We start from the raw sequence: 115343 nt of genomic DNA, 5'->3' as shown, positions 1-115343 counted from the left end.
CTGCCGGTCCAGTAGCGCAGTCCCGCGAAGCCGCGCGTGAGGCTGATCGCATGACGCAGCTTCGCGGGCTCGCGCAGCAGCGACACGCCGAAACGCGCGACCTCGGCCGCCGATGCCTGCTCGACCACCGCGATCACGCGCGCGCCGGCCTCTCGCGCGGTGGCGAGCGCGGCCAGCAGCAGCGGGCCGCTGCCGGCGATCACGATCCGTTCGTCGCGCACCGGCATGCCGCCTTTGATCAGCGCCTGCAATGCGCCCGCGCCGGTCACACCGGGCAAGGTCCAGCCGGGAAACGGCAGAAGACGCTCGCGCGCGCCGGTCGCAAGAATCAGTCTGTCATAGGTGATCGACACGCCGCCGTGTTCGGCGGATTCGAGCAGCAAGCCTTGCGCGCCGAGCGGCGCGATCACGCGCGTCGATGGCCAGTAAGTGAAGTTTTGCTGCGATTGCAACGCCGCGAGCAACGCGTGCAACGCTGCTTGCGGCGGATAGGCGGGCCCCTGGCGCCAGATCTGTCCGCCGGCGCGCGGATTGTCGTCGATCTGCGCGACCGTCGCGCCCGCCTGCGCCGCCGCTCGCGCAGCATTGAGCCCGGCCGGACCACCGCCGATCACCACGATGTCGAAGTGCTGCGTCATGCGTGTACTGTCCCGTTTCGTGTCTGCACGCGCTGGCCGTCGCGGCATCGCGTCTGGCACGCGAGCGCGTGCGCGTGACCGTCGATCGTCACGCGGCACTCCTGGCACACGCCCATCCCGCACAAGGCTTCGCGCGGCTCGCCCTTGACCGACAGCCGCGAGCCGCGCACACCCGCGATCGCGAGCGCCGCGGCTATGGTCGTGCCGGGTTTCACTTCGATGCTGCGGCCGTCGACGGTCAAACGGATGCGGGCCGCGTCAGTGTCGGTCATGGGCCACCTGTTCTGCAAAACGCACCGGTAGATAAGGTTCGCACGGAATCGCCGCGGTATGACCCGCGATCTGCGCCGCGAGTAGTTTCGCGGTCGCGAGCGAGGTCGTCACGCCAAGCCCTTCGTGGCCGACCGCGAGCCATAGGCGGGATGCGGAGCCAGAGCCGACGTCGGGCGCGAACTCGCCGGCCGGTCCGATCAGCGGCAGGCCGTCCGGCGACGCCGCGCGAAACCCCGTCCACGCGCGGATGCCGCTGAGCGCCGGCAACTGCGGCAGATACTGCGCGGCGCGTTGCAGCATCTGGGCGAGCACCGGCATTTCGACGGCGGGATCGGTTGTTTCGAACTGGCGCGACGAGCCGATCAGCAGTTGCCCGGTCGGACGGGGCTGTACGTTGAACGCGACCGACGTGCCGGTCGCGTGATGCGCGCTCTTGATATAGCCAAGTTCGAGCAGTTGATGACGGATCAGCCCCGGGTAGCGGTCGGTGATCAGCAGATGGCCTTTCTTCGGCCGCAACGGCAGCCACGGCAACAATTGCGCCGCCCCGAGGCCGTTCGCGACGACCACGTGCGCCGCGCTGGCGCGCTCGCCGCACGCCAGGGTCACGCCACCCGCACCGACCGACGCGACCGGCGCTCCAGGTCGCACGCTGACATTCGCCGCATGCGGCGACTGCGTGAGCAGCCATTCGGCGGCGGTCGGCGCATACACGATGCTGTCGTGCTCGATGCGCAAACCGCCCGCCATCGAGGGTGCGAGCGCCGGTTCGCAGGCGCGCAGTTCGGCCGAGTCCAGCAATTGCGCGGCGACGCCTTGCGCAGCAAACGCCGCCTGCATTGCGCGCGCGGCTCGCCGTTCTTCGTCGTCGGCTGCGACCCACAGCGTGCCGCAGCGCGCGAACGCGTCGCGCGCACGCAGCTGCGGCGCGAGTTCGAGCCATAGCTCGCGCGAATAGCGGCTCAGCGCGAATTCGGCCGGCGAGTCGTTCATCACGACGATATGGCCCATCCCGGCCGCCGTCGCGCCGCCGCCGATGCGCTGCGCGTCGAGCACGTCGACGCGCATGCCGAGCGCGGCCAGTTCCGCCGCGCACGCGGCACCGACGATACCCGCTCCGATGATCAGCACGTCCGGGCTCATGCGGTCGGGATACCCCACGCGAACGGATCGCGCTCGTCGAAACACAGACGCCCTTCGGCCATGATGTGCGCGTGACCGGTGATGGTCGGAATCACGTGGACACCGTCGCCCGCCGCGCGATAGCTCGCCTCGAACACGCTGCCGATGATGCTCTCCTGGCGCCACACCGCCCCTTCGGCGAGCTTGCCGTCGGCCGCGAGACACGCGAGCTTCGCGCTCGTGCCGGTGCCACACGGCGAGCGGTCGTACGCATTGCCGGGACACAGCACGAAGCTGCGGCTGTCGAGGCCCTCGCGCGAGCCCGGTCCGAACAGCTCGATATGGTCGATCAGCGCGCCGTTCGCGCCAGTGATGTTCTGTGCGATCAGCGCGTCGCGAATCGCCGAGCTGAAAGCCGTCAGGCTCGCGATGTTCGCGGCTTCGAGCTCGTGCCCATGCTCGGCGACGAGGAAAAACCAGTTGCCGCCCCAGCCGATGTCGCCGGTCAGTGCGCCATAGCCTGGCACCTCGACCTGCGCCGCCTTGCGGTGGCGATACGCGGGCACGTTGTGCACCGCGACGCCGCCGTCTTCGTTCAGCGTCACCTCGACCACGCCGACCGGCGTTTCGATGCGGTGTCGTCCCGGCCCGATCCGCCCCATGTGCGCGAGCGACACGACGAGCCCGATGGTGCCGTGCCCGCACATGCCGAGATAGCCGACGTTGTTGAAGAAGATCACGCCGGCCGCGCAAGTCGGATCGTCGGGCTCGCAGAGCAACGCGCCGACCACCACGTCCGAGCCCCGCGGTTCGGTGACGATGCCGGCACGCCAGTCGTCGAAGCGGGTGCGGAACACGTCGAGCCGTTGCGCGAGCGTGCCGCCGCCCAGATCCGGGCCACCCGACACCACGAGGCGGGTGGGCTCACCGCCGGTGTGCGAGTCGATGATATTGAGGGTTTTCATGTCGCCCATGGTAGGAATCGCGGGCCGGTGGGTCTTGGTGCGCGTGCGCGCGGATTGAGACGATTTCGGCATAGCGGCGCGATGCGTGAGACGCCGCGCGCGCGGGGCGCGAAACGACCCACTATTCGGTATCGACGTCGACGACCATCAGTGCAAACACGGTAACCCGGCTTACCGATACGGACACGTAAGGAGAATGAGCACCGCTGGCGAGCGCGACGAGCTGCAACGCGGATTTCAGCATATAACTGGCCACGGCGACCTCATGCCGTGCGCGCCGACTGCCAATCTTCACTCCCTGAGCACATGGTCGTGAAGCCGCAGCAGCCGGTAGCCGCTTCTGTATACCGGCTGCAGCCGGAAACCATTGTGCGGCTCGATCGCGAGCAGCAGACGCAGCCGTGACACGTGACTGTCGATGGTCCGCGTGAACTCGCGCAGTTCGCGGCCCCACACCGTCGCGAAGATATGGTCGCGCGACATCACGCGATCGACGTTGGAAAAGAACAGCGCCGCGATCCGGTACTGGGTGGGCGACAGCGACACCGGCTCGCCGCGCAGCGTGACCGCCCGGCGGATCGTGTCGAAGCAATAGGGGCCGATCTCGAAACAGGTCGCGGTGCTGAGACGCTCCGGATACGCGCGCCGCAGAAGCGCCGCGACTCGCGCGCGAAACTCGGCGTCCCGCAGCGGCAACGCGAGGTAATCGTCGGCACCGCCTGCGAGCGCGCGCACCATGCTTTCCTCCGAGCCGTCGTTCGACACGAACATGATCGGCACGTGCTCGCCTGCCACGCGGCGCACCGAGCGCAACAGGTCCGCGCCGGCGGGCCGCATATCCTGCCAGTCGAGCACCAGCAGATCCATCGTGGAGCGCACGAGCGACCTCGACAACGCAAAGCCGTCGTCATAGGCCGCGCAGAAATGGCCGGCTCTCACCAGACTTGATTCAATGGACCGACGCATGACCGGGTCACGCTGAAGAACTGCAACGCGCATGGGATGGACTCTCGACAAGGACATGCAGGCCATTCTCCGAGCCGCACCCCGGTCCCTCCCTTCGGAGCATTCCTATTTTCCGCCGGCTTTCTTCGCCCAACTGGGCGCTCCCGCAGGACTTCCGCTTTCATCCTGTAAAATCCGCGCCGGCCTCCGTCGTCAGCGCGCCCGCCCTATCCGGACGGCGCGCCCGTGTCCCGTGCTCTACCCAGCGCCTGTCGCACTTCTCGCCCGACGACCGCCGCATGTCCACGCGTCACCGCCGCGTGGCTCACAATTCATTAAAAGACATGGCAATGCAAGCGACAAATCTGGGTGGAGCGCAGGCTGTCACCCCCCGCCCGCTTGGGCACAGCGATTACAAGACACTCGGTCTCGCCGCGCTCGGCGGAGCGCTCGAGTTCTACGACTTCATCATCTTCGTTTTCTTCGCGCCGGCGATCGGCCAGCTGTTTTTCCCGGCGGCGATGCCGGACTGGCTGCGTCAGTTGCAGACCTTCGGCATTTTCGCGGCCGGTTATCTGGCGCGGCCGCTCGGCGGCATCATCATGGCGCACTTCGGCGACCTGTTCGGCCGCAAGCGCATGTTCACGCTGAGCGTGCTGCTGATGTCGGTGCCGACTCTGCTGATGGGCCTGATGCCCACCTACGCGAGCATCGGCGTGCTCGCGCCGGTGCTGCTGTTGCTGTTCCGCGTGATGCAGGGCGCGGCGGTCGGCGGCGAAGTCCCGGGCGCATGGGTGTTCGTCTCAGAGCATGTGCCCGGGCGGCACGTCGGCTATGCGTGCGGCACGCTGACGGCCGGCCTCACGGCGGGCATTCTGCTCGGCTCGCTGATTGCGTCGGCGGTCAATCGCCATTTCACGCCGGCCGACATTTCCGAATATGCGTGGCGTGTTCCGTTCCTCATCGGCGGCGTGTTCGGTATGTTCTCGGTCTATCTGCGCCGCTGGCTGCACGAGACACCGGTGTTCGCCGAACTGAAGCAACGCAAGGCGATCGCCGCGGAAGTGCCGCTGAAGGCCGTGCTGCGCGATCACGGCCGCGCGGTGATCGTGTCGATGCTGCTCACCTGGATGCTGTCGGCGGCGATCGTCGTCGTGATCCTGATGACGCCGACGCTGCTGCAAAAGCAATTCCACATCGAGCCGGCCACCGCGCTGCTCGCGAACTGTGTCGCGACGCTGTGCCTGACGATCGGCTGCGTGGTGGCCGGTTCGATCGCCGGACGCATTGGCGCGGGTCGCACGATTTTCGTCGGCGGCGTTGCGCTTGCGATCACGTATTACGTGATGTTTCGCCAGTTGGCCGTCGATACGTCCCTGCTCGTGCCGCTGTATGCACTGGCCGGACTTTTCGTCGGCGTGATCGGCGCGATTCCGCTCGTGATGGTCCGCGGATTCCCGCCGGTGGTGCGCTTCTCGGGCATCTCGTTCTCGTACAACGTCGCGTATGCGGTGTTCGGCGGTCTGACGCCGATCGCCGTATCGCTGATGATGAAGTCGAACCCGCTGGCCGCGCCGCTGTACGTCGCGGCGGTCTGCGTGCTGGGCGCGCTGACCACGCTGTTCATCAAGGATGCGCCGCGGGGGCGTTGATCCGGCGGATCTCGCTTCGTCGACCCATAAGTAGCGCGTCGACGGAGCGCTCCGCGATGGCGCGGTTTTCGACGCGCCGTCGCTCGTTCAGGTGACATCCATACTTCACGCCACGCCGAAACGTGGCGAGCTGCATCGGGCTTACGATGCAGTCATGAACTCATCCACACCCTCCTTTTCGCCCGCCCTCGGTCGCGTTCTCGCGACCGTCAGCGTCGGCTTCGTGGTCACGCAACTGGACGTGACCATCGTCAACATCGCGTTGCCACGAATCGGCGCGGACCTGCACGCGAACGTCGCGGGCCTGCAATGGGTCGTCGATGCATACACGCTCGCGTTTGCGGTGCTGATGCTGTCGGCCGGCGCGCTCGGCGACCGCTTCGGCGCGCGGCGCATGTATGCGAGCGGAATCGTGCTGTTCGCGCTCGCGTCGCTGGCCTGCGGGCTCGCGCTCGACGCCCCGATGCTGATCGCCGCGCGCGCGGTGCAAGGCATCGGCGCGGCCGCGATGCTGCCGAATTCGCTCGCGCTGCTCAACCAGTCGTTCGGCCACGAACCGAAGCTGCGGGCACGCGCGGTCGGCCTGTGGACCGCCTCCGGCGCGATTTCGATCGCGGCCGGGCCGGTGGCCGGCGGTCTGCTGATCGCCGCGTTCGGCTGGCGCAGCATCTTTCTCGTCAATCTACCGATCTGCGCGGCCGGCCTGCTCGCGACACTGCTGTGGATTCCGCGTCCGCAAACCTCGCAACGCGGCGTGCCGGCCGCCGCTCGCGGCAACACCGGCGCGACGCCACGCGGCATCGATCTCGGCGGCCAGTGTCTCGCGATCGTCGCGCTAACCGCGTTCGTCGCCGCGGTGATCGAATGGCGGCCGCTCGGGCTCGCGCATCCGCTGGTCGCCGGCGGCTTCGTGCTGGCGCTGCTGGCGGCGGGTGCGTTCGTGTTCGTCGAAGCGCGCGTCGCGCGCCCGATGCTGCCGCTCTCGCTGTTCGGCACGCGCACGTTCAGCGCGGCGGTGCTGTTCGGCATCTGCGTGAATCTGACGTATTACGGCATGGTGTTCGTGCTGAGCCTTTATCTTCAGCGCGTGCGGGGCTACACGCCGTTGCAGGCGGGCCTCGCGTTCCTGCCGCTGACGGGCGGCTTCCTGATCTCGAACGTCGCGAGCGGCTGGGTGATCGGCCGCCTGGGAGTGCGCGTGCCGATGATCCTCGGCGCGATCACGGCTGGTCTCGGCTATGGCCTGCTGCATCTCGTCGACGCGGAGACGCCGCTGATTGGCCTGCTGCTGCCGTTTTTGCTGATTCCGTCAGGCATGGGACTCGCGGTGCCGGCGATGACCACGGCGGTGCTCGCATCGACCGAAGCGCGGCGCGCGGGCACGGCGTCGGCGGTATTGAACACGGCGCGCCAGGCCGGCGGCGCGGTGGGCGTGGCGGCCTTCGGCGCGCTCGCGGGCGGTGCGGCCGCGACGCAGATCGTGCCAGGGATGCAAGCGGCGACGGCTATTTCGGTGGGACTGCTGGTGCTGGCTCTCGTGCTCGCGTGTTTCGTGCATCCGGAGCCGCACGCGGCGGCGTCGTCTGCGCGCGGGGCGAGCGCCGCGAGTAAGTAAGCGGTGTGTAATGCAGCCGCCTACAGCGACGCCTCCTGAATCGTGCCGGTATCGATTGCGCGCTCGATCAGGCCTTCGTTGCGCGCCTTGGCGATCGCATCCGCGACCAGCTTTTCGGGGTCCTCGATATCCGCCTTCAGCGTGCCGATGAATCCGGACGCATCCAGAACCACCAGCGTCTTCGCCGACTCGGCGAGGCTGATGATCACACGATGCGGCGTCGGCCCTTCGCCGAGACTCGCGCACAGTTGCGTGAGTTTGCCGCCGATCATTTGCTCGAAGTTCTGAATCATCATCTGCTCCCTTGCTTGGCGCGGATTGGACATCCGGCTGTGTAGCAGGATGCGGGCCGAGCGGACTGCATGCGCTCACGCTTCACAGCCCGCTTCACAGGCCGCTTCACAGCCCGCCGAGTCCGCCGCGCGGCGCGCGCGCGTTGTCGATGCTCAGACGCCCCGCCCCGGTGACGAACAGCAGCAGGAAACCGCCCGCGATTCCTATGTTCTTCCAGAAATGAATCACCATGTCGTGCTGCAAGGCCGGGTCGGTGATATTCCAGAAGTCGTGGCCGAGCACCGCCGTCGCGACCGTATACACCGCCATGACCAGCGCGAGCGGCCGTACCTTGAAGCCAACCACGAGCAGCAGGCCACCGAGCACCTCGACTGCGGTTGCGATCGGCGCGGCGATCTGCACGAACGGCACGCCTTTCGAATGCAGGTAGCCGACGAAGCCCGCATAGCCCAGCAGTTTCATCACCCCGCTCCACAGGAACAGCACGGAAAGCGCAAGACGGGCGATGAAAATGATGCCGAAATCGACGGGACGCGACATGGGGGGACTCCTGTAATGAATAAGCAGCAGACCCGAATGCAGGGGCTCAGTTCCCCGCCTCGCCCCTGAGCATATGAGCAATGGCCGCGATTTCCAAGCCCGTTCAGGCTGACGGATACGTGGCGACCTCGATCAGGTTGCCGTCCGGGTCGCGGCAATACACCGAGGTCATCTTGCCGCGCGCGCCGTCGCGCTCCACCGGCCCCGCCTCGATAGCGACGCCTTGCGCGAGCCAGTGCGCCTTGACGTCGTCCGGGCTTGCGGTGGTCACGAAGCACAGGTCCGCCGTGCCCGGCACCACCTCGCGCGACGTGAACCAGGCGACGGTATCGGCCGAAGCGGGACGCAGATTGATCTTCTGATTGCCGTAGTTCATCGCCACGCGCGTGCCGGTGCGCGACGCGAACTCGGTGCGTCGCATGCCGAGCATCCGCGCGTACCACGCCGCGCTCACTTCGACGTCGGCGACGTTCAGAACGAGATGATCGAGACTGGCTAGCTGGAAGCTCATGGGTTTGTCGTGATGAATCGAGAAAGGTGGTAGCGACTATGCGCGTGGCGCGTCCGGCGCGAGCAACACGCCCTTCGTGAATACGAAGCAGCCGTAGCCGCGCTCCTCGCCCGTCGCGATCACACAGTATGCCTGGCGCGCACGCTCGTAAAACGCGAATCGCTCGATCGACACGAAGCGCACCTCGCGCCCCTCGCCCGCGTTGACCTCGGCTTGCGCTTCGCGCTGCACCGCGGGAATCGTGTGGGGCTCGCCAACCACTTCCATGCGCGACGCGGGATGCTCGATGAAGGTGTCGAGCGGCAGCACCGACAACACCGCGCGGATCGCTCGCGGCGAACTGACGCCGTCGAGACGCAGCGGCTTGCCGAGCACGGTATCGCGCGCGACGGTGTCGGCCGGGAAGTTGGCGTCGCAGATCACGAGCTCGTCGCCGTGGCCCATCGAGCGCAGCGCGTGCAGGATATCGGCGTTCAGTAGCGGGTCCAGATTTTTCAGCACGGGGTCTCCAGGTCGTTCGTTGGGAACATGCTGCGGGGGTGAGGTCGTGAGCTTTGCGCTAGATGATGCATGTCACGCTTCATCCGCACGACGATCGATTGTAGCAAGCGCGCCGGATGTCTTGCGGCGCTGCGCTCGCACCGCATTGCCAGCGCAGCCATCCGACCAAAGCGAGCAGCACGAGCCCCGCGCCGCCGAGCACCGGCTCGCGCCAACCGAGCAGTGCGATGAACATGAACGCCCGCGCGCCGCCGAGCAGCGCGAAACCGGCGATCGCGCTCGATAACGCATCGAGCGCGGCCGCGACGCGCAGCAACGCGAGATGGACTTGCGCGGGCTTGGCAGCGGCGGGCTCGTGCATGATCGTCTCCGTGAAAAACGCCTCAGGCGGCGCCGGGGGTTTCGTCGAGAAAACCGGTGACCGCTTGCAGACGCCCATGCGCGTCCACCACGCCGAAGTCCGAGCCCTTCACGATCGCCTCGCCCGTGGGGGTCGTCAGTGCCCACGAGAAGCGCAGGCGATTCGCGAAGCCGTCGACGTCGGTCGTACGGCGAAACGTGTGATCCGGAAAACGCTCATGCACCGCGCGGATCATGGCGTCGATGCCATCGTGGCCCGCGCCCGCCAGCAGCGGGTCGCGATAGTCGGCATCGGCGCTCCATGTTGCCGCGATCAACTCGCGACGACGCGCGCCATCGGTCTCGTTCCAGGTATCGAAATAACGGTCGATCAAATCGGTATGCGCATTCATCTCAAACTCCTCGATTGACAGGACTGAGCACTTCGCGCGGCATGCGCATCGCATGCGGCGGGCTCGGAATGAAGATTGACGGCTCGCGTGCATTGCGTCGATTACGTGAGAGGTAATCAAGCGGATGCAGCCTTCGCCAAATAGGTCATTCGGCCGAGTCGTCAAAAGACCTTCGCACCGCTAACCTCAAGTGACTCATCGAAGCCCGCCGACGACATCGCGAGGCGGGCAATGCAATGAACAGGAGGACCACTTGGACCGCTTTGTCGAGACGCTTTTCTCGCTTGCACGACCGTATCCCAGGAGATACAATCATCCGCAGATCGAAACACCGCGCGTGTACACGATCAACTGCACCGAAGAGTTCGACCGTTGGCTTCACGGCCTCACCGACCTCAAGGCGAAGGCGCAAATTCTCGTGCGGATCCGCCGCGCGGAACGCGGGCTTTTCGGCGACGCGAAGTTGCTGGAAAGCGGCGTGTTCGAGATGCGCATCGATTGCGGGCCGGGTTACCGGGTCTACTACGCGCGCGAGGAACGCATGATGTATCTGCTGCTCTGCGGGGGTAACAAGTCCACGCAGCAGGCGGATATCAGGCATGCCGGAGCAATGTGGACAACCATCAGAAAGGAACGGTCATGAGCAAGATCAAAACGGCACGCTTCGATGCATCGAAGTACCTCGACAACGACGAAATGGTCGCGGCTTATCTGAACGCCGCCCTCGACGAAGGCGACTCCGATCTGCTGCTCGCCGCCATCGCGGATATCGCCAAGGCGCGCGGCATCACGAAGATCGCCGCGGCAGCGGGCCTGGGCCGCGAAAGCCTCTACAAGACACTCGCGCCCGGCTCCAAGCCACGCATGGACACGGTCCTCAAACTGGCCAGTGCGATCGGCGTCAAATTCACCGCCGTGCCGTTGCGCCTGGCTGCCGCCTGAGCCGGGCACGCGTCTCGTTGACTGAAATTGGCGGGGCATTACCTCTCAGGTAATCGATTGCTTGCACGCTTTGACTATGATCGGTGGCATGAACACACTCTCTATTGCACAAGCGGCTCCATCATCCGCGCCGATCGGCACTCGGGCGGTCGGCGAACTTCTCCGCGAATGGCGGCAGCGGCGGCGCATGAGTCAGTTGCTGCTCGCCACGGAGGCTGACATTTCGACCCGCCATCTGAGCTTTGTCGAATCGGGGCGCGCGCTACCGAGCCGGGAAATGGTCATGCATCTCGCCGAGCGCCTCGACGTGCCGTTGCGCGCGCGCAATGCTCTGCTCGTCGCGGCCGGTTACGCGCCGCTGTTTCGCGAACGTCCCCTCTCCGACCCGCAGCTCGCCGCCGCGCGCGAAGCCGTCGAACTGGTGCTCAAAGGACATGAGCCCTACCCGGCCCTCGCGATCGACCGGCACTGGACCATCGTCGCGACCAACAATGCGATTGCGCCGTTGTTGAGCGGCGCGAGTCCCGAACTGTTGAAGCCACCGGTCAACGCATTGCGCCTGAGTCTGCATCCACAAGGCATTGCGGCGTCGATCCTCAACTGGCATGCGTGGCGCGAGCATGTACTGGCCCGCCTGCAACGGCAGATCGACGTCAGCGGCGACGACACGCTGAGCGCACTGCGCGACGAACTGGCCGGCTACCCCGCGCCGCCGGATGCAGACGCCTCGACGCTGGACGATGCAGTCCTCAACCAGATCGCCGTGCCATTGCGGCTGCGTACGCCGCTTGGCGTGCTGTCGTTTTTCAGCACCACCACGGTGTTCGGCACACCCGTGGACGTTACGCTGTCGGAACTCGCCATCGAGGCGTTCTTTCCAGCGGATCGGCAAACCGCGTCGGCGCTGCGCGAATTTGCCGAACACCAGCGCGGCTAGCCGCTCGCGTACCTCCACGCTACTCACCACGAATAAGTGAGATGTCCGTCAACGCCGACACCCTGCTGATCCGCCAACTCGGACCCGCCGACCGGGACGCCTATTTCCAGCTTCGTCTGCGCGGGCTGAAGGCGCACCCCGCTTCGTTCGGACACAGCCACGACGAAGCGCTGGCGAAAGGCGCCGGGGCAGCATGACGCGACACTGCAGGGCTCGGAGACGGAAGGCACGTTTCTGCTTGGCGCGTATGCGTCGGCCGACGCTCCGCTGATCGGCGTCGTCGGTCTGCTGCGCAATAAAGCCCACAAAGAGCGGCACAAGGCGAACGTGGTCGGCATGTATGTCGCACAGGAAGCGGCTGGTCGTGGGGTCGGGCGCGCGCTGCTCGGCGAGTTGCTGACGCGCGCGGCGCGCGTCGACGGTTTGCGACAGGTGCTGCTAACCGTGGGTAGCCGCAACTACGCGGCGCGCAGGCTGTATGAATCGCTCGGCTTTCGCAAATATGGGTGCGAAGTCGGCGCCTTGAACGTCGACGGGGTGTTCCATGACGAGGATCTGATGGCGCGATTCCTCGCGTAGCCCCCGGGAATTATTGACAACGCCTCCTTGCGGCCATTTCCTGCGCCTCCTCAATGTTGTAATGTCGTCGCCTATCGCACCGACATCGTGTCAGACAGCCTGCACGGCACTGGCTTCTCGCAGCCTCCGTCCGCAATCTGATCGGTAGGCGTCTGCGACCGCTGTTAGGTCTCGGGGTCGAACGCGTGCGCCAGACCGGCTGCCCGGTCCTCAGCGAGCCGTTCCAAATCCGGCCCTGTTTGCGAAGTTTGTAACGGGGGACGCTTCATACCGTTACAGGATCCATCCGTCCCTCATGCGCCGCCGAACATGAGTATTTATTACCGTCCATTCCATCGCTTTCTGTTTCCTTCCTAATCCAAAACAAATTTACCGAGCGCCGCGCGGTGCGGACGCGCGCCTCTGACAATTGCGCAGGATGCCCAACCAGTAATGGTTTTCATGGAACAGAGGCCAGTGTCGAAAGGCTATAAATTCACTTGGCATCATTCATTACAATGGCGTGAAAAACTTACCGAAAAACGATGTAGTTTTTTGAGATATTTTTTTGAGAAAGGATTGATTTCTGGTTTTAGCCTTCATACAATTCGTCCCGAGCTGTTACGAAATGTAACGTCATGTATCAAATGTTCGCTGTCTGTAGCAAGTAGCAACATGTAGCCGGAGGCCACGTTGCCGGCGAGGCAGAAAAGACATAACGGCGCAAAGCCGACATAGTAATTCGGGGCTTCGGAAACAGACAAAATGGACCGTAGCAGCGAGACGCTGGATTCAATCCGCGAGATCAACTTGTCTTACATCATGCTCGCGCAACGCATGTTGCGCGAGGACAAACCGGTCGGAATGTTCCGGCTGGGACTGTCGTCGGAACTGGCTGACTTGCTTGCCGGGCTGTCGCTCGCGCAAATCGTCAAGCTGGCCGCTTCCGACCAGCTTTTGTGCTTCTTCCGCTTCAACGACCACGTGATGCTGTCGGCGTTGACGCAAACGACGAAGCACACCGCAGTTGCACCGACTCACACGGCGATCCTGCTTGCAGGCCAGCCCGCCGAGCAATTTGCCTGAACGAGGTGACTGCAATGCTCAAGCGAAGCCTGACCGAAGATGCACAGGAAGTATTTCGCGCGATCGCACTGATCGAACTCGGCGCCCGCATGCAGGTGCTCGAGAGCGAGCTGACCCTGTCGCGCGACCGTATGATCCGCCTGTATCGCGAGGTCAAGGGCGTATCGCCGCCCAAGGGCATGCTGCCATTCTCGGCGGACTGGTACATGACGTGGCTCGCGAACATTCACGCGTCGCTGTTCTACAACACGTACCTGTTCCTCAAGAACGAAGCGCGCTGCTCGCATCTGGATGCGCTGACCAAGGGCTATCGGCTGTATCTCGAACACTGTCAGCACAGCGAAACCGAGCCGGTGCTCGATCTGACGCGCGCGTGGACGCTCGTGCGTTTCTTCGACGCCGACATCCTGCAGTTGACCAGATGCTGCCGCTGTACCGGCAAGTTCGTCGCGCACAAGCACGACCTGCAGCACAACGTCGTGTGCGGCGCCTGCCAGCCGCCGTCGCGTGCCGGCAAGACGAAGAAGGCAGCAGCCGCGCGCCGGGAAGCGCTCGATGCGGCGCAGGTTGCGCAGGCCGCTTGACCGATCGATTCGCCGTCGCGAGACGCGGTCGACCCGATTCAAACCGAAGCTCACATGATTCCGCGCAGTGATTGAACCGCGCGGATTTTTTTTCGCCTTCGCGCCGGGCAAACCGGCGTGCCGAATACCCAACCGCGCCATTGCCGAGCATCCGCACACCGATCAGCGCCGGGATTAGCGCGAGCGCTCGCGTGATGAAGCGCCGCCTGCCAGCACGGAATCTTCATTTTCAGGAAGCCTTCCATGATGACCTGCCCCGCCACCGTGCCGGTGAACGTCGAGCTTTGTCCCGACGCGAGCAGCGTGATCGCGAACAGGAAGGCGGCGAAGCCGGTGCCGACGATCGGCGCTAGTGGCAGGAACGCGAGCGCGCCGCCGAGCACTTCGGCGAGATGGTAGGCAATGATCGACAGCTCCGCGAGCAGCCACTGCGCACGCGCGACGCCCGGCGAATAGCGAGCGCTCGACAGTTGCGCGAGCGCGCCCGGTCGCGATACCGAGGCGCATGCTCAGACATTGCAGCGCCATCGCCGCGAGGCTCGACAGCAGCACGACGAACAGCAGACTGTAGCCGAACCGCGAACCTGCTTCGATCGGGGTGGCCCAGTTGCCCGGGTCCATATAGCCGATCGATACGAGCAGGCCGGGCCCCGCGAATTGCAGAATCTTCTTGCAGAACGGTGCGCCTGCGGAGACGGCGACCGAGCCCTGTACCTCGGACGGACAGAACGGCGCTGTGGCGCGACAAACGATTTGCATGAAAAACGCCGGGAGGCGCTTGCGCGCGACCCGGCGTCGTTGATGAGGTTGATGAAGCGCTTGCCAACAGGGCCAGGAATTCAGCGCTTCGCCACCTGCTGCTGCGCTGAAACCGATGCGGCGCCGGCCGCGGAGCCGGAAGCCGCAGCCAGCGAAGCCGCCGCGCCGCCGGAAGCACCAACCGGCACCGGCGCCGCCCCGACCGCCGTATCTCCCGCCGTCACATCGCCCCAACCGCCACCGAGCGCGCGAATCAGATTCACGGTCGCGACCGCCTGCGTGCCCGCCAGATGGCTCGCCTGCAATTGCGACTGCAGCACTTGCCGCTCGCCATCGATCACGTCGAGATAGCTGACCGCGCCCTCCGTGTACTGCGTGCGCGACAGATGCGCGGCGCGCTGCGACGCATCTACCGCGTCGTTCTGCTCGCGCATCTGATCGTCGAGCAAGCGCAGATCGGCAAGATTGTCCTCGACTTCACGGAACGCCACGAGCACCTGCTGGCGATATTGCGCGACGTCCTCGTCGTACTTCGAACGGGCCTGCGCGAGATTCGCCTTGCGGCGGCCGCCGTCGAAGATCGGCACCGTCAGCGCGGTACCCGCGAGCGGACCGAGGATGAACGCGCGGCTCGACCACATGAACAGATCGCCGAGCGTCGCCGATTCAAAGCCGAACGCGCCCGTGATGTCGAGCTTCGGGAAAAACGCCGACTTCGCGAGCCCGACGCGCGCATTCGCTGCCTGCATCGCGCGTTCGGCTGCCGCGATGTCCGGCCTGCGTTCGAGCAGCGCCGACGGCAAACCCGGTGGCACGCGCACCGCCACCGGCGCCAGCGGTTGTTCCGCGAACGAGAAATCCGCGGGCGGCTTGCCGAGCAGAATCGCGAGGCTATGCTCCGAGGCCGCCCGTTGCCGCGCGACGCCGACCGCATCGGCACGCGCGCTCGCGAGCTCGTTACGCGATCGCGACAGATCCAGCTCGCTGATATCGCCTTCCTTGAAGCGCCGCTCGACGAGCTTCAGCGTGTCCTCGCGCAACGCGACGGTGCGGCGATACAGATCCTGGTCGGTGTCGAGCTCGCGCAACTGGAAGTAGTTCTGCGCGACATCGGCCTGCAACGACAGCTGCACCGAGCGAAACAGCGCTTCGCTCTGCTGCTCGTCCGAGCGCGACGCGTTCACGTTCGAGCTGACCCGCCCGAACAGATCCGCCTCATACGACGCGCCGACCTGCGCACGCCAGATCGTGCCGGTCGTGCCGCCCGCGCTGTCCGGCAGGAACTGCGACGCCGCCGACGCACGCTCCCGGGTCGGGCCGAAGCCCGCGTCGAGCTTCGGGAACCAGTCGGACTTCGCCGCCTGCGTGACCGCGCGCGCCTGCTGCACGCGCGCGGCTGCGGCCTTCAGGTCCTGGTTCGCGGCGGCGGCCTGCTCTTCGAGCGCGTTGAGCTGCGGGTCGCCGAACACCTTCCACCATTCGCCACGCAGGGCGTCGTCGGCGGGCTGGGCCGGCTTCCACGTGCCGGTGTTTTGCGCCGACGCGGCCGAACCAGCCGCCACGCCCGACGCCGCCGCAGCTGACGTCGCCATCGCGGGCGCTTCCTTGAACGCCGCCGGCGTATCGACGTCGGGACGCTTGTACGTGGGCTCGACCGAACAAGCGGCCAGCAGCGCGATCAGCAAACCGCTCGCGGCCGCGCGGCCCCATCCGCGCAAAGAGTCAAAGCGAGATTCAAAGCGTTTCATTGTTGTTTTCTCCTCAGGCGTCCGTAACGGGCGCGCCGTAGCGCGGCGCATCCTTCTGCGCCACGTGAATCGTCCCGCCCGCGAGCGAACGCAGCACCACATAGAACACCGGCGTCAGCATCAGGCCGAACAGCGTGACGCCGAGCATGCCGAAGAACACCGCGACGCCCATCGCGTGACGCATCTCCGAGCCCGCGCCGCTCGACAACACCAGCGGCACCACGCCCATGATGAAGGCGATCGACGTCATCAGAATCGGCCGCAGACGCAGACGGCTCGCTTCGATCGCGGCCTGCAGCGGACTGCGTCCGTCGTGTTCGAGCTCACGCGCAAACTCGACGATCAGGATCGCGTTCTTCGCGGACAAGCCCACCAGTACCATCAAACCGATCTGCGTGAAGATGTTGTTGTCGCCACCGGTGAGCCACACGCCGGTCAGCGCGGACAGCACGCTCATCGGCACGATCAGGATCACGGCGAGCGGCAGCGTCAGGCTTTCGTACAGCGCGGCGAGCACGAGGAACACGAGCAGCACGCTGATCGGGAACACCCACATGCCCGCATTGCCGGCGAGGATCTGCTGATACGTGAGGTCGGTCCACTCGAGCTTCACGCCGCGCGGCAGCACCTCGGCGGCCACGCGTTCGGCCGCGGCCTGCGCCTGTCCCGACGAAAAGCCGGGCGCTGGGCCGCCGTTGATGTCGGCCGCCGTGTAGCCGTTGTAGCGCACCACCATCTCCGGTCCGTAGGTCGGCGTCACCGTGACGAGCGACGACAACGGCACCATCTCGCCCGCCGCGTTGCGCGTCTTCAGTTGCAGGATGTCGTCGGCGCGTTGACGGAACGGCGCATCCGCCTGCACGCGCACCTGATACACACGGCCGAAGCGGTTGAAGTCGTTCACGTACAGCGAGCCCAGATAGATCTGCATCGTGTCGAACACGTCCGTGACCGGCACGCCGAGCTGCTTCGCCTTCACGCGATCGAGATCGACGTTCAGCTGCGGCACGTTGATCTGATAGCTGGAGAAGGTCGGCCCAAGTTCGGGCGTTTGCGCCGCGCGCTTCACGAATGCTTCGGCAGCCTTGTTGAGTTCCGCGTAACCGACCGCGCCGTGATCCTCGAGTTGCATCTTGAAGCCGCCGAGTGTGCCGAGCCCGAGCACCGGCGGCGGCGGGAACACCGCGACGAACGAGTCCTTGATCGCACCGTACTGCTGGTTCAGCGCACCGGCGATGGCGCCCGCCGACAGCTTCTTGTTGCCGCGCTCCTTGAACGGCTTCAGCGTGACGAACACGATGCCCGCGCTCGAACTATTCGTGAAGCCATTCACCGACAAACCAGGGAAGGCCACCGCGCTTTCGACGCCCGGCTGCTTCAGCGCGATCGCGCTCATATCGCGGATCACCTTCTCCGTGCGATCGAGCGACGCACCGTTCGGCAACTGCGCGAACGCGATCAGATACTCCTTGTCCTGCGCGGGCACGAAGCCGCCCGGCACGATCCGCGCCACCAGCACGGTCGCACCGATGAGGATCGCGTACACCGCGAGCATCGCGCCCTTGCGACGCAGCACGCCGGTCACCCCGCGGCCGTAGGCTTCCGAACCACGATGAAAGACCTTGTTGAAACGCTTGAAGAAGCCGCCGAGCACACGGTTCATCACACGCGTCAGCCAGTCTTCCTTCTCGCCGTGGCTGCGCAGCAGTAGCGCGGACAACGCCGGCGACAGCGTCAGCGAATTGAACGCCGAGATCACCGTCGAGATCGCGATGGTCATCGCAAACTGCTTGTAGAACTGGCCCGTGAGACCCGTCATGAACGCGAGCGGCACGAACACGGCGACGAGCGTCAGCGCAATCGCGATGATCGGCCCGCTCACTTCGCGCATCGCCTTGTAGGTCGCCTCGCGCGCACTGAGCCCGCTTTCGATGTTGCGCTCGACGTTCTCCACCACGACGATCGCATCGTCGACCACGATACCGATCGCGAGCACCATGCCGAACAGCGACAACGCGTTGATCGAGAAGCCGAACGCAAGCAGCAGCGAGAACGTACCGACGATCGACACCGGCACCGCGATCAACGGAATGATCGACGCGCGCCACGTCTGCAGGAACACGATCACGACGATCACGACCAGCGCGATCGCTTCGAGCAGCGTATGGATCACCGCCTCGATACTCGAACGCACGAACTGCGTCGGGTCGTAGACGATCCGGTATTCGACGCCGGCCGGCATGTCTTCGGCGAGTTCCTTCATCGCCGCGCGCACCTGCTCTGAAATCGCGAGCGAGTTCGCACCCGGCGCCTGATTGATCGCAAGCGCAACCGCGGGCTTATTGTCGAGCAGCGAACGCAGACCATATTCCGACGCCGCGAGCTCGATGCGAGCGATATCGCGTAGATAGGTCACGCCGCCGTCGGGCGCGGTCTTCACGATGATGTCGCCGAATTCGCCCTCGGTCTTCAAACGGCCGCGCGCATTCACCGACAACTGCAATTGCGTGCCCGGCACCGACGGCGACGCACCGATCACACCGGCCGCGACCTGGATGTTCTGCTCGCGGATCGCGTTGACGACTTCGGTCGCCGTGAGACCGCGTTGCGCGACTTTCTGCGGATCGAGCCAGATACGCATTGCGTAATCGCCCGAACCCCACAGTTGCACTTCGCCGACGCCCTGAATCCGCGCGAGCCGATCCTTCACGTTGAGCAGCGCGTAATTGCGCAGATACGTCATGTCGTAGCGATCGTTCGGCGAGATCAGGTGCACGACCATCGTCAGCGTCGGCGAACTCTTGATCGTCGTCACGCCGAGCCGCTGCACGTCATCCGGCAGACGCGGCAGCGCCTGATTGACGCGGTTCTGCACGAGCTGCGTCGCGAGGTCGGGATTGGTGCCGAGCTTGAACGTGACCGTCAGCGTCAGATTGCCGTCGCTATTGGCCTGCGACTGCATGTACAACATGTTCTCGACACCATTGATCTGCTCTTCGAGCGGCGCGGCGACCGCTTCGGCGATCACTTTCGGATTCGCGCCCGGATACTGCGCGTGCACCACCACCGAAGGCGGCACCACTTCCGGATACTCGGAAATGGGCAGCTTGAACAGCGAGATGATGCCCCCGAGCAGGATCAATACCGATAGCACGCCTGCGAAGATCGGGCGATCGATGAAGAATTTGGATATGTTCATTGGAAGCTCTTAACGTTGGAGCATGCGCGTTGGAGCATGCGGCTCACGAATTGCCTTTCGCGCCGGCCTCGGCCTTGGCACGCGACTGCGCGAGCGCTGCGCTGTTCGGGTCGTCGTCGGTCGTCATCGGCACCATGTGCGCGCGGACCGTATCGCCGGGACGCACACGCTGAACGCCGTTGACGACGATGCGATCGCCCGGCTTCAAGCCGTCCTTGACGACGCGCAGATTGCCTTGCATCGAACCCGTCGTGATCCCGCGATAAACGACGTGGTTGCCCTGATCGACGACCAGCACGAACTTCTTGTCCTGGTCGGTGCCGACCGCGGCATCGTCGATCAACAGCGCCGGATGCGGTGCGCTGCCCCCCACCTTGACGCGCGCGTAGAGGCCCGGAATCAGCGCGCCGTCCGCGTTGTCGAACTTCGCGCGCACGCGGATCGTGCCCGACGACGTGTCGAGCCGGTTGTCGACCGACTCGATCGTGCCGCTGCGCGAGTAGCCGGATTCATCGGCGAGACCTAGTTCGACCGGCACCTTGCTGCCGTCCTTCGCGCGGCTCAGGTATTGCAGGTAGGTCTGCTCGTCCGCGTCGAACGACGCGTAGATCGGCGACACCGAGACGAGCGTCGTCAGCGGCACCGAACTGGCGCCCGCCGACACCACGTTGCCGACCGTGATTTCCGCGCGCGACACGCGGCCCGACACAGGCGCCACGATCTTCGTGTAGCCAAGATTGATGCGCGCGGTTTCCAGCGCGGCTTGCGCGGCCTTCAGGTTCGCGCTCGCCTCGCGCGCGGCGTTCTGCTTCTCGTCGTAGTCGCGTTTTGCGATCGCGTTGTCGACAATCAGCCGTTGCGCGCGTTCCCAGTCGCTTTGGGTGTAGCCGGTGCGTGCCTGCGCGGCCGCGAGCTGCGCTTGCGCGCGATCGACTTCGGCCGCGTACGGACGCGGATCGATCACGAACAGCGTGTCGCCCTGCTTCACGAGCGCGCCGTCCTTGAAGTTGACTGACACGATCGTGCCCGGCACCTGCGAACGCACGTCCACTTTCTGCACGGCTTCGAGACGGCCCGAATAGGACTGCCAGTCGGTGATCGTCTTCTGCACGACGGTCGCCACGTCCACTTCCGGCACGATGGTGGGTGCGGCCGGCGAGCTCGCATCGACACGAATCGCGCCGAAGGTGCCAAGCCCGGCAAGGACGACGACGACCACGGCGGCTAACGCCACGCGGCGGCGGGAAAGAGGAAGGATAGTCATGTGTAGCTCCCGGTATCGTTGATTGAATTTCTGTTTATCGATGAGCGCGCGCGTCGAAGCGCCACTGGAAAAAGCGCACCGCTTCCTGCAAAGCGGGCGGATGATCGGCGAGCGCCGCGTGCGACACGCTCGGAAAGCGCACCACCTGGGTCTGCACGCCCGCGTCGATCAGATTGCTTGCATACTTCTCGGCCTCGACGTGCAGCACGTCGTTCTGCGCGGTCGCGATCAGCGTGGCCGGCAAGCCGGCGAGCCGCGACGATTCGAGCGGCGCCGCATACGGATGCATGCGCTGAGACGCTTGCGGCAGATACGCGCGATAACACGCGGCGCACTCGCGCGCGGTGATGTCCGAACCGAGCCGCTGCTCGTCGCCCAGCCGCGTCAGGCTCGGATCCAGCATCGGGCCGAACAGCGCCTGCGCGCTGATCGGCACGTCGTTACGATCGCGCGCGATGAACGCGAGACAATTGGCGAGTTGGCCGCCCGCGTCGTGGCCCGCCACGCCGATCTTTCTGCTATTGCCACCAAATGCCCGTGCCCGCGTCTGCACCCACAGCGCGGCGCGATGCGCGTCTTCCGGCGCGGCCGGAAACGGAAACCGCGGCGCGAGCGAATAGCCGACCGACACCACGAGCGCCGGTAAATGTTCTGCGAAATACCGCGCGGCGAAGTCCGCGCATTCGATCGAACCCTTCGTAAAACCACCACCGTGAAAATAAAGCAGCACCGGCAATGCGGTTTTTTTCGTCAGCCGGTACAGGCGCAACGTAATGGGTTGAGCGTACCCATCGATACCCACGTCGGTGACTTCAAGCGTTGCGTCATTGGCCTCAGCGCCAGTGTCTTCGGCGGAAACGCCGGTGGAAAAAGGCGGGTACGGCGATTTGAATGCATCCATGTCGAGCCGCGCAAATGCGCATAGAACTTCAATGGTCCGAATTGTGGGTTCGGCAGACTCGCAAATAAATGCCTATAATCCGGCAACACAATTCGGTGCCTTTGAACAATCCCGTTGTGATTGTTTTCGCGGACTCCATTCCCGCCTGTGCACCAGCCCCTTCTGGAGGTTTGCAATGGACCGGCTTCAGGCCATGCAAGTGTTCACGCGCGTCGTCGACACCAACAGCTTTACCCGCGCAGCGGAAACGCTCGACCTGCCGCGCGCATCGGTTACTACGATTATTCAGAACCTCGAAGCGTTTCTCGGCACGCGGCTGATGCACCGGACCACCCGCCGTCTGTCGCTGACGCCCGATGGCGCCGCGTACTACGAGCGCTGCGTGCGCATCCTCGCGGACGTCGAAGAGACCGAGGCGAGTTTCCAGAGCGGCAACAAGAAGCCGCACGGCAAGCTACGCATCGACATGCCAGGCTCGATTGGCCGTCTGCTCGTCATTCCGTCGCTGTGCGAATTCCACACGCGCTATCCGGACATCGATCTGCAACTGGGCCTGACCGACCGGCCCGTCGATCTGCTGCAAGAAGGTGTCGATTGCGTGGTGCGTGTCGGCGCGTTGCAGGATTCGTCGCTGGTCGCGCGCCGCATCGGTCTGTTCGAGGGCGTGACCTGCGCGTCGCCCGACTACATCAAGCGCGCGGGCGTGCCCGCTTCGCTAGAAGATCTCGACAATCACAAAGCCGTCAACTACTTCTCGAGCCGCACGGGACGCACGCTCGACTGGGCGTTCCTGGTGAACGGCAACGAAGTGGAAGTGAAGATGAAAAGCATCGTGTCGGTCAACGACGCGGATGCCTACGTGACCTGCGGACTCGAAGGCTTCGGCCTGATTCAGCCGGCGCGCTTCATGGTGCTGCCGCATCTGGGCTCGGGTCAGCTCGTCGAAGTACTGCCGGACTTGAAACCCTTGCCGATGCCGATTTCAGCAGTCTATCCGCACAGTCGTCATCTGTCGCCGAAAGTCCGCGTTTTCGTAGACTGGATCGCGGAGCTGTTCGATCGTTGCCCATTGCTGAGCGGACGCGGCACTCTCGACGCCACCTGCACGAAGCGCACCTTCGAGCAGCGCGAGTCCGCGCCGGCACTCGACACGCCGGTGATGACCGAATGGGTCGCATGAAGTACGGGAAGTGAAACAGTGAATTCCAGCCGCGGCGCCAATGCCGCGGCAACTGTGCAATCGCACGGCCCCGGTGAAGCCTCGCTCGCGATTGTTCCTGAATCGCGACAATTCATTTCGCAAAACCGCGATTTATCCGCGCCGCGTCGACGTCTACATTTCACCCTGTCGCAGCGCCATCGCGCTGCCAATGAATGGACAGGAGTGAATCATGAAGCGCAATCTGTTGGCAGGCCTCGCTCTCTCACTGCTCGTCAGCGTTCCGGCATTTGCGCAAGGCGGCGGCGGTATCGGCCGCGCGGGAACGTATGACACGCAACCGGCGCCGACCGCGAGCACGAAGACACGCGCCGAGGTCAAGGCCGAACTGCTCGCCGCGTATCGCGACGGCTCGCTGCCCTCACTGAATCGCACCTCGTATCCGGACAAAGGCCTGATCGGCCAGACGCAAGCCGCGCGCATCGCGTTGCAGGAAGGAACGAACGGCGAAGTGACGCGAGTTGCGAAGGGCCAGTAACGAGTCAGAAGAAGTTGATTCAGAACCCGGCGCGCTTGCGGCGCAAAACTGCGCGCCTCTTCATCGAGGAGCACATCATGACACCATCGGAACTCGACAACTGGAATACCGACACGCCCGTGTGGACGCCGTATCGCCCGGTACAACATTGAGCGTTGGCTGACGTTCACGGCACTCGTCGTCATGCGCCCGCGAAGTGGCTTCGCGGGCGCATTTGCATTGAAGCGATCGAAAGCGGGTGCGGCCCGTGACGACGCGCTTGCCGTCGTTTCCCTATAATCGAACGTCCTTCCCTCGCAGCGGATTTGTGCGCTTCACTTCACTATAGGAGCAACATGATGGATTATGTGAAACTCGGCCGCACCGGCCTCGATGTATCGCGTCTCTGTCTCGGCTGTATGAGTTATGGCGTACCCTCGCGCGGCACGCACCCCTGGTCGCTCGACGACGAAGCCGCGCGGCCTTTCATCAAGCAGGCGCTCGATCACGGCATCAACTTCTTCGACACGGCCAACGTCTATTCGGACGGCACCAGCGAGGAAATCGTCGGCCGTGCGCTGAAGGACTTTGCGAAGCGCGATGAGATCGTGCTCGCCACCAAGGTCAATAGCCGCATGCATCCGGGCCCGAACGGCGCGGGGCTGTCGCGCAAGGCGATCATGGCGGAGATCGATAACAGCCTGCGGCGGCTCGGTACCGACTATGTCGACCTGTATCAGATCCATCGCTGGGACTACGGCACGCCGATCGAAGAAACGATGGAAGCGCTGCACGATGTCGTGAAAGCCGGCAAGGCGCGCTATCTCGGCGCGTCGTCGATGTACGCATGGCAGTTTGCCAAGGCGCTGCAGGTGGCCGAGCGCAATGGCTGGACGCGCTTCGTGACGATGCAGAACTACGTGAATCTGCTGTACCGCGAGGAAGAGCGCGAAATGCTGCCGCTGTGCGAAAGCGAAGGCATCGGCGTGATTCCGTGGAGTCCGCTTGCCCGCGGACGCTTGACGCGTGACTGGGACACCGAAAGCGCGCGCTCGGAAACCGATGAATTCGGCCGCACGCTGTACGCGCACACGCAGGAAGCGGATCGGCGTATCGTCGAGCGGGTCAGCGAGATCGCGAAAGAGCGCGGCGTGCCGCGCGCGCAGGTTGCGCTAGCGTGGGTGCTGCAGAAGAAGCCGATTACCGCGCCGATTGTCGGTGCTACCAAACTGCATCATCTCGACGACGCGGTCGCGGCGCTCTCGTTGAAGCTCAGTGACGACGAAGTTCGCCGGCTCGAAGAACTGTATGTGCCGCATGCGGTGGCGGGGTTCAAATAAACGCTGTGAAGCGTACTGGCATCCAGTCGGGACGGGCGGAATGACCCGCGATTGCAGCGCACGTCGCTTCGCCTCCGCTCGCCTCATCTCGCCTCCTCTCGTCCGCGGGGTTCATGGACCCCGATTCATGCCCGAGTGGAGAAGTCTTCTTTAATTGCGCGGCACATCCGGTTCGAAGAACACCCAGCGCACCTGAGGAAACGTGGCCTGCAGATCGGCCTCGATGACGTTGATCGCATCGACCATCGCGCGGCCGCTCGCATAGTCGATCATTTCCGCCTGCACCGCCACCACCACGTGACGCCCCCACTGCAGCGTGATCAAGTTGATGATGCCGCGAATCTCGGGACGCGCGCGCAGATGCGCGTCGATGGCGCTGCGCACTTCCGGGCTCGCCGATTCGCCGACGAGCATCGACTTCACTTCACGCGCGACGAGCCACGCGATCGTCATCAGCAGAAGACCGACCCCCACCGAGCCGAGCGCGTCATACACGGGGCTGCCGGTCACCATCGTCGATAGCACCGCGACGAAGGCGATCGCGAGACCGAATAGCGCGGCGATATCTTCGCCGGCCACGACCAGCAGATCTGATTCGCGCGTCTCGCGAAACCAGTGCCACAGATTTTTATCGGGATGCGTCTTGCGAATCTCCTTGACCGCGCCCCACAACGATAGCGATTCGAGCACCACCGACACACCGAGCACCGCCAACGCGACGAACGCATATTGCAACGGCTCGCGCGCAATCAGTCGATGCACGCCCTCATACACCGAAAACGCACCGCCGACAAAAAACAGCAGCAACGCAACCAGCAGCGAATAGAAGTTGATTTCGCGGCCGCTACCCATCGGATGCAAAGGGCTCACCGGCTTGCGCGCTTCGCGCAGTCCGAATAGCAGCAGCAGTTGATTGCCGCAGTCGGCGGTGGAGTGAATCGCTTCGGCGAACATCGATCCGGAGCCGGTGAACGCCGCCGCGGCGAACTTGCAGACGGCGATGCCGAAGTTGGCCGCGAGTGCGTAGAAAATGGCTTTCGGCGATTCTTCTTTCATCTGCTGGCGGGGGTCGGTGAGTGGGCTGGGTATTTTTGGGTATTGCACGAGCGAAGTGATCGGCAAGTACTCGATATTATGGATGACAACGACACACCCGCTCGCAGGAATCGGACCTGATGTGCCGTCGTGCCGCCAATTCCCCGGGCGTCCCTTGCGCCATTCGCGCGGCTCACGCCCTCTCTAGCGCCGCCATCTCCCGTACGACAACCAGTAACACCGAAAGACTCGCGCCGCCCGTCGCGCGCAGATCGGTCAGCAGACGCGTATAACGCTCGAGCTGTGCCGCGCGTTTGTCGCGCCACGCTTGCACCAGCGAATCGGGCGTCGACGCATCGGTCGCGCCAGCCAATGCGCTCGTGGTCAGCGCGCGCTTGAGCCGTGCGAGTTCGGCGAGCGCCGATGCGCGCGCGAGCATGTCCCAATGCGTCGGCGCCGGCAATGAGGCGGCGCGCTCGCTAATCCAGCTGTAGTTCAGCAGCGTGCCGAGCGCGAAGTAGACGCCCGCGACCTGTTCGAGATTACGCCCGCACGTCGACGCGACTTCGGCGATATCGAGCAGCGCAGCGGACACCTCGCCGCTCGCGATCCGCACCGCGAGATCGCTATCGACACCCGCATCGACGAATACCCGTTGCCGCTCCGACAACGCTTCGAGGTCCGCGCCAGGCAACAGCGCCGGCCATTGTGGCGCGAGACGCTGCGCGGCGTCGCGACAGCGCGCGAGCAGGCCGGTCACGTCGTCGCCGGCCGCGCCCGTTTGCAGATGCCGCAGGAACCACAGCGCCGAACGTTCGACGAGCCGCGCGACCTCCGCGAACATGCGTGCCTGCACGTCGTCGGGAACGCGGTTGTCGAGCGCGTCGATGCTGCGCCAGATCTGATCGAGATCGAACACGTCGCGCGCCATGATGCACGCGCGCACGATGTCGCCGGGCTGTGCATCGGTCTCCTCCATCAGCCGATGCACGAACTCGCAGCCGACGCGATTCACGAGCGCATTGGTCAGATACGTCGCGAGGATTTCACGGCGCAGCGGATGGCGTTGCATCGGTTCGCGGAAACGCTGCCGAAGAGGTTTCGGAAAGTACTCGATCAACATATCGCTGACGAGCGGGTCTTCCGGCATCGACGATTCGAGCAGCGCGTCATAGAGCCACATCTTGCTATAAGCGAGCAGCACCGCGCGCTCGGGTGTCGTCAGTCCCTGCTTCGCGGCCGCGCGCTCGGCGATATCCTCGTCGGTGGGCAGAAACTCGATCACGCGATTGAGCCGCCCCGCCTTCTCCAGATAGCGCATCAGGCGCGCTTCGGCATCGAGCAGCTCCACGCCAAAACGGCCCGCGATCGACAAGGCCTGGGTCTGATAGTAGTTGTCCGTCAGCACGAGCAGACCGACTTCATCGGTCATTTCGGCAAGCAACGCATTGCGCTGCTTCTCCGTCATCTCGCCGTCGGCGACGACGAGGCCCAGCAGAATCTTGATGTTGACCTCGTGATCCGAGCAATCGACACCGGCCGAATTGTCGATCGCATCGGTATTGATGCGGCCACCGCACTGCGCGAACTCGATGCGCCCGAGTTGCGTCAAGCCGAGATTGCCGCCCTCGGCCACGACCTTGCAGCGCAGATCCGCGCCGTTCACGCGGATCGCGTCGTTCGCGCGATCGCCCGCCTGCTGATTGGTCTCGCGGCTCGCCTTCGCATAGGTGCCGATGCCGCCGTTGTAAAGCAGATCGACCGGCGCCTGCAGAATCACGCGCATCAACTCGGCCGGCGAGAGCGCCGCCGCGCTGATCCCGAGCGCCGCCTGCACCGCCGTCGACAGCGGAATCGTCTTCGCGCTGCGCGGGAACACGCCGCCGCCGGCCGAGATCAGCGACGGATCGTAATCGGCCCAGCTCGAACGGTCGAGCATGAAGAGCCGCGCGCGCTCCGCCATGCTCGCCGCGGGATCGGGATTCGGATCGAGAAAGATATGGCGGTGATCGAACGCGGCGAGCAGCTTGATATGCGGCGACAGCAGCATGCCGTTGCCGAACACGTCGCCCGACATGTCGCCGACACCGACCACCGTGAAGTCCTCGCTCTGCGTGTCGACGCCCATTTCGCGGAAGTGCCGCTTGACCGACTCCCACGCGCCGCGCGCGGTGATGCCCATCTTCTTGTGGTCATAGCCGACCGAGCCGCCCGACGCGAACGCGTCGTCGAGCCAGAAACCGTATTCCTGCGAGATCGCATTCGCGTAGTCGGAAAACGTGGCCGTGCCCTTGTCGGCGGCGACGACCAGATACGGGTCGTCGGGATCGTGGCGCACCACGTCAGGCGGTGGCACGACCTCGGTGCTCGCCAGATTGTCGGTCACGTCGAGCAAGCCGCGCAGGAAGGTCTGATAGCAAGCGACGCCTTCGCGCATCCACGCATCGCGCTCGCTCTGCGGCGGCGGATTCTTGACGACGAAGCCGCCCTTCGAGCCGACCGGCACGATCACCACGTTCTTCACCATCTGCGCCTTCATCAGGCCGAGCACTTCCGTGCGGAAATCCTCGCGCCGATCAGACCAGCGCAGGCCGCCGCGCGCGACGCGCCCGCCTCGCAGATGGACGCCCTCGACGCGCGGCGAATAGACCCAGATCTCGAACATCGGTTTCGGCTCGGGCAAACCGGGCACCTGGGCGGGATCGAACTTGAACGACAGATACGGCTTCGGTTGGCCCAGAGCGTCATGGCGGTAGTAGTTGGTGCGCTTGGTGGCCTTGATCACGCCGAGGAACTGCCGCAGGATGCGGTCTTCGTCGAGATTAGGCACCTGGTCGAGCGCGCTGTCGATCGTCTCCAGACAAGCGTTGACGCGGGCCTCGCGTACCGCGCCGAGCGCCGGATCGAAGCGCGCGATGAACAGGTCGACCAGCATGCGCGCAATCGCCGGATTGCCGGTCACCGCGCGTTCGATATACGCGTCGCTGAACGTCGAACCGACTTGCCGCAAATACTTCGCGTACGCGCGCAGAATCGTCACCTCGCGTGCATTGAGCTGCGCGCGCAGCACGAGGCGGTTGAAGTCGTCGCTTTCGATCGTACCGGTCCACACCTGCTCGAACGCCTGTTCGAACAGATCCTTGACCCGCTCGATGTCGAACTCGGTATCGTCAGCGAGTTCGAGGCCGAAGTCATGGATCCACGCGGGCATCGCACCGGGCGCCTCGATCAGATAAGGCCGCTCTTCGTCGACGCGCACGCCCAGATGTTCGAGCATCGGCAAGCTGCGCGACAGTGCGATCGGCAGGCCCGCGCGATACACCTTGAAACGGAACGCGCGCGGTCCGGATTCGATCGGCCTGTATAGGTTCATCGCGAGCCGCTCGCTGCCCTGCACGCGCTCGATCAGTTCGATATCGCGCACGGCCGTGCGCGCCGGATAGTCGTCGCGATAGCCGGCCGGGAACGAATCGGCGTAGTGCTGCAGCAAACGGTTGCCCTGCTCTTCTCCGTACGCGTCGAGCAATGCGTCGGCCAGATCGTCCTGCCAGCGTCGCGCGACCTGCACGAGGCGCGCTTCGAGCTCGCGCGTGTCGACGCTTGGCATGCCGCCCGCTTTGGCATGGACGACGAAATGAATTCGCGCGAGCGTCGACTCCGACAGCAGCGGCGTGAATTCGACGTTCTCACCATTGAATGCGTCGGCGAGCAGGTTCGCGATGCGCTGCCGCAGATCGGTGTTGTACTTGTCGCGCGACACGAACACGAGGCACGATACGAAGCGATCGAAGCGATCGCGCCGCACGAACAACCGCGTGCGCTGATGCTCCTGCAAACGCAGCACGCCGAGGGCGGTGTCGTACAACTGGTCCTCGTCGGCCTGGAACAATTCGTCGCGCGGATAGGTCTCGAGCACCGTCACCAGCGATTTCGCCAGATGACCTTTCGGCAGGAATGCGGCGCGTCTGACGATATTTGCGCATTTGCGCCTCACGATCGGAATCTCCGCGGACGACACGAAATAAGCGGTGGACGTATACAGGCCGATGAAGCGCCGCTCGCCCGTCACCTTGCCATCGGCGCCGCTCAGCTTGATGCCGACATAGTCGAGATAGCCGGGCCGGTGCACCGTGGCGCGCGAATTGGCCTTAGTCAGAAAGATCGGCGACGACCCGGAGATGATCTCGGCGGCCGCCGGCGGCAACGGCGTGACTTCCGCCGCGCCGCCCGGCTGCTGCGCATCGCGCAGAATGCCGAGACCGGAGCCCGCGACCGCCCGCAAACCGTAGCCGCCGTCGTGCTGCACCAGTTCGTAATCACGGTGGCCGAGGAACGTGAAATGATCGGCGACCATCCATTCGACGAACGCGCGCGCTTCGACGCCCTCGGGACCGCTTTCGCGCGCCTTCATATCTTGAATGGTCTGCTTCGCGCGTTCGATGATCTTCGGCCAATCCTCGACCGCCGCGCGCACGTCGCCGAGCACGCGCGCGATGTCGTCGCGCAACGCGTCGAGTTTTGCGGCATCGCCACAACGATCGACCTCGAAATGGATGCACGAGGTCAGATGCGAGCGCGTATCGCCGGCTTCTTCGGCACCTTGGCTCACGCGCGCGATGCTGCCGTCCGGCGCGCGCCAGATCCGAAATACCGGATGGACGACCGAATGCAGCGCGAGCCGATGCCGGTTGACCGTCATCGAGACCGAATCGACGAGGAACGGCATGTCGTCGTTGACGATTTCGATCACCGTGTGATCGGAATGCCAGCCATGCTGTTCGAGGATCGGGTTATACACGCGCAGCCGCTGCTCGCCCGGCACGAAGCGCTGCGCGGTCTGCCAGTGGGCCAGCGCCGCGCCGTACAGATCGGCGATCGAGCGGCTTTGCAGATCGCCCGCGTCGACGAAATCGTAGTAATGCCGCAGGAAGAGTTCGACGATATTGAAGGTCGGCTCCGGCAACCGCCCTCGTGCAAATTCGACAACATCGTTCAGCAGGTGTGTGACGGCCTCTTCGTTCTTTGCTTGCATGATCGACTCCCCTGGCTGGCGGCAATGGTGAGTATCGCGTGATTCGCAGGCAACGTCTGACTTGGAATTATGCGCCTGCCGTACGCGATACGGCCGTTTCGCGCAGTCAGGTAATACCCGCTGACCGGGCATCGCTGCGGCGCGGCAACGCCGTGCGGCTCAACGCGCGGGCTTTACGGGCGCCGGTGCCGGCGCGGCCGCATCGCTATCCTCGGCGCGCTGGGTGAGCCACGCGCGAATCTGCGCGGCCGTCCACGCGGGATCGTCATGGGGTAGATCGTGGCCAGCCCACGGATGCTTGCGATGCGGCGCGCCCCACGCCGCCGCGAGCTTCGCCGAACAGACCGGGTTGACGAGCCCATCGGCTTCCGACGACAGAATCAGCAGTGCACACTCCGGCGCGGCGGGCGCCGCGCTAAAGCATGCGGCCGCCCACAATTGCCGTAGCGCATTCGCGCGGCTCACCGGCGCGCTGCGGCGAATCGCGGTCCAGGCAGTGAGATCCGCGCCCAAGGTGTGGAGGTTATTGCACGTGAGTCGATGGATGCCGCTCTCGGCATCGGCGGCATCGCTCCAATGCGCCGCGACGCCGAGCAGACCAGGCCACGCCGACGGCCGCAGCCGCTCGTGCATGCGGCTGAATGGCCGCATGCTCGTATTGATCAGCGCGAGCCGTTCGATCTCGCCGGGATGACGCTGTGCCCAGTGGGTCGCGACCATGCCGCCGAGCGACATCGCGAGCACGTTGTAGGGGCCCGGCACACCCGTTTCGAGCGCTGCCTGCCGCACGAATGCGACCATGCCCGCGACGCTCGCGGGCGCGCGCCGCCCCACGTATTCACCGTTGCCAGGCAGATCGAGCAGCAGCAAACGCAAGCCGGTCGTGCTCGTTGCGGCTGGGGTTGCATCGCGCAAGCTATCGCCCGAAATTTGACCCAGGGTTTCGCGCAACGCCGCCGGCAAGCGCCCCCAATGCCGCGTTTCCCGCGTCAGTCCGCGCAGCAGAATCCACGTGCTCATACGCGATCCGGCCCGTACCAGTGATCCAGCGCGCTTCGCAGCAACTGCTCGCGACGGTTGCCTTGCGGCAGCCAGCGCTGCGCCGAAAACGCCGCGCGCGCGAGGAAGTCGAACAGGTTTGCATGGCGCCGCAGCACGCGCGCGGTGCGATGCTCCATGACCGGATTGAACATGCCCTGCCGCGAAAACAACTGCCGCGGATTTTTCTTGATCCACAGCCACGAGCCGAGTTCGAGCGTCATCGGCAGAAAGACGTTCGGCGCCGGCGTGCGGTCATACGCGTAGTCCCACAGATCGCCGTGCAGCAGATACTGATGGCTTTGCGGCTCGAACGTGTAGCCGTGATGCGGATGCGCGTGTTCGAACATGCTCTTCAACACGTACATTTCGGGCAGATGCGGCATCTGCCGGCGGGTTCGGGCGTACGGAAACCAGATGCTGTCGCTCCAGCCGTAGCCGGAATGGCAATCGAGCGCGATGCTCAGCGGCCGCGCGGCGAGTTGCGTTTCGACTACTTGCAGCAGCGCGGCCGCCTCGACCTCCATCGGCTCGCCCGCGCGGCCGCGATACCAGGGCAACCACGCGCCGACGCGCTGGCCGCCCGCCAGCAGCGGCACGCGCGCGTCGGCGTCTTGCGGTGCGTTGCGCATCAGGTCGACGCCGCGCGGATTCGCGCGCGTCGCTGCCCACATGCCGCCGGGATTCGCGATCGGTAAAAAGATCAGCCGGATGGACTGCAATTGCCGCACCAGCAATTCGTCCCATTCGAGCCGAGCGAGCAGCGCGCGCATATGGTCGAGGACGAGTTGCGAGCCGATTCGCTCGAGCCCGTGAATCCCGCCGAAAAAGCCAATGGCTGGCGCGAGCGGATCGGATGAACCGATGCTCGCGGTGTAGATGGAAAAGCGCCGGCCGCGTACCTCGGTCTCGCAGACCGCGCGGATTTCGAAGCTCGCCCTGCCTTGGTCGAGTATCGACTTGAGATCTTCATATTCGGCAAAACTGTCCGGAAGAAAGCTCAAAGGAGTCGGCATGACGGCGTGACCGGAGTGTCGGGATTATTAAGGACGGCCGGAAAACCCGCACTATAGCCTGGCTGTGTGTCAGCACGCGCGAGCGCGCACGTGTGTACGCGAATCGTGTCATCCGTATGTCACTTTCCGTTCGAATCATTGACTTCGCTCTGACTTCGTTTTGCCATCCTGACGACACATGACACAGCGGAAAACGCGACGCACAAAGATGTAATCGTCTAGACGTTGCGATGCCTTCACTCAACCGTCACAGTCGCTTCCTAGAATGGGCCCACACCTGCCGGCAGTGGCCGGATGCAAGAGGGAATACAGATGGAAGCGATCCGTGAAGCTATTCGAATCGAACGTTTGAGCAAGACGTTCGGTAACGGCCGCAAAGTGCTCGACGAAATCGATCTGCGCGTCGCGCCCGGTGAAATGGTCGCGCTGATCGGCGCGTCGGGCTCGGGAAAATCGACGTTGCTGCGGCATATCGCGGGCTTTACCGCGTCGGACGCGCAGCCGTCGCAAATCGAGATTCTCGGCCGGCCGATCCAGCAGAACGGCCGCATCGTGCGCGAGGTGCGCAGCATTCGCCGCGACATCGGCTTCGTGTTCCAGCAGTTCAATCTGGTGAACCGACTGTCGGTCGAAACCAACGTGCTGATCGGCGCGCTCGCGCGCCTGCCGTGGTGGCGACGTCTCTCCGGCCGCTTCCCGCGCGAGGAACACGCGCTGTCGCGGGCCGCGCTGCACGAGGTCGGGATCGGCGAACATGCGCGCGAGCGGGCCGCGAACCTGTCGGGCGGTCAACAGCAACGTGCCGCGCTCGCACGGGCGCTCGTGCAACGTGCGCAAATCGTGCTCGCCGACGAGCCGATCGCCTCGCTCGATCCCGAGTCGTCGCGCCGCGTGATGGAAATGCTGCAAGCGCTGAACGTCGAGCACCGGATCACAGTGCTGGTGTCGCTGCATCAGGTCGACGTCGCGATGCAGTACTGCCCGCGCACGGTCGCGCTGCGTCACGGCAAGGTGGTCTACGACGGCCCTTCCGGTGCGCTGACACCGGCGCTGCTAAAGAAACTCTACGGCGGCGATGCGCGAGAACTGCTCGACGACGCGACGCACGATCCAGACGAAACTCACGACGCGCCTGACGCCCCCGACACCGCCGCCGCGCCCACGCGGCCGGACAGCGGCCCCGCCGCCGCGCGCTACGCGTTCGCGTTGAACGCCGCGCCGTCGAACTGAACCGCGCACGCTGTCGTGCGCTTTTGATTCTCTCCGTCCACTCCACCGGATCTCAACCGATGAAATTCCTGCGCTCCCTGATCACGCTCGCGGCCGGCGCTGCCGCTTTCGCCTGCATCGCCGCGGCCCACGCCGAGGACGTCAACCTCGGGATCATCTCGACCGATTCGTCGGCGGTGCTCAAGCAACGCTGGGAACCGCTGATCGATGACATGAAGAAACAGACCGGCCTGAACGTGAAGGCATTCTTCGCGACCGATTACGCGGGCATCATCGAAGGCATGCGCTTCAACAAGGTGCAGGTCGGCTATTTCGGCAACGCGTCGGCGATCGAAGCCGTCGATCGTTCGGGTGGCGAAGTATTCGCGAAAGCGCAGCACGCGAACGGCGACAGCGGCTACTACTCGCTGCTGATCACCAACGTGAACAGCCGCTTCAAGACGCTCGACGACGTGTTCAAGGACACGAAGAGCGTGACGCTCGGTTTCGGCGATCCGAACTCGACGTCGGGCACGCTGGTGCCTGGATACTACCTGTTCGCGAAGCACAACGCGCCGGTCAACACGTCGTTCAAGAGCGTGCTGCCGTCGAGCCACGAAGCGAATCTGCTGGCCGTCGTCAACAACAAGATCGACATCGCGACCAACAACAGCATGATGATGGAAACGCTCAAGCGCGAGCATCCGGACAAGTTCGCGCAGGTGCGCGTGCTGTGGACCTCGCCGCTGATTCCTTCGGACCCGCTCGTGTGGCGCAAGGATCTGCCGCAAGCGACGAAGGACAAGCTGCGCAAGTTCTTCCTGAACTACGCGAAAACCGATTTGCACGAAAAAGCGGTGATGGCCGGCATCACCGAGTACAGCGGCTTCGAGGCATCGTCGGATCGGCAACTGCTGCCGATTCGCGAGATCGTGCTGTTCCAGCAGAAGCAGAAGATCGAGAACGATGCACATCTGTCCGATAGCGACCGCAAGACGCAATTGGCCGCCCTCGACGCGAAGCTGAGCGCGCTCAGCAACGCACAGTCGAAGCAATGAACACGGCCGATCTGATCACGTCGCCGGCGCGCGCTAGCGAAGCGCAGGCGGTGCAGGCGGCGCAGGCGAAAGATCGTGCCGGCAAGCGAAGCTGGTGGTCGTTGCTCGGCTGGATCGCGGTGCTCGCCGTGCTCGGCGGCGCGTGGCACGGCGCCGACATGCGTCCGCTCGATCTGCTCAGCGACTCCGCCAACATGGGCCAGTTCGCGGCGGACTTCTTCCCGCCCGACTTCACCGAGTGGCGCAGCTACGTACAGGAGATGTACGTGACATTGGCGGTCGCCATCTGGGGTACCGCGCTCTCGCTCGTCTGCGCGGTTCCATTTGGCCTGATGTCGGCGAACAATCTCGCGCCGCAGTGGGTCGTGCAGCCGATGCGCCGCCTGATGGACGCGTGCCGCGCGATCAACGAAATGGTCTTCGCGATGCTGTTCATCGTCGCGGTCGGCCTCGGGCCGTTCGCCGGCGTGCTCGCGCTGTGGGTACATACGACGGGCGTGCTCGCCAAACTGTTCGCAGAAGCGGTCGAGGCGATCGATCCGCGCCCGGCCGAAGGCGTGCGCGCAACCGGCGCGACGCGCCTCGACGAAATCGTCTATGCGGTGCTGCCGCAAGTGCTGCCGCTGTGGATCTCGTACGCGCTGTATCGCTTCGAGTCGAACGTGCGCTCGGCGATGGTGGTCGGCATGGTCGGCGCGGGCGGCATCGGCGTCGTGCTGTACGAAGCGATCCGCTCGTTCAACTATGCGCAGACGGCCGCGGTGATGATCATGGTGATCGTCGTCGTGACGGTGATCGATCTCGGCTCGGCGTGGCTGCGTGAACGGGTGATCTGAGGACGGCGCGCGCCGCGCGCGGGGCACTGAGCGGCCGGATTCAAAACGCCATTCCGGCCTTGTTGCTGCCGCTGCCGGCGCTGGCCGCGTGGCCGTATATCGTTGCGTCGGCAGTGCTCGAATGGGGCTATCTGCTCGCGCTGATTCGCGCGTACAGACGCGGCGATTTCGGTCAGGTCTATCCGATTGCGCGCGGTCTTTCGCCGATGCTCGTGTTCATCGGGGCCGCTCGTCAGATTCGACGGCATCGCGTTGCTGCACTTCGGAAGTGACGTTAGTTGCACATGCTGCAATCAACGCGTGTAATTCACCACCGGCACGGAATACGAAGTCGGCGCGAAATCGGTGCGGCCACTGCGCTGCGACGAACCATTCGCCGGCGCACCGTAGCCGCTGTTCTGCGCAGCCTGGTTTTGCGCCGCGACCTTTGCTTCGGCTGCCTGAATATTGGCCGGATAGTCGATCACGTTCGCGTTGGACGGGTCGTAACCGGCCTTTTCGAGCTGGCTCAGTTCGGCGCGCACCTGCGCGCGCGAGATCGGCTGATTGGCCTGGTTCGACTGGGCAAACGCCGCGAGCGGAGCGGCAATGAGAGCGGCGATAACCCCTGCTTCGATCAGCGACCTGATGGACTTCATGATTTCCAGCCTCCAGAAATGGCTTCATGCGATTGCCGCGGAGCCTTGCGTGACCGATAAGCCATCCGCAGCGTTGACGCCAGTTTAGGAGCCGGTCAGGCCACGTAGTAAGCCCTGAACCATGAATTCACTTTTGCTGTAACGATCACAATTCGTGGCGACCACGTTCCAGCGCAGCCTCATCGCGATGAACTACACTGATGACGCCCAACGACGCGCCGCAGCCATCGCATTCGATCGAGGAGATAGACGCTCATGTCGCATCCCGTTACCCTGCCGTCTTACCGCGACAGCGTGCGCGCCGAATGGGTCGATTACAACGGTCACATGCGCGACGCGTTCTACCTGCTGATCTTCAGTCTCGCGGCCGACGGGCTGATCGATCTGATCGGCCTGCCCGATGTTGTGCGCAAAGAGCGGCATCGATCGATCTACACGCTCGAAGCGCATCTCAACTATCTGCATGAAATCAAACAAGGCACGCAGGTGCGTGTCGACATGCGCGTGCTCGGCTGCGACGCGAAACGTATTCACGTGTACTTCGAAATGTTTGCGCTGGACACGACGCAAAGCCAACGCAGCGGCCCCGTCGCCGCGGCCGAGCAGATGCTGCTGCACGTCGATACCAGCGGACCGCGCGGCATTGCTTTCGATCCGGACGTCGAAGCGCGTGTACACGAACTCGCGCAAGCCCATGCGGCATTGCCGCCGGCGCGTTTCGCGGGACGTGTGATCGCTTTGCGATGCGCAGCGCAAACGGGACACACTACTCAAACGGAGTGACCATGCTAGAGCCGGAAATCGCCGCCTTTATCGAACGAGCGAGCGCGCTCTATCCATCGCATCACGCGGCGATGACGCCGCGCGAGCAGCGCGAGCTGTATGACCGCTACGCCGCGACGTTGACGCCGCCACTGCCCAGCGAACTCACCACACGGGACGCAAGCTTTCGCACCGACGCGGGCCATGCGATCCCGCTACGGCTCTACCGGCATCCAGCGAAGGCAAGCGAACACGGCACGATCCGCGGCACGGTGCTGTATTTTCATGGCGGCGGCTTCGTGCTCGGCTCGCTGAACAGTCATCAGATGGTGACGGCGCGCCTCGCCGCCGACACCGGCCTCGACGTCATCGCGGTCGACTACCGGCTCGCGCCTGAGCATCGCGCGCCGGCCGTGCACGACGACTGCCTCGAGATCACGCGTGCCGCGTTGAACCACCGCCTGCCGTTCGACGTGCCAGAGCGCGTCGCATTGCAACTCGCGGGCGATAGCGCCGGCGGCACGCTCGCGGCAAGCGTCGCGCTACGCCTGCGTGACGAATGTGCGAGCGGGGTGCGCGGCATCGCGCTTGTCTATCCGATGCTCGGCACCGAGCCGCAATTGCCCGCGCGCGACACCGAGTCCGATGCGCCGATGCTGACGCTCGCGGACGTGCATAAGTTTCGCAACGCGTACTGGGGAACAAGCGGGGGAACAAGCGGGGGAACAAGCGGAGGAAACAGCGGGGAAAAGACCGGGGAAAGAGGCGAAGAAAACGCCGACCCCACGCCCGGCCCCGCATGGACGATCCCGCTCGCCGCAACCCGCTTCGACGGATTGCCGCCGACGCTGGCCATCGGCGCCGAGCACGACCCCCTACGCGACGACGCGCGGGTGTTCGTCGAGCGGATTCGCGAAGCTGGTGGAGATGCCCGGCTGCTGATCGGCACGGGGCTCGTGCATGGATGCTGGCGCGCGCTTGAAACGAGCCCCGGCGTGCAGGCCATGCACAGGGCTGTATGCGAATTTCTCCGCGAACACGCACGCCATTAGCGCGGCGATATGCACCGCCGCGCCCGGCGCGTTATCGCGGCTCAGCGATTGCGGTTGCCGCGCCACTGCGCGAACGTGACGAGATCGAGGCCGACCTCGGCCGGCTCTATGCGGGTCCAGCCGAAGAACGCGTCGTCCCAACCAGGAATGCTTTGGGGCGTCAGCGACCGGAACTTCATGCCGGAACGATATGCGAGGTCCGGCCAGAACAGCGGCATCACCTCGCGCGTGGCGAGCTGGCGCAGCAGATCGGACGGGCCACCCTCGTCGGCGACGATCTCGCCCTGCGAGATCCAGTCGTTCTCGGCCCACGCGACGAACACGCTCGGATTGCCGGCGGCGTCGAACATCAGGATCACGTTCTGCTCGGGCCGCCAGTAATACTCGACGATGCCCCGAGCGGCCACCACTTCGTCGATCACCTTGCGCGTGCGCGGATCGCAGTAGGTCATGCCGTTTTCGCCGAGCGCGAGCCAGCCCGACTCCGCGCAATGGCGGCTTTTGGCGTCCTTCAGGAAGTGCGTCAGGCGATTGGCCGAATCCGCGTCGGTCTTGCGCAGGTACAGGTCGACGATGCCGGCGTTGAACGCCTTCACCGCGACGGTTTCATCGGCGACGCCGGTGAGCAAAACCTTCGCGCAACGCAGGTGCGAGATCGACGACAGAAACTCGACGCCGCCGATGCCCGGCATGTCGTAGTCGACGACGACCGCCGCCACTTCCTCGAAGCGCGACGGCTGCGCGACAATGTCGCGCTCGGCCGAGGTCTCGACGAAACGCTCGACTCCCGGTTCGCTCAGACACGCCGACGCCGCCGCGAATTCGAGCGAATTCTCGCGTGCGTGCTGGCGGATATAGCTGAGGGCCGCTTGCGGACGCGTGAAAAACAGGTTCGTGTAGGTGCCCGGGAAGAAACGGCGGAGCGCGTCGAGGTAGCTGTCGTTGTCGTCGACGAAAACCACTGTGGACGGGTAAAAAACGGGAGGTCGAATAAAGTTGTTCATATCTTCACGTGTTTCTCACGCCGCCGCGAATGCCCCCGACCGACCGGTCGGTCGATCTGGCGTTTCGCCAAGCGACTGCCCAAGGAATGCCGGGCGATGCCTCGCCCGCGGGTCCGCATGATCAATGGGTTCTTGTCGCTACTACCGGTCACCGCCTGCCGTCGCTGTTCGCGCCGCTATCGACGCTGGTCGCGCGTCTCGGGTGGCGCAGCCTGGCGCGGGCCTGCCGGCATGTGCGCAGCGAGCCAGTCGCTGCAAGTCGCTTTCACACGCCGCATAATCGAACCGTGGCTGCCGGTCGTCTGCAATGGTTCGTATAGTACAGGCTCCGCGCATTGGCGGCACAACTTAAATCGCATTCCTGCAGGCGCCGGCCGCGCAAATGCGGGGGACTAATTGGTCGAAAAAGAAAATCGCGGCACGCGGAAAAATGTCCGCTTCCGTCGTTCCAGCGAATCGCTTTAGCGGCACGCGCGCGCCGTTCGTGCCAGGTCCGTTCGGACATCAATCATCATGACGCACCGCAATATGCCAACAAGAAGCGTCGATGGCGAAATGGTCGTTTATCATCAGTCAATCGCAGTTGTTTAATGGTTGTTGCTTAGATATGACGAATACCGGCAAGATGATGATAGTCGGGCTGCTCGTGGTCGATGCGGGCGTCGCCGGTTATCTGCTTTACCCCAGGGACGATCAGGCGCCGGCCGTGACCGGCGCGGTGACCCGCAGCGTCACCGGCGCGGGGGAATCGGAACCGCAGACCGATGCGACGCGTGCCGCTGGCGCCAGCGTGAGGCCTGCGCAACCCGTGAGCCCGCCCGCGCCGCAATCGGCGCTGCCGCAGATGGAGTCGGCCACTCCGGCTCCGGGAGCCGCTCAGGCACCTGCTGCGGCACCTGCTGCGGCGCCCGCCCCCGCCCCGTCCCTGCCCGCCACAGCGGCCGCGCCCGTGCCGAGCGTCACGCTCCAGTCGAGTCAGACCGCGAGCGGCCGCATCGATAACGCAGCGCCGGCCGCAGGCGCGCACGCCCCCTCGAAGTCGCAGTCGTACGCCCAGCAAAAAGCTCAACCGAGGCCGCAGTACGGGCCGCGCATCGACCAGACCCAGGCCCGCCGGCGCGACGACACGCACCCGAATGGCGCCAATCCGGTCGCCGCAATGCTGACGGACCAACTGGTCAAGGAATCGGCGAAACCCGACCCGTCGCTGCCGATGCCGTCCGGCGTCACCGTGCCGTTGCAGTCTGACAATCCCCCGGGGGCTGGCGCGGGTAGCGGCCGCGGCACGAACCCGGTCGCGTCGGCGATGACCGATCGGCTGGTCCGCGAATCGTCGAAGGTGGGACCGACGCAGCCCGCCTCGGAGCCGCCGATCATCAAACCCTGAGCGACGCGGGGCTCACGGCCGCGACGCCACCTCGTCGAGGTGCGCGAGCAGATCGGCCGGATCGTCGTAGACGCGCAATGCCCCCGCGCGCTCCAGTTCCTCGGTGCCATAGCCACCCGACAGCAGGCCGACACCGAGCGAGCGGCAGCGGCGGGCCGCAAGCATGTCCCAGATGCTGTCGCCGACCACGACCGTGTGCTCGATCGACACGCCGAGTCGCTCGGCCGCGGCGAGGAAGAGGTCGGGATCGGGCTTCGCGTATTTGACGTCGTCGCGCGTGACGACGACCGCCTTTGCCGGATCGACGCCGAGCGCCGCCAGATTCAGCGCGGCGGTTTCCATCCGCCCGCTCGTCGCGACGGCCCACGGCGTGCCGGCCTGTGTCAGCGCGTCGAGCAGTTCGCGCGCGCCCGGCAGCGGACAGACCTGGGCGCGCATCCGCTGATAGGCGGCCGCATGCGCGTGCCGCAGCCGTTCGGCGCGTTCGACGCTGATCTCGCCGTGTGTCTCACGCAGCAACTGGTCCGTGAACAGCCCACCGCTCATGCCGATCTTGCGATGGATACGCCAGACGGACAGCGGGATACCTTCGCTGTCGAGCGCCTCTTTCCACGCCAACACGTGCTGATAGACGCTGTCGACGAGCGTGCCGTCTAGGTCGAAAAGAAAGGATGTCTGGATACGCATGCTGGCCTCCGGTGATGATGGGTCCAGTCACTATGCCATGTGTCGATGAAACGGCCAGGGCGGCTCGTCGCCCCTGACGACGCTCACGGCCTCTACACGATGTGCGCAAGCGTCTCCGGCGCGTACACCTTCACGCATGGCGCCTATAACGGCTCGTCACCGGCATGGAACAGCGCGATGCTGCAAACCGACTACGCGCTCAGCAAGCGCACCGACTTCTACCTCGAAGGCGTGTACCAGAACGCGCACGGCGCGCCGGCCGATTCGGTGTTGTCGCACGCGACGCCGCGCCCGGCCGGCTTCAACAGCTGGCGCCCAAGCGCTTTCTCGAGCTCGCGCACCTGCGCGCTGATCGTCTGCACGGCCATGTCGAGCCGCCCGGCCGCGCGCGCAAAGGCGCCCTCCTTCACGACGATCCAGAAGTAGTACAGATGACGATAGTTGAGAATGCTGATCCGATACTTCGAAAAAACCGAAACGTCGTTCAGGTTATCACTGGTTCATTCGAACCGCGAACAGGCCCATGATGGCTGTTCCGTCGCTCGCGGCGCACTCGATTCCGCCACCTCATGGACTCCCTGTTCGCACTCGTTGCCGATCCCGCCGCGTGGGCCGCGCTCGTCACGCTGATCGTGATGGAGGTCGTGCTCGGCATCGATAACCTGATCTTCATTTCGATCCTCAGCAACCGCTTGCCGGAAGCGCAACGCGCGCGCACGCAGCGCATCGGGCTGCTGCTCGCGCTGGTGATGCGGCTGCTTCTGCTCAGCACCATCGCGTGGATCACGAAGCTGACCGCGGTCGCGTTTACGCTGTTCGATCATGGCTTTTCGTGGCGCGATCTGATCCTCGTCGGCGGCGGCCTGTTCCTCATGTGGAAGGCGACCACCGAAATCCGTCAGCACATGATCCCCGATGACGAAGTCGCCGCGAAAACCAGCTCGACCGTGCAGTTGACCGTGGCGGCGGCGATCGGCCAGATCATCCTGCTCGACCTCGTGTTTTCCGTCGACAGCATCATTACCGCGGTCGGCATGACCGAGCACCTGCCGATCATGTTCGTCGCGGTGATCGTGTCGATCATGGTGATGCTGTTCGCGGCGCAGCCGCTCGCGCGCTTCATCGATCGCAATCCGACCATCGTGATGCTGGCGCTGAGCTTCCTGCTCGTGATCGGCATGACACTGATCGCCGATGGTTTCGGCTCGCACGTTCCGAAGGCGTATATCTATGCGGCGATGGCGTTTTCCGCGTTCGTCGAGGCGATGAACATGCTCGCGCGGCGCGCGAAAACGAAACGTCTGGCAAGCAGCGAGGAGTGATGCTGCGATGAAATGCCCAGTCTGCAAAACGACCGATCTGCTGATGACCGAGCGCCGCTCGATCGAAATCGATTACTGTCCGGACTGCCGAGGCGTATGGCTCGATCGCGGCGAACTGGACAAGTTGATTGCGCAGGATGACGACGACGGCTCGCGGCGCGGCGAGCGTGCCCTGGAAAGCGAGCGGCAGCATTACGAGGAGCGTCGCGATGAACATCGCGGGTATAAAAAGAAGCGCTCAATTTTCGATGTGTTCGACTTCGACTGAACGCTTCGGCGGCTTGGCGCACGCAAATTCCAGCTGCCGTTAGCGCATCAGCGCGCCTTCTTGCGAACGCCCTTGCCGGTCGTCGCGGCGCGCGGCGCTTCCTTCTCGACCGGTGCGCCGCCGTTCATCTGCTCGAGCCACGACAGCGTATCGACATACGACAGAAACTGCTTCAGATATTCCGGCGACAGCTCGCGCATCAACGACAGCGCGCGATGCACGAGGCTGCTCGAATTGAGCGGCCCCGCGTTGCCTGGCACCTGCGCGAGCGACTGGCGCAACTGCTTTTCGGTGCGGACTTTGGACCAGACTTCGCGGAAGTAGTCGACTGCGGGCAGATCGGGATAGGCGGCGGCGTGCGGAGCATCGGCGCGCGCGTGGTGGCGGGCGAGGCGTTCGATCAGCGCCGCGAGCGTGGCGTCGTTGGCCGCGTTTGCCGCGTTGGCTTCGCCGGACGTGGCTTGCGACGCGCTCTCGTCCGCAGCGGCGCGCTCGACCTCGGCCGTATATTCGGCCAGCAGTCCTGCCAATCGTTGCTCGAGCACTCGTCGCGTCTCGCCGCTGTGCTGTGCCGCGCGCCGCGTAAGCGCGTCGAGCAGATGAAAGCGCACCGGATCGAGCCGCGCCGCGCCGCTCGCGCGCCATGCATCGAGCCTCGCGCGAGCCGCGTGGATCGCGTCGTCAAACACCGGACTTCTCCGCTGCCGCCGCACTCGACGGCCGCGGCACCGGCGCGATTTCGACGCGGCGGTTTTTCGCGCGGCCGGGTTCGTCGGCATTCGAACTGACCGGCTGCTCCGAGCCGAACGCCGCCGCAAACACCGACGACGCCGACACGCCCTCGTCGATCAGCGTGCGCGTGACCGTCAACGCGCGCTGCGCCGACAGCTCCCAGTTATCGGCGAAGCGTCGATTGCCTTCGCGCAGGCGTTGATCGTCGGTGAAGCCGCTGACCATCAGGATCTGATCGCTCGCGCGCAGATACGCGGACAGCGGCCCGGCGAGACTTTTCAGCAGCGCGCGACCCTCGGGCTGCAGCTGGGCGGAGTTCAGCGCGAACAGCACGTTGCCGCTAATGCCGATGCGCCCATTGACGAGCGTCACGCGCCCCGCCGCGAGCGGTCCCGCGAGTGCCTGTTCGAGCGTCTTGCGGCGCTGCGTTTCGGCCTGGCGCTGCTTGACCTCCTGCTCGAGCTTGCTCGACAGTTCGAGCTGCACGCCGATCACGCTGACCAGAATCAGCACGAACGCTCCGACCAGCACCGACATCAGATCGCCGAACGCGGCCCAGATCGGCGCGGAGGTTTCCACGCCGCCGTCGATGTCCTCGCTCATACCGCGTCGGCTCCGGCGGTCGCGCGCTGCGCGGCCAGCAACTGCAGGTCTTCGACGATCTGCTTCTGCGACATCACGCTGAGGTCGACCACGTCACGCGCCTGCGCGACGTAGTAGGCGAGCTGTTCGTCGCTGCGCGCGAGCGATTTGTCGAGCGCTGCTTCGATGCGTTCGAGATGTGCGACGAGCTTGTCGTTCGCTTCGCCAAACGCGTGCACGGCCGCGCCGAATGCTTCGCCGAGGCTCGCGACTTCGACCGCGCTGCCGGTGACCTGCGCGGCGACCGTGCCGAGCTTGCCGGTCTCGTGCTCGAGGTGTTCGGTGAAGCGATTGCCGACGCGTTCGAGCAGACCCGCCGACGTCGAGACCAAGGCATCGACGGCCGTGCGTTGCTCGGTCGACGCGTGGTTGACTGCGTCGAGCAGCGTCTCCAGCGTGGCGAGCAGACGACTGCGCTCTTCGAGCATCGCGGTGTCGCGGACCATGCTGTCCGAGAGCTTCTGGCGCAGCTCCGCGACGACTTCGGCGGCGGCCTTCGGCGCTTCCGACGCCGCTTGCACGAGGCGCTCGATTTCGGCGATCGTCGCGCTGGCATGCGTTTGCGTCTGCGCGGAGATATCGCGTGCGGTTTGCGCGAGTGCGTCGCAGATTTGCTGCTGACGGGTCGCGGTTTGCGAACCCGTTTGCTGCCATTGTTCGTTGAGTTTTGCGGTCATCGCACCGAGCGCTTCGGTCCATGCGGCGAAGCGCTGTTCGTCGCGTGCGGCGAGTTCGGCTTGCAGGTTTGTTGCCGCCTTCGGTGCTTCAGCCGCGGCTTGAACCAGTCGATCGATTTCCGCGATCGTCGCGCTGGCATGCGTTTGCGTCTGCATGGAGATATCGCGCGCCGTTTGCGCAAGCGCGTCGCAGATCTGCTGCTGATGGCTGGCGGCTTGCGCACCGCTCTGCTGCCATTGTTCGCTGAGCTTCGCACCCATCGCGTCGAGCGCCTCGGCCCACGCGCCCAAACGCTGCTCGTCGCGCGAGCTCAGTTCGGTCTGCAAGTTCGCGTGCGAGCTACCGACCGCGCTCAGCAACGCAGCGGCATGCTGCTCGAACGTCGCGGCGGCGCGCGCCAACGCCTGTTCGTTGTTGGCGGCGAGTTTGTCGCCCGCGCTTTGCTGCTGAGCCAACGCGTCGCCCCAGGCCTGCGACATGCCGCTCGCCGTCGCTTCGAGCCGCGCGGACACGCCGTCGAGCAGCGCGACCGAGCGCTGTTCGAACGCTTCGGCAACGCGTTCGACCGAAGCGCGCTGTTGCGCGGCCAACTCGTCGCTCGCCTGCCGATGTCCGGCGAGCGCGCTGTTGCAAATCTCGGCGACGTTCGCGCTGGTCGCCGCGAACCCGCTCGACATGCCGTCGAGCTGGCGCTGCACGGCCTGGGTGACCGCGTCGTGCAACGCAGCGGTTTCGCGCGAGAGGCCGGCCATCGTCGCTTCGACGACCGGTTGCAGGGCCCTGCCGGCGGCCTGCGCGCTGCCGGCCACGCTGTCCTTCAGCGACTGCTCGATCACACCGGCGAGACGCAGATAGGCGGCTTCGGTGCGGCCGTAAAACGCGTCGAGGCTTGCGATCTGCCGCTCGTTCGACGCGGCGCTCTGCTGTTCGAGCGCGCTCATCATCGTCTGCAGACGTTCGACCAGCAGCGGCGTCGCTTCGGCCTGGCATTGCAGCAGCCGGAGGCTTTCTTCGCGCTGATGGCTCTGCGAGTAGACGCGCAAAGTCGTCGCGATCTTGGCGTCGAGCTGTTGCGCCGCTTCGAGCCGCTCGCGGCGGGACAGCGCGGACAGCAGCCCGAGCATCGCGGACGTCGCGACACCCGCGATCGACGTGCCGAACGCGAAGCCCAGCCCCTTGACCGGCGCGGCCAGCGATGCGCGGATCGCCTGCAGGTCGCTCGCGCTCTCCAGCGCAAGGCCGGTGCCGCGCAGCGTCATCACCATGCCGAGCAGCGTGCCGAGCATGCCGAGCAGCACCAGCAGACCGACCAGATACGGCGTCAGCGCGGGTCCCGGCAACGCGACGCGCTCGCCTTCGACGCGCAGCCGCACGCTATTGCGCAGACTCGGATGGACAGCTTCGAGAAACGCGGCGAGGCTCGGCGGTGGTCCGGACAACGCGGCGAGTGCGCCCGTCAGCGTGGCGGTCGCCTGACTATAGCGGCGCAATTCGAGCGCGCCTAGCACGTAGAAGACGCCGATCAGCAGCGTGACGGCGAACGCGAGCGGATTGGAAGCGGCATAGCCGACGGCGATCCAGCACGCCGCGGAGAGCCCCGCGAGAAATACAACGAAATCGATACGATATCTGGACATGGGGTCCCGGTTAGCAGGCGCGAAGAGCCGCGAGCAGCCCTTCGACCGGTTGAAAACGAACCTCCAGCTCGGCCAGCAAAACGCTCTGCATGTCCTTGCGGAAGACGTCGAGCCACGCCTCGGACGCGAGCGGCACGGCAGCGTTGCCGCCATCGGTCGACTTGGCGAGTCGCGTGGCTGCGGTGCTTGCGTTGACGTGAGCCAAGGCTGATTCCAGCTGCGTGGCTGGAGCGCCGGCTCCGACTTCGGCCGACTGCTGTCGCGTGGGATCGGCATCGGCGGCAACTTCGGCCGCCGCTTCCACCTCCGCCAACCTCCGCTTCTCGCCCTCGCGCAAGCGCTCGAAGTGCCCGCCGAGCAACCCGGGCACCGCGCCGAGCAAAGTCCGCTCGCGCTCGCCGAGCGCACGCTCCATCACCGCATCGACGACCGCGAGCCGCGCGAGCGACGGCGCCTGCGTCGCCAGCAGCGCGCGCAGCCGGCCACGCAACGTGCCGATCGCCGTTTCCATCGACTGCTGAAGCGCTAGATAGCGCTGTCGAAACACCGCGTAGTCGGCCTGCGTGTCGACCGCCACGCGCGGCGCCGACATCCGGGCGGACGACGGCGACAAGCCACGCCGCCGTGAGCCGGCGAGCACGCTATCGCTGGCGATTGCGCTCACCAGCGAGCGGCGCACGCGCGTGCACTCTTCCTCTTCCGCACGGCCGAACGCCCGTGCGCCACCAGCGACGGACGGCGGCTTGCCATCCAGCGCCGACGACAACGCGATCGCGTCGGTCCAGCCGAGCCACTGGCTCAGCCGATCCGCCAGCGATTGTCGCGATTCGGCGACGTCGGCCTCGGCGAGACGGGCCAGTAAGCGAACGAGCGCAGGCCCAGTGATGGCGCTGCGCTGAGGGGCTTGGAACATACCACCGGACGCAAAAAAGTCAGCAGTTTACACGCTGCCGCCAGCGAGTCCGGATTCGCTCGCTCGATCGTGCGTCGAAAGACACGGTTTTGCCCGATCGAAGCTGGTATTCGCGCGTTTTTCCCGAGCGCGGTTTTTTGCCAATAGCGAAGCGGACCTATCCCTGTATAAGATGAAAGCTGGCGCCTCGCTGCGCACTGGAACACGGCGGAGCGTCGACAACATACAGAACACAAGCAAGGCGGACAGGGAGCATGAAATTCGATACCGTGGTGCTTGGCGCCGGCATTGTCGGGGTATGCATCGCCGTGCATCTGCAGAAACGCGGCCGCGCGGTCGCGCTGATCGACCGTAAGCAGCCGGGCAACGAAACGTCGTTCGGCAACGCCGGGCTGATCCAGCGCGAAGGCGTCTATCCGTACGCGTTTCCGCGCGGGCTCGGCACCCTGCTGCGCTACGCGCGCAACCAGTCGCCCGACGTGCGCTATCACGCCGACGCGATGCTGCAGGTCGCGCCGTTCCTGTGGCGCTACTGGCGCAACTCGCATCCGGCGAAGCACGCGGAAATCGCGAAGTCGTACGCGACGCTGATTGAGCATTGTGTCAGCGAACATCGCGCGCTTGCCGCGGACGCCGGCGCCAGCCCGCTGCTACGGCCGATCGGCTGGATCAAGGTGTTTCGCCATGCCGCCGCGCGCGACGCCGAAACCATCCTCGCCGAACAGTGGCATCGCGAGTACGGTGTCGAGTTCGAAACGCTTGACGCGCCGCGCCTGCAACAGCTCGAACCCGATCTCGACAAGCGTCTGCAAGGCGGGCTGCACTATCCGCAATCCGATTCGGTCAGCGATCCGAACGCGCTCGTCACCGCATACGCGCGGTACTTCGAAGCGCTCGGCGGACGGTTCTTCATCGGCGATGCCGATACGCTGCGTGAAGGCTGGCAGGTCGAGACGCGGGACGGGGCGATCACGGCCGCGTCGGCGGTGATCGCGCTCGGACCGTGGTCGGATCGCGCGAGCACGCGGCTCGGGTATCGGCTGCCGCTCGCGGTCAAGCGCGGCTATCACATGCACTACGCGCCGCGTCGGACCGCGCGGCTCAACCATCCGATTCTCGACGTCGAACACGGCTATGTGCTCGCGCCGATGGCGCGCGGCATCCGTTTGACCACGGGCGCCGAAATCGCGCGACCCGAGGCGGCCAAGACGCCGGTGCAACTCGACGCGGTCGAGCCGATCGCGCGCACGCTGTTTCCGCTCGGCGAACGTCTGGATGCCGAACCGTGGATGGGACGCCGCCCGTGCACGCCGGACATGATGCCGATCATCGGGCCCGCGACGAAACATCAGGGACTGTGGTTCGCGTTCGGCCATGCGCATCATGGTCTGACGCTCGGACCGGTAACGGGGCGGCTGATCGCCGAGATGATGACCGGCGAGCAGACGCTGGTCGATCCGCGGCCGTTTCGAGTCGAGCGGTTTTAGCCGGATGGTCTGAGGCCCGCTCGAAATCTCCGCCTTCATCGCGCAGTTATCGTCATCTCACGCTAAAGCCACCTCACGGCACGCCCCCAACCAAGCCGCCAGCCGTCGAAACAATCAAAAAACGCCGCGGGCCAACAGCCCGCGGCGTTCTTCATCGAGCCGGACAACCCTCGATCAGGCCGTCACGGCAGCCCGTCGCGGCGACACTGCCGACACCGCGAAGCTCACGACGATATTCGCGACGAGCGCGATCAGGCCGATATACAGCGGGTAGTTCTCGTGGCCGAAATGCATGCCATACACTGGCTTGAGCCCTTGCGAAATCGCGAGGCCCGTGCCGAGCACGATACCGACGAGCCAGCCGAGGAACAGACCCGGCGTGTTCAGACGGCGCGTGTACAGCGTGAACACGATGGCCGGGAAAATCTGCAGAATCCACACGCCGCCGAGCAGTTGCAGATCGATCGCGTACTGCGTCGGCAGGAACACGATGAACAGCAGCGCCCCGAACTTGACGACCAGCGAAACGATCTTCGCATTGGCTGCCTCGGCCTCGGGCGAGATGTTCGGCGACACCAGCGGACGCCACAGATTACGCGTGAACAGATTCGCCGCGCCGATCGACATGATCGCGGCCGGCACCAGCGCGCTGATCGCAATCGCGGCAGCCGCGAAACCGACGAACCACGACGGGAACAGCGTGCCGAACAGGGTCGGCACCACGTCGCTTGCCGACTTCACGTTCACGCCAGCGGCGATCGCCATATAGCCGAGCAGCGCGATCAGGCCGAGCAGCACCGTGTAGGCAGGCAGGAAGATCGCGTTCTTGCGCACCGTCTTTGCCGACGCCGACGACAGCACCGCCGTCATCGTATGCGGATACATGAACGCGGCGAGCGCCGAGCCGAGCGCGAGCGATGCGAACGCCGTGTACTGATTCGGCTTCAGCAGGATACCGGTCGCGCCGCCCTTCGCCTGGAAGTGCGCATCGGCCAGTGCGAACACGTGCCCATAGCCGCCGAGCTTCACCGGAATCAGCCATACCGCCGCGATCACGACGATATAGATCATGATGTCCTTGACGAACGCGATCATCGCCGGCGCGCGCAGGCCGCTTGCATACGTATAGAGCGCGAGGATCACGAACGCGACGATCAACGGCAATTCGCCGCTGACGCCGAGCCCCTTGATCACGACCTGCATGCCCACGAGCTGCAGCGCGATATACGGCATCGTCGCGACGATGCCGGTCAGCGCGATGGCCGCCGGGAACCACTTGCCGCCGTACTCGCCGTGCACGTAGTCGGCCGCGGTAATGTGGTGTTTCGCGTGCGCAACCTTCCACAGCTTCGGCATCACCGCGAACACGAACGGATAAACGATGATCGTGTATGGCAGCGCGAAGAAGCCATACGCGCCCACCGAATAAACGAGCGCGGGCACCGCGATCACCGTATAGGCGGTATAGAAATCGCCGCCGACGAGGAACCACGAAATGACCGTGCCGAACTGCCGTCCGCCGAGACCCCACTCATGCAACTGCGTCAGATCGCCTCGTTTCCAGCGCGCCGCGAAAAAGCCGATCACCGTGACGAGCACGAAGAACGCGATGAAGACCGTCATCGCAACCGGGTTCACAGGATTCAGATCGCTCATTTGAGACCTCGATACACGATGTAAATCAGCAGCGAGGTCAACGGCACCCACAGATACTGATACCAGTAGAAGAACGGAAAGCCCGCGAGCGGCGGATGCATATCGTTATAGAACGGCAGCCACAGCAGCGCGACATATGGGATCAGCAAAATAAGCCAGAGCCATGAACGGCCGGCCGAGGGGGAGGTCTCCACGAACGTCTCCTGAGTATTATCGACAGCGCGCGCGATGGTTCGTGCCCCGACGCGCGGATGCCCGGTTGCCTGAGGTCAGGCGGGAAATCGGGGAACGCCGCATACTCGCCCGCCAGGCCTTGTCCAGCGCGGTATGCGACGGGCATGTAGTATTCGCCTTCGCGCGCTTGCTTACAAGCGCGCAACTACGTAAGCCGTCTACGTAATAATACGTAGCCCGTTGACTGGCTTTTTTCAACGATGAAACTCAAAGCAAAGATTGTGCTGCTCGCGATCGTGCCCTTTCTGGCGGCGATCGCCAGCATCGAGACGGGCGTGCGCCGCGAAGCGACGGCGCTCGCCGAGCGGCAGCACGCGACCACGCAAGCCGCGTACATGGCGAGTAAGGAGATCGAGCTCAAGCACTACGTCGAGCTCGCGACCACCGCGATCGCGCCGCTCTACGAAGCCGGCGGCGACAACGCACGCGACGACGCGCTGCTGCGCACGCGTGCACTCGCGGTGCTCGAAAAGATGAATTTCGGCGAGGACGGCTACTTCTTCGTGTACGACCTGCACGGCCGCACCCTGATGCATCCGCGCGAGCCGGATCTGGTGGGTCGGGATCTGTGGTCGTTGCGCGATAGCCAGGGCACGCCGACGATCCAGCAGCTACTCGCCGCGGCCGCGCGCGGCGGCGGCTATGTGCGCTATCTGTGGCATCGGCCGTCGACCGGCAAGGAGGAGTCGAAACTCGGCTACGTGGTGCCACTCGAACGCTGGGGCTGGATGCTCGGCACCGGCATCTATCTCGACGACGTCGACACGACGCTCGCGCATATCGACGCCCAGGCCGCGGCCAATATCGATCGCACGATGAAGTGGATCGACGCGATCGCGGTGGCGGGCCTCGCGGTCATTGCGCTGTGCGCACTCGTGCTGAACGTGACCGAATATCGCAGCGCCGACGCGAAGCTGAAGCGGCTCGCGCAGCAGGTCGTCGAGTCGCAGGAAAACGAGCGAGCGCGCCTGTCGCGCGAATTGCACGACGGCATCAGCCAGATGATGGTGTCCGTGAAGCTGCTGCTCGAATCGGCGCTCGCGCGGCTCGAACGCGGCGACGCACGCGTGCCCGCCGCCGAGGCCGCCCTGTCCACCGGACTCACGCGGCTCGGCGATACGCTGCGCGAAGTCCGACGCATTTCTCATGCGCTGCGTCCGTCGATGCTCGACGATCTCGGCGTCGCGGCCGCCCTCGAACAACTGACGCGCGAACTCGGCGACGAGTCCGGCATCGCGATCGGCTTCACGCAGATCGCGCACACGCATGCCGCCACGTTGCCCGATACGGTCAACACCGTGCTGTTTCGCATCGCCCAGGAAGCGCTGACGAACATCGTGCGACATGCGCAGGCGTCGAGCGCGGCGCTTGCGCTGGAAGTCTCGCGCGATGCGGTCACGCTGACGATCTCCGACAACGGCCGCGGCTTCGACGTGACCGAAGCATTCGTCGGCGGACGTGAAGGTGTCGGCCTGCGCAACATGCGCGAACGGCTCGAAGCGCTCGGCGGCACGCTGTCGCTGAACTCGCAGCCTGGACACACCGTCGTCGGCGCGCGCGTGCCGCTGCCCACGACGCATGCAACGGTGCCGTCCCTGCAGGAACTCGCATCATGAACGACACGACCTCTCCTTACATCGCGCGTCTGCTGCTCGTCGACGATCATCCGCTCGTGCGCGACGGTCTGCGCGCACGGCTCGAAGCAGTGCGCCACTTCGAAGTGGTCGGTGAAGCGGGCGACGCGCAGGAAGCGCTCGCGCTGGCCGAACGACAGGCGCCGCATCTGGCGCTGATGGATGTCGGCATGAAAAGCGGCATGAACGGCATTGCGTTGGCGGGCCTCTTTCATGAGCGCTTTCCGGCGATTCGTGTGCTGATGCTGTCGATGCACGACAACCTCGAATACGTGACGCAGGCGGTGCGCGCGGGCGCAAGCGGCTACGTTCTGAAGGATTCGCCCGGCGCTCGAAATCATTCAGGCGATCGGCGCGGTACTCGACGGCAAGACGTTCTTTAGCGCGGAGATCGGTACTCGACTGATCCAGGCGTCGGCAACGCAATCCCCGGTCGAACGCTTGACGCCGCGCGAGCGCGACATTCTCGATGCGCTTGCCGAGGGACTGTCGAGCAAGCAGATCGCGCAGCGCAACGATCTGTCGGTGCGAACCGTGGAGACGCATCGGCTCAATCTGAAGCGCAAGCTCGATATCGAAGGACAGGCCGAGTTGATCAAGTTCGCGGTCGAGAACCGGCGCAACAAGCGTTGAGGTTCGCGGGCGCGCGATAATGGGCGGTCCACACCTGGAGCGACCACGACATGAAACGCGTGTTCGAACTGAGTCTTGCCGGTCTGATGATTTGCGTGGCCACGGCTCGCGTTCATGGCGAACCGGCGCGCGTCAATCGAGGCCACGATCCATTCCTGCAGATCTCCAAAGCGATCGCCGATTGCCCAACTCCGCTTGGCCCATTCGAAACCGAAAAGGAATGGCTCGACGATAGCCATTACAGAATAGAACGCGGCAATAGCTGCTGGATCGAAGGCCGTTGCCGTTTGCCGAACGCGTATCTGTACGACGCGGAAATCGCCGAGAGCGTGCAACGGCGTCTCGCGAATCTGAACGTCGCGACGCACTGGCGCGAGCAATCGACGCTATGGCTCACGCTGCAACGCCGCTTTATCTACGTCGAAGGCTGCGTCGCGCCGCGCTTCGACAAGAAGACTTTCCTCACCGAACTCGCCAAAACGGCGGACGTCGAGCGCGTGATCGACAACACGATCACCGATCCTCACGCCGCGCAGTTGCCGTACCGCACCCAGGCGGACCCGGACAAGCCCGTGCTCAATCCGGGCGATTAGCGCGGTAGATGGCGATGTCTTTGCCTCTGCCGTCTACTGCCTGCTATATCGACAAACATCGATAGCAACGCAGAAATCGTTCGTTTGGCCTTTATGACGTCATTGCTAACATCAGCGGCCCTACCTGACGGTCCGCAATAACAATGACAACACTTCGATTTCGCCGTACCAACTTTCGCCCTACTTTGCGTCTCGGCGTGATCGGCGCCGCCGTCGCGAGCCTCGTCACGCTCGCCTCGTGCGGCGAAGACAACCTGCCGAGCGCGTCCGCCGCGTCGAGCGCCGCGCCCGCGTCCACGCCGGTCGTCGCGCAGAAGCGGCCGAACATCCTCTACATCATGGCCGATGACCTCGGCTACTCCGACATCCACGCGTTCGGGGGCGAAATCAACACGCCCAATCTCGATGCGCTGGTGCAAAGCGGTCGCATCCTGACGAATCACCACACGGGCACCGTCTGCGCGATCACGCGTTCGATGCTGATCTCGGGCACCGATCACCATCTGGTCGGCGAGGGCACGATGGGCGTGCCGACCGACGAGCGCAAAGGACTGCCGGGATACGAAGGCTATCTGAACGATCGCGCGCTATCGGTTGCGCAGTTGCTGAAAGACGGCGGCTATCACACGTACATGGCCGGCAAGTGGCACATCGGCTCGGGCATCGTGGGCAGCGCGACGGGCAGCGGGCAGACGCCGGACCAATGGGGCTTCGAGCACAGCTACGCGCTGCTCGGCGGCGCCGCGACCAATCACTTCGCGCACGAACTGGCCGGCTCGAAGAACTACACCGAAGACGGCAAGTACGTGCAACCCGGCCAGCCGGGACAACCCGGCGGCGTGGGCGGCAGCCCGGCGGTGTTCTACTCGACCGACTTCTACACGCAGCGCCTGATCTCCTACATCGATTCGAACAAGGGCGACGGCAAGCCGTTCTTCGCGTACGCGGCCTATACGTCACCGCACTGGCCGCTGCAGGTGCCCGATCCTTATCTGCACAACTACGTCGGCAAATACGATGTCGGTTATGACGCAATCCGCGACGCGCGTATCGCCCGGCAGAAAGCGCTCGGCATCATTGCGCAAGACTTCGTGCCGTTCGGCGGCGCGTCGGAGACGCTGGCCGCGAGCCCAGCCACCGCAAACAACGGCACCGCGAACGCGAAATACGTGAGCGCCGTGCACAGCGCCGTGCAGGGCTACACCGATTACGGCCCCGGCTATGTGGACAAGAAATGGGACAGCCTGTCGCCGGCCGAGAAGAAAGCGCAGGCCCGCTACATGGAAATCTACGCGGGCATGGTGGAGAACCTCGATCACAACATTGGCCTGCTGATCCAGCATCTGAAGGACATCGGCGAATACGACAACACGTTCATCGTGTTCCAGTCGGATAACGGCGCGGAGGGCTGGCCGATCGATTCCGGCGCGGACCCGACCGCCACCGACACGGCGAACGCGGCCGATCCGACCTACTCCCAGCTCGGCACCGACAACGGCAAGCAGAACGCGCAACGTCTGCAATACGGTTTGCGTTGGGCCGAAGTCAGCGCGACGCCATTCCGCTTGACCAAGGGTTATTCGGGCGAAGGCGGCGTGTCCACACCGTTGATCGTGCATTTGCCGGGCCAGACTTCGCAGAAGCCGACGCTGCGTGAATTCACGCACGTGACGGACAACACCGCGACGTTCCTCGCGGTCGCGCACATCGCGCCGCCGACCACGCCCGCACCCGCGCTGATCAACACGCTGACCGGCGTCGATCAGAACAAGGGCAAGGTGGTCTACAACAACCGCTACGTGTATCCGATCACCGGACAATCGCTGCTGCCGCAGCTCGAAGATCAGAGCACGGCGCCGGTGCACAGCGCGTCGTTCGGCGACGAAGCCTATGGCCGCGGTTATCTGCGCAGCGCCGACGGCCGCTGGAAAGCCCTGTGGACCGAACCGCCGCTCGGCCCCGTCGACGGTCACTGGCAGTTGTACGACATGAGCGCCGATCGCGGCGAAACGCAGGACGTGTCGGCGCAGAACCAGTCGATCATCGATGGTCTCGTGCAGCAGTGGAACGACTACATGACCAGCGTCGGCGGCGTCGAACCGTTGCGTCCGCGCGGCTACTACTGAGCACACGATGGCGTTTTCATTCAAGTTCAAAGGCGGCGTGGCGCTGTATGGCGCATACGTCGCGATCGCGGCGGTCGCATTCGCCGCCGCGTTTGCCGCGCCTTCCATCAGTGCGGCGAGCGCGGCGGTATTCGGCGGTGGCCCGTCCAGCGCATTCGACAGCCTGAACCGCTCGCGTCCACTCGCCGCGCTCGGCTCCGAACAGCAATGCGAGCGTTACTCGGGCCTGCCCGCGCGCTGGCGCGACGACCCGCAAGCCGGCATGGTGCATCTGCATGGTGGCGACTTCGTGTTCGGCAGCAAGCTCGGCTACGAAGACGAGCGCCCTGGCGACGGCAAGACGCACGTTGCCGGCTTCTGGATCGACCAGACCGACGTCACGAATGCGCAGTTCGCCGCGTTCGTGCGGGCGACCGGCTACGTGAGCGATGCGGAGCGTCAGGGCGGCGCGGTCGTATTTCACACGCCGACGCGCGAAGAAATGAACGCGCGCGATCTCGCGTGGTGGAGTTGGGTCAAAGGCGCCGCATGGAATCATCCGGCCGGTCCCGGCAGCACGCTCGACGGCCGGATGAATCAACCGGTGACGATGGTCACGCAGGCCGATGCGCTCGCGTACGCACACTGGCTCGGCCGCGATCTGCCGACCGAAGCCGAATGGGAATACGCGGGCAAAGCCGGCCATGAAGGCGCGGACCTCGACACCGCGCCGCGCGACGCGCACGGCAAGCCAGGCGCGAACTACTGGCAAGGCGTGTTTCCGGTGCTCGACACCGGCGAGGACGGCCATGTCGGCCTTTCACCGGTCGGCTGCTATGCGGCGAACGACTTCAGGCTTTACGACATGATCGGCAATGCGTGGGAGTGGACCAAGGACGTGTACAGCGGTCCGCACCAGTCGCATACGAACGGCGATACTGCCGCCGTGGCGCCAATCAGCCGCCGCCACGATACGCCGATGGTCATCAAAGGCGGCTCGTTCCTGTGCTCCCGCGACTACTGCGTCAGATATCGCGCGGCGTCGCGCGAGCAGCAGGAAGCCGATTTGCCGGCTTCGCATATCGGCTTTCGCACGGTGTCGAGGGATGCGTCATGAAGCGATATGCGATTGCCGCGCTTGCGCTCTCGGTGTTGCCTGCTTTACTGCCCGTACCCTCGCACGCTGCCTCGCAGACGATCAGAGTCGGCGTGAGTTCGGGCGCGCAAGCCGAGATCATGAACGAAGTGCGCCGGGTCGCCGCAACCGAGGGTCTCGCGCTCGACGTCGTGGTGTTCGATCAGCCGTCGCGGATCGACGCAGCGCTCGCCGCGAAACAGATCGACGTCGCGAGCTTCGAAGACGAAGCGGCACTCGACGCACAGCGCAAACTGCATGGCTACGCACTGACGAGTGTGGCCACGACCGTCACGTTTCCGGTCGCGCTGTACTCGCGCAAGCTGAGGAACCTCGTGCAATTGCAGCGCGGCGCGACGATCGCGATTCCCGACGACCCCGCCGGCACGGCACGCGCGCTGATCCTTCTGCAAAACGAAACGTTGCTGACGTTCCGCGACAGCGCGGGCCTGCACGCGACGCTCGCCGACATCACGAGCAACCGCCTCCATCTGAAGATTCGCCGGGTACCGCGCGCGCGTCTGTACGACACGTTGAACAGCGTCGCGGTCGCGGTGATCGATAGCGACACAGCGGCGCACTCAGGTCTTCGTCCCGCTCGCGATGGTCTCAGTTTCGAAGACGCGCGCTCGCCGTATGCGAACGTGCTGACCGTGCGCGACAGCGATCGCCACAACGCATGGGTCGCGCAACTGGTCGCCGCCTATCATTCGAACGACGTCGCGCATTTCATCCTCACGCGTTATCAGGACTCGGTGCGTCGGCCGTGGTGAATACGTTTTCGTTTTCCTGCTCCGCGTGCGGTCGATGCTGCAACAGTCCCCCGTCGATGACGCTGGCGGAGTTGTTTCGCCATCGCAACCGGTTTATCGGCTGCCTCGCGATTGGACGCGTGGCGCGCAGGCGGTCCGGCGAAAGGCTGCGTGTCGGCCGACATGAAGCGGTGCTCGACGAAGCCGATTGCGCGGAGTTCGAGGCGCTGGCCGATACGCTGCTGTATCGCGCGGGCGACACCTTCAGCATCGTTGCGCAGGGCTTCGACTATCCGTCGCTCGCGCGCTGCCCGGCGCTGGCGGACGACGGGCGCTGCGCGATTCATCTGCAAGGCAAGCCGCTGACGTGCGAGGTGGTACCGCTCGACCCGCTCGTGCCGGACAGTCTGCAACACCTGGTATTGGCGGAACGCGGCGACAGCGCCGTCTATGTCGGAAGTGCATGCATTCAGGAAGGCAAACGCGTTGCCAATGCGTATCAACACGCGAAAGCGCGCCTCATCGATGCGGCTGCCGTTGAACACGACAACGGCAAGCGAGCCGCGCGGCCCGACATCGAAGCGTATCTGAGCAGCGCCGTTCATTGATCCGTCGGCGCCTCGATACGTTGCTATCGGTATTCAAAGCTGTGTATCCAGTAACCTTACGAACTTTTCGACGACCTTCTCGGTGAACGAACGCCGTGTCCATGCTTCGAGCGTGATGCGCTTCGACTTCGCGATGTCGTCATCGAACGCGGCGGTCTGCTGCCTGGCGAAATCGCGGTCGTAGATGTTCAGGTTCGCTTCGTCGTTCAGCTTGAACGAGCGGCTATCGAAGTTCGTCGAGCCGACCGACACCAGGTACTCGTCGACTACCAGCAACTTGCAATGGAACATGGTCGGCTGGAACTCGTAGATCTCGACGCCCACTTTCAGTAGGTCGCCCCAACACGCACGCGACGCTTCGCGCACCGTGTGCGTGTCGATGCGTTTGCCCGGCGTGACGATCTGTACTTTCACGCCGCGTTTCGCGGCTTCGACGATCGCGTTGATGGTGAGCTTGTCGGGCACGAAGTACGCGCTCGCAAGGTGCAAACTGCGCGTGGCGGCGGTGATGGCCATCAGATACATCAACTGCATGTCGTCGCTGCCGCCCGACGGCGAACTGCTGAACATATGCGCGAGACCCTGGCCCGCTCCTTTCGGCTCGGCATCGATGTGCGGAAAATACTCGGGCCCGTGCAATACGCTGCTGGTCGCCTTGATCCAGTTGTCCATGAACACGGCCTGCATATGGCCGACCACTGGACCCGTCACGCGAAAATGCGTATCGCGCCAATGCTTTTCGTCCTGCGCATTGCCAGTCCACTCCGGCGCTATGCCGACCCCGCCGGTAAAACCGATCCGGCCGTCGATCACCAATAGTTTGCGGTGCGTACGGTCGTTCATGCGGCCGAGTCCGGTCCAATGCGGCTTGTGATACTTGACCACTTCGGCGCCGGCCTCCCGCAGCAATTGCAGATAGCGCCGATCCATTTTCGACGAACCGACCCAGTCGAGCAGTACATGCACGGCGACACCTTCGCGCGCCTTATCGGCAAGCGCACGCGCAATCTGTCCGCCGATCTCGCCAGACCAGTAAATGAACGTTTCAAATGTGATGGTTTCGCGCGCCGACCGAATGCCCTCGAGCATCGACGGAAAGATCTGGTCGCCGTTGAGCAGCATCTCGAAGCGATTACCCGGCACCACGGGTGGACCGAGCAATAAACCCATCGAACGAAGGAATTGCGGATCTTCGCTCTTATAAAGCCGCTCGATTCTGTGTTCTATTTTCTTCTCGCCGCTCGACAGATTGGCGATCACGAGAACGATCACGAGCGTGGCGAACGCGGTAATAGAAATGGTCAGCATGCGTGGCCTCGATGGCAGGCGGCGGGTCACGGCATACGAGTCCCGCATCCGACGGGAGAATGCCGCACTCGTGCCTGGCTTTCACTATCAGCACGTCATGCACGGCGCGTGCCCGGATCAGGACCGCGCCTTGCTTTCTGGTTCCAACGCTTTATCTGACCAATGCAAACGCCTCGCGGCTTGCGATTTCGCCCGCGCCGAATACGCCGATGACCGTATAGTCCGACGCCACGCATTCGAACGTCGATGCCTGAAACGTAATGACGAAATGCCGTCGCGCCGGTGCCTCGGGAGCAATGGCGACGGAGTCTATCGCCATGGCGGCAATCTCGGCGCACAACGACGAATTGACGACTTCATGCACCGCGCAGCCGGCGAGACCTTGCGCTGCGAGCGGATGAATGGCGAGATCGTCATCGCCCGGCGGCCCGAGACGATGAAAGATGGCGTCGGAGAACAATACCGCGCAAAAAGGATCGTCGTCGGGATCGAATGGCCCGAACCGTTCAAAGTCCGACTCCGCGATCGGATAAGTGAGGATCACGCGGCGATCGCTGGCGACGATGAACGGTTCGGCGGCATCGGCTGCCGGATGAGGAGTGGAGTCCAGCAGGAAGACCTGATCTTCCTGCCGGGGTGCGTCGAACGTGCTAACCATCTGGCTCACGACTCCGCGGCTATTACGCGCTTGCTTGCGTCTCTGGCGTTTGGGGAGCCGCCGCGACGGGCGCGGCCGTACTCTTTGCAGCAACCTTGCGTGCCGGTGCTTTTCTTGCGGTCTTCACAGCGCTTTTGCGGCCGGCGGTCTTCTTCACCGCGGCTTTCCGGCTTGCCGGAGTTGCCTTTTTGGCTGCGGTCTTTTTCACGGCCGTCTTGCGCGTTGCTTTTTTCGCCGCGGTCTTCTTGCCTACCGCACTCGCGGTCGCTTTCGCCTGGCTGCTCTTTGCCGCCGTTTTCGCCGCTTTCGGAGCGGCAGCCGTGCTCGCGCCATCGATCAGGAATTTGCTGCGGTCCTTGACGGCCGCGAGCCACGCCGGCGCCGGACCGCGGCCGCTCCAGGTCGCGCCGGTCTTCGGATTCAGGTACTTCGGCGGCTGGGCGCCTTTCGGCTGCCCTTTGCCGCCCTTCACGGCGGGAGTAGCCGCGGGCTTGCTTGCGCTCGCAGCGTCGATCAGAAACGCCGTGCGGTCCTTCACGCCGGCGATCCAGCCAGGCGCACGGCCGTGCCCCGTCCAGGTCGCGCCGGTTTTGTGGTCGCGATACTTCGCGGGGGTTGCCGACCTGGCGGCTTTGCTCGCGCCCGCAGGTCTTCCGCGACCCGCCGTATTGCCATTCAGACCTCGCTCGGCACGTCGTGCCTTCGCCTGTGCTTCGATATCGGCAGTCGTGAGACCGTGCTTGAGCATCAATTCGCGAATCTGGTCGACCGCGGCTTGTGCTTTTCTGGCAATGAGAACGTCAGCTTGCTCCTGGAGCTTCTTAAGCTTTGCTTGGATTTGCTCTAACGAAGGCATTTGATTGCTCCTTATGTGGTAATCGTCGAACTATGCCATGAATGACGGAAGAAAGGCAGTGTATTGACCTATCCCGAGCTTCAATACACCGATACGAGCGCCGATGCGGCGTTCAAATAACAAAGCTTTCAGGTTTTCTACCGGGTCATCGAAGCTTTCTTCCTTTTCCTTCCCTCCTGATTCTTCTTTTTCATTTCGGTTCCACCACCACTCAGATAGGTGTAAAAACGACGGCCTGGCGATCGGCAATGTACCTCACACTCCGTATGAAGCGGTAGTGTTGACCGTCCGCCGTTATCCGGTTCAGGCCCAGGCAGGTCAGTACCAGCATTTCATCTGCCTGGAAAGCGTCGACGACGCCGGAATCCGTTAAATCCTCCAATGCACCGGATGGATTTCCGACGTAAACGCTGCGCGCCTGCTTGCCGATCCGCATCACGACCACGCTTTTTCCCTCGTCGAGCGCCAATTCGAGAAAGCTCGCGAGCGTGCGCAACGACTCTGGCGTGCAAGTCCTGGTCTGATAGATCGCGGCATTCGATGGCGTCATTTGTGTTTCCCCGTCATCCGCATCGGCGACAAAAAGGGGCGCCGCCGTGCTTTCTGGCATTAGTCGCTTCTACTATAGCCAGGCCTTTGGATATTCAAAGGAGAGTAGTCCACTTTTTATTTGAAAACGGTCTTTTTTCGTGGCCCGCTATAGCGAACGGATTCGAACATGCGCGAAAAGCCACTGACGACGCGTGCAAAGACACCGCCCCGGCTCCGGTAACGTGCCGTTACCGATCTTGCAGCACCTGTTGCCCCCTGTACCGGCCAAGTCCATTTACACTTCGTATCCGTGCCCAGCGGCGGACGTATGGCCAATGGAGAGTCCTTTGTCAGCCGCCATGCTCGCGGCGGCTATTGAAATGGACGCCGGACCACCCTAATTCCGATCCACTCAAACACGATGGTACTTGCAATGAAAGCTGGTTTTATTCGGACCGCCCTCGGGGCAATGGCAGTCTCGTTGGCAATGGCCGGCACCGCGAACGCGGCTGGTTGCCTGAAAGGAGCGGTAGTGGGCGGCGTCGCCGGGCACTACGCGGGACATCATGCGGTGGTCGGCGCGGTGGGCGGTTGTATCGTCGGACGGCATATGGCCAAAAAGCACGCCGAAGAACAGCAGGCGGCGGTTCAGGCTGCGCCGCATCAGCAAGCCCGAATGCAGTGACTGGAGAATACGGGCGCCACCGCAAACGTTCGCACCGGCAACGCGTCACTGATGTTCGGATCTCCGTTCGCGGCGACGCGCCCTGCTCCGATCACTTAGGCAATGCGTAATCCGCGCGCGGGCAAGATCTCCTGAGTGGTCACGAAACGGTGTTGCTTGACCGCGTCGTGAAAGAGCCGGTAGTCGCTCTTCTCGAAGGCGGTCGTCCACTCCGGTCTGTCCCCGGTGTCGTCATCGCACAACAAACCGGTGGCCTGGTACTTCCACGACCCTTGTCCTTTGGCGATATAGCCGGGCACGGGTTCTTTCAAACCTGGAATACGGCCTGCATTCACCCATTCGCAAACGGTTCTCAGACGCAGGTTGTCGTCGGGTTCGCGGTTCGTATCGAGCAGCCGGGTCAGTGCGTCTTTTACGTCGTCCGGCATGCCGGGCTGGTTTTCGAAATCTTCGCGTCCGGCCAGATAAGCTCGCACGACACGACAACTCATGTCCGCCGCTTGCACGAAATCCGGCAAATTATGTCGTGAGATGAAGTGATTGCGGCCGTCGATGTAATGCCAGCGCGCCCAGGGCTGGTCGGGATAATGCAACGCGGCGCCATGGCCAACCGGCAGCGCGATCGTGAGAACGTCCTCCTCGACATGCTCGATCAGATGCGCGACCGCCAGTTCGAGGCTCGCGAGCCAGCCTTTGCGGGTGCAATCCTGCGCTTCGAGAAGATGCACGCGATTCCACGGGCTTTCGATGCCCGCGAATCCCTGGTGCGCCCAGGTATCGACATAGGTATGAAGCGTCACGCCGAGTCGATGCAACGCGGTCTCCGAATCGCGCTGCCGGATCGCGCGCCGCACGACTTCGCGCGCGACGTCACTATCGGGCCGGCAAACCGCCTTTTCCTCCAGAGTTTCGCCAACCCCAGCCGGCAGAAAATGGAATGGCGTCCACACGAGCCGATTCTGGTCGTCCTCGGTATTGACGTAATCGAATAACTTGTGCGCGGTCGCGAATCGCTCGAAGGTCTCGCCGCCTTTGAACCGCAGTATTCCGCTCGTGGTTGCGTCGTCGACATATTGGCAGGCATGCGCGACGGTTTGCGCATCGCCGACCGTCATGCCGCCGACGCGCGTGGCAATGTAGACCACGCCGTAATGGAAGTCGATATTCATGGCATGCGCTCCTGGCGCGCGTAAGCATGGCCGGTTTGTGGCGGGCGATAGGGCGAGACGAAAACAGGGAGGTGCGCGTGAGTAGATAGTAGACGAGCGAGCGGCACGCGCCTTGAAAAAACATGCGCTCTGTACGCGATTTTCCACGTTTCGCGCCACTCAACCATTCGGGCTACTGAAGGAAACGCGGGCGGATCCGGCGAGATTCAACCCTCCGGCACGGAGAGCCGCCGGGCGATGAGGCGGAAAAACCTAACCGGCCTGAGCGGCGCCGGTCAGGCCAAATGTGTAACGGACAGACGACTATTCCAGTGCTGGTTCAGATACTCGAGCGCGAACTTCCGGTGGCAATGATGTGGTAAATGTTCACTGCAAAGCAGGCAACCCGATTCGAATAGCGAGATATCCAGATTACTTTCCACGCGGCGGCGCGCGATGAGGTCGAAATATTCCTCCCGAAAGTTCTCCCAACTCAATTGCTTGCCCTGGTAGCGTTTGAGCAGGTCCGGCTCGGGAGCCAGCTCCGGGATTTCCAGGTACGCCGCATTGCACAACTGCTCGAGAAAGAAAGGCAGATCCTGCTTTTTCGCAAAACCCGCCAGTTGCGACGTGTTGTTGAGGCGAATGTCGAGCACGGTGCGCACGTGGGCGTCCTTCAGCAAACTGAAGAATTTCTGGGCGCTCTTGCCGGTAAAACCAATGCTGGCCACCTGCACGCTACTTTTGTCACGTTTCATGGTGAATCCCCTGGCGGACCATTCGGCGCCCATAAAAAAGCCTCGCTGCGATTGGCGCAGCGAGGCTGGGGTGTCAGTGCATCTTTAGCGCCGCTCGCCTGCTTTACTTGACGATGTCGACCAGTTCGACTTCGAAGGTCAGATCTGTATTCGGCGGAATCGGGCCGGCGCCACGATCGCCGTATGCGGTCGCCGCCGGGCACGTGAGTCGCGCCTTGCCGCCGACTTTCATCTTCTGCACGCCTTGCGTCCAGCACGGAATCACGCGATTGAGCGGAAACGTGGCCGGCCCGCCATGCTTGGCCGAACTGTCGAATTCGGTGCCGTTGGGCAGCGTGCCGCGATAGTTGACCTTTACCACGTCGGTCGCGGACGGTTGCGGGCCCGTGCCTTGCGTCAGATGTTCGACGATGACGCCGGACGGCAGCTTCTCCGTGGTCGGCGCGGCAGCCATCGCGGTCGAGGACAGAACGGCTGCGGCCAGCAAAGCAACGAGTGATTTCAAAGCGAATCTCCTGTGGGGTAGTCCGTTTGATTGTAACGGATCGGGTGTCGGCCGAGGGTCCCACATATCGCCCGATGCCGAGGGTCGTTGCGCGCCCATCAGGAACCTCGCTGAACCGTCGCGCGACCACGCGGTCCACATGTACATCCGGCGCGAGTCGCCGGCAAGCGAATCCGCCACACCCGATGAGAACGCTTTCGATGACCGAGCCGGCCCATTCCGACGAGACGTCCGAGAGTCTGACGTTGATTCTGACGCGCGCCGACGCGCGCGAAGTACTGGCTCAGGTTCGGATTGTGATCGTCGACGAATGGCATGAATTGCTCGGCAACAAACGCGGCGCGCAGACCCAACTCGCGCTTGCGCGTCTCACCCATTGGCGGCTCGACTTGCAGGTGTGGGGCTGTCGGCGACGCTCGGCAATCTGTCGTTCGCGACCGAGGTACTGCTCGCGCCGGTGGCGACGCCGTGCGTCAGCGTGCACGGTGCGCTGCCGAAAGCACTGATCGTCGACACGATCATTCCCGACACGATCGAGCGCTTTCCGTGGGGCGGTCACATGGGCATGCGGCAGGTCGATGCGGTCGCGCGCGCGATCGACGAAGCACGCACGTCGCTCGTCTTCACGAACACGCGCTCGCAATGCGAGTGTGGTACCAGGCGCTACTCGAGGCGCGCCCCGAGTGGGCCGGAGTGATCGCGGTGCATCACGGCTCGCTCGATCGGCAGGTATGCGAGTGGGTCGAACGTGGGTTGAAGAACGGTTTGCTAAAGGTTGCCGTGTGTACGTCTAGTCTCGACCTCGGCGTCGATTTTCTGCCGGTGGATCGCGTGTTCCAGATCGGCTCGCCAAAAGGCGTCGCGCGCTTGATGCAGCGCGCGGGCCGCTCGGGACATGCGCCCGGTTTGCCGTCTCGCGTGACGATCGTGCCGACGCATGCGCTCGAATTGATCGAAGCGGCGGCCGCGCGTGAAGCCGTCGACAAGCGGCAGATCGAAAGCCGCGATACGCCGCAAAAGCCGTTCGACGTGCTGGTGCAGCACCTCGTCACCGTTGCTATCGGCGGTGGCTTCGACGCGCGCGAGCTGTACGATGAACTTCTGCATACCTATGCATATCGCGATCTGACGCAGCAGGAGTTCGACTGGATGCTGGGTTTCGTCGAAGGCGGCGGCGCGACGCTGCGCGCATATCCCGACCACCATCGCGTCGCGCGCGATAGCGGCGGTCTGTACCGCGTCCCGCGCAACGATCTCGCGCGCCGGCATCGCAACACCATCGGTGCGATCGTCGCGAATGGCACGTTGAACGTTGCGTATCTATCGGGCAGGCGCATTGGTGCAATCGAGGAATCGTCCATTTCGCGGCTCAAGCCCGGCGATGTGTTCACGTTCGGCGGCCGCGCGGCCGCTGCTCGAATTGCAGCAGAAGTGGTCGGCGTTGCCCGAGCCGGGCGTACTCGTCGTCGAGCTGCTCAAATCGCGCGAGGGTCATAACTTCTACTGCTATCCGTTCGCGGGGCGCACCGCGCATATCGGACCTGGCGCTCTGCTCGCGTGGCGAATCGCCCGCGACAAGCCCGGCACGTTTTCGATTTCGATGAACGACTACGGTTTCGAATTGCTGTGCGCGCAGGCTTTCGATCGGGCCGCGCAATTACCGACTGGCCTGCTTCCACCTGACGAACTCGATCACGACATTCTTGCGAGCCTCAATTCGTCCGAACTCTCCTTGCGACGTTTTCGCGAGATTGCGCGAGTGTCGGGACTCGTGTTTCAGGCGCATCCGGGACAGCAGAAGAGCGCGCGGCAATTGCAAGGATCGAGCGGGATTTTCTACGAGATCTTTCGTCAGCATGATCGCGGCAATCTGCTGCTGGGCCAGGCCGATACCGAAGTACTGCTGCAGGAACTCGACGTGCGGCGCAACGATGAAGCCGACCTCGCTCGCGATCGACGTCGGCGGACGACCTCTCGTGCTGTCGAGCTTGCGCGCGTGTTTCGATCCGGCGCTGCGCGCGCTCTTTATCACCGATGCGCATTTCGGCAAGGATGCGGTGTTTCGCGCGCGGCATTCCAGTGCCGACTGGTTCGACCGCGGAGAATCTGCTGCGGATCGATCGTCTGATCACGGAGTTCGAGCCGGCGACGCTGGTGTTTCTCGGCGGTCTGCTGCATGCGCGCGAGTCGCTGTCGACGCTCACGCTCGATGCGCTGCATGCGTGGCGCGCGCGACATGCGTCGAGGCGCGTGATGCTCGTCGAGGGCAATCACGATCGGCATGCCGGTGAGTTGCCGCTTACGTTGGATGTCGAGTCCGTGCGCGAGCCGTGGCATATCGGGGCGTGGGCGCTGTGCCATCACCCGCATGCGGTCGATCACGCGTATGTGCTCGCGGGGCATTTGTATCCGGTCTATCGGACTGCGATGCGGACCGATTCAGTGCGCGTGCCGTGCTTTCGCTTCGGGATTGATCGGGGGGTGCTGCCGGCGTTCGGTCGTTTTACCGGAGGCGCGCCTGAGACGGGGTGCGTTCTGGGGGAGAGGGTCTTTCTGGTGGTACAGCAGAGAGTGATCGAGTTGAGGAGTTGAGTGGACGGCGGGGGCCGTCCACTTTGTTGCCTGGTTGATTGGTTGATTTTTTGTTGCGGATTGGTTTGCCGGTTCGCTGGCTGGTTTTTTTGCTGGCCCTTTCGCTGCAGACTCCCCGCGGCGCTCGAGCGCGGCCGGTGTGGAGGCCAGGCCGCGCCGGCCTCCATCCTTGGGAGCCCCGCAAGGTTCGCGGGACTCCTGCCACTGGTTAGTGGTTGCCGCCGCCGTGGCCGCCATTGCCGGAGCCACCGCCGCCGTAGCCGCCACCGTGGCCGCCGCTGCCTTGACCGCCGCCGTTGCCGCCGTTGCCGCCATGGCCGCCGTGGCCACCGTTGCCGGAGCCGCCGTTGCCCTGGCCGCCACCGCCTTCACCGCCATGGCCGCCGTGGCCGGAACCACCGTTACCCTGGCCGCCACCGCCTTCACCGCCATGGCCACCGTGGCCGGAACCGCCGTTACCCTGGCCGCCGCCTTCACCACCATGGCCACCGTGGCCGTAGCCGCCGTTGCCCTGGCCGCCACCGCCTTCACCGCCATGGCCACCGTTGCCGGAACCGCCGTTGCCCTGGCCGCCACCGCCTTCACCGCCATGGCCACCGTGGCCGGAACCGCCGTTACCCTGGCCGCCGCCTTCACCACCATGGCCGCCGTGGCCGGAGCCGCCGTTGCCCTGGCCGCCACCGCCTTCACCGCCATGGCCACCGTTGCCGGAACCGCCGTTACCCTGGCCGCCGCCTTCACCACCATGGCCGCCGTGGCCGGAGCCGCCGTTGCCCTGGCCGCCACCGCCTTCACCGCCATGGCCACCGTTGCCGGAACCGCCGTTACCCTGGCCGCCGCCTTCACCACCATGGCCGCCGTGGCCGGAGCCGCCGTTGCCCTGGCCGCCACCGCCTTCACCGCCATGGCCGCCATTGCCGGAACCGCCTTTGCCTTCGCCACCGCTGCTGCCGTGGCCGCCGTCGCCATGACCACCGTCGCCGTGACCGCCGTTACCCTGGCCGCCGCCTTCACCACCATGGCCGCCGTGGCCGGAGCCGCCGTTGCCCTGGCCGCCACCGCCTTCACCGCCATGGCCGCCATTGCCGGAACCGCCTTTGCCTTCGCCACCGCTGCTGCCGTGGCCGCCGTCGCCATGACCACCGTCGCCGTGACCGCCGTCACCGTGGCCACGACCGCCATCGCCGTCACCATCACCGCCGTGGCCATGACCGTGACCGCCATCGCCGTCACCATCGCCGCCATGCCCATGACCGTGGCCGCCATCGCCGTCACCATCGCCGCCGTGCCCATGACCGTGGCCGCCATCGCCGTCACCATCGCCACCGTGCCCATGACCGTGGCCGCCATCGCCGTCACCATCGCCGCCGTGCCCATGACCGTGGCCGCCATCGCCGTCACCATCGCCACCGTGCCCATGACCGTGGCCGCCATCGCCGTCACCATCGCCACCGTGCCCATGACCGTGGCCGCCATCGCCGTCACCATCGCCACCGTGCCCATGACCGTGACCGCCATCGCCGTCACCATCGCCACCGTGCCCATGACCGTGTCCGCCGTCGCCGTCACCATCGCCACCGTGTCCATGACCGTGACCGCCATCGCCGTCACCATCGCCACCGTGCCCATGACCATGGCCGCCATCGCCGTCACCATCGCCACCGTGCCCATGACCGTGTCCGCCGTCGCCGTCACCATCGCCACCGTGTCCATGACCGTGACCGCCATCGCCGTCACCATCGCCACCGTGCCCATGACCGTGGCCGCCATCGCCGTCACCATCGCCACCGTGCCCATGACCGTGACCATGTCCACCATCCCCACCACCGTCCCCGCCGTTATCACCGCCTCCGTTACCGCCGCCATCGCCGCCCGTGCCACCACCGCCGCCCGCGCCGCCATTACCGTTGTCGCCGGCGCCGCCATTGCCGTTGTTGCCGCCGGTATTTCCCGAGCCCACCCCGCCCGGGCCGGAATTAGCCGAGCTATTCCCGCCACCGCTTCCCGCGCCCGTGCCCGTCGAGGACGTCCCGTTGCCCGCCGGCGAGCCGGGGGACGATGTCGGGCCGAGCCCCGCCGCCGCGACGCCGAAGGCGCCCGCCCCGAGCTGCCCGAATCCCTGCGACGTGCAGCCCGGCCCGCCGCCCGACGGACATCCGCCGTTCACGCCAGCCTCGGCGAGCACCATCACTCCGGGATTCGTTGCCGGCGCGGCGGTGCTCCCCGAATTCGTCTGCGCACCCGCCATCGCCGCATAAAGACTGACCGCGACCGCCAAAGCCGCCCGTCGCGTTCCCAATATCCACGCGTCCCCGTTTTGCTTTTTCATTTCACTCTCCGAATTATTTCACCAAAAAAGACCGGTCCAATTAACGAGTGAATCTCCGCTCGTCAACAAAACGAAAAGTCAAAGCCTTTGCGCAGCTTCGCTTTATGCGAATTTAAAATGCGTTCGCACTAAAAACTTCTCTCACGGAAAATCCCCGGTCCGATTTGGCGTGCTTCGAGAGAATCGGCTGGCCATGCGCGCACGTGATCGTGAGAGCCGCACAGCGAGGCTTGATGGACGTTGAAGTTATTCGCAGCGCAATCGCTCGACCGTGCGCTAGACCACGCAATGCGATATTGCCGATACGGCCGTCAGGCGGCGTTAGACGACGATCCTCCCGCCAAATCCGCTACTCCATATTCTTCAGACAGGAAATTAAAAACTATCGCGCTCAATGCAATCGGATCAGAAAAAATAAAATTAGCCTTTGGTTTTTATCGGACAAATACGGACCATTTACACATCATCCGTTTATTCATGTGGCCATTCGCACATAAAAATAAAGATAGGAAAACCAAAATGAGAGCAATCCAATAGACAACGCAATGAAAATCACCGAATCGCGCGTGCGAAACATTACGCCTCGCCGGGCAAATGCGCGTGCGTCGCGAAAATCGCTGTCGCGATGTGCGCTACCTCGCACAGTCGTCGAACGTGTGCCTCGGTCGCACGCGATCACGAGCCACGCCCATATGCAAAGTGTCGTGGCACAACCACCAGCGCGTCGGATAACCAACACATCAGCGCGCACGCTTTTCCCGGAGCATTCCCACCATCTTCAGCGGTACCGCCGCGTATCGTCGTTGCCCTGCCCGCAAAAGCCTGTCCCCGCGAGCCACCGCGTGGAATCGCCCAGGAACGCGGGTAAACCTTTGTTTGACTTCGACGCGCCGCCCCGTTTACTGCACGCAGCCGAACCTCTCAATCCGCTTTCATTCACCGCCCGCATTTTTGTTTGGTCTGCGGAGCAGTGTTCTGCGAGTGCCTTCCCCTCTTCGACGAGGTACAACATGGTTACTATCTCCAGCAGCGCAGTCGACGAATTCAAATCCGGACTTCGCGGTCAGCTTCTGCTGCCCGACACGCCGGGCTTCGACACGGCGCGCGGCATCTGGAACGCAATGATCGACCGTTCTCCCGCGATGATCCTGCGCTGCGCGGGTGTTGCTGACGTGCGCCGCGGCGTCGCCTTCGCGCGTGACAACGGCCTGCCGCTCGCAATTCGCGGCGGCGGCCACAACATCGGCGGTAGCGCTGTGTGCGACGACGGCCTCGTGCTCGATCTGTCCACGATGAAATCGGTGCGCATCGACCCGGAAGCGCGGCGCGCCTATGTCGAACCGGGCGCGACGCTGCACGATCTCGATCACGAAGCGCAGGCATTCGGACTCGCGACGCCGCTCGGTATCAACTCGACGACCGGCGTCGCGGGTCTGACGCTCGGCGGCGGCTTCGGCTGGTTGAGCCGCCGCTACGGCATGACGATCGACAACCTCGTCGCGGCCGACATCGTCACCGCGGACGGTGAATTGCGCCACCTGAGCGCCACTTCGCACGACGATCTGTTCTGGGCGATTCGCGGCGGCGGCGGCAATTTCGGCGTCGTTACACTATTCGAGTTCGCGCTGCATGAGGTCGGCCCGCTCGTGTATGGCGGCCTCGTCGTGTTGCCGCTCGCCGACGCGAAGGAAGCGCTGATCAAATACCGCGATGCCGTGCCCGCGATGCCCGACGAGCTGGCCGTCTGGGCCATCGCGCGGCTCGCGCCACCGCTGCCGTTCCTGCCGCCCGACGTGCACGGCCAGCCCGTGCTGGTGTTCGCGATGTGCTACAACGGGCCGGCCGAAAAAGGCCCGGCCGCGGTGGAAGCCGTGCGCGGCTTCGGCAAGCCGCTCGGCGAACATCTCGGTCCGATGCCTTATGAAGTGTGGCAACAGGCCTTCGATCCGCTGCTCACGCCGGGCGCGCGCAACTACTGGAAGTCGCACAACCTCGCCACCATCGACGATGGACTGATCGACGCGCTGATCCGCGCGATCGACACACTGCCGTCCGCGCAATGCGAAATTTTCTTCGGGCTCATCGGCGCGCAAACGCAGCGCGTGGCGGTCGACGCGACCGCTTACCCAAGTCGCGAGACGCAATACGCGATGAACGTGCACGGCCGCTGGGACGATGCGCGCGACGACGAGCGCTGTGTCAAATGGGCGCGCGAATTTTTCGACGCGTCGCGCCCCTTTGCGCTAGGCAGCGTGTACGTCAACTTCATGACGCAGGAGGAAGGCGGCCGTATCGCGGATGCCTATGGGCCCAACTACGAGCGGCTCGTCGCCGTGAAGAACCGCTACGATCCGCGCAACCTGTTCCGCCATAACCAGAACATTCGCCCAACGGTGTAGCGACGACGCGCGACGGAAAGCGGCGCAAAGACCCGAACTGCAAATTGGCCGCGCCGCCCTCGCGCAAGGCGGCGCGGCCCTTGGGCACGCTACCTGCTGTTTGAGCGGTGGACGTCCGCGATGCGAACGTCGCGGCACGCCGCCGCCTGGCTGCGATAACCGCGCGCGCACGGAACCTCCAGCGCGCAAATGAGAACAAAGCAAAGCAGGCGATTCGCCGCACTCTTCCAAAACGTACAACACGCGTGAGAAACGCAAAGGAAAACCGTCATGCGCAGACGACAATTCATCATGACCGGCAGCGCTGCATTGGCCGTCGCAGGCCTGAGCCTCACCGGTTGCACGACGACTTCGCCGTCCTCGAACGCATCGCCGTCTGCCAACGCCGGCAAGCGCGACACGATCAACGCCGGCGTGTACTCGACGCTCGCGCGTCTCTACGAAAACGTCGACGGTGCGCGTGAGCTCGTCGCGAAAGCGCGCGGCGTGCTGGTGTTTCCATCGGTGATCTCGGCCGGCTTCTGGGTCGGCGGACAGTATGGTGAAGGGGCGATGCGCATCGGCGGCCGCACGGTCGGCTACTACAGCACGGTCGCGGGCTCGTTCGGGTTGCAGATCGGCGCGCAGTCGAAGGCGCTCGTGTTTCTGTTCATGACGCAGGAAGCGCTCGACGAATTCATGCACAGCCAGGGCTGGGCAGTCGGCGCGAATGCGACCGTCGCCGTGCTGAAAGTCGGCGCGAACGGCGCGGTCGATTCGTCGACCGCGACGAGCCCGGTGCAGGCTTTCGTGCTGACCAACGGCGGCCTGATGGCCGGCGTGTCGCTCGAGGGCACGAAGGTGTCGCGGCTGATCATCTGAGTATCTGAGCGCAGCTTTCCCTCTTGCGGATTTGTGGTGCGAGCGCGCCGCGCGATTGCACGACAGATCCGCGCCGCGCGTTCGGGCCATAGCGTTCCCGCCCGCTTCGCCAGCGCCGTTCATCGCGCTACGGTAGAATTCACGCCTTTCGTCAACCGTCTGCGCCCAGCGGACGCAATCCTTCGCGCAGCCGCGCGTTGCCACGCCAGTTCGGCGCAGCCCATACAAGCCTGAGCATTGCGCTCGCGCGCCACCTCGTAGAACATGAACACCGCTAGTCCCGCTTCCGGTCGGCCCGCCTGGCTGTCCGGCATTCGCAGCAACGTGCTCGCAGGCTTGACCTCGTCGTTCGCGCTGGTGCCCGAATGCATCGCCTTTGCGCTCGTCGCCCATCTGAATCCGTTGATGGGTCTGTACGGCGCATTCTTTATCTGCACCGTCACCGCGCTATTCGGCGGACGTCCCGGCATGATTTCGGGCGCCGCGGGCTCGATGGCCGTCGTGATCGTCGCGCTCGTCGTCGAGCACGGCGTGCAGTATCTGCTCGCGACCGTGATCCTGAGCGGCCTCCTGATGATGCTATTCGGCATATTGCGGCTCGGCAAACTGATCCGTATGGTCCCGCATCCGGTCATGCTCGGCTTCGTCAACGGACTCGCGATCGTCATCGCGACCGCGCAGCTTGCTCACTTCAAAACGGTCACACCGCACGGCGAAGCCTGGCTGCACGGTAGCGCGCTCGCGACGATGTGCGCGCTCGTCGCGCTGACGATGGCGATCGTCTATCTGCTGCCGCGACTTACGCGAGCCGCGCCACCGGCGCTCGTGGCCATTCTCGGCATCGGCCTTTTCACGCAGCTGCTGCATCTGCCGACGCGCACGCTCGGCGACATGGCGCATGTCGCCGGCAATCTGCCGACGCTGCATCTGCCCGACGTGCCGCTCGATCTCGAGACGCTTCGCATCATCCTGCCGTACGCCGTGCTGATCGCGATCGTCGGTCTGCTCGAAACGCTGCTGACGTTCAACCTGACCGACGAAATCACCGAAACGCGCGGTCAGCCGAATCGCGAATGCGTCGCGCTCGGCGCGGCGAACATCGCATCGGGACTGTTCGGCGGCATGGGCGGTTGCGCGATGATCGGCCAGACCATGATCAACCTGAATTCGGGGGGACGCTCGCGGCTTTCGGGAATAGTCAGCGGCGTGATGATCCTGCTGTACATCCTGTTCCTGTCGCCGCTGATCGAGCGAATTCCGCTCGCGGCGCTGGTGGGCGTGATGTTCGTGGTCGCGCAGCAAACCTTCGCGTGGGGATCGCTGCGCGTGCTTGGCAAGGTGCCGCGCAACGACGCGCTCGTGATCGTCGCGGTCACGGTCATCACCGTGTTTGCCGATCTCGCGATCGCGGTGATGTGCGGCATCGTGATCGCCGCGCTCAACTTCGCGTGGCAGCATGCGCGCGAAATTCACGCGCATGCCGAGGATCGAGCGGGCCATAAGACCTATGTGCCGCGCGGCACGCTGTTTTTCGCGTCGACGACGCGCTTTCACGAGCTGTTCGATCCGGCGCGTGACCCGGCGAGCGTGACCGTCGATTGCAGTCACCTGCTGCTCGCCGATCATTCGGCGCTCGCCGCGTTGCAGGGTCTGACCGAGCGCTATCGCAAGGCGGGCAAGCAATTGCGCATGAAGAATCTATCGGAGCGCAACCGCCAATTGTTGAGCCGCGCGGGGATCGGCCTGGCGTGAGACACGCACCGCGTTGCGAGCCCGCGTGCGGTGAATTCTCGCGCGCGTCGACAACGCGGCCTGGTGCTTTAGCGCTGCTCGGGCAACCGAAACACCGCGATCGCCGCCGACAACTGCCCGGTCTGCGTCTTCAGCACATCGGCCGCCGCGCTCGCTTCCTCGACGAGCGCCGCATTCTGCTGCGTCGTCTGATCCATGCTCGCGACCGCGATGTTGACCTGCTCGATGCCCGAGGTCTGCTCGGCCGACGCAGCGCTGATCTCGCCCATGATGTCGTTGACACGACGTACCGCCTGCACGACTTCCTGCATCGTGTCACCCGCGCGTCCGACGTGCTCCGAACCGCCCGCGATCTGCGCGGCCGATTCCTCGATCAGCGCCTTGATCTCCTTCGCGGCCGCCGCGCTGCGTTGCGCGAGCGTGCGCACTTCGCCCGCGACCACCGCGAAACCGCGGCCTTCCTCGCCCGCGCGCGCCGCCTCGACGGCCGCGTTCAACGCGAGAATATTGGTTTGAAACGCAATCCCTTCGATCACGCCGATGATGTCGCCGATCCGGTGCGACGACTGTGAAATCCCGCGCATCGTGTCGATCACCTGACCGACCACCGCGCCGCCTCGCGCCGCGGTCTCCGACGCGTTGTACGCGAGCTGGCTTGCCTGCTTCGCGTTGTCGGCGTTCTGACGCACGGTCGCGGTGATCTGCTCCATGCTCGACGCGGTCTCGCCGAGCGCGGCCGCCTGCTGCTCGGTGCGGCGCGACAGGTCCGAATTGCCCGCGGCGATCTCGTTCGATACCGACGAAATCAGCGTCGCGCCGCCGCGAATCTGCTCGATCGCCTGAGCGAGACGCTGCTGCATCCGTTTCATCGCGGCGAGCAGGCTCGTGCTGTCGCCGGCCTTCGCGTCGACGACCACGTCGAGGTCGCCGTCCGCGATACGCGATGCGATCTGCAGCGCGTACGCCGGTTCGCCGCCAAGCTGACGCAGAATGCTGCGCAGAATCACGCCGATCACCAGCGACACGAGCGCGCAAAGCACCACCGCCGCGATCACGTATTGCACGAGGGTGCGGTAGAACACGCCGTCGATGTCGTCCGTGAAGACGCCGGTGACGATGGTCCAGTCCCACGGCTTGTAAAGCCGCATGTAGTTGATCTTCGGCGCAAGCTTGTCGGTGCCTGGCTTCGGGAACTGCAGATGAACGAAGGCCTCGCCTTCGCGCTGCGTTTGCTCGGAACCTTCCTTGAACACGTGGCGGCCGTCCGGATCGGTGACGTTGGTCATGTCCTTGCCGACGAGGTCGGCGCGCGTGGCATGCATCAGCACGTGCGCCTGGCGGTCTTCGAGCACGAGATAGCCGCCGGCACCGTCGTAGCGCATTGCGCGCAGGTCGTCCATCGCGGCGCGCTGCGCGTCGGCGAGCGGCATCGTGCCGGCCGCGACGAGCGCGTTGTAGCGATCGAGCACGCTGTACGCGATGCTGACCACGTTTTTCAGCTCGCCCTCGCGATCGGCGATCATAGTGTCTCGTGTCTTGAACGCCCCCCACAGGCCGATCGCCAGAATGCCCATGCACATCACCCCTAGCGCGAGCCACAGCCGCACTTTCAGGCGAAACCGTTCCATCTTCCGTATCCCTTGTCGTGGTCGGCGGCTGTCCGCGCGAGCGGACGCCGCAAACGTTTCATGTCGTAGTCGGGATTAACGGCGCGACGGAGTAAAACTTCAGTGCGGCTTCAAGGTTGCGGGTTTCCGTCCGCCGGCAGCGTCAGCGCCGCCACCTCGCAGCGCGGCCATTGCCGCAGCACGTCGGGCGACATCAGCAGCTTGGCCGCGCGCACGCCGGCGCCCATCACGATCTGCGCACGCTCCATCACGGCGGCGTCGACGAGGATGCGCCAGTCGGCCGGCAGACCGAATGCGGTAATTCCGCCGAACTCCATCTGGCTATGCTCGACCGCCGCCTCGCGCTTCGCGAATGACAGCCGCTGTGCGCAGAGCGCAGCCTTCACCGCGCCGTTGATGTCGAGCCGCCGCGAGCCGAGCGACACGAGCGCCGCATAGTGCTCGCCACCCTCCTTCCTGTAGCGGATCACGATCGTGTTCGCGCAGTCTTCGAGACCGAAGCCGTAGCGAGCGCTGAATGCGGCGGTGTCGGAGGCGTCGTCGGTGACGGCGAACACCGTGATCCCGCGCGCCGGCAATTGTTCGATGACGTGCGCGGGCAGATGCGCGCCCCACTGGTCGCGCTCGATGACGTCCAGTTGCTGTACGAGTTCGTGCGAATGCATGATGAGCGGAAAGGTGACATTAACCCGCTGCATTCTAGCGGTACGCGCGGGCGGCCGCGAAACGGGCCGCAAAACAGGCCATGAACGCAGGCCATGCAGCGCGCCGCTTAACTTGTATAGTGACGGGCACGAGGTTTGCGAAAGGCAATGAAGCAAACACCCTGAAGGCGCCCTCACGATTCAGACACGATCATGGACATCGACACGCTCTCTCGCGAGAACCTTCAGCAGGCCGCGCGTCATCAGGCCAATTGGGCGATGGGCGCACTGCGGCAGTTCACGGAGAACCGTTGTCCTGCGATGGCGGCGAGCATCGCGTTCTATGCGGCGTTTTCGCTCGCGCCGACGCTCGTGATGGTGATCGCGGTGGCCGGCTGGTTCTTCGGCCCGGCGGCCGCGCGCGGCGAGCTGTTCGGCCACATCAACGGGCTGATCGGCGACCAGGCCGCGGCCGGCGTGCAGACGATCGTCGAGAACGCGCATCACGCGGGCGCCAAAGGCGGCATCGCGACGATCATCTCGTTCTCGCTGCTGGCGATCGGCGCGTCGGCGACGTTCTCGTCGCTGAACAGCGCGCTCAATATAGTGTGGCCGTACAGCGGGCCGCGCACTTCCAGCTGGCTCGCGCTGGTGCGGGTGCGACTGATTTCGTTCGGGCTCGTGCTCGGCGTCGCGTTCCTGCTGATCGTGTCGCTGGTGCTCGATACGGTGATCGTCTTTATCGGCAACTGGCTGTGGGGCGACTCGCCGTATGTCGTGGTCGGCAATCTGCTGCAGCTCGGCGTCGGGCTGCTCGTGCTGATCTTCGCGTTCGCCGGACTGCTCAAGTTTCTGCCCGACGCTCGGGTGCTGTGGCGCGATGCGGTGGTGGGCGGCATCGTCGCCGCCGTGTTGTTCACAGCTGGCAAGAAGCTGTTCGCGCTCTATCTCGCGCATGCGGGCATGGCCAGCGCGTTCGGCGCGGCTGGCTCGCTCGCGGTGCTGCTGATGTGGCTGTACTTCTCGGCGTTGGTGCTGCTGCTCGGCGCCGAGTTCTCGGCGGCGCGCGGCCGGCTGCACGATCCGCGTGGTGGCTGGGGCATGCAGGGCGAGTCGCCGCCGGGCAGCCGCGCGAAGCTCGCGTCGGTACTGGCGGCATCGACCGTCGCGGCAAATGCCGCGCCGTCTGCTCCCGCTGCTGTGGGTGTTGCCGGCCAAATCGCCACGCCGCTGCCCGCGGGAATCAACGCGGCGGCGCAAAGGCGCTCCGCGCATGAGACTGCGGTGGACGTCACGCGCAAGGTGCTCGATGTCGAAGCGCAAGCCACCCGTTTCGCGGCGTCCGCCCTCGTCGAAGCGCGCCGCCAGGCGACGGCCGCCGACCGCTACGTGCGACGCAATCCGTGGACCTCGGTGCTGCTCGCGGCCGCCGCGGGGCTCACGGCCGCGGCCATGGCGCGCCGTGGCGCCGACCGGCGCTGAAAAGGGGCGCTTCAAACCACGCTGCTACCGTCCATATCCTTATAGATGCACGTGTTGCGCCGTCAATCCCGTCGATTGCACTTGGACACAACGCCCCCCTTCTGTCCAGCCTGTCTAGTCCTTTTGTCCGCCGTCTCTTTTATGCTTTCGCTACAAAGAAGAGTGGACGTGTAGACGACTAGATTACATTTAGCATGTAAATCGATGCTCATAGTGCATTCATTCACCCAGCCACTATCAACAAATCAACAATAATGCGCATCAGACCAATAAATGTTGCGCAAATGGAAACAATGGTTGGAAGCTTTAAATACAAGGGTTTGCATCGATTGTCAGTTTTTGGCGACACTCTTTTTTTTCGTTTCTACCCCGCCGAGCCACTGAGCTATTCTGCTTTCCGCAACAACGAACAATCATCTGCGTGGAGAAATGGATGAAACGAATCGCACTGTCTACCCTCTCGCTGGCGCTCCTCGGCGTTTCCGGCATGGCTCACGCGCAAAGCAGCGTGACTCTCTATGGCCTGATCGATGAATCGATCCAGTACGTGAACAACGCTACCCCCCATGGCGGTAGCCTCGTGCACCTGTATGGCGGCAACCTGCAATCCCCCCGTTTTGGCTTGAAGGGCACTGAAGACCTCGGCGGTGGCCTGAAGGCAATCTTCCAGTTGGAAAACGGCTTTGACGTCAACACCGGCGCGCTCGGTCAGGGCGGCCTGATGTTCGGTCGTCAGGCTTACGTCGGTCTGACGGGCGAGTCCTGGGGTACGCTGACGGCTGGTCGTCAGTACGACCCGCTGGTCGACATGGTCCAGCCGCTGACGGCCGACAACTACTTCGGCAGCACGTTCACTACGCCGGGTGACGTCGACAACAACGACAACAGCTTCCGCGTGAACAACTCAGTCAAGTACGTGTCGCCGGTCTGGTCGGGCTTCCAGTTCGAAGGCTTGTACGGGCTGGGCGGCGTCGCCGGTGCAACGGGTTCGGGCCAGACGTATGCGGGCGCGGCAACGTTTGCAACGGGTCCGATCAGCGTCGCCGCGGGCTACCTGCGTACGAAAAACGCAAGCAGCCCGACCCTACGGTCTGGCTGGAATAGCACCACCACGACCGGGACGTTCGACACGAACTTCCCGACGTTCGCCGGCATCAACTCCGCTTACGCTACGGCGAGCTCGATCGGCATCGCTTCGGTGGCTGTTCAGTACGTTACCGGTCCGTGGACGGGCAACCTGAGCTACAGCAATGCGCAGTACTACCAGGACAGCGCATCGACCTTCGGTCAGACCCAGAAGTACGAAGTGGGTCGCGCGTATTTGGGCTACCAGCTCACGCCGGCAGCGCTGGTGGGTGTTGGCTATGCTTACACGAAGGGTCACGGGGACTCGTCCGCAACGTATAACCAGGTCTCGCTGGGCGGGGATTACTCGCTCTCGAAGCGCACGGACTTCTACGCAGTCGGCGCATGGCAGCATGCAAGCGGCCAACAGCGTGTGCCAGGCGTCGGTGGTGGCCTTGTATCGGCTACGGCTTCGATCGGTTCGTACGGCAACCAGTCGAGCACCAGCAACCAGGTCATGGTCAGCCTCGGTATCCGTCACAAGTTCTAATCGGACTTCGAATCGAACCTGCTACGCGGCTGACGCGCTGCGTAGCCAGAGACCAGAAACCAGCCAGAGGCGATGCCGATGGCTGGTTTTTTTCGTCCTGAGGTTTTGGTGCGGGCCCGAGCGAGCCTGACCCGCGCTCCGAACCCAACGCAGCTAGCGCCGCTGCGCCTTGCCCTTGTCGGCCTGCGCGAGAATCTGCGCGGGCGACACATCGTGCTCATGCTCGACGCCATCGGCGCCGACCGGCGCGCGATATAGCACCAGCGCCCGCTCCGACTGCGGCGACGGTGCATCCAGCGACTGCTGCCAGTCCGGATCGGGAATCTCGGCGAACACCTGGCGCAGACGCTCGCCCCACGTGCGGTGAAGCATGTCGAAGTACGCGTTGTCGCGATCGATCGACACGAACCGCGTGACGCGCAGCGCATCCTTCTCGTACACGAGCAGATCGAGCGGCAAGCCCACCGACAGGTTCGAGCGCAGCGTCGAGTCCATCGAGATCAGCGCGGACTTCGCCGCCTCGTCGAGCGGTGTGGACGGCGTCAGCACCCGGTCGATGATCGGCTTGCCATACTTCGCCTCGCCGATCTGGAAATACGGATTCACGGCCGACGCCTCGATGAAATTGCCCGCCGCGTAGATCATGAAAAGGCGCATCCGGTTGCCCACGATCTGGCCGCCGAGAATGAAGCTGCAATTGAAGTCGACACCGAACTTCTGCAGCGCCTCGGCCTCGCGCTCATGCACGCGACGCACCGCGCTGCCGACCACGCGCGCGGCATCCGCCATGGTCGGCACGCTCCACAGCGTGGGCTCGCTGGCATCGGCGGGCTCGGACAGTTCGTGCAGCACCGCCTGAGTGATCGACAGATTGCCGGCGCCGAGCAGCACCAGCATGCGTTCGCCGGGTTGCTCGAACACCGACATCTTGCGCGCGGTACTGATGTGATCGACGCCCGCATTGGTACGCGTGTCGGACAAAAATACGAGTCCGTCGTTGACGGCCATCGCTACGCAGTAAGTCATAAGGAATCCGCGGAAGGCAAAGGAACGGGCTATTGTAATGCGGCGCACGGGCGCCTTTTATCCGTGTTTACGGCCTTTTTTGCAGCCTTTTTTGCAGCCTTTTGGCAGCTGATTCCGAACGCCTGGCAGGAGTGTTAAATGTCGTCGCGCGCGTGTTGGCGTTGCAACGCGGCTACTGCGACATCTGCGCGCTGACCGCCACCGCCACGTGAAGCTCCTCTTCGAGTCCGCCGATGCGTCGGCCGCGTACCGGTGCCGCCGCCTCATAGTCACGGGCGACCGCGAGCCGGCAGTAGATCTCGCTGGCAAACCCGGCATGCGTGACGTCGATCGAAATCCACCCTTTGCCTTCGAGCCATACGTCGACCCACGCGTGACTCGCGCCATGCTGCACGTCGCCGGGTTCGATATATCCGCTCACGTAGCGCGCCGGCACGCCGCGCGCGCGGCAGCACGCGAGCATCAGATGCGCATGGTCCTGACACACGCCGTTGCCGAGCGCGAGCGCCTCGGCGGCCGTGCTCGTAACCTCTGTCACGCCGGGCCGGTACTGCACGCGCTGCACGATCTGCTCGGACAGCGTGAGCAGGCCTGCCGGGCTCGCCAGATTCGCCACCGACTCCGCCAGTTCGCGGATCCCGCCGTCGGCTTCGGTCAGACGCGTCGCGCAGGTGAAATGCTCGAGCGGAATCGGCCCGGGCGGATCACGCAGCACGCCGTCGACGAGCGGCATCGTGTCCACCTCGCCCGACACGCGCAGATGAATCTCGTCGTGCGGCTTGTTCATGACGAGCGTGTGCAGCACGTTGCCGTAGGCGTCGAGCGTCGCGTCGAGCTTGCCCGGCACGTCGACGTTCCAGCGCCGCACGGTCTGTGCGGCGCCGCTCGCGGGCGTCAGGCGCAACTGCTGGATCGAATAGTGAACCGTCGCTTCGTAGCGGTAAGAGGTGTCGTGGCGGATCGTCAGGTACATGAGAAAACTCCGTCAGGCCACTGGCAGCATCAGATAAGTACGCGCCACCAGATTGCCCAGATCGAACACGCGAGCGAGGAACTGCGTCAGATAGGCGTGCAGACCGCTTTCGAAAATCTGCCGGATGTCGGCATACAACAGGTCGGCGCGCAGCTTGCCGGCGAAGCGCTCGCACTGGTTCGAGCCCGACGTGCGCAGCATCGCGAGATTGCTGCACACGCCGTCGAGCGAGGCGAGCAGCGAGCGCGGCATCCGCTGATTGAGGATCATCAGCTCGACGACGCGCGCGGGCGTCACGACGTCGCGATATACCTTGCGATAGATCTCGAGCGCCGATACCGAACTCAGGATCGAGGTCCAGTAATAGAAGTCCTCGAGCTGGCGGGCCGCGTCGCGCGAATTCGGCTCGACGTTGGCGAAACGCACGTCGAGGATCCGCGCGGTGTTGTCGGCGCGCTCCAGATACGTGCCTAGCTGCGTGAAGAAGAACGCGTCGTCCTGCAGCGCGGTGCCGATCGTCACGCCGCGCGACAGATGCGAGCGGAACTTGACCCACTCGAACAACGAGCCCGGATTGCTCGCGGCCTGCCCGCTCGCGAGCCGCTCGTTGAATTCGAGCCATGTGTCGTTGATGGTTTCCCACCACTCGGTCGTCAGCGTGCCGCGCACCGCGCGAGCGTTTTCACGCGCGGCCTGCAGGCACGAATGAATGCTCGACGGATTACTTGCGTCGGCGACCATGAAGTCGAGCACGTGGTCGCGCGTCGGTTCGTCGTAGCGCTGCGCGAAGGCGCTTTCGAGCTCGGAGATGAGCAGCACCGAGCGCTGCGCGCGAGCCTCCTGTTCGGGCGTCTGCGGCAGCAGTTGCGCCTTCAGGTTGATGTCGAGCATGCGGGCGGTGTTCTCCGCGCGCTCCATATAGCGGGCCATCCAGAAGAGGTGATCGGCGGTTCGGCTAAGCATGACGGCGTTCCATGTCTGTGATCTGAACGCGCGAGGCCTTCGTCAGCGACGAAAGTCCGCGCTGGTTATCCGTTGAGCGCCAGCGGCGCATCAGGTTGCGAGTGTCGCGCCCTGCTTTGCTCTGTTGCGAGCGAGGCGAGAAGCGCGGCGGCAACCGCGTCAGTCGACCATCCAGGTGTCCTTGGTCCCGCCTCCCTGCGATGAATTCACGACGAGCGAGCCCTCCTGCAACGCGACCCGCGTGAGGCCGCCCGCCACCATCGTGGTGGTCTTGCCCGACAGCACGAACGGTCGCAGGTCGATATGGCGCGGCGCGATGCCCGATTCGACGAAAGTCGGACACGCGGACAGCGCCAGCGTGGGCTGTGCGATATAACCGGTCGGACGCGCGATAAGCCGCTCGCGGAAGGCCTCGACTTCGGCCTTCGTCGAGGCAGGGCCGACCAGCATCCCGTAGCCGCCCGCGCCGTGCACTTCCTTGACCACCAGTTCCGACAGATTCGCGAGCGTGTAGGCGAGATCCTCGGGCTTACGGCACTGATAGGTCGGTACGTTGTTCAGAATCGGCTTTTCGTCGAGATAAAACGCGATCATGTCCGGCACGTACGGGTAGATCGACTTGTCGTCGGCGATGCCGGTGCCCATCGCGTTCGCGAGCGCGACGCGGCCGGCGCGATATGCGGTGAGCAGACCCGGTACGCCGAGCGCGGAGTCGGGGCGAAACGCAAGCGGATCGAGAAAATCGTCGTCGACGCGCCGGTAGATCACGTCGACGCGCTTCGGTCCTTGCGTGGTGCGCATGAACACGTAGTTGTCGTCGACGAACAGATCCTTGCCTTCGACGAGTTCGACGCCCATTTGCTGCGCGAGGAACGTATGCTCGAAGTACGCGGAGTTGTACATGCCCGGCGTCAGCACGACGACGACCGGATCGTCGACGCCCGCGGGCGCGACCGAGCGCAGCGTATCGAGCAGCAGGTCGGGATAATGCGCGACCGGCGCAATGCGGTTCTGCACGAACAGCTCGGGGAAGAGCCGCATCATCATCTTGCGGTTTTCGAGCATGTACGACACGCCCGACGGCACACGCAGATTGTCTTCGAGTACGTAGAACTCGCCTTCATCGCCGGCGCGCACCACGTCGACGCCCGCGATATGCGCGTAAACACCGAGCGGCACGTCGACGCCCTGCATCTCGGGACGATACTGCGCGTTGGTATAGACCTGCTCGGCCGGCACGATGCCCGCGCGCACGATGTTGCGATCGTGATAGACGTCGTGAATGAACAGATTGAGAGCCTGCACCCGCTGTCGCAAACCCGCTTCGAGCGTCTGCCATTCGCCGCGCGGGATGATGCGCGGAATCAGATCGAAGGGAATCAGCCGCTCGGTGCCTGACAGGTCACCGTTCACTGCGAACGTGATGCCGACGCGCCGGAACAGCAGGTCCGCTTCCGCGCGCTTGCGTGCGATCGCTTCATCGCCCTGACTGTCCAACCATCGCTCAAAGCGCGCGTAATGCGGCCGCACGCCATCGTCGCGATGGCGCATCTCGTCGTAGCATCGCATCTCAGCCCCAGTCTTGTTGTCAAATAGAAGGCGAATGCGCTGCGCATTCGGTATTCGACCTTCGATCAAGCAAGCGCTATGCCATTCAATATGTCGGGATAGAGCGCGTTGACGTGCCCGCTAACGGAGCATCCGCAGGCCGTCGGATTGCCTTGATCGTACTGTCGTGGATCATCATGCGCCAGTCAGGTGCGTGCGCGCCATCAGGGGGCACACTATGAGAGGCGCGCTTGCCGTTTCGCCAAGGGACTCGACACGCACTACGAAGCGAGCGCACAAAAAAAGTCCCCGTGAATCTTCATCCACGGGGACTTCGATCACCTGCAGGCAGGCGCTTTTTCACGCACTCAAACGTCAGGCATGGTTAAACACAACAGCGCTATGCCGACGCCTGAGTCGTGCGAGCAACGCGTTCAGGCTGTCGCTGCGTCCTTCAGCTTCTTCAGCGCGCGTGCCTTGATGCGCACGCTGGCCGGCTTGGCCGGGAACCAGCGCTCTTCACCCGTGAACGGGTCCTTGCCGAAGCGCTTCTTCTTCGCCGGCACAGCCTGCACGACGATCTTCAGCAGACCCGACAGCGTGAATTCGCCAGCGCCCTTCTTGTGCACCGTGCCGAGGATCGTGTCTTCGAGCGCGGCCAGCACGGCCTTGGCGGTCTTCGGTTCCACTGCAGCACGTTCAGCGATGTGAGCTGCCAACGAGGCCTTCGTGAAGGTGTCCTTGATCGGCGACGGTGCGCCAGACGCCTTCACGGCGACCTTCTTGGCTGCGACGGCTTTCTTCGCAGGAACTTTCTTTGCAGCAACCTTCTTGGTCGGTACCGGGGCAGCAGCCTTCTTGGCCACCTTTTTTGCGGAAGTCGGCATGTTTCTCCTACCTGTTGTGGTCAGTGAATTGCTCGAAGCGCACACCGTATGTGCACGCTTCAACGCCGGATTCTACAAGCGCTAAAGCGATTTGCGCGACTCTTTTATGTATTGCGATGAAGTTTTTTGCATGGCGCCAACGGTGCAACACGTTTTAGTACCTGTTTTAGCGGCTAAAACGTGCGTGGCGAGCTCTTTGACATGGCAGGAGTAACGCTCGTTACAGTTCGTTTCGGCCGCGGTTTCGAGGCGGTTGCGTCGGGCGAGCCGGTGTTTTCGCCCCTTGAAACAGGGCATTTTCTTCGTTTGACGCGTCAAGCAACGCATCCCCCAACGTTTCGACGATGCCTACGCCTCGCTTGCGGCGGGCTCCGTTTCAGCGAGCGATGCGCTGCAGGATGTCGGCGAGCGTCGTCAGCGCCGTGTCGATATGTTCGGCCGCGATGCTGCCATAGCCGAAGATCAAGCCAGGCTGCGGTGTCACGCGATGGTGAAATGGAGCGAGTCCATAGAGGCCGATCGACGCTTCACGCGCGGCGGCAACGAGCACCTCTTCGCCGAGCGACGCCAACGGCCCCTTGAGCCGCGCCGCCAGATGGATGCCGGCGGTCGGCACGATCGGCTCGAACCAGCGCGCGAGACCGCCTTGCAGATGCTCGAGCAGCATCGCGCGGCGGGCCGCGTAAGCCTTGTGCATGCGCCGCAGATGGCGCGCGAAGTCGCCATTGAGCATGAACGACGCGAGCGCCGTTTGCGTCAGCGTGCAGCCGTGACAATCGGCGATCTGCCGCGCCTTCAGCAGCGGGCCGTGCAACGACGCGGGCGGCACCAGGTAGCCGATGCGCAATTCGGGGAAGATCGTCTTCGAAAACGTGCCGACGTAGGCGACGAGGCCAGCGCGATCGAGACTCTTCAGCGGCTCCATCGGCCGGCCTTCGAAACGGTACTCGCAGTCGTAGTCGTCCTCGATGATGACCGCACCGCGCTTTTGCGCCCATTCGAGCAGTTCGACGCGACGCTCGAGGCTCATCGGCATACCGAGCGGAAACTGATGCGAAGGCGTCACGTAGACGAGCCGTGCCTTGTCCGGCAGCTTGCCGACGATCAGGCCTTCGCGATCGACCGGTACCGGCACCACGCGCGCGCCGGTCACCTTGAAGCATGCATGCGCGGGCGGGTAGCCGGGGTCTTCGATGGCCGCGATTTCACCGGGCCGCAGCGTGATGCGCGCCATCAGATCGAGCGCGTGCTGCGCACCCTGCGTGACTATCACGTCTTCCCAGTTGCTCGACACCGCACGGTTGAAAGCGAGGTAGCGCGAGATCGCGAGCCGCAGCTGCTGCTCCCCCGCGACGTCGCGATAGGTGCCGGGGCTGCGGGCCTGGCCGCGTAGAGCATGATTCACGCAGCGGCGCCAGACGTCGAAGGGAAACAGCGTCTTGTCGGTCGCGCCGCCGATGAAGTCGAGCGGGGACGGCACCGACGGCCGCGGCAACGGCAGACTGTCGGGCATCTGCTCCCACAGCGGCTGCGCGCGCGCGGCGGCCTTCGCTTGCGCGGCGGCCCGCTCGCGCGAACGAGCCGCCGCGCGCGCGGGGGCCGAACGCTCGGCCGGCAACCGTTCGAGTCCGTCGGCGACGAAGGTGCCCGAACCGGCGCGGGCGCTCAGATAACCCTCTGACAGCAGTCGCTCGAATACGTCGAGCGTGGTCTTGCGCGACACACCGAGCTGCGTCGCGAGATCGCGCGTGGACGGTAGACGCGTGCCGCCGGCAAGGCGCCCTTCGAGAATGCCCGCGCGCAACTGCCGATAAATCTGTCCGGACAGATCGTGATGGCCTTCGACCGCGATGTGAATGTCCATTCGGGTGGTTACCTCAAATAACGGCGAAATGGTTATTTCGACCGACCAGTGGCGAACGTAAGCTTACCGGCACGGACGCCCTACGCGCGAACGCGCGGCGCTCGAATGGACGGAGGCGGTGACGCTGGTCGCGCAAACGCGCGTGCCGGATACGGTATGGGAAGCGGTGAAGCCGCATTTCAGCGAGCAGGAAATCAGCGACCTGACGCTGCCGATCGTTGCGATCAACGGCTGGAACCGCATTGCGGTGTCGTTCAGGAAGATGCCGGAGTAAGCGGCGGCGCGTCTTCGCGGAGCTTCAGAAGATTACGGAAACCGCCACCGCGAACCAGATCGCGGTCACGCCCGCGAGAAACAGATGCCGCGCGATACGCACGCGTGAGTCGCTGTTCTCCGGCTCGACGGGACTCGTCGCCATCCATGGCACGAGGCCCAGGCACGCAAAGCCGGCCAGCGCGAGCACAAAGACCACGACGTCGGCCTTGCGCCAGGCAGTCGGCTCATACATACCCCAGTAGCCGAGAAACACGATGCCGATCGAGAACACGGTCGCGGAAGCGGCGCTGAGCGCGGGCACCGATCCAGTTGGAGCCGGCATGCTTGACCTCCGATCGTCAGGTTGCGGCGGCGCTCGCGTGCGTCGCGCCATCCGCCCGATCCGCGTTCGCGTCGGCCGCGGCGAGCCGTCAGGAAGTGCGGGTCTGGCGAGCTTCGTACGTCTTCAGATGACTATAGGCGATGCGCAGCAGCGACACGCCGTGTTCGCCCTTTTGCGCGTCGCCGCCGCGCGAGATCAGGTCGCCGAGGATATGATCCGCCTCGGTGTGCGAGCGGTTTTCGACGTCGCGCAGCATCGACGCGGTCAGCGGCGACGGCGTCAGCAGCACCTGGGTAGCGCGCACGTCGAAGTCCGCGGCCATCGTGAAGCCGTTGTGCTCGGCCGCCGCGCGGCATTCGCCGAGCAGATTCTCAATCACGCGCTTGCCGTCCGGCGCAGCCAGAATATCGCCGACCGAACCGCGCATCAAGCACGTACTCGCGGCCAATGTAGCGAGGAACACCCATTTTTCCCACATGCGCAGCAGGATGTTGTCGCTGACCGCGACGTCGAAGTTCGCGCCGGACATTGCATCGGCAAGCGCCTCGGTGCGCTCCGAGGTGCCGCCCACGAGTTCGCCGAACGTGATCGCGTGCATGTCGTTCAGATGCATGATGTGCTGCTCGGCATTGAGCGTCGCGGCGATCACGCACTGACCGCCGAGCACGCGCTCCTTGCCGAAGTGCGCGGTCAGCACGTCGATATGGCGCATGCCGTTGAGCATCGGTAGGATCAGCGTGTCTTCTCCGACGAACGGCGTGAACGAATCGATCGCGTCGTCGAGACTGTAGGCCTTGCAGCTCAGCAGCACGAGGTCGAACGGCTCGGCGGCGACACCGGCCAGTATCGTCTTCACGTCGGGCAACTGGAGATTGCCGCGCGGGCTGTTGATGACGAGGCCGTCGCTCCGTAGTTTTTCCGCGCGACCGGCGCGTACGAGGAAGGTCACGTCCTGCCCCGCTGCCGCCAGACGTCCGCCGAAATAACCGCCTACCGCGCCCGCTCCTACTACCAGAATTCGCATCTTGAGCCTCTTGAAAGATTTCGATTTGCCGATCATGCGCGTCGCTGGCGGACGCATCTTCATGGTGCCGCGTATTCGGTGCTTGTGCAGGAATGTAGCAAAGATTGGGGATCGGTTCCGGGGAGCGTTGCCAGCAGGCGGGTGGTGTCGGCTAGATGGTGCGTGCGAGGCAGGTCCACCCACCGTATTGCGTTCTTGATAGCGTTTTCCAGCCACCACGGCACGCCAAATACAAAGTGTGCCAGCAGGAACCGCGTTACGACCACGCCGCCCAGGCAAGCCAGCGCGAGCCCCACGACACACCAGCTCGTGACGATTGCGAAACGCTTGATCGGACTTCAACCCTCCCATACGCTTTCATGTCGCTGCCTTCACTGCGCCGCCACCGTTTCCCCCTGCTCCCACCCGCCCCCCAGCGACCGATACAGCGCGATCGCCGAAAGCGCGTGCTCGCGCCGGGCCTGATTCAGCGACTCCGAGTCGCGCAGATACGCTTCCTGCGCGTCGAGCACATCGAGGAAGCTCGACGCACCGCCCTTATACAGCTCGGTCGACAAACGCAGCGCGTGGTTCGAGGCATCGAGCGCACCGGCCAGGCGCTGCACCTGCACCGCGCCGCTGACGAGATCGCTGCGATTGTCCTCGACTTCCTTCAGCGCCTGCAACATCGTCTGCTGCAAGCCGAGCTGCGATTCGCGCATGCGGCTCTCGCTCGCGTCGATGTTCGCGGTGATGCGCCCGGCGTTGAAGATCGGGCTCGTCGCATTCAACGCGGCGCTGAACAGGTTGTCGGTCAGCGTCGGCAAGCCAAGGTACGACGATGCGAGCAGCCCATTCGTCAGGTTGATCTTGAACTGCGGATAGCGCTGCGCCTTCGATACCCCCACTTCCGCCGCACGCTGTTCGACGAGCGCATAGGCGGTGCGCACGTCGGGTCGATGCAGCAACGCGTCGGACGGCAACACCTGCGGCGCGCTTTGCGCAGGCACCGGAATCTCGTGCGCGTTGGAAAGCAGCAGCGTATCGAGGCTTTCCGGCGTACGCCCCGAATACACGGCAATCAGACTCAGTTGATGCTGCACCGCCGATTGCATGCGCGGAATCTGCGCCTGCAAGTCCTGCAACTGATTCTGCGCGCGGGCGACGTCGAGCTGCGTCGACAGTCCGTAATGCAGACGCTCCTGCGTGAGCTTCAGCGCGCGGCTGCGAATCTGCTCGTTGTCGTCGAGGATCTGCAATTGCGCCTGCGCCCAGCGTAGATCGATATACGCAGCCGCCGTGTTCGCGGCGAGAGCGAGCCGCAACTGGTTCAGCGCCGCAACGCTACCCGACACCTGCGCCTGCGACGCGAGCACCGCGAGACGTTCGCCGCCGAACACGTCCGGCGTCCAGCTCGCGGCGAGTCCAAAGCCGGCCTGGCGCACATAGCCGAGCGGCGGCGGCGTGTTCTGCCGCTCGGTCGACGCGCCCGCGTTCGCGTTCAGCTCCGGCAGCAGCGCCGCGCGATTCTGCGTCACCAGGTCCTGCGACTGCTTCACGCGTTCGGCCGCGGCCTGCACGTCGAGGTTGCCGGTCAACACCGATTCGATCAGCTGATGCATCACCGGGTCGCCGAATTGCGCCCACCAGGCATCGGTGTTCACGCTGTCTTGCGGCGCGTCGACGCTCCACGCGGCCGGCGCGAGCGTCTGCACCGTGTGCGGCAAATCCGCGTGCGTCGCGGGTTGCACCGCGCAGGCCGCGAGCGTCAGGAACGCCGCGCTCGCCAGTAACTTCATCACGATTCGTTTCATGTTGGTCTCCTAATGGGCATCGGGCGGGGGCGCGGTGTTGCCGAACGGGCGCGAAAACAGCACGCTCAGCAAGCCGACCACGAAGCACAGCGCAACCGCCAAAAAGGCGTCCGAGAATGCGAGCACCAGCGCTTCGCGCATCAATGCCGCGTGCAATTCGGCTAGCCCCGCACTCGCGGCGTTCAAGACGTCACCACCAACGGCCGACAGATACTCGGCCTGCTTCCGCAGGATCGATTCGACGACCGGACGGCCCGCATTCAGATGTTCGTCGAGCCGTTCGTAGTGCAGGTTCAGACGGTCGTTCAACATCGTGCTGCTGACCGCGATGCCGATCGCACCGCCGAGATTACGCATCAGATTGAACAGCCCGCTAGCTGAGCGCAGCCGCGACGGCGGCAACGCACCCAGCGCCATCGTCACGATCGGCGGAATACAGAATTGCTGGCCAATTCCGCGCAACGCCTGCGGAATCAGCAACTGCTGCCAGCCCCATTGGTTCGTCAACGGCACGTACAGATAGCAGCCGATGCCAAACAGCGCGAGTCCGAACACCATCAGCATGCGCATATCGACGAAGCGCGCGAGCGTCGAGTAGGCGGCCAGCGCTAGCACCTGAAAACAGCCGACGGACAGCAACGCGAGACCAATCTGCAACGAATCGAAGCCGCGCACGCGCGCAAGAAACACCGGAGTCAGAAACACGGTGCAGAAGATGCCGATCCCGGTAATGAACGACAGCAGACTGCCGATACCGAAATTGCGCAATGCCAGCGCGCGCAGATCGACGATCGGTTCCTTCGCGGTGAACGCATGGACGAGGAACAGAAACCCGCAGATCGCCGCGACCCACGCGCACAGCACGATCACGTCGTCGCCGAACCAGTTTTTGCGCGGTCCCTCTTCGAGCACGTATTCGAGGCAACCGAGAAAACCCGACATCAGCAAGATGCCGAAGTAGTCGCCCTTTTTCAGCAAGGACAGATCGACTTTGTCGATATTCACGTACTTCGGCACCAACAGCGTGACGGCGACGCCCGGTACCAGGTTCAGATAGAACAGCCAGTGCCACGACCATTGCGACGTGATCCAGCCGCCGATCACCGGGCCGATGGTCGGCGCAAGCGACGCGAGCGCGCCGATCGTCGTCGATGCGATCAAACGCTGCTTGCCGGGAAACAGTACGAACGCGGTCGTGAACACGGTCGGAATCATTGCGGCACCGAGCGCGCCTTGCAGACCGCGAAACAGGATCATCGAGTTGATGTCCCACGCGAGACCACACAGCATGCTGGTGACCGTGAAGCCGAGCGCGGAGAAAGTGAAGACCCAGCGCGTCGAGAACACGCGCGTGAGCCACCCCGACATCGGAATCACGATGATCTCCGCGATCAGATACGAGGTCTGCACCCAGGAGAGCTCATCCTGACTGGCGGACAGTCCGCCACCGATATCGCGCAGCGACGATGCGACGATCTGGATATCGAGCGTCGCCATGAAAAAGCCGACGCACATCAGCGCGAATGCGAAGACCTTGGTGCGGGTCGGCTGGTCGGCGGGGTTGTCAAAAGCGTGAGTCATGATCGGTTCATCCCTGCGCGGCCGGATGGCCCGCATCGAGGTGCACTTTCACGGTCGCGGACAGGCCCGGACGCAGCACGCCCTGCATGTCCTTCGGCACGTCGAGGCGCACGCGCACCGGCACGCGCTGCACGATCTTCGTGAAGTTGCCGGTCGCGTTTTCCGCGGGCAAGACGCTGAAGGTCGCACCGGTCGCCGGTGCAAGACTGTCGACCACGCCGTGCAGCTTTGTGCTCGACGCATCGAGTTCGACATCGACGCTGTCGCCCGAATGCATTTTGCGCAGCTGATCTTCCTTGAAGTTCGCGTCGATCCATAGACCGCTCGCCGGCACGACGGTCAGCAGCGACACGCCCGTGTTGGCGAGCAGCCCAACGCGAGCGGTGCGATTGCCGACATAGCCATCGATCGGCGAGCGGATCGTCGTGTACTCGACGTTCAACGCGGCGACGCGCTGCGCGGCCTGCGCGGTCGCGATGCGCGCTTTCGCGTCGCCGATCTGCGCGTCGAGCACTGCAATCTGCCGTTGCGCCGCGAGCAGCGCCGCGCTGCTGCGATCGACCGCGGCGCGCGCTTTGGTCAGATCGGCGTCGGCCTTCTCGACGACCTGGTTCGACACCGCGTCGTCTTTCACGAGTTCGCGATAGCGCGTCTGGTCGGCGGCGCTGCGTGTGAGCTCGGCGCCCGACGCGCGGACCTCGGCGGCCTGCTCGTTGATCGCCGCGAGTTGCAGTGATTTCTTCGCTTCGAGTTCGGTGACGGCGGCCTGCGCGCTCTCCACTTCGGCGCTGGCCTGGGCGAGGCGCGCGTCATAGTCGCGGGCATCGAGACGCACCAGCACCTGGTTGGCGTGCACGAACTCGTTGTCGTGCACGAGCACGTCGGTGACGAAGCCGTTGACCTTCGGCGCCATCACCGTGACGTCGCCGCCGACGTATGCATCGTCGGTGCTCTCGACGAAGCGGCCGACGAAGAACCAGTACGAAGTGGCCAGCGCCAGCGCGACGAGGACGGAGAGGATCGCAAGCAGCATCCACGGGATACGCCGAGCCTGTCTGGCGGGTTGTACCGCGCTTGGCGGCGCGACGGTCGAAGGAGTTGTGGACATGTGTCGATATGTGCGTATGCACTCATCAGGTTGAAAAAAACGGCGCAGTGCGCCGGCCTCCGCTACCTTCAGCGTTTATGTCAAAGCAAATCCCGGGTGATGGCAGACAACTCGGTGCGCAGCGCTGCCGCGCGCTCCTCGCCGAAGCGGTGTTCGAATTCGGCCTGTGCGGCATACCAGTGCGCGCGGCCCGCAGCCAAGCGCTCTTCGCCTTCGGCGGTCAGCGAGATCAGCAGCGCGCGCGCATCCGCGCCCATTGCCTCGCTCGATACCATTCCGTCGCGTCGCAGTGGCTGGATCGTACGGACCAGCGTGGTGCGCTGCATGCGCATGGCCTCGGCGATCTGCTTCATCGTCATCGGACCGGTGCGCTTCAGGCGCCCCCAGCAGAGAAAACTGCGTGATGGTCAGCCCGACATTCGACAGATGCCGGTCGTAGATCTGCGATACGTGACGCGCGGCCTGGCGGATCGCAAAGCAGTCGTCGTCGAAAAGCGCTTCCATTCGCTTCACTTCCTTTGCTAGTTAGTGCATATGCACATTAAGCGGCGTCATAAAACCCGCCGAAGCGGGTTCCTACGCGCGATCTAATCGGTGATGCTGAACAGCTCGGTACGCAGCGTCTTTGCGCGGGCGCGGCCGAACTTCTTTTCGAATTCGTCCTGCGCGGCGCGCCATGCGACGGAGGCCTGATCGAACGTCGTCTCGCCTTTTTCCGTCAGGCTGAACAGCAACGTGCGGTTGTCGTGGTCCGCCGCCTCGGCCAGCACGAGGCCGTCGCGCTGCAGCGGCTTCATCGCGCGGACCAGCGTGGTGCGCTCCATCACCATCGCGTCCGCGAGCTCCGCCATAGGCAGGTTCGGTGTGCGCGCGAGCTTCGCGAGGATCGTGAACTGCGCAGCGGTCAGCCCGACGCCGCTGAGATGGCGCTCGTACATCTGCGTGACGTGCCGCGCCGCCTGGCGCAGCGCGAAACAGTTGCATTCGTCGTAGGAGAGAGGACGGTTCATGGAGCGAAGTCTATGTGTGCATATGCACTGTGTCAAGTTTTTCGAATGGCAACGGGCAAATGCCGCACCCGTTGCGCTACTGCGGCCTTCAATCTTGCCGCTTGCCAGCTATAATTGTTATGTTATAACATGACCAAAAATTGGCGCTCCAGCCCTGCCGTTTTTCACACGGTCCCACTGCGACGTCCAACAAAATCCGTCCGACCTATGAGCGGACAGTCCATGCTCAACGACCACTTATGACCGTCATCTCCATTACCGTTCTCATCGAAAAGTAGGCCTGATCGACGGGCCTGCTATCGCGCGTCGTCAACTTCCAGTTCGCCTGTCCTTCCCCTGCCGGCCAGGGGCGAGGTGGGTGAGCTTTTGCCGAACGCTTCTGTTCATCAATTCATCGTCCTTAGCGCAAGCAACAACAATGAAAAAACGCACACTGACCACACAGGCGGCGATCGTGTTCTGTACCGCCATCTCGAACGCATGGGGCGCGCCAGGCAACGCCATGTTGACGGGCACGGTCTCCGATCCCGCGGGCCATCCCGTCGCTCACGCGAAAGTGGAGGTACAGGACGCGAGCGGCGCCTCCATCGGCGCGTCGAACACGGACACGTCGGGCCACTTCTCGATCGACGGCGTGGCACCCGGCACGTATGCGGTCGTCGTCACCGCGGCCGGTTTTGCAAGCGGCAGCAGCATCGCGACCGCCCAGTCCGGCGCCCCGGCGAGCGTCAGCGTACAACTGCAAAAGAGCGACACACTCGACGTGCAGGTCAACGCACAACGTCTGAACGCTGCCCGCAACGGCTTGCTGCCCGAAACGGGCAGCAGCGTCTATCGCTTCACGCAGGCGGATATCGCCACGATGCCGGCGGGCGCGAACACGCCGCTCAATCAGGTGCTGCTGCAAGCGCCCGGCGTCGCCAACGACTCGTACGGCCAGTTGCACGTGCGCGGCGAGCACGCCAATCTGCAATACCGGATCAACGGCATCATCATTCCGGAGCCGATCAGCGGCTTCGGCCAGTCGCTCGACACGCGCATCATCGATCAATTGAACCTGCTCACGGGCGCCCTGCCCGCGCAGTACGGCTACCGCACGGCCGGTATCGTCGACATCCGCACCAAATCGGGCGACATGGCCAGCGGCGGCTCGATCGACGTATTCGGCGGCAGCCATCAGACCGTCAAAACGAGCGCCGACGTGTTCGGCAGCGAGGGACCGTTCAGCTACTACCTGAGCGGCTCGCTCGGCATGAACAATCTCGGCATCGAGAATCCGACGGCGAGCGCCAGTGCGATTCACGATCACACGCGCCAGGGCAATGCATTCGGCTATCTGTCGTATCTGATCAATCCGCTCACTCGTGTGAGTCTGTTGTTCGGCGCGACCAGCAACCAGTTCGAGATTCCGAACACGCCGGGGCTCACGCCGAACTTCGCGCTCAACGGCCAAAGCACGTTTGATTCGTCGCAACTGAACGAAACGCAATCGGAGCTCAACAATTTCGCGGCGGTCGCGCTTCAAGGCACCAACGGCGGCGCGCTCGATTACCAGGTCGCCTTCTTTACCCGCTATACGCGCACGAAGTTCAACCCCGATCCGATCGGCGACCTGATGTTCAACGGCGTAGCATCGGAGGACTTTCATAGCAACACAGCCAACGGCGTGCAGGTCGATACGACCTGGCGCATCAACGACAGGCACACGGTTCGCGCGGGTGTCTTCTTCCAGCAGGAACACGCGGTATTCGACAATAACGTGGCTGTGTTCCCCGCCGACGCGGACGGCAACCAGCTCTCCGACGTGCCCTTCAACATCCAGGACAGCAGCAGCAAGACCGGCTATCTGTACAGCCTGTACGCGCAGGACGAATGGAAGCTGACCGACCGGCTCACGCTGAACTATGGCTTGCGCTACGACCGGATGGACGAGTACACGAGCGCGAGCCAGTTGAGCCCGCGCGTCGGCCTCGTGTACACGCTCACGCCGTCGACGACGCTGCACGCCGGCTACGCGCGCTACTTCACGCCGCCACCGTTCGAACTCGTGTCCGGCTCGACGATATCGAAGTTCGACGGCACGACGAATCAGAGTTCGGTAACGCAGAACGATCCCGTAAAGCCGGAACGCAGCCACTATTTCGATCTCGGCATCACGCAGAAACTCGGCCCTGCCGTCACGCTCGGACTCGACGCGTACTACAAGAAATCGACCGACCTGCTCGACGAAGGACAGTTCGGTTCCGCTCTGATCTACGCGCCGTTCAACTACCAGTACGGCAGAACGTATGGCGTCGAATTCACCGCCAACTACAAACAGGACAATCTCTCCGCGTATCTGAACCTCGCGTATAGCCGCGCGCAAGGCAAGAACATCAACTCCGCGCAGTTCAATTTCGGTGCGGACGAACTGGCGTACATCTCGAACAACTGGGTGTACCTCGATCACGACCAGCGCGTGACCGCATCGTTCGGCGCGGCATACGACTTCCACCAAACCACCTTCACGTTCGACGGAATCGTCGGCTCCGGCCTGCGCAGCGGCTTTGCGAACACCGACCGCCTGCCCGTCTATGCGCAGTTCAACCTCGGCGTAATTCAGCACTTCAACGAGCCGATGATCGGCAAGTTCGACGCGCGTGTGGTGGTGATCAACGCATTCAACCGCGTGTACGAGTTGCGTGACGGCTCGGGCATCGGCGTCGGCGCGCCGCAGTACGGTCCGCATTTCGCGGTTTATGCGGGCGTGACCAAGTACTTCTGATCGACGGCAGGGAGAATCATCATGCAGGAATGGACAGGCTTTATCGCGGCGATGCGCACCGGCGGATGGATCATGTATCCGCTCAGCGTGCTCGGCGTGCTCGCATTGACCATCATCATCGAGCGGGCGTATGTGTTCGCCCGCTTCGCGAGCGCACCGGCGCGTCTTTTGCAACCCACGTCGTCAGCCGATGACAACCGTCTCGACCGTCTCGCCCCGCACCACGCGTTTCGGCGCATGGCCGCGCCGTGGCTGTCGGAATCAGACTCGCCGCTGTGGCTGCGCGAGGCGTCGACGCAATCGATCGCATCGCAGATCGAGCGCGACATGGGCCGCGGTCTGTGGCTACTGGAGACGATCGTCACGGCGGCGCCGCTGCTCGGTTTGCTCGGCACGATCGTCGGGATGATGAAGTCATTCCAGCTGTTCGGCGGCAATGGGCTCGTCGATCCGGGCGGCGTCACGGGCGGGGTGGCGCAGTCGCTGGTGGCGACCGCGATCGGACTCATCGTCGCGGTCTTCGCACTGTTCGCGTTCAACTATTTTTCACGGCGGCTCGAGCGTCTGATGGATGAACTCGAACTGTTCGCCAACGCGCGACTCAGCGCGCTGCGCCTGCAACAAGAGGCGCGAGGCGAACGCGGATGAAACTCAAACGCTCGCGCGCCTCGCGGCGCGGCCGCATCGAAATCATTCCGATGATCGACGTGATGTTCTTTCTGCTCGCGACCTTCATGCTCGCGTCGCTGGCGATGCAACGTCTCGACGCGGTGCGGATCAATCTGCCTTCGGGACGCGCGCAGCCGATCAGCACTAGCGAGCCGCTCACGATATCGGTGAACGGCAACGACGAGGTCTCGGTCAATCGCCACGTCGTTCGCGCGGATCAGATCGAGCCTGAAGTGAAGCGCCTGCTGCGCGCGGACGGCAACGTCGTCATCGCGGCCGACGATCACGCGGGTCACGGCGCGGTCGTGCAGGCCATGCTCGCGGCGCGACGCGCGGGCGCCGAACACTTTCTGATCGCCGTGCATCGTGAATAAAGCTTGCCGCGAGCTGTCCGAGGCGCACGTTGTGGGAACGCTGCGTACCGCCGTCGCTTGTCTGATCTCGCTGGGTATCTGGCTTCTGGTGCTGGCTGCGCTGTCGTCCGGATTGCTGAAGTCGAGTCAGCCAGCCCCACCGCCTGCTCCAATGGATATGCGCGTGGTCGTGCTCGACGAGCCTGCGCCGCCTGAATCCCGTCCGTCGCAAACTCCGGTTGCGGTTCCAGCCGAACAGGCGCCACGGCACGCGCAGACGCAATCGCGTACCTCAGCGCATCGCGCGATGCCGCCTGTGCCAACCAGGCCGCAGACGCTGACGACGCCCGCTGCCGCAGCGCCGTCGGCACCGGTTGCTAGTCAGACACAACGCCCGTCGCAAGATGATCATCCGGAACAAACGGCCGCCGCGGAATCGCAGCAATCATCCGCACAGCGCGACGCCGCTCCAGCCGCCTCGGCAAGCTCCAACACCGCCGCCCGCTCCATATCGCAACCGCTACCGACGCTGCCCGACGACTTGCGCGAGCAGGCCTATCAGACGATCGCGACAGCCCGCTTCACGATCCACGCCGACGGCTCCGTCGATGTCGAGCTCATTCACGCGACGCCGAACCCCCGTCTCAATCAACTGCTGCTCGAAACGTTGCGGCGCTGGCGCTTTTTTCCCGCGCTGCGCGATGGCCGGCCCGTCGAAAGCACGCAAAACATCCGCGTGCATTTCAACGTCAGTTGAACAGCGCCTACTGGCTTGCACAGGTGAAATTCGCCGCGACGTTCACGTCTACAGTGAGCCTCGTTGCGTACATCGCAACCAACGTCGACCCAGGAGGCCGCCAATGTGTCTGGCGGCACGTTTGAAGAGTCGTTACTGCCCCACCTTCTCCGATTCGACGACCAGGTCCAGCACATATGCGACCGACGGCCCATCGGCAGGCGGGTTCCTGACTGTGAAACGCTTCACGCGCACGACGTTACGGATGCCCGGCATGTGCGTATAGCCTTCGATATCCTGATTCAACGGATGCCACGGACCAGGCGTGCCGGTCGCCAGGCCCTGCTCGTCGAAGAAGCGATCGCGCACGAGCAGACATTGCGCGTTCGGCATCAACGGATGGTTGCACGGCACGGACTGCGCCGCTACTTCAAGGAACGCTATTTGACCGGGGCTGCCGTAGCGCGTCTCGGCCGTGGGCACACCGGTAAAGCTCAGCGTGTCGCCGCTATAGGTGATCAGTTGCAGGCTCGGCGCGTTGTCCCGCGCGAGCAGGGTCACGTCGACGCTGCCGCGCACACGCTGCGAGATCGCATCGTCGAGTGCGGCAAGCGCGGCATCGTGGCAGGCCATCATCGTGCTGACCATCGGGCCGATCTGCAAATGCCCTTTCCTGACGGTGTAACCCGCTCCCATGCTGTTGCAGCCATTGACGACGGTGATCCGGTACGGACTGAAGTCGAGCTGCACTGGCCTGTCTGGGCGGACGAACAGGGCATCGATGTGCGTGCCATTGCGATCGATCGCGTTCTTCAGTTGCCAGTGGTACCGCGTCAGCAGATCGGTGCCGGTCGGCGACGCCGGGTTGGCGGCCGCCGTGGTTGCCGATGGCGCCGGCGCTGTCACTTCCGGTGCCTGTGCGCAGGCGGCGAGAACGAGCGGCAGCAATAGCATGCAGTATTTCACGTCGGCACCTCGCTGAATTCAGTGGTCGTTCCGGGCGTTTGCTCGCGTCGTCGGGCCGAGGGACGCGAGAATCAGGTCGCATGCACGAAAGCCGGAAGTGCCAGTGAAGGGTACCACCCGGCCGCATCAGTCCGGGTTTGCGCACCTGCTTCGTTCAGGCCGCGAGCATCGACTCGACGACCGACAGCATAACGCAGGTGGAAGGCGTAAAAGCGCCGCTCGATGTCGATCGGATTCCTCGTTACGTGGCCGAACTGCGGCCAGTGCAGCAGGCTACGCCTGGGAAATGTCACGGCCGACGGAAGGACGGGCGTGATGCCGCTTCAGTCGAGGGCGCAACATCAGATAGAAGGCGGCACCATGCGTGATCGCCAGCGTCGGCACATAGATGATCGGAATCGCGTACAAGGCGCCCAGCTCGCCTGCATGCGCGGGCAGATCGGCCGCGGTTGCGTGGTAGTAGTCGATGATCAGGTCGGCCATACCAACAAGATTGAAAGCGACGACGAACGACCAGAAAAGCGGACGTATCCGGGCCGTCAGCAACGCCAGCATCGCCAGCACTCCCGTGGCGAAATCCCCATAGGCGGCGAACACGGCGAAGCTCGCGGACAGTTGCGGACTGACGACACCAGGCAACAGAAAGGCGAGCCCGAAGAAGCGGAAGCTGTGCAACGTGGCGATCGCGCGTTGCGCGTCGAATGGAGCCATCGACTTGAGCTTCGGCCACATGTAGGTGCCGAAGCACAGCAGCCAGGCGACATAGCCCAAAACGAGGTGCAACTGGAACAGAAGTCGCGGTGACATGGTGCCTCCTTGTCAAATGTTGGATGCGCAGGTGTAAGGTGTACCATCATCTCGCGCGGGTGACTATTCCTCACAATGTTGACAGGCTATGAAGCAGAACTTCACAGTCAGGCAGGGCGCGCTCGACGGCGTCGAAGTGTTCCTCAGCGTTGCCGAGCATCGCAGCTTTCGCGGGGCCGCTGCGCAACTGGGCGTGACGCCGTCGGCCGTCAGTCAGGCGGTGCGTGTGCTCGAAGCCCGCCTCGGTGCGACGCTCTTCATCCGCACCACGCGCAGCGTCGGCTTGACCGAAGCCGGCGAGCGCTTTCTCGCTCGCGCCAAGCCCGCCTTCGAGGAACTCATCGCCGCCAGCGAGGTGGCGCGCGGACTCGGCGAGCGACCGTCCGGCCTGTTGCGTCTTTCCGTGCCGCGTGCAGTCGTGCCGATCCTGCTGGAGCCGCTGATCGCGTCATTCTGCAAGGCCAATCCCGAGGTCGAGGTGGAAATAGCGGCCAGCAAAGAACTGATCGATCTCGCGATGGAAGGCTTCGACGCCGGCATCCGGCTCGGTCAGTTCGTCGCCGCCGACATGGTCGCGGTGCCGCTCACGGCGCCGTTCCGATTTGTCGTCGTGGGAAGTCCCGACTATTTCGCGGCGCGCGGCCGCCCCGAGCAAATGGACGATCTGCGCAAGCATGCGTGCATTCGATGGCGGCGCTCCAGCGGCGCGCTCGCGTTGTGGTCGTTCAACGATAACGGCCAGCCGATCGAGATCGCCGTCTCCGGTCCTTTCATCGCCAGCGATTTCCCGAGCGTGCTGGGCGCGGCGATCGAAGGCATTGGCCTTGCCCAGCTACCCGAGCCGATGGCCGCCGAGGGGTTGCGAACGGGAAAGCTGGTGGACGTTCTGAAGGCGTACGCGCCGATGGTCCCGGGCGTGTTTCTCTACTATCCGAGCCGCCGCCAGATCATGCCGAAGCTGCGTGCGTTCATCGATCATGTGAAGAGCCGCGCGACGCGATCGATGCCTGGCGATAGTTGACGAAGTTGATGATGTCGTCGAGGAAGCTCAAAGGTCTGCGCATAGCCGTCGCTTGGACCGGACACCGAAGCAGTAACCCACGATCAGCATGCGAATCATGAGCTCCGGCGTTTCGGCAGCGAGCTGATAGGCGCGGCTATGCGAGCTTTTGTTCGTCGACGCAAGCGTTCTCAGCGCCTCCACGCTCAAGCCGCTTCCAGCTTGCTCGATCGGTCGCGTCTGTCCTGAGCCCATCATCTGCAGCAGTTTCCCAGCTTTGATCTTTTGCAATTTCATGATTCTCCAGTGTTGCCCTAATCTTACTGTGTCATAAAATCCATTTGTAGCGACGCGATACCTGGTAGTATTGAATAATAGAGACTTCGGGTGATCGCGATGAGAGAAGATGTCGACGAATTTGACGCGTATCTGAATCATCTGGCGCAGGCGTTAGGGCACGCCGATCGCCATGCCGGCCTCAAGGGTTACTGTTCGGGCTTGGTAATGCCGTTGTCACGCAAGAGCGTCGAGCCGATGGCCGCGCATATTGACCCAGTTCACGCGAGTGCGAAACACCAGTCACTCCATCATTTTGTGGCCAAGGCAGAATGGTGTGACCGGGCGGTCCTTGAGCGGGTACGCGAATGGGTGATGCCCGCGTTAGGCCTGCACGCTGCTGAAGAGGCTGGCTATTACTGGATTATTGACGACACGGGCTTCCCGAAGAAGGGCAAGCATTCGGTTGGCGTAGCGCGGCAATACTGTGGGCAACTGGGCAAACAGGATAACTGTCAGATCGCCGTGAGCCTGTCGATCGCGACACAACGCGGCAGCCTGCCGATTGCCTGGCAGTTGTATGTCCCCAAGGAATGGATTGACGACCGGGAACGTGCCCGTCGTGCGGGCATTCCCGACGATCTGGCTTTCGAGACCAAGCCACAGATTGCGCTGGCCCAGCTTCGCGAGGCTATAGCATCCGGCGTTGCGCCGGGCATCGTGCTGGCCGATGCCGGGTACGGCGACGAAACCGCTTTCCGGAATGGCGTAACGGAACTGGGTTTGTTGTACGCGGTAGGGATCCGGCCGGGCACCTCTGTGTGGACACGAGGTACGGCGCCCCTTCCGCCCAGGCCCTGGAGCGGGCGCGGCAAGCCACCGACATTGTTGCGCCGTGCGCCCGGCCACGAGCCGATCGCCGTGAAGGAACTGGCCATGCAATTACCCGTGGACGCCTGGCAATCCGTAACCTGGCGCGAAGGTAGCAACGCAGCACTTTCCTCGCGCTTTGCCGCCGTGCGGGTTCGTCCCGCACATCGCGACTATTGGCGAAGTACCGTTCGCGACGAAGAATGGCTGCTCATTGAATGGCCTGAGGGCGATACGGAGCCGCTCAAATACTTTCTCACTACCGCCCCTGAGGAGGCGACACTTGAGCAGCTTGTGTTCGTGACCAAGATGCGCTGGCGCATCGAACGCGACTATCAGGACCTGAAACAGGAGTTCGGGCTTGGTCATTATGAAGGGCGTGGCTGGCGTGGCTTTCACCACCACGCCACACTGAGTATCGCTGCGTATGGGTTTCTGATCGCTCAGCGACTCCGAATGCAATCAGATGGACGCGATAAAAAAAACTTCCTTGAACGCGCGCTGCCTGCCCTTCCCTCGGATTACATCCCCCGGGGCAGTCCAGCGCGCTCAACGCCACGTTCCTGATTCCATTACTACGTTACGCATCCTGCTTGGACAAAGACTCATGCAACGATGGCTCTCCTCCTGTACGACAATAGAGCGTGCATTAGTTATGTGACACAGTAGTACTAACGGGCTGTAAATGACCGGAGAGAGATCGGGTGAGCACTCGACGAGCGCTGGCCGGAAGACGCCATAGGCGCTACGTGGTCGCAATCGCGCAAGCCGTGTGCGTGATTGGCCAGGCGCGGATTTTATGCCGATGGTGCTTCGCTCTCATGCCGCGATTTTTTCATCGTCGCCGGATCGCGCACGATGGTGACCGCGCACGGCGCGTAGGCGAGCACCTGGCGGGCGACCGAACCGATCAGCCAGCGATCGAACGGCGTATGTCCGCGATGCCCCACCACGAGATGGTCGATAGCATGCCGTTCCGCGTACAGCACGATCTCCTTTGCCGGCGGGCCGACCACGAGATCGAACTCCACGGCCCCGATCGAAGCGGCCAGCTTCGCCTTGATGTCGTCGAGGATCGCGGTGGCATGGCGCACTTCCAGATCGATCAGACTTTTTCGCTCAACTTCTATCGCACCCCAGTCCGGCGTGCGCGCGACGACGAGCACATGCAAGCGCGCGTCGAAACGCTTCGCGAGATCGACCGCGAAAGCAACGGCATATTGCGCGGACGCCGACCCGTCATAACCTACCAGCACGTTCTGCATGATCTGCTCCTGTGCGGTTCAACCTGGGCCGTGACTTTGTTGGACGAAATGCATCGAGCCATTTGCGTGAACCGCGAGCGCTCTCCCCGACTTCACGGCGTCGGCGCGAAAGCATGTGCGATCCACTCGCGAACCTGCCGTGTGGATTGTCATGCGGACGACGTCGGCACCGGCGGTGTTGAATCAGTTGTCGTCGCTTCTGGACGGAAGGTGTTCGTGAGGCTCGGGCTCTGCCGCGTCGGCGTTAGGAAGGTCGTCTGGGGCCGGATTTTGCAGGCCCTTCGGATCGGGCTGGCGAGTCTTGCCGGCGGAAGTTTGCGCGGGGTCGAGAGAGGTGCCGGTCGGCTCAGCGGATGGATTGGAGGTCATGATGTGCTCCTGCGCTGATGAATGCAGCTTCTATCATCATAGTTCACCTAGCCGATTTGAGTGATACGCGCTGTCACGCCAGCACTACTGTCACGCCCGCCGGCTGTTTCCTAGCCACGCTAACCACAGGATCGCCCCGCGCGCCTTTTGTTGCCGCTGGCGGTGCACGCAAGCGGGCATACCGAGGAAAATTCCGCGTTCCGAACCACACCGAAAAGCACAGGAAGAAACGCCCGCTGGCCCTCGTGAGGACGCGGGCGGGAGTCGTAGGTTGATGGAATGTTTGCACATAGCCTTACTGCGGGCCGGCGCCCTGCTTGAAAGCACCGGACGGCAACTGCCAGTTACCAGACTAGCGATAGTTCACGAAGTCGATCAGGTCATTGAGGAACCAGGGCAGAATAAGTTGCGTGTCGGAATAGCTGGTGCCGACAGTGAGTCTCGGTGGTCTTGACGTGGAGTCAGCGGACGATGCGCCGTCTGGAGCGTGCAGAAAGTAGGCGTGCGTATCGACCGCCGGCTGATTGTTCGCCGGAGTCGCTGTGCAGCCGGTAGCGAGAACGACGAGAACTGCTGCCAAGCAACGGGACTTCATGAGCGGGCCAACTCCGGCGACGTTTTCTACATTATGGCTGAACTCACTTGGATACCGGCAACGAACTGAACCCGCCATCGCAAATTCAACACCGTTACACCCCGTGCGGTCCGATGTGCGGCCGCCGACGACGATCGTCCCAGGGAGCTACACAATAGACCGAACCGCCTGAGTGCGCGACTTTCGCCGCCTTGATGTAATCACCCGGTGGGAGCAGCAATCGCAGGGCTTATCTGGACCGCGGAGCCACAGCGAAGGAACGTGATGGCCAGATTGCCGGCGCGAATTCGCTAGACCGACGCGGATGTCGCCAGCCGGCCCAAAAGCGGTCCACCAGATCCTGCGCGAGGATCGCCGACAATCGCGCCGGGAGCCTGGGTTGCGGACGCATTTCGACAACAACTGTCTATGAGACAATCGAATTCTCCTTCGATTGGCGTCGCCATGGCTCTCGAACCCAAACCCTACCTGCAACAAGTGTCTTTGCGCGATGACCTCGAATTTGATTTCGAGGCTTTTCCTTTATCGCTCCCGGCTGTCCGTGAATTGGGTACTTTAGAGTTTCATCCCGACGTTACATTTTTCGTCGGGGAAAACGGGTCTGGCAAATCGACCGTTGTTGAAGCAATTGCTGTGGCACTTGGATTCGGACCTGAGGGCGGAACAAAGAGCGTTCAATTTCGTACTGCCGATACGGTTTCTTCTCTTCATGCGATGCTTAGATTAAGAAAGAGTTTCCGCAAGCCGTCCGATTCATACTTTCTACGGGCCGAAAGCTTTTACAACGTTGCAACTTATATGGATGAGGTGGACTACCTCAAAGGCTATGGCGGTCGGTCGCTTCATAAGGTTTCACACGGCGAATCGTTTATGGCCACAATTTTGAATAAGCTTCGCGGAAATGGTTTGTATATTATGGATGAGCCAGAATCCGCTCTCTCCCCAACTCGCCAGCTAGCGGCGTTGTCCGCCATTCATAAGCTTGTTCAGGATGAATCGCAATTCATTATTGCAACACACTCGCCCATTCTTCTTGCTTATCCGCGGGCAAAAATCTATCAATTTGATTCATCCGGGATCTACGAAATAGATTACGAAGATACCGAGCATTACGCGATCACACGCGATTTTTTGAATCATTACTCCAAGCGCCTTGGTGACTTGCTCGAGGATCACTAAATCGGTCTCGCTTCGCATCGTCGGGCAGCGCTAACCGGTTGTCGATATCCGGTGCAGAGTCGGGACGATAGCTGCTTCAATGACCGCTCCCGGAAAAAATGGAGGTCTCTTCCGGGGCCATGAGCGTCATTCGCCCGCACCGTTGCGCGGACGTTCAGATGTCGGATCCACCCAGCGAGCGGCCATTCAATTCGCGAGGACGAATTGTGCTTCATCGGCCATTGCGGTCATCCGCGTAAGCCTCAGTCCGGCATCCCGTTATGGTCGCCGAGTGGTCTAGCGGGCCAGTCCACCCAGCGGTCCGCGCGGGTAAGTTCGTGCGCTTCGTTGAGCGGGTAACGAATACGGTTGTCGTCGCGCGGACGTTCGCCGATCACCATCAGCCTGACTTCGTCCTTCGTATTGTTGATGAAGGTGTGGCAGATTCCGGTGCCTGCCGGAAATGCGACGGAATCGCCTTCAGCAATGGGATGCAGCACGCCGTCGATCCAGACATCGGGCTTGCCCTCGAGCACGTACACAAACTCCTGCTCGGTACTTTCTGCATGCGGATATGACGTCCGCCGGCCTGGCAGAAGCCTCACATGATGAATGCCAATACGCGTAATGCCGAGTGCGGCGGAAAGCGGCGCGTCTAACGCCATTGGCTCGGTATCGGCGGGATAGGAATGCGCATCCGGTTCTTCGAGTTCAGTCCAGTGTTTGATGAAATCTGGTCGGCTCATCGGTTGTTCTCCTTTAGGGCGAACATTGATAATAGCGGTTTTGGAATGGACGTTAGCCGTGACTCGCGGCCAATCTCGGCCATGGCCACTTCGGCCGATGACCCGCCGAGCGACTGGCAGGAGTGAATGGCCGCTGTAGTTGGAAGCTGCCGAATATGTGCTGCTGGGTCCACCGTCGGCTCAGGGTCCCATGACCCGACATTGGCTCCGTTGCATTGACTGACCGAAGCGCCTCCAACACCGGTCACCGGATGGGAACGCGGCTTGCTTCCGGCGCGACATCAAGGCCGCCAGCACGAACAGCGATGACCTACGGAACCTTCCCCTCTTGGCTGCACACTCTTTCAGTTGCGTGGATCGTTTTGGGCGCGATCTGTGCCGTCGCCCTCGTGGTCGACGAAGTTGGACACCCGCAGAAGATGTGGATCATGAATCTCGTGTGGCCGCTCACGGCACTGTTCGGTACCGTCATCTGGGTTGCTGCCTACTACGCGTGGGGGCGCAACGCTCCGGACGCCGGGAAGAAGAAAGAGGCGCAGCCGTTCGCAGCGATGGTAATGAAAGGAACCAGTCACTGCGGTGCCGGCTGTACGCTTGGCGACATCATCGTCGAATGGTCAGCTTTCGCCTTTCCCGCCTTGGCGGTCTGGTTCGGGTGGCACACGGTGTTTAACGAAAAAACGTTTGCCGTTTGGATCCCAGACTTTATCGTCGCCTTTCTGATCGGCATCGTGTTTCAGTACTTCACGATCAAACCGATGCGCGGGCTGTCAGTTGGCGCGGGTGTGCTGGCGGCCGCAAAAGCCGATATCGCCTCGATTACGGCGTGGCAGGTCGGCATGTATGGACTCATGGCCGTCATCCAGTTTCTCTGGTTTAAACCGGCTTACGGCGGTATCGCGAAAGTCGCGAGCCCGGAGTTCTGGTTCGCCATGCAGCTCGCCATGCTCGCAGGATTCGCCACCAGCTACCCCGTCAATTGGTGGCTGATCCGTTCAGGGGTGAAGGAGAAGATGTGAATCCGCAGTGCTCCAGGCTGTCGTCCTGTTCAACAACTGCTATCGCGATATCGCGCAGCGAAACGCGGTGACAATGATGGGAATTCTGCAAGTCACGCGGTAAAGGCGCCGGAATTGTTCGCGCTTTCCCCGTGCCGAGAATTCCTGATCCAGATAGCCATTACGAAGCCCATGAGAGTACTTGCCACACCGATGCGCGAGCGCGGCAAAGACTGGCACAAATGCGATATCGAAGCCTGAATTGCGCGAGCAGGGCAACAATCGTAGATGATCGATCAGCGTTCCGGGCCACAGACAGTCAACGCGATTCGGCTTATTCGCGTTCTGTTCGACAATGAGTTGCGGGGCCAATAGTCGGCCGATCTCCGTCCAATACCGGCACCGAACCGCGCCCGCAATCACAACTCCAGCACCGTCACCCCGACTTCCATCCGATGCGCGCCGCCGCCAAGAATCGTCCCGCGAAGCAGTGACACGTCGCTGTAATCGCGCCCGATCGCGAGCGTCACATGATCGAGATCGGCGAGCACGTCATTGGTCGGATCGAGATCGATCCAGCCGCTGGCCGGACAATGCACCGATACCCAGGCGTGCGAAGCATCCGCGCCAATCAGGCGCGGGTGTCCCGGCGGCGGATCGTTGCGCAGATAGCCGCTGACGTAGCGGGCGGGCAAACCAAGCGAGCGCAGACAGCCGATCATCACCTGTGCGAAATCCTGACACACGCCGCTCTTCAGCTCAAACGCGCGTTCGGCCGGCGTATCGAACAGCGTCGCCGACGGCTTGTACGCGAAGTCCTCGTGAATCCGATGCATCAGATCGATCGCGCCCGCGACGAGCGGCCGGCCGGGCGCGAAGCTCGGCAACGCATACGCGCGCAGCGACGGCCGTAGCGCAATATTCGGCGAAGCGAAGCAGTACTCCGCCTCGGCACGGAACGCGCCGCCCACGCGAAACCGCAGCGCCTCGGCCACCTTCTCCCAGGGCGGGGTGGCCTCGGCGTCGAGGTTGGTCCAGCGCGGGGTCAGCGCGACCGTGGTTTCGCTGACGAGTTGCAGACGCTCGTGCGGTGTATCGAGCGCGAAGTACAGCACGTCGTTGCCGAATGCGTCGATACGGCTATGCCGATACGACGGCTGCGGCTCGATCCGCTCGCTCCGTGAGATCACACGCTGCCACGGACACGCGAGCGGCCGGATCGTCGCCAGATGCTGCGCGGTTTCGACATACGTCGAGTAATGATAGGTAGTGCGATGCGAAACGGACAGCACCGTCGGCGCGTGCTTCATACCCACACCTGCGAGGCAACCGTGGTCGCGTGACTGAAATAGCGCGCGCTGATCTCATGCGCAGCCGCATTGGCGAAGCTGCCGATCTGATCGCACAGCGCAATCAGCTTGCCATACGAGCCCTGTTCGTCGACCTCGCACAGCGATTCGAGCGACGGCAGCAATTCGACGGGCGGCAGCAGCTCCGCGAACGGCCGATGCCGCACGCTGCCCGCCGCGATGGCGATCTCGTCGAGCTTGTTGCGCAGGCGCTCGTACACGCCATAAATGCCGCGCGGATTATGCGGTTCGATCACGAGCAGATCGAGCAGCGCCGGCACTTCGAAACGCCCCGGATACAGCGAGCGATACGTGAGCGTGCTGTCGAACATTTGCAGCAGCAGGTCGAAGCCGGCCGGCGTCGCGAGCTGGCCGTTCGCGGCGACGTCGCGCATGAACGCGGCCATCGTCGCGACGCGTTCGATATGACGCCCGACGAACAGCAGCCGCCACGCCTCATCGCGCGTCATGCGGTCGCCCTGCGCGCCGCTGATCGCCGATAGCTGCACCGACAGATGCTCGAGCGCATTCGCCAGCATCACGCGGTCGTATCGATCGAACGCATTGCCGCTGCTCGTGGCACCCGCGCCGCCGTTGCCCGCGCCCACGGCGGGCGGCAGCGCCTGCAACGCGTCCTGAAAGTCGTTGCGCGCCGCGAGGATCATGCGCCAATGATCATTCGACAAGCGCCCGCGCACCTCGCCGTTCGCGCGCGCCTGGCAATTGAGGTTCTGGCTGATGCTGACACTGCCCGCGCTCTCGCCGAGATTCGCAACGAGCGCGCGCTCGAACGTCTGCGGCGACGGCGGCCCGTGCGGCGACGCGAGGTCGCCAGGCTGCACGAGGCCGCACCATGTCGCGAGTTCGACCAGCGTCGCGAACATCGAATCGGCGTCGTTGCCTTCGAGCGAGCCGAGAATCAGCCGCAGCAGACGCACGTTGTTTTCCGCCCGCTCGCCGTAGCGGCCCGCCCAGAACAGGTTCTCCGCAGCACGGCTCGATACCGTCCGATGCTTGCGCGTGAGTTCGGCGGGCTGCATCGGCGAAGGCAGCAGTGTGAAGGTCGAGCTTGGCTGGCTCGACAGCACCCAGGTATCGACGCTGCTGCCGCCGTGCTGCATCGATACCGTGGTCTGACGCTCCGCGGCCATGCGCGTAAAACCGCCCGGCATCACGTGCCAGCCGCCGTTGACGTCGGCGATCGCATAGACGCGCAGCACCGACGGCCTTCCGCCGATCGTGCCCTCCTCGAAGCGCGGCGTGCAGGAAAAGCGCTGCTCCTGCTGGATCGTGAACGCGTCGGGCAACGCGTCGATGCGCTCGCGCCATGCCGCGAGCGGCTGCCTGCCCCCTTCGATGCCGGGCGGCGCGTCGCGTCCCGTGAGCGGCCAGGTCGGTACGATGAACGCGTTGTCGAGACGCGCGAACGCATGCTCGCGCGCGGCCCGTTCGCCGCACCACCAGGTCGGCACGCCGGGCAACAGCAGCTCTTCGCCGAGCAACGCTTCGGCGATACGCGGCATGAAACCGTGCAACGCCGGCGACTCGGCGAACCCCGAGCCCGGCACGTTCGACACGATCACATTGCCCGCGCGCATCACCTGCAACAGCCCCGGCACGCCGATCGTCGAATCGGCTCGCAGTTCGATCGGGTCGCAGAATGCGTCGTCGAGACGGCGCAGCACGACGTGCACGCGTTCAAGGCCGGCCAGGGTCTTCAGATAGAGCCGGTCGCCGCGCACGGTCAGATCCTTGCCTTCGACCAGCGTGACGCCGAGATAGCGCGCCAGAAACACGTGCTCGAAATAGGTTTCGCTGTATGGTCCGGGCGTGAGCAGCGCGATATGCGGTGACGCGTCGGCGCTTTCCCCGTTGCGCATCGTCGCTTGCGCGGCCTGCACGAGCGTCGCGATCAGTTGTGAATAGAGCGGCGCGAGCCGGCTCACGCGCAGCGAGCGGAACGGCTCCGCGAGGAGCGTCGACACGATCAGGCGGTTTTCAAGCGCGTAGCCGAGACCGGACGGCGCCTCGGTGCGATGCGCGATCACGCTCCACTCGCCGCCCGGCGTGCGCGCGAGATCGAGCGCGACGACCTGCAGATACTGACCGCCCGGCGGCGTGAAGCCCTTCACCGAACGCAGATAGCCCGGATGGCCGAACACCAGCGCGGGCGGCAGTTGGCCATGTTCGAGCAGCGTCCGCGGTCCGTAGATGTCGGCAACGATCGCGTTGAGCAGATGCGCGCGCTGCGCGACGCCGCGCTCGAGGTGCGCCCACTCGGCCTCGCTGATCAGGAACGGCAGGAGGTCGAGCGCCCATGGCCGTGACTTGCCGTTGTCCGCGTAGACGTTGTAGCTGATGTCGTTGTCGCGGATCTGCCGTGCGATCGACGCGTGATGGTCCGCGAGCCGCGCCACGCCTTCTTCGTCGAGCAGCGCGAAGAACTGCCGCCACGGCTCGCGCAGCGCGCCCGACGCGTCGCGCAGCTCGTCCCAATGTCCGTCATGACCCGGCAGCAATCGCAACAGGGACGAAGCGTCCGCCGGCATGGCGGACGCTTCGAAGGGCAAAGTCGATTGAAAGGCCAAGGTCGTTTGCTGTCAGTGATGCGTGTTTTTCAACTGTGGCGCAGATCGAGCGTGAACGGAAACTCGCGGCTGCGCTGCGGTCTGCCCACGACGAGCGGCCCGGGCGTGTGACCCGACGCGAAGAAGCGCGCGCGTCGCCGGCTTTCCGCCTCGTAGGCGTTGACCGGGAAGGTCTGATAGGTGCGCCCGCCCGGATGAGCGACATGATACTGGCATCCGCCGAGCGAGCGGCCGCTCCATGTGTCGACGAGGTCGAACGTGAGCGGCGCGTGTACGCCGATCGTCGGATGCAGCGCCGAGGGCTGCGGCCACGCGCGAAAACGCACGCCGGCCACGTACTCGCTGACGCGGCCGGTCGGCTGCAAAGGCAGCGGCACGCCGTTGACGCTGAGCACGTGACGATTGCCGTTCAACCCGAGCGCGCGCACCTCGAGCCGTTCGACCGACGAATCGACATAGCGCACCGTGCCGCCGGTGGCGCCCTCCTCGCCCATCACGTGCCATGGTTCGAGCGCATTGCGGATCGTCAGGTCGATGCCGCTCAGCGTCATCTCGCCGACGAGCGGGAAGCGGAATTCGAAGTGCGGCGCGAACCACGCGCTATCGAAGGCGAAGCCGGCTTCGCCGAGCTCGGCGAGCACGTCGTCGAAATCCATCTTCACGAAGGTGCCGAGCAGGAAGCGATCGTGCAACTCGGTGCCCCAGCGGGTGAGCCGCTGCGTGTACGGCATGCGCCAGAATCGCGCGACCAGTGCGCGCAGCAGCAGTTGCTGCACGAGACTCATGCGCGCGTGCGGCGGCATCTCGAAGCCGCGCAGCTCCAGCAGGCCGAGGCGGCCGGTCGGGCCGTCGGGCGAATACAGCTTGTCGATGCAGAATTCGGCGCGGTGCGTGTTGCCGGTCACGTCGATCAGGATGTTGCGCAGCGCGCGGTCGATCATCCACGGCGGCAGGTTGCCGCTGTCGCGGCCGCCGAGCAGATCGACCTGGCGTTGCAGTTCGGAGAACGCGATCTCGAGTTCGTAGACCTGATCGTTGCGCGCTTCGTCGACACGCGGTGCCTGGCTCGTCGGTCCGATGAACAGCCCCGAGAACAGATACGACAGTGACGGATGGTTGTGCCAGTACGCGATCAGGCTCGCGAGCAGATCGGGCCGGCGCAGGAACGGGCTGTCGGCCGGCGTCGCGCCGCCGAGCACGAAGTGATTCCCGCCGCCGGTGCCAGTGTGGCGCCCGTCGAGCATGAACTTCTCGCTGCTCAGATAGCTGTGCGCGGCCGACTGATAAAGGAACTCGGTGTGATCGACGAGTTCGTCCCAGTTCGCGGCCGGATGAATGTTGACTTCGATCACGCCAGGGTCCGGTGTCAACTGCAGCACTTTCAGACGCGGGTCGCGCGGCGGCGGATAGCCTTCGAGCACGATCTGCATCTTCAGTTCGTCGGCCGTCGCTTCGACCGCGGCGAGCAGGTCGAGATAATCGTCGAGATCGGTCAGCGGCGGCATGAATACGTGCAGCAGCGTACGGCCGCTGCCGAACGAATCGGCTTCGGCTTCCGGGCCGGCCGCGCGTTTCGGGTCGCGCGCCTCGACGCACACCGCGGTGCGCAGCGTCTCCGGCGACGACTGACCGCGCTCCGGCAGTGACGCGTCGCCGCGCTGCGGCGCATACGCGAGCACGCCGCCGTGCGGCATGCCGCTCAGCAGATCGGCCGCCGATAACGACAGCGCAGCCGCCTGCCGTGCGCTGCTCTCTTCATCGGCGATCTGCGCGCCCTCGCGCCCGCCTGCGTACTGCACGCGCAACTGCGCGGCCGTGCGCAGCGGCTCGGACGGCGCGAACGGATCGTGCGCGTGCTGATACGGATAGTCGGTCTTCGACACCCACGGCAGCGATTCGAGCGGCAGCCGGTAGCCCATCGGCGAATCGCCGGGAATCAGATACATGCGGTCGTCGCGGAAGAACCAGTGGCCCGTGATCCATGTCGGCGTGATGCCCGGCGCGCCGCGCTCGCGGCCGAGCGGCAGCACGTAGCCTGACGGACTCGCGAGCCCCGCGTCGAACACGCGCCGCAGTCGCACGCGTTCGAGCTCGTCGTCCAGACGCGCGTCGAACGGATCGACGTTGACCGGCAGGCGACGCTCGCGCCACAGGTAGTACCAGGTGTCTTCGTAGCCGGGCTGGATGCAGTCCGCGTCGAGCGACAGCTTCGCAGCCAGATGCGCGATGAAACGTTGCGCGTCGCCGGCCGTGTAGCGGCCCGGCTCGCGTTCATCGGCGAACAGCGCCGGGTTGTGCCAGCACGGCTCGCCGTCGGCGCGCCAGTACAGCGACATCGCCCAGCGCGGCAGTTGCTCGCCCGGATACCACTTGCCCTGGCCGATATGCAGGAAGCCGTTCGCGCCGTAGCGTTCGCGCAGCCGGTCCATCAGCGCGACCGCATAGCCGCGCTTGGTGGGCCCCAGCGCGTCGGTGTTCCATTCGGCGGCGTCGCGATCGCGCACCGACACGAAGGTCGGCTCGCCGCCCATGGTCAGTCGCACGTCCATGTCGGCGAGTTCGTGGTCGACCTGCGCGCCCATGTTCAGCACGTCGTTCCACGCGGCTTCGCTATACGGTTTCGTGACGCGCGGTGACTCCAGCACGCGTTCGATCGACATCGTGTGCTCGAACTCGACCTCGGATTCGTCGACCGCGCCCGAGATCGGCGCCGCACTGCCCGGCTCCGGCGTGCACGCGACCGGAATATGCCCTTCGCCCGCGAGCAGCCCCGACGTCGGGTCGAGTCCGATCCAGCCCGCGCCGGGCAGATAGACCTCGCACCACGCATGCAGGTCGGTGAAGTCGACTTCGGTGCCGCTCGGACCGTCGATCGATCTGACGTCGGGCGCGAGCTGCAGCAGATAGCCGGACACGAAGCGCGCGGCGAAGCCGAGCTGCCGCAGCGTCTCGACGAGCAGCCAGCCCGAATCGCGGCACGAGCCCGATGCGTTGGTGAGCGTTTCCTCGGGCGTCTGCACGCCCGGCTCCATCCGGATCAGGTAGCGGATCCCGTGTTGCAGCCGCTGGTTCAGCGCGACGAGAAAGTTCGCGGTGCCGGCCGGCGTGCGGTCGATGCTCGCG

At 64.1% G+C, this 115343-nt stretch carries 100 protein-coding genes and 10 pseudogenes (2 of these 110 running past the window's edge); 48 read left to right on the top strand and 62 right to left on the bottom strand.

All coding sequences use genetic code 11. The features are described from left to right. From OKW44_RS15775 to OKW44_RS15750, 6 genes are all read right to left on the bottom strand, one after another. Positions 1-638, bottom strand: the beginning of a protein-coding gene (locus tag OKW44_RS15775; RefSeq protein WP_018423421.1) for an FAD/NAD(P)-dependent oxidoreductase. It extends 655 nt beyond the left edge of the window; the window shows 638 of its 1293 coding nt (coding positions 1-638); it begins with the start codon at positions 636-638; its stop codon lies beyond the left edge, outside the window. Continuing rightward, positions 635-910 carry a (2Fe-2S)-binding protein gene (locus OKW44_RS15770; protein ID WP_018423422.1) on the bottom strand — a complete coding sequence of 92 codons (276 nt, stop codon included), beginning with the start codon at positions 908-910 and terminating at the stop codon, positions 635-637. The genes OKW44_RS15775 and OKW44_RS15770 overlap by 4 nt, the downstream gene beginning before the upstream one ends. Further along, complete coding sequence (locus OKW44_RS15765) at positions 897-2054, bottom strand: NAD(P)/FAD-dependent oxidoreductase (RefSeq protein WP_018423423.1); 1158 nt, start codon at positions 2052-2054, stop codon at positions 897-899. Before OKW44_RS15765 ends, OKW44_RS15770 begins: the two co-directional genes overlap by 14 nt. Continuing rightward, positions 2051-3007 (bottom strand): 4-hydroxyproline epimerase, encoded by a 957-nt coding sequence (locus tag OKW44_RS15760; RefSeq protein ID WP_018423424.1) that lies wholly within the window; start codon positions 3005-3007, stop codon positions 2051-2053. Before OKW44_RS15760 ends, OKW44_RS15765 begins: the two co-directional genes overlap by 4 nt. 112 nt (positions 3008-3119) lie before the next feature. Further along, positions 3120-3254 (bottom strand): hypothetical protein, encoded by a 135-nt coding sequence (locus OKW44_RS15755; protein WP_275426101.1) that lies wholly within the window; start codon positions 3252-3254, stop codon positions 3120-3122. A 35-nt stretch (positions 3255-3289) separates the two neighbouring features. Beyond that, complete coding sequence (locus OKW44_RS15750; RefSeq protein ID WP_026226334.1) at positions 3290-3997, bottom strand: response regulator transcription factor; 708 nt, start codon at positions 3995-3997, stop codon at positions 3290-3292. 296 nt (positions 3998-4293) lie between these two features. Between OKW44_RS15750 and OKW44_RS15745 the strand changes: the two genes are divergently transcribed. Together OKW44_RS15745 and OKW44_RS15740 are read left to right on the top strand one after the other, a co-directional pair. Beyond that, a complete protein-coding gene (locus OKW44_RS15745; protein ID WP_026226335.1) occupies positions 4294-5595 on the top strand; it encodes an MFS transporter in 1302 nt (433 codons plus the stop codon). Positions 5596-5749: 154 nt separating this feature from the next. Further along, positions 5750-7210 carry an MFS transporter gene (locus OKW44_RS15740; protein ID WP_018423428.1) on the top strand — a complete coding sequence of 487 codons (1461 nt, stop codon included), beginning with the start codon at positions 5750-5752 and terminating at the stop codon, positions 7208-7210. Between the two features lie 20 nt (positions 7211-7230). Here the strand turns inward: OKW44_RS15740 and OKW44_RS15735 are convergent, their stop codons facing one another. From OKW44_RS15735 to OKW44_RS15710, 6 genes are all read right to left on the bottom strand, one after another. Continuing rightward, entirely contained in the window at positions 7231-7503 is a 273-nt protein-coding gene (locus OKW44_RS15735) for a hypothetical protein (protein WP_026226336.1), read from the bottom strand. A gap of 106 nt (positions 7504-7609) precedes the next feature. Then, positions 7610-8044, bottom strand: coding sequence for a DoxX family protein (locus OKW44_RS15730; RefSeq protein WP_018423430.1), 435 nt, complete (start codon positions 8042-8044; stop codon positions 7610-7612). Positions 8045-8147: 103 nt separating this feature from the next. Next, positions 8148-8555: a VOC family protein gene (locus tag OKW44_RS15725; protein ID WP_018423431.1), complete on the bottom strand. Its 408-nt coding sequence runs from the start codon at positions 8553-8555 to the stop codon at positions 8148-8150. A gap of 36 nt (positions 8556-8591) precedes the next feature. Further along, positions 8592-9056, bottom strand: a complete 465-nt coding sequence (locus OKW44_RS15720) for an RbsD/FucU family protein (RefSeq protein WP_018423432.1) — start codon at positions 9054-9056, stop codon at positions 8592-8594. Between the two features lie 79 nt (positions 9057-9135). Next, positions 9136-9417, bottom strand: coding sequence for a hypothetical protein (locus OKW44_RS15715; protein ID WP_018423433.1), 282 nt, complete (start codon positions 9415-9417; stop codon positions 9136-9138). A 22-nt stretch (positions 9418-9439) separates the two neighbouring features. After that, entirely contained in the window at positions 9440-9808 is a 369-nt protein-coding gene (locus OKW44_RS15710; protein ID WP_018423434.1) for a nuclear transport factor 2 family protein, read from the bottom strand. A 253-nt stretch (positions 9809-10061) separates the two neighbouring features. Between OKW44_RS15710 and OKW44_RS15705 the strand changes: the two genes are divergently transcribed. The 6 genes and pseudogenes from OKW44_RS15705 (at position 10062) to flhC (ending at position 13915) form a co-directional block, all read left to right on the top strand. Continuing rightward, positions 10062-10451, top strand: coding sequence for a type II toxin-antitoxin system RelE/ParE family toxin (locus tag OKW44_RS15705; RefSeq protein ID WP_018423435.1), 390 nt, complete (start codon positions 10062-10064; stop codon positions 10449-10451). Next, entirely contained in the window at positions 10448-10750 is a 303-nt protein-coding gene (locus OKW44_RS15700; RefSeq protein WP_018423436.1) for an addiction module antidote protein, read from the top strand. Before OKW44_RS15705 ends, OKW44_RS15700 begins: the two co-directional genes overlap by 4 nt. A gap of 88 nt (positions 10751-10838) precedes the next feature. After that, complete coding sequence (locus OKW44_RS15695) at positions 10839-11687, top strand: helix-turn-helix domain-containing protein (protein ID WP_084754469.1); 849 nt, start codon at positions 10839-10841, stop codon at positions 11685-11687. Between the two features lie 41 nt (positions 11688-11728). Continuing rightward, positions 11729-12266 (top strand): annotated as a pseudogene (locus tag OKW44_RS15690) (GNAT family N-acetyltransferase). A 744-nt stretch (positions 12267-13010) separates the two neighbouring features. Next, complete coding sequence (gene flhD / locus OKW44_RS15685; protein ID WP_018423438.1) at positions 13011-13331, top strand: flagellar transcriptional regulator FlhD; 321 nt, start codon at positions 13011-13013, stop codon at positions 13329-13331. 14 nt (positions 13332-13345) lie between these two features. After that, positions 13346-13915, top strand: coding sequence for a flagellar transcriptional regulator FlhC (gene flhC / locus OKW44_RS15680; RefSeq protein ID WP_018423439.1), 570 nt, complete (start codon positions 13346-13348; stop codon positions 13913-13915). 127 nt (positions 13916-14042) lie between these two features. Here the strand turns inward: flhC and OKW44_RS15675 are convergent. The 5 genes and pseudogenes from OKW44_RS15675 to OKW44_RS15655 form a co-directional block, all read right to left on the bottom strand. Next, positions 14043-14674, bottom strand: a pseudogene (locus tag OKW44_RS15675) (Nramp family divalent metal transporter); the annotation flags it as partial. An 80-nt stretch (positions 14675-14754) separates the two neighbouring features. Beyond that, positions 14755-16422 (bottom strand): efflux transporter outer membrane subunit, encoded by a 1668-nt coding sequence (locus OKW44_RS15670; RefSeq protein ID WP_018423440.1) that lies wholly within the window; start codon positions 16420-16422, stop codon positions 14755-14757. 13 nt (positions 16423-16435) lie between these two features. Next, positions 16436-19621, bottom strand: coding sequence for an efflux RND transporter permease subunit (locus OKW44_RS15665; RefSeq protein WP_018423441.1), 3186 nt, complete (start codon positions 19619-19621; stop codon positions 16436-16438). A gap of 43 nt (positions 19622-19664) precedes the next feature. Beyond that, positions 19665-20885, bottom strand: coding sequence for an efflux RND transporter periplasmic adaptor subunit (locus OKW44_RS15660; protein WP_026226339.1), 1221 nt, complete (start codon positions 20883-20885; stop codon positions 19665-19667). Between the two features lie 34 nt (positions 20886-20919). After that, entirely contained in the window at positions 20920-21786 is an 867-nt protein-coding gene (locus OKW44_RS15655) for an alpha/beta hydrolase (RefSeq protein ID WP_018423443.1), read from the bottom strand. 175 nt (positions 21787-21961) lie between these two features. Between OKW44_RS15655 and OKW44_RS15650 the strand changes: the two genes are divergently transcribed. The 4 genes from OKW44_RS15650 (at position 21962) to OKW44_RS15635 (ending at position 24802) form a co-directional block, all read left to right on the top strand. Next, positions 21962-22966, top strand: a complete 1005-nt coding sequence (locus OKW44_RS15650; RefSeq protein ID WP_018423444.1) for a LysR family transcriptional regulator — start codon at positions 21962-21964, stop codon at positions 22964-22966. Between the two features lie 211 nt (positions 22967-23177). Beyond that, entirely contained in the window at positions 23178-23483 is a 306-nt protein-coding gene (locus OKW44_RS15645; RefSeq protein WP_018423446.1) for a DUF4148 domain-containing protein, read from the top strand. Positions 23484-23497: 14 nt separating this feature from the next. Beyond that, positions 23498-23635 carry a hypothetical protein gene (locus OKW44_RS15640; RefSeq protein ID WP_018423447.1) on the top strand — a complete coding sequence of 46 codons (138 nt, stop codon included), beginning with the start codon at positions 23498-23500 and terminating at the stop codon, positions 23633-23635. Between the two features lie 186 nt (positions 23636-23821). Continuing rightward, the gene (locus OKW44_RS15635; protein ID WP_018423448.1) at positions 23822-24802 is read left to right on the top strand and encodes an aldo/keto reductase; all 981 of its coding nucleotides are present in this window, start codon (positions 23822-23824) and stop codon (positions 24800-24802) included. Positions 24803-24952: 150 nt separating this feature from the next. On the opposite strand, the gene OKW44_RS15630 is transcribed toward OKW44_RS15635, so the two are convergent. The 4 genes from OKW44_RS15630 to OKW44_RS15615 all read right to left on the bottom strand — a co-directional run bounded on the left by OKW44_RS15630 (position 24953) and on the right by OKW44_RS15615 (position 32923). Then, positions 24953-25858, bottom strand: coding sequence for a cation diffusion facilitator family transporter (locus OKW44_RS15630; protein ID WP_018423449.1), 906 nt, complete (start codon positions 25856-25858; stop codon positions 24953-24955). 172 nt (positions 25859-26030) lie between these two features. Then, complete coding sequence (locus OKW44_RS15625; protein ID WP_018423450.1) at positions 26031-30869, bottom strand: NAD-glutamate dehydrogenase; 4839 nt, start codon at positions 30867-30869, stop codon at positions 26031-26033. Between the two features lie 159 nt (positions 30870-31028). Beyond that, on the bottom strand, positions 31029-31889 hold the full coding sequence (locus OKW44_RS15620; RefSeq protein WP_018423451.1) for an alpha/beta fold hydrolase: 861 nt from the start codon (positions 31887-31889) through the stop codon (positions 31029-31031). Further along, positions 31886-32923 (bottom strand): M14 family zinc carboxypeptidase, encoded by a 1038-nt coding sequence (locus tag OKW44_RS15615; RefSeq protein WP_035471703.1) that lies wholly within the window; start codon positions 32921-32923, stop codon positions 31886-31888. The genes OKW44_RS15620 and OKW44_RS15615 overlap by 4 nt, the downstream gene beginning before the upstream one ends. A 312-nt stretch (positions 32924-33235) precedes the next feature. Between OKW44_RS15615 and phnC the strand changes: the two genes are divergently transcribed. From phnC to OKW44_RS15595, 4 genes and pseudogenes are all read left to right on the top strand, one after another. Further along, positions 33236-34153 (top strand): phosphonate ABC transporter ATP-binding protein, encoded by a 918-nt coding sequence (phnC, locus tag OKW44_RS15610; protein WP_018423453.1) that lies wholly within the window; start codon positions 33236-33238, stop codon positions 34151-34153. A 59-nt stretch (positions 34154-34212) separates the two neighbouring features. Beyond that, positions 34213-35190 carry a phosphonate ABC transporter substrate-binding protein gene (phnD, locus tag OKW44_RS15605; RefSeq protein ID WP_018423454.1) on the top strand — a complete coding sequence of 326 codons (978 nt, stop codon included), beginning with the start codon at positions 34213-34215 and terminating at the stop codon, positions 35188-35190. After that, entirely contained in the window at positions 35187-36026 is an 840-nt protein-coding gene (gene phnE, locus OKW44_RS15600; protein ID WP_018423455.1) for a phosphonate ABC transporter, permease protein PhnE, read from the top strand. Before phnD ends, phnE begins: the two co-directional genes overlap by 4 nt. Before the next feature lie 62 nt (positions 36027-36088). Next, positions 36089-36253: pseudogene (locus tag OKW44_RS15595) on the top strand (EamA family transporter); the annotation flags it as partial. A gap of 66 nt (positions 36254-36319) precedes the next feature. On the opposite strand, the gene OKW44_RS15590 reads toward OKW44_RS15595, so the two are convergent. After that, a complete protein-coding gene (locus OKW44_RS15590; protein ID WP_018423457.1) occupies positions 36320-36664 on the bottom strand; it encodes a DUF4148 domain-containing protein in 345 nt (114 codons plus the stop codon). Positions 36665-36919: 255 nt separating this feature from the next. Between OKW44_RS15590 and OKW44_RS15585 the strand changes: the two genes are divergently transcribed. Then, positions 36920-37447: a thioesterase family protein gene (locus tag OKW44_RS15585; RefSeq protein WP_018423458.1), complete on the top strand. Its 528-nt coding sequence runs from the start codon at positions 36920-36922 to the stop codon at positions 37445-37447. 2 nt (positions 37448-37449) lie between these two features. Beyond that, complete coding sequence (locus OKW44_RS15580) at positions 37450-38478, top strand: alpha/beta hydrolase (protein WP_018423459.1); 1029 nt, start codon at positions 37450-37452, stop codon at positions 38476-38478. A 41-nt stretch (positions 38479-38519) separates the two neighbouring features. Here the strand turns inward: OKW44_RS15580 and OKW44_RS15575 are convergent, their stop codons facing one another. Further along, a complete protein-coding gene (locus OKW44_RS15575) occupies positions 38520-39482 on the bottom strand; it encodes a response regulator transcription factor (RefSeq protein WP_026226341.1) in 963 nt (320 codons plus the stop codon). Positions 39483-40089: 607 nt separating this feature from the next. Between OKW44_RS15575 and OKW44_RS15570 the strand changes: the two genes are divergently transcribed. Further along, positions 40090-40869, top strand: coding sequence for a hypothetical protein (locus OKW44_RS15570; protein WP_018423462.1), 780 nt, complete (start codon positions 40090-40092; stop codon positions 40867-40869). Positions 40870-40881: 12 nt separating this feature from the next. Here OKW44_RS15570 and OKW44_RS15565 read toward each other — a convergent pair whose 3' ends face one another. Beyond that, complete coding sequence (locus tag OKW44_RS15565; protein WP_018423463.1) at positions 40882-41556, bottom strand: HAD family hydrolase; 675 nt, start codon at positions 41554-41556, stop codon at positions 40882-40884. Positions 41557-41652: 96 nt separating this feature from the next. Between OKW44_RS15565 and OKW44_RS15560 the strand changes: the two are divergent. After that, positions 41653-41865, top strand: a pseudogene (locus OKW44_RS15560) (porin); the annotation flags it as partial. On the opposite strand, the pseudogene OKW44_RS15555 reads toward OKW44_RS15560, so the two are convergent. After that, positions 41835-42005, bottom strand: a pseudogene (locus OKW44_RS15555) (LysR family transcriptional regulator); the annotation flags it as partial. The pseudogenes OKW44_RS15560 and OKW44_RS15555 sit on opposite strands and share 31 nt — an antisense overlap. 120 nt (positions 42006-42125) lie before the next feature. Between OKW44_RS15555 and OKW44_RS15550 the strand changes: the two are divergent. Both OKW44_RS15550 and OKW44_RS15545 read left to right on the top strand, forming a co-directional pair. After that, positions 42126-42878, top strand: a complete 753-nt coding sequence (locus OKW44_RS15550; RefSeq protein WP_018423465.1) for a TerC family protein — start codon at positions 42126-42128, stop codon at positions 42876-42878. A gap of 7 nt (positions 42879-42885) precedes the next feature. After that, entirely contained in the window at positions 42886-43146 is a 261-nt protein-coding gene (locus OKW44_RS15545; protein ID WP_018423466.1) for a TFIIB-type zinc ribbon-containing protein, read from the top strand. A gap of 47 nt (positions 43147-43193) precedes the next feature. On the opposite strand, the gene OKW44_RS15540 is transcribed toward OKW44_RS15545, so the two are convergent. Genes OKW44_RS15540 through OKW44_RS15525 form a run of 4 tightly spaced genes read right to left on the bottom strand, consistent with a single transcriptional unit; the run spans position 43194 to position 47748 of the window. Continuing rightward, on the bottom strand, positions 43194-43835 hold the full coding sequence (locus tag OKW44_RS15540; RefSeq protein WP_018423467.1) for a DUF2894 domain-containing protein: 642 nt from the start codon (positions 43833-43835) through the stop codon (positions 43194-43196). Continuing rightward, positions 43828-44481 carry an OmpA family protein gene (locus OKW44_RS15535; RefSeq protein ID WP_018423468.1) on the bottom strand — a complete coding sequence of 218 codons (654 nt, stop codon included), beginning with the start codon at positions 44479-44481 and terminating at the stop codon, positions 43828-43830. Before OKW44_RS15535 ends, OKW44_RS15540 begins: the two co-directional genes overlap by 8 nt. Then, on the bottom strand, positions 44478-46835 hold the full coding sequence (locus OKW44_RS15530; protein WP_018423469.1) for a DUF802 domain-containing protein: 2358 nt from the start codon (positions 46833-46835) through the stop codon (positions 44478-44480). Before OKW44_RS15530 ends, OKW44_RS15535 begins: the two co-directional genes overlap by 4 nt. Before the next feature lie 10 nt (positions 46836-46845). Next, complete coding sequence (locus OKW44_RS15525; RefSeq protein ID WP_018423470.1) at positions 46846-47748, bottom strand: DUF3348 domain-containing protein; 903 nt, start codon at positions 47746-47748, stop codon at positions 46846-46848. A gap of 254 nt (positions 47749-48002) precedes the next feature. Here OKW44_RS15525 and OKW44_RS15520 point away from each other — a divergent pair, with 254 nt between their 5' ends. Further along, the gene (locus OKW44_RS15520; RefSeq protein WP_018423471.1) at positions 48003-49235 is read left to right on the top strand and encodes an NAD(P)/FAD-dependent oxidoreductase; all 1233 of its coding nucleotides are present in this window, start codon (positions 48003-48005) and stop codon (positions 49233-49235) included. 174 nt (positions 49236-49409) lie between these two features. Here the strand turns inward: OKW44_RS15520 and mctP are convergent, their stop codons facing one another. Together mctP and OKW44_RS15510 are read right to left on the bottom strand one after the other, a co-directional pair. Next, on the bottom strand, positions 49410-50891 hold the full coding sequence (gene mctP, locus OKW44_RS15515; RefSeq protein WP_018423472.1) for a monocarboxylate uptake permease MctP: 1482 nt from the start codon (positions 50889-50891) through the stop codon (positions 49410-49412). Then, a complete protein-coding gene (locus tag OKW44_RS15510; protein WP_026226343.1) occupies positions 50888-51085 on the bottom strand; it encodes a DUF3311 domain-containing protein in 198 nt (65 codons plus the stop codon). The genes mctP and OKW44_RS15510 overlap by 4 nt, the downstream gene beginning before the upstream one ends. Before the next feature lie 240 nt (positions 51086-51325). On the opposite strand from OKW44_RS15510, the gene OKW44_RS15505 reads away from it, so the two are divergent. From OKW44_RS15505 to OKW44_RS15475, 7 genes and pseudogenes are all read left to right on the top strand, one after another. Beyond that, positions 51326-52741, top strand: a complete 1416-nt coding sequence (locus OKW44_RS15505; protein WP_018423474.1) for a cache domain-containing protein — start codon at positions 51326-51328, stop codon at positions 52739-52741. After that, positions 52738-53392: pseudogene (locus OKW44_RS15500) on the top strand (response regulator). The gene OKW44_RS15505 and the pseudogene OKW44_RS15500 overlap by 4 nt, the downstream one beginning before the upstream one ends. 50 nt (positions 53393-53442) lie before the next feature. After that, positions 53443-53985, top strand: a complete 543-nt coding sequence (locus OKW44_RS15495) for a hypothetical protein (protein ID WP_018423476.1) — start codon at positions 53443-53445, stop codon at positions 53983-53985. A gap of 143 nt (positions 53986-54128) precedes the next feature. Further along, positions 54129-56111, top strand: a complete 1983-nt coding sequence (locus OKW44_RS15490) for an arylsulfatase (RefSeq protein ID WP_204357172.1) — start codon at positions 54129-54131, stop codon at positions 56109-56111. 7 nt (positions 56112-56118) lie between these two features. After that, the gene (locus OKW44_RS15485; RefSeq protein WP_018423478.1) at positions 56119-57207 is read left to right on the top strand and encodes a formylglycine-generating enzyme family protein; all 1089 of its coding nucleotides are present in this window, start codon (positions 56119-56121) and stop codon (positions 57205-57207) included. Beyond that, on the top strand, positions 57204-57998 hold the full coding sequence (locus tag OKW44_RS15480) for a MetQ/NlpA family lipoprotein (protein WP_018423479.1): 795 nt from the start codon (positions 57204-57206) through the stop codon (positions 57996-57998). The genes OKW44_RS15485 and OKW44_RS15480 overlap by 4 nt, the downstream gene beginning before the upstream one ends. 56 nt (positions 57999-58054) lie before the next feature. After that, a complete protein-coding gene (locus tag OKW44_RS15475) occupies positions 58055-58585 on the top strand; it encodes a hypothetical protein (protein WP_018423480.1) in 531 nt (176 codons plus the stop codon). A 33-nt stretch (positions 58586-58618) separates the two neighbouring features. Here OKW44_RS15475 and cls read toward each other — a convergent pair whose 3' ends face one another. The 4 genes from cls to OKW44_RS15455 form a co-directional block, all read right to left on the bottom strand. Then, a complete protein-coding gene (gene cls / locus OKW44_RS15470) occupies positions 58619-59893 on the bottom strand; it encodes a cardiolipin synthase (protein ID WP_018423481.1) in 1275 nt (424 codons plus the stop codon). Between the two features lie 151 nt (positions 59894-60044). Beyond that, on the bottom strand, positions 60045-60551 hold the full coding sequence (locus tag OKW44_RS15465) for a hypothetical protein (protein WP_018423482.1): 507 nt from the start codon (positions 60549-60551) through the stop codon (positions 60045-60047). A gap of 22 nt (positions 60552-60573) precedes the next feature. Continuing rightward, positions 60574-61407 carry an H-NS histone family protein gene (locus tag OKW44_RS15460; RefSeq protein WP_018423483.1) on the bottom strand — a complete coding sequence of 278 codons (834 nt, stop codon included), beginning with the start codon at positions 61405-61407 and terminating at the stop codon, positions 60574-60576. Positions 61408-61618: 211 nt separating this feature from the next. Beyond that, positions 61619-61957 (bottom strand): hypothetical protein, encoded by a 339-nt coding sequence (locus tag OKW44_RS15455; RefSeq protein WP_026226346.1) that lies wholly within the window; start codon positions 61955-61957, stop codon positions 61619-61621. A 414-nt stretch (positions 61958-62371) separates the two neighbouring features. On the opposite strand from OKW44_RS15455, the gene OKW44_RS15450 reads away from it, so the two are divergent. Next, a complete protein-coding gene (locus tag OKW44_RS15450; protein ID WP_026226347.1) occupies positions 62372-62623 on the top strand; it encodes a hypothetical protein in 252 nt (83 codons plus the stop codon). 95 nt (positions 62624-62718) lie between these two features. On the opposite strand, the gene OKW44_RS15445 is transcribed toward OKW44_RS15450, so the two are convergent. The 3 genes from OKW44_RS15445 to OKW44_RS15435 all read right to left on the bottom strand — a co-directional run bounded on the left by OKW44_RS15445 (position 62719) and on the right by OKW44_RS15435 (position 64983). Continuing rightward, on the bottom strand, positions 62719-63792 hold the full coding sequence (locus OKW44_RS15445; protein ID WP_018423486.1) for a DUF6765 family protein: 1074 nt from the start codon (positions 63790-63792) through the stop codon (positions 62719-62721). A 275-nt stretch (positions 63793-64067) separates the two neighbouring features. After that, the gene (locus OKW44_RS15440; RefSeq protein ID WP_026226348.1) at positions 64068-64529 is read right to left on the bottom strand and encodes a DUF488 domain-containing protein; all 462 of its coding nucleotides are present in this window, start codon (positions 64527-64529) and stop codon (positions 64068-64070) included. A gap of 103 nt (positions 64530-64632) precedes the next feature. After that, positions 64633-64983 carry an FKBP-type peptidyl-prolyl cis-trans isomerase gene (locus tag OKW44_RS15435; RefSeq protein ID WP_184046744.1) on the bottom strand — a complete coding sequence of 117 codons (351 nt, stop codon included), beginning with the start codon at positions 64981-64983 and terminating at the stop codon, positions 64633-64635. A gap of 278 nt (positions 64984-65261) precedes the next feature. Between OKW44_RS15435 and OKW44_RS15430 the strand changes: the two are divergent. The 6 genes and pseudogenes from OKW44_RS15430 to OKW44_RS15405 form a co-directional block, all read left to right on the top strand. Beyond that, positions 65262-66961: pseudogene (locus OKW44_RS15430) on the top strand (helicase-related protein); the annotation flags it as partial. Positions 66962-66965: 4 nt separating this feature from the next. Beyond that, positions 66966-67626 (top strand): annotated as a pseudogene (gene pdeM, locus OKW44_RS15425) (ligase-associated DNA damage response endonuclease PdeM). 226 nt (positions 67627-67852) lie between these two features. Continuing rightward, positions 67853-70006 carry a hypothetical protein gene (locus OKW44_RS15420; RefSeq protein ID WP_280785270.1) on the top strand — a complete coding sequence of 718 codons (2154 nt, stop codon included), beginning with the start codon at positions 67853-67855 and terminating at the stop codon, positions 70004-70006. A gap of 959 nt (positions 70007-70965) precedes the next feature. Further along, positions 70966-72354 (top strand): FAD-binding oxidoreductase, encoded by a 1389-nt coding sequence (locus OKW44_RS15415; protein ID WP_018423493.1) that lies wholly within the window; start codon positions 70966-70968, stop codon positions 72352-72354. A 270-nt stretch (positions 72355-72624) separates the two neighbouring features. Further along, positions 72625-73215: a BPSL1445 family SYLF domain-containing lipoprotein gene (locus tag OKW44_RS15410; protein WP_018423494.1), complete on the top strand. Its 591-nt coding sequence runs from the start codon at positions 72625-72627 to the stop codon at positions 73213-73215. Positions 73216-73479: 264 nt separating this feature from the next. Further along, positions 73480-74967, top strand: a complete 1488-nt coding sequence (locus tag OKW44_RS15405) for a SulP family inorganic anion transporter (protein WP_018423495.1) — start codon at positions 73480-73482, stop codon at positions 74965-74967. A gap of 68 nt (positions 74968-75035) precedes the next feature. Here the strand turns inward: OKW44_RS15405 and OKW44_RS15400 are convergent, their stop codons facing one another. After that, complete coding sequence (locus OKW44_RS15400; protein ID WP_018423496.1) at positions 75036-76595, bottom strand: methyl-accepting chemotaxis protein; 1560 nt, start codon at positions 76593-76595, stop codon at positions 75036-75038. Positions 76596-76705: 110 nt separating this feature from the next. Continuing rightward, positions 76706-77260, bottom strand: a complete 555-nt coding sequence (locus OKW44_RS15395) for a YbaK/EbsC family protein (RefSeq protein ID WP_018423497.1) — start codon at positions 77258-77260, stop codon at positions 76706-76708. A gap of 192 nt (positions 77261-77452) precedes the next feature. Here OKW44_RS15395 and OKW44_RS15390 point away from each other — a divergent pair, with 192 nt between their 5' ends. Next, a complete protein-coding gene (locus OKW44_RS15390; RefSeq protein WP_018423498.1) occupies positions 77453-78721 on the top strand; it encodes a YihY/virulence factor BrkB family protein in 1269 nt (422 codons plus the stop codon). Between the two features lie 433 nt (positions 78722-79154). Beyond that, positions 79155-80336: a porin gene (locus OKW44_RS15385; protein WP_018423499.1), complete on the top strand. Its 1182-nt coding sequence runs from the start codon at positions 79155-79157 to the stop codon at positions 80334-80336. A 153-nt stretch (positions 80337-80489) separates the two neighbouring features. On the opposite strand, the gene OKW44_RS15380 is transcribed toward OKW44_RS15385, so the two are convergent. The 6 genes from OKW44_RS15380 to pdxR form a co-directional block, all read right to left on the bottom strand. Then, on the bottom strand, positions 80490-81362 hold the full coding sequence (locus tag OKW44_RS15380; protein WP_026226351.1) for a proteasome-type protease: 873 nt from the start codon (positions 81360-81362) through the stop codon (positions 80490-80492). Positions 81363-81534: 172 nt separating this feature from the next. Further along, the gene (locus OKW44_RS15375; protein WP_018423501.1) at positions 81535-82335 is read right to left on the bottom strand and encodes a transglutaminase family protein; all 801 of its coding nucleotides are present in this window, start codon (positions 82333-82335) and stop codon (positions 81535-81537) included. Positions 82336-82347: 12 nt separating this feature from the next. After that, positions 82348-83298, bottom strand: coding sequence for an alpha-E domain-containing protein (locus OKW44_RS15370; RefSeq protein WP_018423502.1), 951 nt, complete (start codon positions 83296-83298; stop codon positions 82348-82350). A gap of 159 nt (positions 83299-83457) precedes the next feature. Further along, positions 83458-84867 (bottom strand): circularly permuted type 2 ATP-grasp protein, encoded by a 1410-nt coding sequence (locus OKW44_RS15365; protein WP_026226352.1) that lies wholly within the window; start codon positions 84865-84867, stop codon positions 83458-83460. A gap of 413 nt (positions 84868-85280) precedes the next feature. Continuing rightward, positions 85281-85733 (bottom strand): HU family DNA-binding protein, encoded by a 453-nt coding sequence (locus tag OKW44_RS15360; RefSeq protein WP_018423504.1) that lies wholly within the window; start codon positions 85731-85733, stop codon positions 85281-85283. A 376-nt stretch (positions 85734-86109) separates the two neighbouring features. Continuing rightward, positions 86110-87597, bottom strand: a complete 1488-nt coding sequence (pdxR, locus tag OKW44_RS15355; RefSeq protein ID WP_018423505.1) for a MocR-like pyridoxine biosynthesis transcription factor PdxR — start codon at positions 87595-87597, stop codon at positions 86110-86112. 85 nt (positions 87598-87682) lie between these two features. Here pdxR and OKW44_RS15350 point away from each other — a divergent pair. After that, positions 87683-87871 (top strand): annotated as a pseudogene (locus OKW44_RS15350) (carboxymuconolactone decarboxylase family protein); the annotation flags it as partial. A 24-nt stretch (positions 87872-87895) separates the two neighbouring features. Here the strand turns inward: OKW44_RS15350 and OKW44_RS15345 are convergent. From OKW44_RS15345 to OKW44_RS15315, 7 genes and pseudogenes are all read right to left on the bottom strand, one after another. Continuing rightward, positions 87896-88195 carry a hypothetical protein gene (locus OKW44_RS15345; RefSeq protein WP_026226353.1) on the bottom strand — a complete coding sequence of 100 codons (300 nt, stop codon included), beginning with the start codon at positions 88193-88195 and terminating at the stop codon, positions 87896-87898. Positions 88196-88283: 88 nt separating this feature from the next. Next, entirely contained in the window at positions 88284-89219 is a 936-nt protein-coding gene (gene panE, locus OKW44_RS15340) for a 2-dehydropantoate 2-reductase (RefSeq protein WP_026226354.1), read from the bottom strand. Between the two features lie 371 nt (positions 89220-89590). After that, on the bottom strand, positions 89591-91012 hold the full coding sequence (locus OKW44_RS15335) for an efflux transporter outer membrane subunit (RefSeq protein WP_018423509.1): 1422 nt from the start codon (positions 91010-91012) through the stop codon (positions 89591-89593). Positions 91013-91021: 9 nt separating this feature from the next. Continuing rightward, entirely contained in the window at positions 91022-92593 is a 1572-nt protein-coding gene (locus OKW44_RS15330) for a DHA2 family efflux MFS transporter permease subunit (RefSeq protein ID WP_018423510.1), read from the bottom strand. 7 nt (positions 92594-92600) lie between these two features. Next, positions 92601-93701, bottom strand: coding sequence for an HlyD family secretion protein (locus tag OKW44_RS15325; protein WP_026226355.1), 1101 nt, complete (start codon positions 93699-93701; stop codon positions 92601-92603). Positions 93702-93781: 80 nt separating this feature from the next. Beyond that, positions 93782-94205, bottom strand: a pseudogene (locus OKW44_RS15320) (MarR family winged helix-turn-helix transcriptional regulator). Between the two features lie 83 nt (positions 94206-94288). Further along, positions 94289-94711 carry a MarR family winged helix-turn-helix transcriptional regulator gene (locus OKW44_RS15315; RefSeq protein ID WP_018423513.1) on the bottom strand — a complete coding sequence of 141 codons (423 nt, stop codon included), beginning with the start codon at positions 94709-94711 and terminating at the stop codon, positions 94289-94291. Positions 94712-95129: 418 nt separating this feature from the next. On the opposite strand from OKW44_RS15315, the gene OKW44_RS15310 reads away from it, so the two are divergent. From OKW44_RS15310 to OKW44_RS15295, 4 genes are read left to right on the top strand one after another with little or no spacing between them, the layout of a single operon-like run. Further along, positions 95130-97475 (top strand): TonB-dependent receptor, encoded by a 2346-nt coding sequence (locus OKW44_RS15310; RefSeq protein WP_018423514.1) that lies wholly within the window; start codon positions 95130-95132, stop codon positions 97473-97475. Between the two features lie 21 nt (positions 97476-97496). Beyond that, positions 97497-98123: a MotA/TolQ/ExbB proton channel family protein gene (locus tag OKW44_RS15305; protein WP_018423515.1), complete on the top strand. Its 627-nt coding sequence runs from the start codon at positions 97497-97499 to the stop codon at positions 98121-98123. Beyond that, positions 98120-98518 (top strand): ExbD/TolR family protein, encoded by a 399-nt coding sequence (locus OKW44_RS15300; protein ID WP_018423516.1) that lies wholly within the window; start codon positions 98120-98122, stop codon positions 98516-98518. Before OKW44_RS15305 ends, OKW44_RS15300 begins: the two co-directional genes overlap by 4 nt. Continuing rightward, positions 98511-99254 carry an energy transducer TonB gene (locus OKW44_RS15295; RefSeq protein ID WP_239499223.1) on the top strand — a complete coding sequence of 248 codons (744 nt, stop codon included), beginning with the start codon at positions 98511-98513 and terminating at the stop codon, positions 99252-99254. The genes OKW44_RS15300 and OKW44_RS15295 overlap by 8 nt, the downstream gene beginning before the upstream one ends. Positions 99255-99386: 132 nt before the next feature. Here OKW44_RS15295 and OKW44_RS15290 read toward each other — a convergent pair whose 3' ends face one another. Together OKW44_RS15290 and OKW44_RS15285 are read right to left on the bottom strand one after the other, a co-directional pair. Continuing rightward, positions 99387-100199 (bottom strand): DUF4377 domain-containing protein, encoded by an 813-nt coding sequence (locus tag OKW44_RS15290; protein WP_026226357.1) that lies wholly within the window; start codon positions 100197-100199, stop codon positions 99387-99389. 273 nt (positions 100200-100472) lie between these two features. Further along, positions 100473-101006 (bottom strand): DUF8737 domain-containing protein, encoded by a 534-nt coding sequence (locus OKW44_RS15285; RefSeq protein ID WP_018423519.1) that lies wholly within the window; start codon positions 101004-101006, stop codon positions 100473-100475. Between the two features lie 88 nt (positions 101007-101094). Between OKW44_RS15285 and OKW44_RS15280 the strand changes: the two genes are divergently transcribed. Next, positions 101095-102027 (top strand): LysR family transcriptional regulator, encoded by a 933-nt coding sequence (locus OKW44_RS15280; protein ID WP_018423520.1) that lies wholly within the window; start codon positions 101095-101097, stop codon positions 102025-102027. 27 nt (positions 102028-102054) lie between these two features. On the opposite strand, the gene OKW44_RS37005 is transcribed toward OKW44_RS15280, so the two are convergent. Next, the gene (locus OKW44_RS37005) at positions 102055-102303 is read right to left on the bottom strand and encodes a transposase (protein WP_018423521.1); all 249 of its coding nucleotides are present in this window, start codon (positions 102301-102303) and stop codon (positions 102055-102057) included. Between the two features lie 99 nt (positions 102304-102402). Here OKW44_RS37005 and OKW44_RS15270 point away from each other — a divergent pair, with 99 nt between their 5' ends. Then, positions 102403-103719: an IS701 family transposase gene (locus tag OKW44_RS15270; RefSeq protein WP_018423394.1), complete on the top strand. Its 1317-nt coding sequence runs from the start codon at positions 102403-102405 to the stop codon at positions 103717-103719. A gap of 230 nt (positions 103720-103949) precedes the next feature. On the opposite strand, the gene OKW44_RS15265 is transcribed toward OKW44_RS15270, so the two are convergent. Next, on the bottom strand, positions 103950-104417 hold the full coding sequence (locus OKW44_RS15265) for a universal stress protein (protein ID WP_018423522.1): 468 nt from the start codon (positions 104415-104417) through the stop codon (positions 103950-103952). 183 nt (positions 104418-104600) lie between these two features. Then, the gene (locus OKW44_RS15260) at positions 104601-104786 is read right to left on the bottom strand and encodes a hypothetical protein (RefSeq protein ID WP_084754338.1); all 186 of its coding nucleotides are present in this window, start codon (positions 104784-104786) and stop codon (positions 104601-104603) included. 1039 nt (positions 104787-105825) lie between these two features. On the opposite strand from OKW44_RS15260, the gene OKW44_RS15255 reads away from it, so the two are divergent. Next, positions 105826-106560 (top strand): AAA family ATPase, encoded by a 735-nt coding sequence (locus tag OKW44_RS15255; protein WP_018423523.1) that lies wholly within the window; start codon positions 105826-105828, stop codon positions 106558-106560. 242 nt (positions 106561-106802) lie between these two features. Here the strand turns inward: OKW44_RS15255 and OKW44_RS15250 are convergent, their stop codons facing one another. Further along, positions 106803-107285: a cupin domain-containing protein gene (locus OKW44_RS15250; protein ID WP_018423524.1), complete on the bottom strand. Its 483-nt coding sequence runs from the start codon at positions 107283-107285 to the stop codon at positions 106803-106805. A 305-nt stretch (positions 107286-107590) separates the two neighbouring features. Here OKW44_RS15250 and OKW44_RS15245 point away from each other — a divergent pair, with 305 nt between their 5' ends. After that, positions 107591-108304: a DUF4396 domain-containing protein gene (locus tag OKW44_RS15245; protein ID WP_018423525.1), complete on the top strand. Its 714-nt coding sequence runs from the start codon at positions 107591-107593 to the stop codon at positions 108302-108304. A gap of 398 nt (positions 108305-108702) precedes the next feature. Here OKW44_RS15245 and OKW44_RS15240 read toward each other — a convergent pair whose 3' ends face one another. From OKW44_RS15240 to OKW44_RS15230, 3 genes are all read right to left on the bottom strand, one after another. Continuing rightward, the gene (locus OKW44_RS15240; protein ID WP_018423527.1) at positions 108703-109593 is read right to left on the bottom strand and encodes a transglutaminase family protein; all 891 of its coding nucleotides are present in this window, start codon (positions 109591-109593) and stop codon (positions 108703-108705) included. After that, positions 109590-112181 carry a circularly permuted type 2 ATP-grasp protein gene (locus OKW44_RS15235; RefSeq protein WP_018423528.1) on the bottom strand — a complete coding sequence of 864 codons (2592 nt, stop codon included), beginning with the start codon at positions 112179-112181 and terminating at the stop codon, positions 109590-109592. Before OKW44_RS15235 ends, OKW44_RS15240 begins: the two co-directional genes overlap by 4 nt. A 68-nt stretch (positions 112182-112249) precedes the next feature. After that, positions 112250-115343 carry the 3' portion of a transglutaminase family protein gene (locus OKW44_RS15230; protein ID WP_018423529.1) on the bottom strand. Its footprint extends 392 nt past the window's final position, so the window shows 3094 of its 3486 coding nt (coding positions 393-3486); its start codon lies off the right edge, out of view — the gene reads right to left on this strand; it ends in the stop codon at positions 112250-112252.

This window comes from Paraburkholderia lebeckiae (assembly GCF_050436325.1).
Lineage (GTDB): Bacteria > Pseudomonadota > Gammaproteobacteria > Burkholderiales > Burkholderiaceae > Paraburkholderia > Paraburkholderia tuberum.
The sequence above is the reverse complement of the archived record's forward strand: the minus strand, read 5'-3'. Positions and strand labels throughout refer to the sequence as shown.

What these genes read in the sequence shown, in the direction of transcription:
- OKW44_RS15575 (WP_026226341.1), bottom strand. Translation starts at nt 39,482, where the DNA reads ATGAACAACTTTATTCGACCTCCCGTTTTTTACCCGTCCACAGTGGTT.
- OKW44_RS37005 (WP_018423521.1), bottom strand. Translation starts at nt 102,303, where the DNA reads ATGAAATTGCAAAAGATCAAAGCTGGGAAACTGCTGCAGATGATGGGC.
- OKW44_RS15410 (WP_018423494.1), top strand. Translation starts at nt 72,625, where the DNA reads ATGCGCAGACGACAATTCATCATGACCGGCAGCGCTGCATTGGCCGTC.
- OKW44_RS15270 (WP_018423394.1), top strand. Translation starts at nt 102,403, where the DNA reads ATGAGAGAAGATGTCGACGAATTTGACGCGTATCTGAATCATCTGGCG.
- OKW44_RS15240 (WP_018423527.1), bottom strand. Translation starts at nt 109,593, where the DNA reads ATGAAGCACGCGCCGACGGTGCTGTCCGTTTCGCATCGCACTACCTAT.
- OKW44_RS15620 (WP_018423451.1), bottom strand. Translation starts at nt 31,889, where the DNA reads ATGAGCACGTGGATTCTGCTGCGCGGACTGACGCGGGAAACGCGGCAT.
- OKW44_RS15695 (WP_084754469.1), top strand. Translation starts at nt 10,839, where the DNA reads ATGAACACACTCTCTATTGCACAAGCGGCTCCATCATCCGCGCCGATC.
- OKW44_RS15735 (WP_026226336.1), bottom strand. Translation starts at nt 7,503, where the DNA reads ATGATTCAGAACTTCGAGCAAATGATCGGCGGCAAACTCACGCAACTG.
- OKW44_RS15650 (WP_018423444.1), top strand. Translation starts at nt 21,962, where the DNA reads ATGGACCGGCTTCAGGCCATGCAAGTGTTCACGCGCGTCGTCGACACC.
- OKW44_RS15315 (WP_018423513.1), bottom strand. Translation starts at nt 94,711, where the DNA reads ATGAACCGTCCTCTCTCCTACGACGAATGCAACTGTTTCGCGCTGCGC.
- OKW44_RS15475 (WP_018423480.1), top strand. Translation starts at nt 58,055, where the DNA reads ATGACGCTGGCGGAGTTGTTTCGCCATCGCAACCGGTTTATCGGCTGC.
- phnD (WP_018423454.1), top strand. Translation starts at nt 34,213, where the DNA reads ATGAAATTCCTGCGCTCCCTGATCACGCTCGCGGCCGGCGCTGCCGCT.
- OKW44_RS15635 (WP_018423448.1), top strand. Translation starts at nt 23,822, where the DNA reads ATGGATTATGTGAAACTCGGCCGCACCGGCCTCGATGTATCGCGTCTC.
- OKW44_RS15245 (WP_018423525.1), top strand. Translation starts at nt 107,591, where the DNA reads ATGACCTACGGAACCTTCCCCTCTTGGCTGCACACTCTTTCAGTTGCG.
- OKW44_RS15655 (WP_018423443.1), bottom strand. Translation starts at nt 21,786, where the DNA reads ATGGATGCATTCAAATCGCCGTACCCGCCTTTTTCCACCGGCGTTTCC.
- OKW44_RS15280 (WP_018423520.1), top strand. Translation starts at nt 101,095, where the DNA reads ATGAAGCAGAACTTCACAGTCAGGCAGGGCGCGCTCGACGGCGTCGAA.
- phnE (WP_018423455.1), top strand. Translation starts at nt 35,187, where the DNA reads ATGAACACGGCCGATCTGATCACGTCGCCGGCGCGCGCTAGCGAAGCG.
- OKW44_RS15465 (WP_018423482.1), bottom strand. Translation starts at nt 60,551, where the DNA reads ATGGTTAGCACGTTCGACGCACCCCGGCAGGAAGATCAGGTCTTCCTG.
- OKW44_RS15585 (WP_018423458.1), top strand. Translation starts at nt 36,920, where the DNA reads ATGTCGCATCCCGTTACCCTGCCGTCTTACCGCGACAGCGTGCGCGCC.
- mctP (WP_018423472.1), bottom strand. Translation starts at nt 50,891, where the DNA reads ATGAGCGATCTGAATCCTGTGAACCCGGTTGCGATGACGGTCTTCATC.
- OKW44_RS15520 (WP_018423471.1), top strand. Translation starts at nt 48,003, where the DNA reads ATGAAATTCGATACCGTGGTGCTTGGCGCCGGCATTGTCGGGGTATGC.
- OKW44_RS15375 (WP_018423501.1), bottom strand. Translation starts at nt 82,335, where the DNA reads ATGTACCTGACGATCCGCCACGACACCTCTTACCGCTACGAAGCGACG.
- OKW44_RS15525 (WP_018423470.1), bottom strand. Translation starts at nt 47,748, where the DNA reads ATGTTCCAAGCCCCTCAGCGCAGCGCCATCACTGGGCCTGCGCTCGTT.
- OKW44_RS15710 (WP_018423434.1), bottom strand. Translation starts at nt 9,808, where the DNA reads ATGAATGCGCATACCGATTTGATCGACCGTTATTTCGATACCTGGAAC.
- OKW44_RS15505 (WP_018423474.1), top strand. Translation starts at nt 51,326, where the DNA reads ATGAAACTCAAAGCAAAGATTGTGCTGCTCGCGATCGTGCCCTTTCTG.
- OKW44_RS15760 (WP_018423424.1), bottom strand. Translation starts at nt 3,007, where the DNA reads ATGGGCGACATGAAAACCCTCAATATCATCGACTCGCACACCGGCGGT.
- OKW44_RS15580 (WP_018423459.1), top strand. Translation starts at nt 37,450, where the DNA reads ATGCTAGAGCCGGAAATCGCCGCCTTTATCGAACGAGCGAGCGCGCTC.
- OKW44_RS15305 (WP_018423515.1), top strand. Translation starts at nt 97,497, where the DNA reads ATGCAGGAATGGACAGGCTTTATCGCGGCGATGCGCACCGGCGGATGG.
- OKW44_RS15360 (WP_018423504.1), bottom strand. Translation starts at nt 85,733, where the DNA reads ATGCCGACTTCCGCAAAAAAGGTGGCCAAGAAGGCTGCTGCCCCGGTA.
- OKW44_RS15660 (WP_026226339.1), bottom strand. Translation starts at nt 20,885, where the DNA reads ATGACTATCCTTCCTCTTTCCCGCCGCCGCGTGGCGTTAGCCGCCGTG.
- OKW44_RS15415 (WP_018423493.1), top strand. Translation starts at nt 70,966, where the DNA reads ATGGTTACTATCTCCAGCAGCGCAGTCGACGAATTCAAATCCGGACTT.
- OKW44_RS15260 (WP_084754338.1), bottom strand. Translation starts at nt 104,786, where the DNA reads ATGACCTCCAATCCATCCGCTGAGCCGACCGGCACCTCTCTCGACCCC.
- OKW44_RS15285 (WP_018423519.1), bottom strand. Translation starts at nt 101,006, where the DNA reads ATGTCACCGCGACTTCTGTTCCAGTTGCACCTCGTTTTGGGCTATGTC.
- OKW44_RS15460 (WP_018423483.1), bottom strand. Translation starts at nt 61,407, where the DNA reads ATGCCTTCGTTAGAGCAAATCCAAGCAAAGCTTAAGAAGCTCCAGGAG.
- OKW44_RS15450 (WP_026226347.1), top strand. Translation starts at nt 62,372, where the DNA reads ATGAAAGCTGGTTTTATTCGGACCGCCCTCGGGGCAATGGCAGTCTCG.
- OKW44_RS15335 (WP_018423509.1), bottom strand. Translation starts at nt 91,012, where the DNA reads ATGAAACGAATCGTGATGAAGTTACTGGCGAGCGCGGCGTTCCTGACG.
- OKW44_RS15480 (WP_018423479.1), top strand. Translation starts at nt 57,204, where the DNA reads ATGAAGCGATATGCGATTGCCGCGCTTGCGCTCTCGGTGTTGCCTGCT.
- OKW44_RS15365 (WP_026226352.1), bottom strand. Translation starts at nt 84,867, where the DNA reads ATGCGATGCTACGACGAGATGCGCCATCGCGACGATGGCGTGCGGCCG.
- panE (WP_026226354.1), bottom strand. Translation starts at nt 89,219, where the DNA reads ATGCGAATTCTGGTAGTAGGAGCGGGCGCGGTAGGCGGTTATTTCGGC.
- flhD (WP_018423438.1), top strand. Translation starts at nt 13,011, where the DNA reads ATGGACCGTAGCAGCGAGACGCTGGATTCAATCCGCGAGATCAACTTG.
- OKW44_RS15725 (WP_018423431.1), bottom strand. Translation starts at nt 8,555, where the DNA reads ATGAGCTTCCAGCTAGCCAGTCTCGATCATCTCGTTCTGAACGTCGCC.
- OKW44_RS15250 (WP_018423524.1), bottom strand. Translation starts at nt 107,285, where the DNA reads ATGAGCCGACCAGATTTCATCAAACACTGGACTGAACTCGAAGAACCG.
- OKW44_RS15265 (WP_018423522.1), bottom strand. Translation starts at nt 104,417, where the DNA reads ATGCAGAACGTGCTGGTAGGTTATGACGGGTCGGCGTCCGCGCAATAT.
- OKW44_RS15730 (WP_018423430.1), bottom strand. Translation starts at nt 8,044, where the DNA reads ATGTCGCGTCCCGTCGATTTCGGCATCATTTTCATCGCCCGTCTTGCG.
- OKW44_RS15490 (WP_204357172.1), top strand. Translation starts at nt 54,129, where the DNA reads ATGACAACACTTCGATTTCGCCGTACCAACTTTCGCCCTACTTTGCGT.
- OKW44_RS15485 (WP_018423478.1), top strand. Translation starts at nt 56,119, where the DNA reads ATGGCGTTTTCATTCAAGTTCAAAGGCGGCGTGGCGCTGTATGGCGCA.
- cls (WP_018423481.1), bottom strand. Translation starts at nt 59,893, where the DNA reads ATGCTGACCATTTCTATTACCGCGTTCGCCACGCTCGTGATCGTTCTC.
- OKW44_RS15535 (WP_018423468.1), bottom strand. Translation starts at nt 44,481, where the DNA reads ATGAGCGAGGACATCGACGGCGGCGTGGAAACCTCCGCGCCGATCTGG.
- OKW44_RS15380 (WP_026226351.1), bottom strand. Translation starts at nt 81,362, where the DNA reads ATGACTTACTGCGTAGCGATGGCCGTCAACGACGGACTCGTATTTTTG.
- OKW44_RS15405 (WP_018423495.1), top strand. Translation starts at nt 73,480, where the DNA reads ATGAACACCGCTAGTCCCGCTTCCGGTCGGCCCGCCTGGCTGTCCGGC.
- OKW44_RS15390 (WP_018423498.1), top strand. Translation starts at nt 77,453, where the DNA reads ATGGACATCGACACGCTCTCTCGCGAGAACCTTCAGCAGGCCGCGCGT.
- OKW44_RS15770 (WP_018423422.1), bottom strand. Translation starts at nt 910, where the DNA reads ATGACCGACACTGACGCGGCCCGCATCCGTTTGACCGTCGACGGCCGC.
- OKW44_RS15400 (WP_018423496.1), bottom strand. Translation starts at nt 76,595, where the DNA reads ATGGAACGGTTTCGCCTGAAAGTGCGGCTGTGGCTCGCGCTAGGGGTG.
- OKW44_RS15745 (WP_026226335.1), top strand. Translation starts at nt 4,294, where the DNA reads ATGCAAGCGACAAATCTGGGTGGAGCGCAGGCTGTCACCCCCCGCCCG.
- OKW44_RS15495 (WP_018423476.1), top strand. Translation starts at nt 53,443, where the DNA reads ATGAAACGCGTGTTCGAACTGAGTCTTGCCGGTCTGATGATTTGCGTG.
- phnC (WP_018423453.1), top strand. Translation starts at nt 33,236, where the DNA reads ATGGAAGCGATCCGTGAAGCTATTCGAATCGAACGTTTGAGCAAGACG.
- OKW44_RS15325 (WP_026226355.1), bottom strand. Translation starts at nt 93,701, where the DNA reads ATGTCCACAACTCCTTCGACCGTCGCGCCGCCAAGCGCGGTACAACCC.
- OKW44_RS15700 (WP_018423436.1), top strand. Translation starts at nt 10,448, where the DNA reads ATGAGCAAGATCAAAACGGCACGCTTCGATGCATCGAAGTACCTCGAC.
- OKW44_RS15330 (WP_018423510.1), bottom strand. Translation starts at nt 92,593, where the DNA reads ATGACTCACGCTTTTGACAACCCCGCCGACCAGCCGACCCGCACCAAG.
- OKW44_RS15545 (WP_018423466.1), top strand. Translation starts at nt 42,886, where the DNA reads ATGAAATGCCCAGTCTGCAAAACGACCGATCTGCTGATGACCGAGCGC.
- OKW44_RS15235 (WP_018423528.1), bottom strand. Translation starts at nt 112,181, where the DNA reads ATGCCGGCGGACGCTTCGTCCCTGTTGCGATTGCTGCCGGGTCATGAC.
- OKW44_RS15300 (WP_018423516.1), top strand. Translation starts at nt 98,120, where the DNA reads ATGAAACTCAAACGCTCGCGCGCCTCGCGGCGCGGCCGCATCGAAATC.
- OKW44_RS15550 (WP_018423465.1), top strand. Translation starts at nt 42,126, where the DNA reads ATGGACTCCCTGTTCGCACTCGTTGCCGATCCCGCCGCGTGGGCCGCG.
- OKW44_RS15565 (WP_018423463.1), bottom strand. Translation starts at nt 41,556, where the DNA reads ATGCGTATCCAGACATCCTTTCTTTTCGACCTAGACGGCACGCTCGTC.
- OKW44_RS15455 (WP_026226346.1), bottom strand. Translation starts at nt 61,957, where the DNA reads ATGACGCCATCGAATGCCGCGATCTATCAGACCAGGACTTGCACGCCA.
- OKW44_RS15570 (WP_018423462.1), top strand. Translation starts at nt 40,090, where the DNA reads ATGACGAATACCGGCAAGATGATGATAGTCGGGCTGCTCGTGGTCGAT.
- OKW44_RS15665 (WP_018423441.1), bottom strand. Translation starts at nt 19,621, where the DNA reads ATGAACATATCCAAATTCTTCATCGATCGCCCGATCTTCGCAGGCGTG.
- OKW44_RS15445 (WP_018423486.1), bottom strand. Translation starts at nt 63,792, where the DNA reads ATGAATATCGACTTCCATTACGGCGTGGTCTACATTGCCACGCGCGTC.
- OKW44_RS15385 (WP_018423499.1), top strand. Translation starts at nt 79,155, where the DNA reads ATGAAACGAATCGCACTGTCTACCCTCTCGCTGGCGCTCCTCGGCGTT.
- pdxR (WP_018423505.1), bottom strand. Translation starts at nt 87,597, where the DNA reads ATGGACATTCACATCGCGGTCGAAGGCCATCACGATCTGTCCGGACAG.
- OKW44_RS15590 (WP_018423457.1), bottom strand. Translation starts at nt 36,664, where the DNA reads ATGAAGTCCATCAGGTCGCTGATCGAAGCAGGGGTTATCGCCGCTCTC.
- OKW44_RS15440 (WP_026226348.1), bottom strand. Translation starts at nt 64,529, where the DNA reads ATGAAACGTGACAAAAGTAGCGTGCAGGTGGCCAGCATTGGTTTTACC.
- OKW44_RS15530 (WP_018423469.1), bottom strand. Translation starts at nt 46,835, where the DNA reads ATGTCCAGATATCGTATCGATTTCGTTGTATTTCTCGCGGGGCTCTCC.
- OKW44_RS15435 (WP_184046744.1), bottom strand. Translation starts at nt 64,983, where the DNA reads ATGGCTGCCGCGCCGACCACGGAGAAGCTGCCGTCCGGCGTCATCGTC.
- OKW44_RS15715 (WP_018423433.1), bottom strand. Translation starts at nt 9,417, where the DNA reads ATGCACGAGCCCGCCGCTGCCAAGCCCGCGCAAGTCCATCTCGCGTTG.
- OKW44_RS15255 (WP_018423523.1), top strand. Translation starts at nt 105,826, where the DNA reads ATGGCTCTCGAACCCAAACCCTACCTGCAACAAGTGTCTTTGCGCGAT.
- OKW44_RS15765 (WP_018423423.1), bottom strand. Translation starts at nt 2,054, where the DNA reads ATGAGCCCGGACGTGCTGATCATCGGAGCGGGTATCGTCGGTGCCGCG.
- OKW44_RS15670 (WP_018423440.1), bottom strand. Translation starts at nt 16,422, where the DNA reads ATGAAACGCTTTGAATCTCGCTTTGACTCTTTGCGCGGATGGGGCCGC.
- OKW44_RS15750 (WP_026226334.1), bottom strand. Translation starts at nt 3,997, where the DNA reads ATGCGCGTTGCAGTTCTTCAGCGTGACCCGGTCATGCGTCGGTCCATT.
- OKW44_RS15615 (WP_035471703.1), bottom strand. Translation starts at nt 32,923, where the DNA reads ATGCCGACTCCTTTGAGCTTTCTTCCGGACAGTTTTGCCGAATATGAA.
- OKW44_RS15740 (WP_018423428.1), top strand. Translation starts at nt 5,750, where the DNA reads ATGAACTCATCCACACCCTCCTTTTCGCCCGCCCTCGGTCGCGTTCTC.
- OKW44_RS15370 (WP_018423502.1), bottom strand. Translation starts at nt 83,298, where the DNA reads ATGCTTAGCCGAACCGCCGATCACCTCTTCTGGATGGCCCGCTATATG.
- OKW44_RS15395 (WP_018423497.1), bottom strand. Translation starts at nt 77,260, where the DNA reads ATGCATTCGCACGAACTCGTACAGCAACTGGACGTCATCGAGCGCGAC.
- OKW44_RS15630 (WP_018423449.1), bottom strand. Translation starts at nt 25,858, where the DNA reads ATGAAAGAAGAATCGCCGAAAGCCATTTTCTACGCACTCGCGGCCAAC.
- OKW44_RS15645 (WP_018423446.1), top strand. Translation starts at nt 23,178, where the DNA reads ATGAAGCGCAATCTGTTGGCAGGCCTCGCTCTCTCACTGCTCGTCAGC.
- OKW44_RS15345 (WP_026226353.1), bottom strand. Translation starts at nt 88,195, where the DNA reads ATGCCGGCTCCAACTGGATCGGTGCCCGCGCTCAGCGCCGCTTCCGCG.
- flhC (WP_018423439.1), top strand. Translation starts at nt 13,346, where the DNA reads ATGCTCAAGCGAAGCCTGACCGAAGATGCACAGGAAGTATTTCGCGCG.
- OKW44_RS15310 (WP_018423514.1), top strand. Translation starts at nt 95,130, where the DNA reads ATGAAAAAACGCACACTGACCACACAGGCGGCGATCGTGTTCTGTACC.
- OKW44_RS15625 (WP_018423450.1), bottom strand. Translation starts at nt 30,869, where the DNA reads ATGCAAGCAAAGAACGAAGAGGCCGTCACACACCTGCTGAACGATGTT.